The organism is Ochrobactrum sp. PL_is483 (assembly GCF_055816855.1).
On the sequence record NZ_JBVPGS010000032.1, the window covers coordinates 227,103 to 320,769 of the forward strand.

Annotated in this window: 87 protein-coding genes (1 of these 87 running past the window's edge); 39 read left to right on the top strand and 48 right to left on the bottom strand. The window is 59.0% G+C overall.

From position 1 onward, the window contains the following. The 3 genes from AC0TNJ_RS09640 to AC0TNJ_RS09650 all read right to left on the bottom strand — a co-directional run. Positions 1 to 95, bottom strand: partial view of an MFS transporter gene (locus AC0TNJ_RS09640; protein WP_473769691.1) — the beginning only. The gene continues 1,198 nt to the left of window position 1, outside the view; only the first 95 of its 1,293 coding nucleotides appear in the window; the start codon lies at positions 93 to 95; its stop codon lies beyond the left edge, outside the window. Positions 96 to 212: 117 nt separating this feature from the next. Beyond that, entirely contained in the window at positions 213 to 614 is a 402-nt protein-coding gene (locus AC0TNJ_RS09645) for a MarR family winged helix-turn-helix transcriptional regulator (protein ID WP_122001313.1), read from the bottom strand. 114 nt (positions 615 to 728) lie between these two features. Next, positions 729 to 1,190: an Lrp/AsnC ligand binding domain-containing protein gene (locus tag AC0TNJ_RS09650; protein ID WP_061345885.1), complete on the bottom strand. Its 462-nt coding sequence runs from the start codon at positions 1,188 to 1,190 to the stop codon at positions 729 to 731. Positions 1,191 to 1,873: 683 nt separating this feature from the next. On the opposite strand from AC0TNJ_RS09650, the gene AC0TNJ_RS09655 reads away from it, so the two are divergent. The 3 genes from AC0TNJ_RS09655 (at position 1,874) to leuA (ending at position 7,407) form a co-directional block, all read left to right on the top strand. Then, entirely contained in the window at positions 1,874 to 4,069 is a 2,196-nt protein-coding gene (locus AC0TNJ_RS09655; protein WP_473770959.1) for an anthranilate synthase component I, read from the top strand. A 405-nt stretch (positions 4,070 to 4,474) separates the two neighbouring features. Next, a complete protein-coding gene (locus AC0TNJ_RS09660; RefSeq protein ID WP_473770960.1) occupies positions 4,475 to 5,383 on the top strand; it encodes a cation diffusion facilitator family transporter in 909 nt (302 codons plus the stop codon). A gap of 299 nt (positions 5,384 to 5,682) precedes the next feature. Beyond that, positions 5,683 to 7,407 carry a 2-isopropylmalate synthase gene (leuA, locus tag AC0TNJ_RS09665; RefSeq protein ID WP_473770961.1) on the top strand — a complete coding sequence of 575 codons (1,725 nt, stop codon included), beginning with the start codon at positions 5,683 to 5,685 and terminating at the stop codon, positions 7,405 to 7,407. Positions 7,408 to 7,451: 44 nt separating this feature from the next. Here leuA and AC0TNJ_RS09670 read toward each other — a convergent pair whose 3' ends face one another. Then, positions 7,452 to 8,354 (bottom strand): metallophosphoesterase family protein, encoded by a 903-nt coding sequence (locus AC0TNJ_RS09670; RefSeq protein ID WP_473770962.1) that lies wholly within the window; start codon positions 8,352 to 8,354, stop codon positions 7,452 to 7,454. Positions 8,355 to 8,727: 373 nt separating this feature from the next. Here AC0TNJ_RS09670 and AC0TNJ_RS09675 point away from each other — a divergent pair, with 373 nt between their 5' ends. After that, entirely contained in the window at positions 8,728 to 9,183 is a 456-nt protein-coding gene (locus AC0TNJ_RS09675) for an NUDIX domain-containing protein (protein WP_473770963.1), read from the top strand. A gap of 38 nt (positions 9,184 to 9,221) precedes the next feature. Here AC0TNJ_RS09675 and AC0TNJ_RS09680 read toward each other — a convergent pair whose 3' ends face one another. Then, the gene (locus AC0TNJ_RS09680) at positions 9,222 to 9,905 is read right to left on the bottom strand and encodes an OmpW/AlkL family protein (RefSeq protein WP_473770964.1); all 684 of its coding nucleotides are present in this window, start codon (positions 9,903 to 9,905) and stop codon (positions 9,222 to 9,224) included. Positions 9,906 to 10,076: 171 nt separating this feature from the next. Further along, positions 10,077 to 11,060, bottom strand: coding sequence for a glutathione S-transferase family protein (locus tag AC0TNJ_RS09685; RefSeq protein ID WP_473770965.1), 984 nt, complete (start codon positions 11,058 to 11,060; stop codon positions 10,077 to 10,079). A 301-nt stretch (positions 11,061 to 11,361) separates the two neighbouring features. On the opposite strand from AC0TNJ_RS09685, the gene AC0TNJ_RS09690 reads away from it, so the two are divergent. Continuing rightward, positions 11,362 to 11,871, top strand: a complete 510-nt coding sequence (locus AC0TNJ_RS09690; protein WP_473770966.1) for a GNAT family N-acetyltransferase — start codon at positions 11,362 to 11,364, stop codon at positions 11,869 to 11,871. A 96-nt stretch (positions 11,872 to 11,967) separates the two neighbouring features. Here the strand turns inward: AC0TNJ_RS09690 and AC0TNJ_RS09695 are convergent, their stop codons facing one another. The 4 genes from AC0TNJ_RS09695 to AC0TNJ_RS09710 form a co-directional block, all read right to left on the bottom strand. Continuing rightward, a complete protein-coding gene (locus tag AC0TNJ_RS09695; RefSeq protein WP_473770967.1) occupies positions 11,968 to 14,043 on the bottom strand; it encodes a hypothetical protein in 2,076 nt (691 codons plus the stop codon). A 234-nt stretch (positions 14,044 to 14,277) separates the two neighbouring features. Next, positions 14,278 to 17,139 (bottom strand): DUF4159 domain-containing protein, encoded by a 2,862-nt coding sequence (locus tag AC0TNJ_RS09700; RefSeq protein ID WP_473770968.1) that lies wholly within the window; start codon positions 17,137 to 17,139, stop codon positions 14,278 to 14,280. Next, complete coding sequence (locus AC0TNJ_RS09705; RefSeq protein ID WP_473770969.1) at positions 17,136 to 18,035, bottom strand: DUF58 domain-containing protein; 900 nt, start codon at positions 18,033 to 18,035, stop codon at positions 17,136 to 17,138. Before AC0TNJ_RS09705 ends, AC0TNJ_RS09700 begins: the two co-directional genes overlap by 4 nt. Then, positions 18,035 to 19,042 carry an AAA family ATPase gene (locus AC0TNJ_RS09710; protein ID WP_473769680.1) on the bottom strand — a complete coding sequence of 336 codons (1,008 nt, stop codon included), beginning with the start codon at positions 19,040 to 19,042 and terminating at the stop codon, positions 18,035 to 18,037. The genes AC0TNJ_RS09705 and AC0TNJ_RS09710 overlap by 1 nt, the downstream gene beginning before the upstream one ends. Before the next feature lie 135 nt (positions 19,043 to 19,177). On the opposite strand from AC0TNJ_RS09710, the gene AC0TNJ_RS09715 reads away from it, so the two are divergent. From AC0TNJ_RS09715 to AC0TNJ_RS09740, 6 genes are all read left to right on the top strand, one after another. After that, complete coding sequence (locus AC0TNJ_RS09715) at positions 19,178 to 19,843, top strand: DUF1285 domain-containing protein (RefSeq protein ID WP_473770970.1); 666 nt, start codon at positions 19,178 to 19,180, stop codon at positions 19,841 to 19,843. Continuing rightward, a complete protein-coding gene (locus tag AC0TNJ_RS09720) occupies positions 19,840 to 20,463 on the top strand; it encodes a CoA pyrophosphatase (protein WP_122001299.1) in 624 nt (207 codons plus the stop codon). The genes AC0TNJ_RS09715 and AC0TNJ_RS09720 overlap by 4 nt, the downstream gene beginning before the upstream one ends. Then, the gene (locus AC0TNJ_RS09725; RefSeq protein WP_473770971.1) at positions 20,460 to 21,725 is read left to right on the top strand and encodes a CCA tRNA nucleotidyltransferase; all 1,266 of its coding nucleotides are present in this window, start codon (positions 20,460 to 20,462) and stop codon (positions 21,723 to 21,725) included. The genes AC0TNJ_RS09720 and AC0TNJ_RS09725 overlap by 4 nt, the downstream gene beginning before the upstream one ends. An 81-nt stretch (positions 21,726 to 21,806) precedes the next feature. Beyond that, on the top strand, positions 21,807 to 22,643 hold the full coding sequence (gene olsC, locus AC0TNJ_RS09730; RefSeq protein WP_122001297.1) for an ornithine lipid ester-linked acyl 2-hydroxylase OlsC: 837 nt from the start codon (positions 21,807 to 21,809) through the stop codon (positions 22,641 to 22,643). Between the two features lie 257 nt (positions 22,644 to 22,900). Beyond that, complete coding sequence (locus AC0TNJ_RS09735; protein ID WP_112585985.1) at positions 22,901 to 23,155, top strand: YjhX family toxin; 255 nt, start codon at positions 22,901 to 22,903, stop codon at positions 23,153 to 23,155. An 11-nt stretch (positions 23,156 to 23,166) separates the two neighbouring features. After that, a complete protein-coding gene (locus AC0TNJ_RS09740; RefSeq protein WP_473770972.1) occupies positions 23,167 to 23,661 on the top strand; it encodes a GNAT family N-acetyltransferase in 495 nt (164 codons plus the stop codon). 35 nt (positions 23,662 to 23,696) lie between these two features. On the opposite strand, the gene hemF is transcribed toward AC0TNJ_RS09740, so the two are convergent. Beyond that, positions 23,697 to 24,611 (bottom strand): oxygen-dependent coproporphyrinogen oxidase, encoded by a 915-nt coding sequence (gene hemF / locus AC0TNJ_RS09745; RefSeq protein ID WP_122001295.1) that lies wholly within the window; start codon positions 24,609 to 24,611, stop codon positions 23,697 to 23,699. Positions 24,612 to 24,928: 317 nt separating this feature from the next. On the opposite strand from hemF, the gene AC0TNJ_RS09750 reads away from it, so the two are divergent. Continuing rightward, complete coding sequence (locus AC0TNJ_RS09750; protein WP_122001294.1) at positions 24,929 to 25,210, top strand: hypothetical protein; 282 nt, start codon at positions 24,929 to 24,931, stop codon at positions 25,208 to 25,210. 111 nt (positions 25,211 to 25,321) lie between these two features. On the opposite strand, the gene AC0TNJ_RS09755 is transcribed toward AC0TNJ_RS09750, so the two are convergent. Beyond that, positions 25,322 to 26,359, bottom strand: a complete 1,038-nt coding sequence (locus AC0TNJ_RS09755) for a purine-nucleoside phosphorylase (RefSeq protein ID WP_473770973.1) — start codon at positions 26,357 to 26,359, stop codon at positions 25,322 to 25,324. A 54-nt stretch (positions 26,360 to 26,413) separates the two neighbouring features. Further along, positions 26,414 to 26,878: a tRNA (cytidine(34)-2'-O)-methyltransferase gene (locus tag AC0TNJ_RS09760; RefSeq protein ID WP_473771009.1), complete on the bottom strand. Its 465-nt coding sequence runs from the start codon at positions 26,876 to 26,878 to the stop codon at positions 26,414 to 26,416. A 185-nt stretch (positions 26,879 to 27,063) separates the two neighbouring features. Between AC0TNJ_RS09760 and AC0TNJ_RS09765 the strand changes: the two genes are divergently transcribed. From AC0TNJ_RS09765 to AC0TNJ_RS09795, 7 genes are all read left to right on the top strand, one after another. Then, complete coding sequence (locus AC0TNJ_RS09765; protein ID WP_473770974.1) at positions 27,064 to 28,920, top strand: ABC transporter ATP-binding protein; 1,857 nt, start codon at positions 27,064 to 27,066, stop codon at positions 28,918 to 28,920. Positions 28,921 to 28,935: 15 nt separating this feature from the next. Beyond that, on the top strand, positions 28,936 to 30,801 hold the full coding sequence (locus AC0TNJ_RS09770; protein WP_473771010.1) for an ABC transporter ATP-binding protein: 1,866 nt from the start codon (positions 28,936 to 28,938) through the stop codon (positions 30,799 to 30,801). Between the two features lie 251 nt (positions 30,802 to 31,052). Continuing rightward, on the top strand, positions 31,053 to 31,616 hold the full coding sequence (petA, locus tag AC0TNJ_RS09775; protein ID WP_122001289.1) for a ubiquinol-cytochrome c reductase iron-sulfur subunit: 564 nt from the start codon (positions 31,053 to 31,055) through the stop codon (positions 31,614 to 31,616). A gap of 21 nt (positions 31,617 to 31,637) precedes the next feature. Then, on the top strand, positions 31,638 to 32,933 hold the full coding sequence (locus AC0TNJ_RS09780) for a cytochrome b N-terminal domain-containing protein (protein ID WP_122001288.1): 1,296 nt from the start codon (positions 31,638 to 31,640) through the stop codon (positions 32,931 to 32,933). A gap of 27 nt (positions 32,934 to 32,960) precedes the next feature. After that, positions 32,961 to 33,833 carry a cytochrome c1 gene (locus AC0TNJ_RS09785; protein ID WP_473769669.1) on the top strand — a complete coding sequence of 291 codons (873 nt, stop codon included), beginning with the start codon at positions 32,961 to 32,963 and terminating at the stop codon, positions 33,831 to 33,833. 238 nt (positions 33,834 to 34,071) lie between these two features. Further along, positions 34,072 to 34,617, top strand: coding sequence for an adenine phosphoribosyltransferase (locus AC0TNJ_RS09790; protein WP_010659612.1), 546 nt, complete (start codon positions 34,072 to 34,074; stop codon positions 34,615 to 34,617). Between the two features lie 26 nt (positions 34,618 to 34,643). Further along, positions 34,644 to 35,315, top strand: coding sequence for a DJ-1/PfpI family protein (locus tag AC0TNJ_RS09795; RefSeq protein ID WP_473770975.1), 672 nt, complete (start codon positions 34,644 to 34,646; stop codon positions 35,313 to 35,315). Here the strand turns inward: AC0TNJ_RS09795 and AC0TNJ_RS09800 are convergent, their stop codons facing one another. The 5 genes from AC0TNJ_RS09800 to AC0TNJ_RS09820 form a co-directional block, all read right to left on the bottom strand. Further along, entirely contained in the window at positions 35,316 to 35,789 is a 474-nt protein-coding gene (locus AC0TNJ_RS09800) for a MaoC family dehydratase (RefSeq protein WP_473770976.1), read from the bottom strand. Then, the gene (locus AC0TNJ_RS09805) at positions 35,786 to 36,271 is read right to left on the bottom strand and encodes a MaoC family dehydratase (RefSeq protein WP_473770977.1); all 486 of its coding nucleotides are present in this window, start codon (positions 36,269 to 36,271) and stop codon (positions 35,786 to 35,788) included. Before AC0TNJ_RS09805 ends, AC0TNJ_RS09800 begins: the two co-directional genes overlap by 4 nt. A 61-nt stretch (positions 36,272 to 36,332) precedes the next feature. Beyond that, positions 36,333 to 37,436: a redox-regulated ATPase YchF gene (gene ychF / locus AC0TNJ_RS09810; RefSeq protein WP_122001285.1), complete on the bottom strand. Its 1,104-nt coding sequence runs from the start codon at positions 37,434 to 37,436 to the stop codon at positions 36,333 to 36,335. 61 nt (positions 37,437 to 37,497) lie between these two features. Beyond that, the gene (pth, locus tag AC0TNJ_RS09815; protein ID WP_473770978.1) at positions 37,498 to 38,262 is read right to left on the bottom strand and encodes an aminoacyl-tRNA hydrolase; all 765 of its coding nucleotides are present in this window, start codon (positions 38,260 to 38,262) and stop codon (positions 37,498 to 37,500) included. Positions 38,263 to 38,281: 19 nt separating this feature from the next. Further along, complete coding sequence (locus AC0TNJ_RS09820; RefSeq protein WP_122001283.1) at positions 38,282 to 38,908, bottom strand: 50S ribosomal protein L25/general stress protein Ctc; 627 nt, start codon at positions 38,906 to 38,908, stop codon at positions 38,282 to 38,284. 682 nt (positions 38,909 to 39,590) lie between these two features. Here AC0TNJ_RS09820 and AC0TNJ_RS09825 point away from each other — a divergent pair. Beyond that, positions 39,591 to 41,135: a helicase HerA domain-containing protein gene (locus AC0TNJ_RS09825; protein ID WP_473770979.1), complete on the top strand. Its 1,545-nt coding sequence runs from the start codon at positions 39,591 to 39,593 to the stop codon at positions 41,133 to 41,135. 71 nt (positions 41,136 to 41,206) lie between these two features. Further along, complete coding sequence (gene chrA / locus AC0TNJ_RS09830) at positions 41,207 to 42,505, top strand: chromate efflux transporter (protein ID WP_473770980.1); 1,299 nt, start codon at positions 41,207 to 41,209, stop codon at positions 42,503 to 42,505. Here chrA and AC0TNJ_RS09835 read toward each other — a convergent pair. From AC0TNJ_RS09835 to lgt, 6 genes are all read right to left on the bottom strand, one after another. After that, positions 42,502 to 43,434, bottom strand: a complete 933-nt coding sequence (locus AC0TNJ_RS09835; protein WP_061345920.1) for a ribose-phosphate pyrophosphokinase — start codon at positions 43,432 to 43,434, stop codon at positions 42,502 to 42,504. The genes chrA and AC0TNJ_RS09835 overlap by 4 nt on opposite strands. 286 nt (positions 43,435 to 43,720) lie before the next feature. Further along, a complete protein-coding gene (locus AC0TNJ_RS09840) occupies positions 43,721 to 44,317 on the bottom strand; it encodes a hypothetical protein (RefSeq protein ID WP_473770981.1) in 597 nt (198 codons plus the stop codon). A 90-nt stretch (positions 44,318 to 44,407) separates the two neighbouring features. Beyond that, positions 44,408 to 45,559, bottom strand: a complete 1,152-nt coding sequence (locus tag AC0TNJ_RS09845) for a M24 family metallopeptidase (protein ID WP_473770982.1) — start codon at positions 45,557 to 45,559, stop codon at positions 44,408 to 44,410. 9 nt (positions 45,560 to 45,568) lie between these two features. After that, positions 45,569 to 46,366, bottom strand: coding sequence for a peptidoglycan editing factor PgeF (gene pgeF / locus AC0TNJ_RS09850; protein WP_473770983.1), 798 nt, complete (start codon positions 46,364 to 46,366; stop codon positions 45,569 to 45,571). Between the two features lie 293 nt (positions 46,367 to 46,659). Beyond that, entirely contained in the window at positions 46,660 to 47,751 is a 1,092-nt protein-coding gene (locus AC0TNJ_RS09855; protein ID WP_473770984.1) for a class I SAM-dependent methyltransferase, read from the bottom strand. Then, on the bottom strand, positions 47,744 to 48,589 hold the full coding sequence (gene lgt / locus AC0TNJ_RS09860) for a prolipoprotein diacylglyceryl transferase (RefSeq protein ID WP_473770985.1): 846 nt from the start codon (positions 48,587 to 48,589) through the stop codon (positions 47,744 to 47,746). The genes AC0TNJ_RS09855 and lgt overlap by 8 nt, the downstream gene beginning before the upstream one ends. A 272-nt stretch (positions 48,590 to 48,861) precedes the next feature. On the opposite strand from lgt, the gene AC0TNJ_RS09865 reads away from it, so the two are divergent. The 3 genes from AC0TNJ_RS09865 to AC0TNJ_RS09875 all read left to right on the top strand — a co-directional run bounded on the left by AC0TNJ_RS09865 (position 48,862) and on the right by AC0TNJ_RS09875 (position 50,527). Continuing rightward, on the top strand, positions 48,862 to 49,182 hold the full coding sequence (locus AC0TNJ_RS09865; protein ID WP_473770986.1) for an accessory factor UbiK family protein: 321 nt from the start codon (positions 48,862 to 48,864) through the stop codon (positions 49,180 to 49,182). A 430-nt stretch (positions 49,183 to 49,612) separates the two neighbouring features. Then, positions 49,613 to 50,113: a type III secretion system chaperone family protein gene (locus AC0TNJ_RS09870; protein ID WP_010659627.1), complete on the top strand. Its 501-nt coding sequence runs from the start codon at positions 49,613 to 49,615 to the stop codon at positions 50,111 to 50,113. A 66-nt stretch (positions 50,114 to 50,179) separates the two neighbouring features. Further along, entirely contained in the window at positions 50,180 to 50,527 is a 348-nt protein-coding gene (locus tag AC0TNJ_RS09875; RefSeq protein ID WP_473770987.1) for a tRNA-binding protein, read from the top strand. Positions 50,528 to 50,845: 318 nt separating this feature from the next. Here the strand turns inward: AC0TNJ_RS09875 and AC0TNJ_RS09880 are convergent, their stop codons facing one another. The 3 genes from AC0TNJ_RS09880 to AC0TNJ_RS09890 form a co-directional block, all read right to left on the bottom strand. Further along, positions 50,846 to 52,189 carry an ATP-binding protein gene (locus tag AC0TNJ_RS09880; RefSeq protein WP_122001275.1) on the bottom strand — a complete coding sequence of 448 codons (1,344 nt, stop codon included), beginning with the start codon at positions 52,187 to 52,189 and terminating at the stop codon, positions 50,846 to 50,848. A 145-nt stretch (positions 52,190 to 52,334) separates the two neighbouring features. Further along, entirely contained in the window at positions 52,335 to 53,042 is a 708-nt protein-coding gene (locus AC0TNJ_RS09885; protein WP_122001274.1) for a response regulator transcription factor, read from the bottom strand. A gap of 261 nt (positions 53,043 to 53,303) precedes the next feature. After that, complete coding sequence (locus AC0TNJ_RS09890; RefSeq protein WP_122001273.1) at positions 53,304 to 53,816, bottom strand: MarR family winged helix-turn-helix transcriptional regulator; 513 nt, start codon at positions 53,814 to 53,816, stop codon at positions 53,304 to 53,306. A 441-nt stretch (positions 53,817 to 54,257) separates the two neighbouring features. Here AC0TNJ_RS09890 and AC0TNJ_RS09895 point away from each other — a divergent pair, with 441 nt between their 5' ends. The 3 genes from AC0TNJ_RS09895 (at position 54,258) to AC0TNJ_RS09905 (ending at position 56,621) form a co-directional block, all read left to right on the top strand. After that, positions 54,258 to 55,148, top strand: a complete 891-nt coding sequence (locus AC0TNJ_RS09895; RefSeq protein WP_473769659.1) for a branched-chain amino acid aminotransferase — start codon at positions 54,258 to 54,260, stop codon at positions 55,146 to 55,148. Positions 55,149 to 55,293: 145 nt separating this feature from the next. After that, entirely contained in the window at positions 55,294 to 55,575 is a 282-nt protein-coding gene (locus tag AC0TNJ_RS09900; RefSeq protein ID WP_006471911.1) for a hypothetical protein, read from the top strand. Between the two features lie 389 nt (positions 55,576 to 55,964). Then, on the top strand, positions 55,965 to 56,621 hold the full coding sequence (locus tag AC0TNJ_RS09905; RefSeq protein WP_473770988.1) for an MBL fold metallo-hydrolase: 657 nt from the start codon (positions 55,965 to 55,967) through the stop codon (positions 56,619 to 56,621). 81 nt (positions 56,622 to 56,702) lie between these two features. Here AC0TNJ_RS09905 and AC0TNJ_RS09910 read toward each other — a convergent pair whose 3' ends face one another. The 3 genes from AC0TNJ_RS09910 to AC0TNJ_RS09920 all read right to left on the bottom strand — a co-directional run bounded on the left by AC0TNJ_RS09910 (position 56,703) and on the right by AC0TNJ_RS09920 (position 58,974). Beyond that, positions 56,703 to 57,173 carry a BA14K family protein gene (locus AC0TNJ_RS09910; RefSeq protein ID WP_473770989.1) on the bottom strand — a complete coding sequence of 157 codons (471 nt, stop codon included), beginning with the start codon at positions 57,171 to 57,173 and terminating at the stop codon, positions 56,703 to 56,705. Positions 57,174 to 57,451: 278 nt separating this feature from the next. Beyond that, positions 57,452 to 57,667 carry a cold-shock protein gene (locus AC0TNJ_RS09915; protein ID WP_006471910.1) on the bottom strand — a complete coding sequence of 72 codons (216 nt, stop codon included), beginning with the start codon at positions 57,665 to 57,667 and terminating at the stop codon, positions 57,452 to 57,454. Positions 57,668 to 58,074: 407 nt separating this feature from the next. Continuing rightward, positions 58,075 to 58,974: an SPOR domain-containing protein gene (locus AC0TNJ_RS09920; RefSeq protein WP_473770990.1), complete on the bottom strand. Its 900-nt coding sequence runs from the start codon at positions 58,972 to 58,974 to the stop codon at positions 58,075 to 58,077. A 346-nt stretch (positions 58,975 to 59,320) separates the two neighbouring features. Between AC0TNJ_RS09920 and AC0TNJ_RS09925 the strand changes: the two genes are divergently transcribed. Further along, positions 59,321 to 59,776, top strand: a complete 456-nt coding sequence (locus AC0TNJ_RS09925) for a Kazal-type serine protease inhibitor family protein (protein WP_473769656.1) — start codon at positions 59,321 to 59,323, stop codon at positions 59,774 to 59,776. Between the two features lie 121 nt (positions 59,777 to 59,897). Here AC0TNJ_RS09925 and AC0TNJ_RS09930 read toward each other — a convergent pair whose 3' ends face one another. From AC0TNJ_RS09930 to AC0TNJ_RS09940, 3 genes are all read right to left on the bottom strand, one after another. Further along, complete coding sequence (locus tag AC0TNJ_RS09930) at positions 59,898 to 60,551, bottom strand: uracil-DNA glycosylase family protein (RefSeq protein ID WP_473770991.1); 654 nt, start codon at positions 60,549 to 60,551, stop codon at positions 59,898 to 59,900. Continuing rightward, on the bottom strand, positions 60,551 to 63,211 hold the full coding sequence (uvrB, locus tag AC0TNJ_RS09935; protein ID WP_473769843.1) for an excinuclease ABC subunit UvrB: 2,661 nt from the start codon (positions 63,209 to 63,211) through the stop codon (positions 60,551 to 60,553). Before uvrB ends, AC0TNJ_RS09930 begins: the two co-directional genes overlap by 1 nt. Before the next feature lie 441 nt (positions 63,212 to 63,652). Further along, positions 63,653 to 64,207, bottom strand: a complete 555-nt coding sequence (locus AC0TNJ_RS09940; RefSeq protein WP_122001265.1) for an SH3 domain-containing protein — start codon at positions 64,205 to 64,207, stop codon at positions 63,653 to 63,655. 220 nt (positions 64,208 to 64,427) lie between these two features. On the opposite strand from AC0TNJ_RS09940, the gene AC0TNJ_RS09945 reads away from it, so the two are divergent. Continuing rightward, complete coding sequence (locus tag AC0TNJ_RS09945; protein WP_122001264.1) at positions 64,428 to 64,817, top strand: acyl-CoA thioesterase; 390 nt, start codon at positions 64,428 to 64,430, stop codon at positions 64,815 to 64,817. Positions 64,818 to 65,063: 246 nt separating this feature from the next. Here the strand turns inward: AC0TNJ_RS09945 and AC0TNJ_RS09950 are convergent, their stop codons facing one another. After that, a complete protein-coding gene (locus AC0TNJ_RS09950; RefSeq protein WP_122001500.1) occupies positions 65,064 to 65,993 on the bottom strand; it encodes an extensin-like domain-containing protein in 930 nt (309 codons plus the stop codon). 212 nt (positions 65,994 to 66,205) lie between these two features. Here AC0TNJ_RS09950 and AC0TNJ_RS09955 point away from each other — a divergent pair, with 212 nt between their 5' ends. After that, complete coding sequence (locus AC0TNJ_RS09955; RefSeq protein ID WP_473771011.1) at positions 66,206 to 66,556, top strand: DMT family protein; 351 nt, start codon at positions 66,206 to 66,208, stop codon at positions 66,554 to 66,556. 6 nt (positions 66,557 to 66,562) lie between these two features. On the opposite strand, the gene AC0TNJ_RS09960 is transcribed toward AC0TNJ_RS09955, so the two are convergent. After that, positions 66,563 to 67,459 (bottom strand): DMT family transporter, encoded by an 897-nt coding sequence (locus AC0TNJ_RS09960; RefSeq protein WP_473770992.1) that lies wholly within the window; start codon positions 67,457 to 67,459, stop codon positions 66,563 to 66,565. Positions 67,460 to 67,594: 135 nt separating this feature from the next. Between AC0TNJ_RS09960 and AC0TNJ_RS09965 the strand changes: the two genes are divergently transcribed. From AC0TNJ_RS09965 to AC0TNJ_RS09975, 3 genes are all read left to right on the top strand, one after another. Beyond that, complete coding sequence (locus AC0TNJ_RS09965) at positions 67,595 to 68,650, top strand: DUF1176 domain-containing protein (RefSeq protein WP_473770993.1); 1,056 nt, start codon at positions 67,595 to 67,597, stop codon at positions 68,648 to 68,650. A gap of 282 nt (positions 68,651 to 68,932) precedes the next feature. Further along, positions 68,933 to 69,406, top strand: a complete 474-nt coding sequence (gene greA, locus AC0TNJ_RS09970; protein ID WP_121982779.1) for a transcription elongation factor GreA — start codon at positions 68,933 to 68,935, stop codon at positions 69,404 to 69,406. Positions 69,407 to 69,411: 5 nt separating this feature from the next. Then, positions 69,412 to 70,464, top strand: coding sequence for a glycosyltransferase family 4 protein (locus AC0TNJ_RS09975; protein WP_473770994.1), 1,053 nt, complete (start codon positions 69,412 to 69,414; stop codon positions 70,462 to 70,464). Positions 70,465 to 70,725: 261 nt separating this feature from the next. On the opposite strand, the gene AC0TNJ_RS09980 is transcribed toward AC0TNJ_RS09975, so the two are convergent. Next, positions 70,726 to 71,196, bottom strand: a complete 471-nt coding sequence (locus tag AC0TNJ_RS09980) for an Lrp/AsnC family transcriptional regulator (RefSeq protein ID WP_006471903.1) — start codon at positions 71,194 to 71,196, stop codon at positions 70,726 to 70,728. A gap of 228 nt (positions 71,197 to 71,424) precedes the next feature. Next, positions 71,425 to 72,825, bottom strand: coding sequence for a TrkH family potassium uptake protein (locus AC0TNJ_RS09985; RefSeq protein WP_122001260.1), 1,401 nt, complete (start codon positions 72,823 to 72,825; stop codon positions 71,425 to 71,427). Between the two features lie 407 nt (positions 72,826 to 73,232). Here AC0TNJ_RS09985 and trxB point away from each other — a divergent pair, with 407 nt between their 5' ends. Both trxB and AC0TNJ_RS09995 read left to right on the top strand, forming a co-directional pair. After that, the gene (trxB, locus tag AC0TNJ_RS09990) at positions 73,233 to 74,207 is read left to right on the top strand and encodes a thioredoxin-disulfide reductase (protein WP_473770995.1); all 975 of its coding nucleotides are present in this window, start codon (positions 73,233 to 73,235) and stop codon (positions 74,205 to 74,207) included. 15 nt (positions 74,208 to 74,222) lie between these two features. Continuing rightward, the gene (locus AC0TNJ_RS09995) at positions 74,223 to 75,128 is read left to right on the top strand and encodes a LysR family transcriptional regulator (RefSeq protein WP_122001258.1); all 906 of its coding nucleotides are present in this window, start codon (positions 74,223 to 74,225) and stop codon (positions 75,126 to 75,128) included. Between the two features lie 70 nt (positions 75,129 to 75,198). On the opposite strand, the gene AC0TNJ_RS10000 is transcribed toward AC0TNJ_RS09995, so the two are convergent. The 6 genes from AC0TNJ_RS10000 to AC0TNJ_RS10025 all read right to left on the bottom strand — a co-directional run bounded on the left by AC0TNJ_RS10000 (position 75,199) and on the right by AC0TNJ_RS10025 (position 82,169). Next, the gene (locus tag AC0TNJ_RS10000; RefSeq protein WP_473770996.1) at positions 75,199 to 76,464 is read right to left on the bottom strand and encodes an ABC transporter substrate-binding protein; all 1,266 of its coding nucleotides are present in this window, start codon (positions 76,462 to 76,464) and stop codon (positions 75,199 to 75,201) included. A 34-nt stretch (positions 76,465 to 76,498) separates the two neighbouring features. Then, a complete protein-coding gene (locus AC0TNJ_RS10005; protein ID WP_021586936.1) occupies positions 76,499 to 77,320 on the bottom strand; it encodes a carbohydrate ABC transporter permease in 822 nt (273 codons plus the stop codon). A 10-nt stretch (positions 77,321 to 77,330) separates the two neighbouring features. Beyond that, positions 77,331 to 78,263 carry a carbohydrate ABC transporter permease gene (locus tag AC0TNJ_RS10010; RefSeq protein ID WP_473770997.1) on the bottom strand — a complete coding sequence of 311 codons (933 nt, stop codon included), beginning with the start codon at positions 78,261 to 78,263 and terminating at the stop codon, positions 77,331 to 77,333. Next, complete coding sequence (locus tag AC0TNJ_RS10015; RefSeq protein ID WP_473770998.1) at positions 78,256 to 79,434, bottom strand: ABC transporter ATP-binding protein; 1,179 nt, start codon at positions 79,432 to 79,434, stop codon at positions 78,256 to 78,258. The genes AC0TNJ_RS10010 and AC0TNJ_RS10015 overlap by 8 nt, the downstream gene beginning before the upstream one ends. After that, positions 79,431 to 80,276, bottom strand: a complete 846-nt coding sequence (locus AC0TNJ_RS10020; protein ID WP_473770999.1) for a metallophosphoesterase family protein — start codon at positions 80,274 to 80,276, stop codon at positions 79,431 to 79,433. Before AC0TNJ_RS10020 ends, AC0TNJ_RS10015 begins: the two co-directional genes overlap by 4 nt. Positions 80,277 to 80,966: 690 nt before the next feature. After that, positions 80,967 to 82,169 (bottom strand): pyridoxal phosphate-dependent aminotransferase, encoded by a 1,203-nt coding sequence (locus AC0TNJ_RS10025; RefSeq protein WP_112585818.1) that lies wholly within the window; start codon positions 82,167 to 82,169, stop codon positions 80,967 to 80,969. A gap of 250 nt (positions 82,170 to 82,419) precedes the next feature. On the opposite strand from AC0TNJ_RS10025, the gene AC0TNJ_RS10030 reads away from it, so the two are divergent. Next, positions 82,420 to 83,031: a glutathione S-transferase family protein gene (locus AC0TNJ_RS10030; protein WP_473771000.1), complete on the top strand. Its 612-nt coding sequence runs from the start codon at positions 82,420 to 82,422 to the stop codon at positions 83,029 to 83,031. A 115-nt stretch (positions 83,032 to 83,146) separates the two neighbouring features. Here the strand turns inward: AC0TNJ_RS10030 and AC0TNJ_RS10035 are convergent, their stop codons facing one another. Then, positions 83,147 to 83,356 carry a cold-shock protein gene (locus AC0TNJ_RS10035; RefSeq protein WP_006471898.1) on the bottom strand — a complete coding sequence of 70 codons (210 nt, stop codon included), beginning with the start codon at positions 83,354 to 83,356 and terminating at the stop codon, positions 83,147 to 83,149. A gap of 193 nt (positions 83,357 to 83,549) precedes the next feature. Then, complete coding sequence (locus AC0TNJ_RS10040) at positions 83,550 to 83,990, bottom strand: NUDIX hydrolase (RefSeq protein WP_473771001.1); 441 nt, start codon at positions 83,988 to 83,990, stop codon at positions 83,550 to 83,552. A 204-nt stretch (positions 83,991 to 84,194) separates the two neighbouring features. Here AC0TNJ_RS10040 and AC0TNJ_RS10045 point away from each other — a divergent pair, with 204 nt between their 5' ends. Continuing rightward, positions 84,195 to 86,066 (top strand): ABC transporter ATP-binding protein/permease, encoded by a 1,872-nt coding sequence (locus AC0TNJ_RS10045; RefSeq protein ID WP_473771002.1) that lies wholly within the window; start codon positions 84,195 to 84,197, stop codon positions 86,064 to 86,066. Between the two features lie 50 nt (positions 86,067 to 86,116). On the opposite strand, the gene carB is transcribed toward AC0TNJ_RS10045, so the two are convergent. The 3 genes from carB to AC0TNJ_RS10060 form a co-directional block, all read right to left on the bottom strand. Further along, positions 86,117 to 89,602 (bottom strand): carbamoyl-phosphate synthase large subunit, encoded by a 3,486-nt coding sequence (gene carB / locus AC0TNJ_RS10050; protein WP_122001250.1) that lies wholly within the window; start codon positions 89,600 to 89,602, stop codon positions 86,117 to 86,119. A 271-nt stretch (positions 89,603 to 89,873) separates the two neighbouring features. After that, positions 89,874 to 90,956: an acyltransferase family protein gene (locus AC0TNJ_RS10055; protein WP_122001249.1), complete on the bottom strand. Its 1,083-nt coding sequence runs from the start codon at positions 90,954 to 90,956 to the stop codon at positions 89,874 to 89,876. A gap of 94 nt (positions 90,957 to 91,050) precedes the next feature. Further along, the gene (locus tag AC0TNJ_RS10060) at positions 91,051 to 91,848 is read right to left on the bottom strand and encodes a LytTR family DNA-binding domain-containing protein (RefSeq protein ID WP_473771003.1); all 798 of its coding nucleotides are present in this window, start codon (positions 91,846 to 91,848) and stop codon (positions 91,051 to 91,053) included. Positions 91,849 to 91,918: 70 nt separating this feature from the next. Between AC0TNJ_RS10060 and AC0TNJ_RS10065 the strand changes: the two genes are divergently transcribed. Then, positions 91,919 to 92,437, top strand: coding sequence for a DUF2306 domain-containing protein (locus AC0TNJ_RS10065; RefSeq protein WP_473771004.1), 519 nt, complete (start codon positions 91,919 to 91,921; stop codon positions 92,435 to 92,437). A 112-nt stretch (positions 92,438 to 92,549) separates the two neighbouring features. Beyond that, positions 92,550 to 93,494: a KPN_02809 family neutral zinc metallopeptidase gene (ypfJ, locus tag AC0TNJ_RS10070; RefSeq protein WP_473769635.1), complete on the top strand. Its 945-nt coding sequence runs from the start codon at positions 92,550 to 92,552 to the stop codon at positions 93,492 to 93,494. Positions 93,495 to 93,667: the final 173 nt, after the last annotated feature.

Below are 93,667 nucleotides of genomic sequence, written 5' to 3' on the forward strand. Positions count from 1 at the left end.
GTCGCCAGCATGGTCAGGAAGGTGATGGCGGCGACGATCCATCCGTAATGGATGTTTCTCTGTGCAAGAAAGCCTGCAAGGCGGGCAGAAATCATCTTTGGCGCTTTCGGGTTCATGCTGGTTTTGGCCAGTCATGCTTTCGATGGAGAAACCGCTCGCTCCCTAGCGGGCACGCGGTTTCAGGTCATTGTTTCCAGTCAAAGGGCGTCAGATCAGCCAAGGCTGTTGAGCAGGATTTGAAGCTGCTCCACGCCGTCCTCTCCCAGCCGGCTTTCAATTTCGTCCTGCGCCTGATCCCAGAGCGGGCCGCCGCGTTCCACGAGATCGCGGCCATCTGCGGTCAGTGTCACGCTGGTCTCGCGATGGTCGTCGCTGGCGGTAGGCTCGATCAGTCCCATGCGCTGCAGAACCTTCACGTTGCGGCCCATGGTCGAACGGTCCAGCTCCGACAGATGTGCGAGTTCGGTCACCGAGATGGAGCCCGCGCGGCGGATTTTCCGCAGGGTGCTGAACTGGGCGACATTGATGCCAAGCGGAGCAAGAGCGTTGTCGTAGACGCTCGAAGTCTTGCGGGCAGCCTGACGCAGAAGAATGCAGAAACACGGATGTGACATATTGCGGGTATATACCCGTAAATGATCGCGTGCAAGATCGAAGTGCAAAATTGGGAGTTCGTTGCTGTCAGCCTGCTGACAGCAACGATGCTTCACGAAGGGCTTGTTGCCAGCTCAGACGGCGATATAGGCGGTTTCCTTCACTTCCTCCATCACCGCATAGGTGTGCGATTCCCGCACGCCGGGCAGGGAAAGAAGGGCTTCCGAAAGGAAGCGGCGATAGTGGTCCATGTCGGAAACGCGGGCTTTGACGAGATAATCGAAGCCGCCCGCAACCATATGGCATTCCAGAATGTCGGGATTGCTGCGGGTGAAAGTCGAAAAGGTTTCGAAAACTTCCGGCGTGGTGCGATCAAGCTTGATCTCGATGAAGACCAGCATGGCGCGGTCGAGCATCTTGGGCGAAAGCCGCGCCGAATAGCCGAGGATATACCCTTCGCGGGTCAGTCGCTTGACGCGTTCGGCGGTTGCGGTCTGCGAGAGATTTATGCGATCGGCCAGTTCGGTATTGGTCAGGCGCCCGTTCTCCTGAAGGGCGCGCAAAATACTCCTGTCCATCGCATCGAGATTCTTCATCGGTTGTCCCCAATGGCCGTTTTTTGTGACGGCTCTATTCTTGATTTTTGCATATGTGTTTGAGTTGCCACGGAAATGAATCCGAAATCGGTCCCCGACGCAAGATGAAACTTGTCGGACGGCCCTACAAATTTTTGAACTGTTTCGTTGAATTCCGCTTAAACGTAAGCATAGGCTCAAATAACAATCGCAGGTTGCAAATTCTGTGCGACCTGTGATAGAGATACTGTGCATATTAAAAGCTATATTGCACCTGTGAATTTTCGCATGGGGTAAGGGGGTGCACCGGACCGGATGGAATCGTCCTATTCCTTCCGTCTTGTTAATCCCGGTTTGTGAGGAAATCCGGACAGCCGCAAACTGTCCGGATTTTCTTTGCGAAACCTGGAGCGTGTCGTCCTGATGACGGCTTGTCCGGCAGATTTCGGCCGTTGAATTTTCCGGTTGCAAGCGGACAGATTGAAGGCTAACAGTACGTCCATGAACATTTCGCGCAATATCGTCATCAACGGTTGGTGGTGGGCCCGCTAATAGCGGCCACGCAGGCGTTTGTGCATTTGCGTTTGGAAAACAGGCCGCTGGGATTATCCGGGCGGCCTTTTTGTTTGGCTGTTTGAATAAGACCGGCGGGGAAACCGGGTTCTGGAAATATTCGGAAACAGCTAGATTTGGGATAGCCGATCATGAATGCGAAGATTGCGGATAGCGAGATATTCCGGCACGAAACGGCAGGCGGCATTGTCGTCGAGCGCGTGCGCCACCTCACCGCCTATAAGGGCGCGATCGAGACCTATATCGATGCGCTGAACGAACGGCGTGGTGCGGTGTTTTCGTCAAACTACGAATATCCGGGCCGCTATACGCGATGGGATACGGCTATCGTCGATCCGCCGGTGGTCATCACCTCGCGCGCCCGCACCATGCGCATCGAAGCGCTGAATGCGCGCGGCGTCGTCCTGCTTCGTCCTATCCTGGACACGGTGAAGGCGCTTGCCGAGGTGACGGTCGACAAGGCCGGGGAAAACCGCATCGAGCTGACCATTGCCGAGCCGAGCGGAACCTTCACCGAGGAAGAGCGCTCGCGCATGCCTTCGGTCTTCACGGTCCTGCGTGCCATTGTCGGCCTGTTCTTCTCCGAAGAAGACGCCAATCTCGGTCTTTACGGTGCCTTCGGCTACGATCTGGCGTTCCAGTTCGATCCGATCCAGTACAAGCTGAAGCGCCCCGACGACCAGCGCGATCTGGTGCTGTTCATTCCGGACGAAATCTTCGTGGCCGACCACTATGCGGCGCGGGCCTGGGTGGATCGTTATGAATTTGCCTGCGGCGGTTCTTCCACGCATGGTCTGGACCGGGCGACGCCAGTACAGGGCTTCAAGCCATCGGAGCGTGAGCTTGCGCGCGGCGATCACAATCCCGGCGAATATGCCAGTCTTGTCGAGCGCGCCAAGGAGAGCTTCAAGCGTGGCGACCTTTTCGAAGTGGTTCCGGGCCAGACCTTCTATGAGCGCTGCCACACGCCGCCGTCGGAGATTTTCCGCCGGTTGAAGACGATCAATCCGTCGCCCTATTCGTTCTTCATCAATCTGGGTGAAAACGAATATCTGGTCGGCGCATCGCCGGAAATGTTCGTGCGGGTCAATGGTCGGCGTATCGAAACCTGCCCGATTTCCGGCACGATCAAGCGCGGCGAGGATGCGATTTCGGATTCAGAACAGATTCTGAAGCTGCTCAATTCCAAGAAGGACGAATCCGAGCTGACCATGTGCTCGGACGTGGACCGCAACGACAAGAGCCGCGTCTGCGAGCCGGGGTCGGTGCGGGTCATCGGCCGTCGCCAGATCGAAATGTATTCGCGCCTGATCCATACGGTGGACCATATCGAGGGCCGCCTTCGCGACGGCATGGACGCCTTTGACGGCTTCCTCAGCCATGCATGGGCTGTGACGGTTACCGGCGCGCCAAAATTGTGGGCGATGCGCTTTCTGGAAGAAAACGAACGCAGCCCGCGTGCATGGTATGGCGGCGCCATCGGCATGATGCACTTCAATGGCGATATGAATACCGGCCTGACGCTGCGCACCATCCGCGTGAAGGACGGTGTGGCGGAAATCCGCGCCGGTGCAACGCTTCTGTTCGATTCCAACCCCGAAGAGGAAGAGGCCGAAACCGAATTGAAGGCATCGGCCATGATCGCGGCTGTGCGTGAGGCGCAGAAGAGCAATCAGGTGGCCGAGGAGCGTGTCGCGGCGAAAGTGGGCGAGGGGGTCTCGATCCTGCTCGTGGATCACGAAGATTCCTTCGTGCACACGCTCGCCAATTATTTCCGCCAGACGGGCGCGACGGTTTCCACCGTGCGCTCGCCGGTGGCCGAAGAGGTGTTCGACAGAATCAAGCCCGATCTCGTGGTCCTGTCGCCCGGACCGGGCACGCCGCAGGATTTCGATTGCAAGGCAACCATCGACAAGGCGCGCAAGCGCGCACTGCCGATCTTCGGCGTCTGTCTTGGTCTTCAGGCGCTCGCCGAAGCCTATGGCGGCACGCTGCGCCAATTGCGTATTCCGATGCACGGCAAGCCGTCGCGTATTCGGGTCTCGAAGCCGGAGCGCATTTTCTCCGGCCTGCCGAAGGAAGTGACAGTCGGGCGCTATCATTCGATCTTCGCCGACCCGGAACGCCTGCCGGATGATTTTCTGGTGACGGCGGAAACGGAAGATGGCGTCATCATGGCTTTCGAGCACAAGCACGAGCCGGTCGCCGCCGTTCAGTTCCACCCGGAATCGATCATGACGCTCGGCCATAATGCAGGCATGCGCATGATCGAAAATGTGGTGACGCATCTGGCTGGCAAGAACAAGACGCGCCGGACCAATAGCTGATCGAACGCTTTTCGTTACGATTTCGAACCAGCCGCAGCCACACCCTGCGGCTGGTTTTTTTATGCTTTCCCGTGCTTGCTCCGGCAACTCATTTGCAAGTTTAATGCCTTGCATTTGCAGGAGAAAATTAAATTTGGGAACTACAAAAACAGGGTACGAAATTCCGATATTCTAGGGTATAGAACAGCGGCGAATTGCTGCTGCGTATGCCAGATGCGTTAAGGATACGCCCCGCGTGCTGGAGCGCATCCCGAGAAGCTGGAAACGGTTTTGCGTTGGAAAAGGCGGCAAAACAAATAGTTAGAGCGGTTCCGGTTTTCGGGCCGATGCTCTAGCGAACGAATGAAGGGCTGTGCGTAGGCCCGTCCCGGTTTCGGGACAGATCAAGATAATCAAAGGTTCATCATGGACGCGAGTGCAAAGGTTCGGCGGCTTGCCGCTTGGTCTATTCCCATTGCTTTCGGTGTGATGGGACTGAAATATCTGGCCTATGGGCTGACCGGTTCCGTCGCACTTTATTCGGATGCGCTGGAGTCCATCGTCAATGTGATTGCAGCCATCGGTGCATGGTGGGCGATCCGCGTGAGCTACAAGCCCGCAGACGGCAATCATCCTTTCGGTCATTACAAGGCGGAATATATTTCGGCTGTTGTTGAAGGCGTGCTGATCACGGTTGCCGCGCTTTTGATCTTCCGTGAGGCCTGGTTTGCCATGCAGGCTCCGCGCCAGCTTGACGAACCGTGGCTTGGTCTTGCCATCAATACGGGCGCGGCGGTGATCAACGGCCTGTGGGCTACGCTGCTGATCCGCACGGGGCGCAGCCTGCGCTCTCCGGCGCTGGAAGCCGATGGCCAGCACATCATGACCGATGTTTTCACCTCGGCCGGTGTTCTGATCGGGCTTGTGGGGGCTGTACTGACCGGCTGGGCCGTGCTTGATCCGCTGCTCGCCATTCTGGTGGCCATCAACATTCTCTGGCAGGGATGGGGCGTTATCAATTCCTCCATCCAAGGCCTGATGGACATTGGTGTCGAGCCCGCCGAGGAAATGCGCATTCGCGATGTCATTTCAGCCAATGCGGGCGGCGCCATCGAGGTGCACGACCTGAAAACGCGCATCGCCGGACGGGTGACATTCGTTGAGTTTCATCTTGTGGTGGCGGCGGAAATGAGTGTGGGGGAAGCCCATGTGATCTGTGACCGCATCGAGGATGCGCTTCAGGAGCAGATCAAGAGCGTGCGGGTGGTTATCCACGTCGAGCCGGAAGAGGAAGCGAAACTGCCGCTGGGCACCAGTTCCATTCCCTTCGCGTGAGCAAAATCGTCTTGCGCTCATCTGTCCGCCTGTGTAATAGCTTTGAACATGACGACGATGAGCGCAACATTTCTGGAACATTCGGCAGCCGCCTTCGGCGCGCGCGTGAATGTCTGCGTTCTAAACTCGCTTCTTACCCTCGGCCTTAGCGGCGATCGCCGGGCTCGTTGAAGGAGCGTCCGGCGGTCGATTACGGTCCCGCCGACTTTAGCTCCTTACACACTATTTCCATCAGATTTATCATCAGGAATCCGTGCTTGACGGCTTGAGGGCCGGTGTGAAGCCGGGAGGAAACCGAAATGAACCAGACTGTCGCCGCGTCGCAAACCGAAACCCGCACCGCCGGACGCAAGGGCATGCCCACTGCCGGCACCAAATATTCGCCATTTCCCGCTCCCCGGCTCGATGACCGCACCTGGCCGTCCAGGCGCATTGAAAAGGCGCCGATCTGGTGCTCGGTCGACCTGCGTGACGGCAATCAGGCCCTGATCGACCCGATGGGACACGACCGCAAGGAGCGCATGTTCCGCCTGCTGGTCGATATGGGTTTCCCGGAAATCGAAATCGGCTTTCCGTCCGCCTCGCAGACGGACTTCGACTTCTGCCGCTGGGCCATCGAACAGGGCAATGTGCCTGACGAAGTGGATTTGCAGGTTCTGGTTCAGTGCCGCCCGGAACTGATCACGCGGACTTTCGAAGCGCTGGAAGGCGCGAAAACGCCGATCATCCATTTCTACAATTCCACCAGCGAATTGCAGCGCCGCGTGGTTTTCGCCAAGGATGTGGCCGGCATCAAGCAGATCGCAACCGACGCCGCCAAGATGATCATGGATATGGCCGCGAAAGCGGGCGGCGGTTATCGCTTCCAGTATTCTCCGGAAAGCTTCACCGGCACCGAACTGGAAGTGGCGCTGGAAATCTGCAACGCGGTCACCGAGATCGTGAAGCCGACCGCGGACAACAAGCTCATTGTCAACCTGCCCTCGACGGTCGAGATGAACACGCCGAACGTCTATGCCGACCAGATCGAATGGATGTGTCGCAATCTCGACAATCGCGAAAACCTGATCATCTCGCTGCATCCACATAATGATCGCGGCACGGGCATCGCCGCGACCGAGCTGGGCCTGATGGCGGGCGCCGACCGTGTTGAAGGCACACTGTTCGGCAATGGCGAGCGCACCGGCAACGTCGATATCGTAACGCTGGCGCTCAACATGTATACACAGGGCGTGGACCCTGAACTGGACTGCACCGACATCAACCGGATGAAGGAAGTCTATGAATATTCGAACCAGTTGAAGATTGCCGAACGTCACCCTTACGTCGGTGAACTGGTCTATACGGCTTTCTCCGGATCGCATCAGGATGCGATCAACAAGGGCATGAAGGCGCGTCGTTCGGCCAATTCGCCGGTCTGGGAAGTCCCCTATTTGCCGATCGACCCGCAGGATGTGGGTCGCTCCTACGAAGCGATCATCCGCATCAATTCTCAGTCGGGGAAGGGCGGCATCGCCTATATCCTGCAAGCCGATTACGGCCTCAACCTGCCGCGCAACCTGCAAGTCGAGTTCCGCGAGATCATCCAGAACATTACGGATGAAGAAGGCAAGGAACTGCCATCGAAGCGCATTCACGACGAGTTCCAGCAGCTCTACGTGACGCAGCCGGGCGCCCGTATCAAGTTTGTCGATCATCACACCATCCCGGACCCCGAGCAGAAGGGCCGCCGTATTCTGACCGCTGAAATCACCGATAATGGCGTGACAAAGAATATCGAGGGCAAGGGAACGGGGCCAATCGACGGTTTTGTCGATGCATTGTCCAAATATCTCGGTGTGAAGATGTCGGTCGTCGATTATTCCGAACATTCGCTACAACAGGGTTCGGACGCTTCGGCCATATCCTATGTCGAGATGGCTCATCCGGGCGGCAAGCTGTTCGGCGCGGGTATCAATGACAATATCGTCAGCGCTTCGCTGGAAGCCATTGTTTCAGCGGCCAACCGGGTGATTGGCAAGTAAGCGAAAACAGAGAACGGCGCTTCGGCGCCGTTTTTGTTTTGAAATCAATAAAGAACGCGCTCGTTGAGCTTGGTTATTTTCTCGCTGGCATCGGAAACGCCGTGTTCTTCCATGAGGCAGGACCAGCCGCCTTCAGGCCGCTTGTCGATATTGAATATGTTATAACGGGCAGCGGGTTTGTGACCGCCAAAATTCTGGCTCGCAGATGGCACGCTGATGACGGGAACCTTGCCGTTCGGACCGTCGATTTCGTAATGCGTGATCAGATGTGTATGGCCGTGGAGAACAAGTTCCGCGCCATGTTTTCGTATGATCTTCTGGAAGCGGCGAATGCCATAAAGACGCTTGTGCGCAGGCGTCGCGCCATGGATCGGCGGGTGATGGATCATGACGATGCGAAAGAGCCCGCGTGCGCCGGCCTCGTCCAGCATTGCCGCCAGACGCTTGCCCTGCGCTGAACGGAAATCGCCGCTGGCCATGAAGGGAGCCGTCGCGCGCGCTGAGGAAACACCGATCAGCGCAACCGGGCCGCGCACGCGCATATAGGGGAATTGCGGGCGATTGCCGTGGTTGTCGATGCCGTCGCCGCGCATCCACGGTTCCCATTTCCGGCAGGACTTGTCGAGCGCGCCGGGCACATAGGCGTCATGATTGCCGGGAACGACCGAAACATCGTGCGAATTGCCCAGTCTGGAGAGCCAGTCATGGGCGATGTCGATTTCCAGATTGAGCGCCAGATTGACGAGATCGCCCGTCACCGCGATGTGATTGGGAAATTGCGCCTGCATGTCGGAAATGAGACTGTCGAGAACGGTTCCGTGCATCGCATTTTTACGATTGCGCAGCCAGTTTATGTAACCGGTAATACGCTTCGACGCCAGTTCACGGTATCGAACCCGAGGCAATGGCGAGAGGTGAATGTCGGATATATGGGCAAGACGGAACATAAGGCTCAGGACCTGCTAATTTGATAGAAATGGTGTGAGGCCATCCGTTTGGATACGAGGAGAAGATGGGAAGGAAATGTGGTTCATTTTCGAGCCTCTTCGACGAAGTAGCCGGGTGGATGGACCACATCCTTCGGACACCGAAAGGACTGGCGATCTGCTGCGTCGAACCGCTTGACCGGGGAAACCACCCCGTTCTTCGCGTCTCTCCTAGCAACTCTTGTCATTTCGGATGCCATTTCCAGCAAATTAACAGGTCCTGAGCCTATGCCCCATTTACTGGATAATGTTTAAAATCAAAACCTGTTTAGCGACTTTTTGTTGATGACATTGATGCATTAATACGAAGTAGATTGCTTCGCGGAGAGACGGCATGCGCTTTCGACATTTTATATTTCATACATATTTTTTAATGCGGCGCCCCATGACATTAGGAGTAAGGGCCATAGTATTCGATGAAAAGGCAAATTCAGTTTTTCTGGTAAGGCATACCTATGTACCCGGATGGCAATTGCCGGGCGGCGGCGTCGAGCGCGGTGAGACATTTATGGAAACACTGGAAAAGGAACTGCGCGAGGAATGCAATATTGTGCTGAAAGGCTCCCCCCAGCTTTTCGCGCTTTACAAGAACGCCCATGCGTCGCCGCGCGATCATGTGGCGCTCTATGTGTGCAGGCAATTCGAGCAGACGGAGCCGCGCTTGCCGGACCGAGAAATCGCCGAATGCGGTTTTTTTCCGCTCGACAATCTGCCGGAGGGAACCACGCCCTCGACGAAGCGGCGGCTGCAGGAAGCGCTTAGCGATCTGGAGCCGCTGCCGCTCTGGTGAAGGCACGCGGTCGCGCCTTCACCGGTTCATGGGCTTTATCAGAAGCGATAGGTGACGCCTGTACCGATCAGCCACGGATTAAGCTTGGCCTTGCCGCTGACCTCGGTGCCGCCAACCAGGGTTGCATCGAATTTCGGCTCCAGGAACAGCTTCTTGAGGTCGAAGTTCACGCCCCAATGTTCGTCGAGCATGTAGTCGAAGCCGATCTGCAGCGCGCCGCCGAATGTGTTCTTGACCTTCAGATATTCGACGCCGGTCGCATCCTGATTGTAGAACATGGTGTAGTTCACGCCCGCACCGACATAAGGCTTGAAGGCACCGAAATTGGTGAAGTGATATTGCAGCGTCAGCGTGGGAGGCAGAATCCAGGCCTTGCCGATCTTGCCCAGCCCATCGATGGAACCGGCGCCATTGATATTGGCATAGGTCGTGCCGAGAATGAGTTCGGCGGCGAAATTGTCGGTGAAGTAATAGGTGATGTCGAGTTCAGGCGTGATCGATTTGGAATAATCGAGATCCGAACCCGAAACGCCGTTCACATAGCCGGAGTTTTCCGCGATGACACCGAGCGCACGCACGCGGATCTGCCATGGTGACAGGGCTTCCGGCACGGCCTGAATTTCAGATGCAGGCTGGGCGACGATGGCGTCTGCGGCAAATGCTGCCGGTGTGACGAAGGCCAGCGCGGTTGCGGCCAGCAGTCCCCTGGTGAAGCAGTTCATCTCTCTCTCCTTAAGTCGTGGTCAGTCTTGAAGTCTTGGGGGAGGTAGTAGTGATGCGTGCAATCTGGACCGCGCAACGAAACGCCCCATTGATCGAAATCAATGGGGCGCAAGAGATTTGAGAAAGTGCTGATGTTCTAAAAACAGTGTTGCAGGAAGAACGCAGTCCGGTCAGGCTTTGGAGCGTTTCCGGTCATGCGGGGCAGAGAAGTCGATTTCCGGTCCAAGCGGCACTACGCCGGTCGGGTTGATCGTCTTGTGGCTGCGATAATAATGGCCCTTGATATGTTCCATGTTCACCGTCGAGGCCACGCCCGGCACCTGATAGAGCTCGCGCGTGTAGTTCCACAGGTTCGGGTAGTCAGCAATTCGGCGCAGATTGCACTTGAAATGGCCGACATAGACCGGATCGAAGCGCAACAGCGTCGTAAACAGCCGCCAGTCAGCTTCGGTCAGGCGGTCGCCGGTCAGATAACGCTGGCGGGAAAGGCGGTCTTCGAGCGAATCGAGCGCCGTAAACAACTGTCCGAACGCTTCCTCATAGGCTTCCTGCGTGGTGGCGAAACCGGCGCGATAAACCCCGTTGTTGATGTTGGGATAGATGAAATCGTTGAGCGCATCGATTTCGCCGCGCAAATCTTCTGGATAGAAGTCGAGCGAGGCATCGCCGAACGCATTGAAGGCGGTGTTCAGCATGCGGATGATTTCCGACGATTCGTTGGAGACGATCGTCTGGCGCTCTTTGTCCCACAGAACCGGAACGGTGACGCGGCCGGAATAATTCGGATCGGCGCGGGTGTAGATTTCATGCAGGCGCTTTGAACCGTAGAGCGCATCGCCGGTGCTGCCGGTCGTGCCGTAGAAGGTCCAGCCTTCTTCCGCCATCAGATAATCCACGACCGAGACGGAAATTACATCTTCCAAGCCTTTCAGCGCACGGAAGATCAGCGTGCGATGTGCCCACGGACAGGCGTAGGAAACATAGAGATGATAGCGGCCCGGCTTGGCCTTGAAGCCGCCTTCGCCGGTTGGGCCGGGGCTGCCGTCAGCGGTTACCCAGTTGCGGAATTGCGATTTTGACCGTTCAAAACGGCCTTTCGTGCTTTCGGTGTCGTACCAGACATCGTGCCACTTGCCATCGACCAGAAGTCCCATGAGATTTCTCCTTTTGGAAAGAGAATAGGCCGAGGAGCGCCATTTTGCAGGATCGCAAGCCGTGAACAGTGCGTAACGCTGCCAAAAAGAACAGTCATTTCCGCCATTTTGAAAAAACAGGCTTGATCTCTGTCCATTTTGGTGTAATTCACCTTCCATATTGCGGTCGTCATGCCGCCTGGGAGAACGCTGTAATGGAAATGCTTTTCATCCGACGATGAAACTTGGACCGTGCCAAAACGCACGGAACGCATTCCATTGACCTGAGGGTCCCCGACTTCTCCTATTGCGATCTAAGCCCATGCAGCAGCTTGAACTGACCTATGCGCAGGAATGCCCGGCGCACGACATTGAAATTGAAGCCATTAATGCGGAAGCCTTCGGACCGGGACGGTTTACGCGTGCCGCGCATTTCATCCGCGAGGGCGGTCCGCACGATCTCAACCTTTCCTTCGTGGCGCTGATGGGCGGCATCGTCGTCGGCTCGGTGCGGCAGACGCCGGTTATCATCGGCGAGACGCCCGCGCTTTTGCTCGGACCGCTTGCCGTCAGGCCGGAATGGAAGAAGCGGGGCATCGGCGGCAGGCTTATGCGCATGTCGCTGGAAGCAGCCGAAAAGGCAGGCCACAAGCTCGTGATCCTGGTTGGAGACGAGCCTTATTACGGGCCGTTCGGCTTCAAGATGGTGGCGCCGGGTTCGATGGTCATGCCAGCACCGGTGGATCCGCGCCGGATGCTCGCCTGCGAACTCGCGCCGGGCGCGGTTAATGGCGTCGGCGGCATCGTGCGCCACGCGAACCGGGCGAAATAGAGCATGGCTCCCAGAAGCGGGAACCGGTTTCGGGATAAATGGCTCCGCTTCAACCGGAACCGCTATAGTTAAAAAGAGGGGAAAGCGAGGGGCGGTTTACCGCCCTTCGCGATACCACATGCTGCCGAAGACCATGAGCAGGGCAGACAGCGCCAGGAAGCCGGAGAACAGCGGCAGGCGGTTGACACTTTTCAGTTGCGTATCCGCAGTTTCACGCAAGCCCATCCAGTCATTGCCGCTGGCGGCGCGGTTGCCGCTGATGGCCGTGATCGCGGGCACTCGGACTGCACTGTTCCCGCTTGCATGCACGCGATGGACCGAGCCGCCGGTCGCCTCGGCAAGCGGTTTCAGGCGATCTGCCGTCGAGATGCTGTCGGCAAATTCCGGCGCATCGATGGGCCCCACATGGGCCAGCGCTTCCAGATCGCCATTCTTCACCCGGAAAATGCCGATCTCGTCCGTCTGCAACGCGCCTTCGAACAGGCCCGGCTTGCTTTGCGTCAGATTGACCTGCAATTCCTTGCCGGAAGGTGTGGTAACGCTTGCCGCACCCGGATTGTCGCCCATGGTCTGGCGACGGATGGAAAGCGTGCGGCCATTGCCGGAAGCGGTCAGCGCCTCTTCTTCCAGCTCCGGCTCCTGCATCAGCCAGTGGGCGATGCGGCGGTAGAGCGAAGCGTAGGGGCCACCGCCCTCAAAGCCACGCGCCCAGAGCCAGCCCTGATCGGAGAGGAACATGCCGACGCGGCCTTTTCCAACGCGGCTCAACACCAGCAGCGGCTTGTTGTCCGCGCCGCTCATCACCGTTTCGCCCTGCGGCGCGGTAATGTCGATGGTGCGGAACCAGCGGCTCCAGTGCGGCGGCTCCTGATCGCTGCCATCAAGGCCGCGCGTGACCGGGTGGCGCTTGCCGAGATCGGTCAAGCGCGGATAGAAGGCCTTTTCGGTCACCGCGCCGGTCGGCATGGCGGGCAGGGCGCTATAAAGCGGCGTGCGGGCAATCGACATTTCGCCCGCATATTCAGGCCCGGCTGCGACCAGCAGCGCACCGCCATTTTCCACATATTGCGCGATGTAATCGTAATAGAGGAGCGGCAGCACATCGCGGTGCTGGTAGCGGTCGAGAATGATGAGGTCGAATTCGTTGACCTTGTCCACGAAGAGTTCGCGCGTCGGGAAAGCGATCAGCGACAATTCGTTGATCGGCGTGCCGTCCTGCTTTTCCGGCGGGCGCAGAATGGTGAAGTGGACGAGATCGACGGCGGCGTCGGATTTCAGCAGGTTGCGCCATGTGCGCTCGCCATTATGCGGCTCGCCGGAGACGAGCAGCACGCGCAGGTTTTCGCGAACGCCGTCCACGGTCGCGACAGCGCGATTGTTGGCGTCGGTCACTTCACCGGGAAGCGCAGGCGTGGCGATTTCGACAATGTTTACGCCGGCCCGCGGCAAGGTGATTGTCACAGGCGTTTCCTGCCCGATCCGTGCTTCTTCCTCGCTGACGGTCTCGCCATTGACGCGGACCTGAACCGGCGCGGGACTGCCGAGGCTCTTGCCTTCATCGATCACCGTGAACGACATTTCCAGCGGCTTGCCGCTGATGCCGTAGCGCGGCGCCTTGTTGAAGCGGATGCGGCGGTCGAACTCGTCCGGCTTGCCGGTCACAAGCCCATGCAGCGGCGCATCGAAGCCGAGCGCATTCTTGTTGGCCGGGATATCGTGCACCTGACCGTCGGTAATCAGGATCGCGCCCGCGACACGGGAAGGCGGAACATCGAGAAGCGAACGCGCCAGTGGGCCGAAAAGCCTCGTCGCATACCCGTCTTCGTTTTCGCCGGGCTTGCCCGCTTCCACCACGCGGGTCTCAAACTGCGGCATGGTGGCAAGCTGGTCCTGCACCGCTTTCAGGGCAGCATCCGTGTCAGCCCGGCGGCTCCCCAGTTCCTGGCTCTGGCTGCGATCCACGACTACCGAGACCACGCTTTTCAGCGGCTCGCGTTCTTCATTGATGACGACCGGATTGAAAAGAGCGAGCGCAAGCGCGGCAGCGGCCAGAAAACGGATCAGCCCGCCGCGCATGCGCAGGAAAATGGTGGCAAGCACCAACAGCGCCAGCGGCACGAGTACCGCAATCAGCCATGGCGTGGAGAGGAAAGGTTCGAATTCGATATTCATGCCCGCCTCCTAACGCCGTAGGTTGCCATCTTTGCGGACTGCAACGCTTTTCCCTCATCCTGAGGTGCGGAGCGAAACGAAGCCTCGAAGGACGAGGGCAGGCGCGCCGTGCATTTTTCCCTCGCCCTTCGATCCTTCGACAAGTTCAGGACGATGCGCCGTCTTTGACGGCTCCTCAGGATGAGGGGAAAAGGGAACCCGGATCTGCTGACGGCTTCGTTAAAAAACATCATGCTAGTTCCCCAGCCGTTCAAGGAGGGCGGGAACGTGCACCTGATCGGACTTGTAGTTGCCGGTCAGCATATACATGACGATGTTCACGCCGCCGCGAATGGCATAGATGCGCTGCATCGGGTCGTTCGGCACGGTCGGCAGTAGCGGGTTGCCCTGCTCATCCACGGCCCATGCACCGGCCAGATCATTGGCCGTGATCATGATCGGCGTCACGCCGTCACCGGTGCGGACAGGGCGGTCCTGCGGCGAAGCGTTGGGCGTGGTGGCCTCGACCCAGAGCGGGCTTCCTTCATAGCGGCCCGGAAAATCCGGCATGATGAAGAAGGATTTGGTCAGCACATGATCGTCCGGCACCGGTTCCAGCGGCGGCACATTCATGCCGTCGAGAATGGCGCGCAGGCGCTGATTGGCCGGTGAGGCGGATGGGTCGAGGCTGGCGCCTGCCTGCAACTGGTCGCGCGTGTCGAAAAGAACCGTGCCGCCCTGCTGCATATAGGCATCGACCTTGGCAATTGCTTCCGGGCTTGGCATCGGCGCGTTGGGGTCGATAGGCCAGTAGATCAGCGGATAAAAGGCCAGTTCATCCTTGGCCGGATCGACGCCGATAGGGTCGCCCGGTTCAAGCGCGGTCTTGTCCATCAGCGCGAAGCTTAAACCGCGCAGCCCGGCCTTGCTGACGTCGTCGGTCTCAGCGCTGCCGGTGATGACATAGGCAAGATGCGTCTGCGAGACCGAATTGACGATCGCTTCGTCTCCCGGCTTGCTGTCATCGTGCACTTGCGGCTGGGTCTGGGTCTGGGCCTGAGCTTCGCCTGTTCCGGACGGAACAAGATTGAAGGCAAGCGAACCTGCCAGCAGAACAGCGATGCCTGCCGCCTTGGCGCGCACTTTCATGCGGCGGCGGAAGGCCCCGCGCAGCCACAGCATCAAAAGCGTATCGAGCGCCAGAAGCATCGCGGCGGCAGCGAAGAACGGTCCCGCCAGTGAAAGCGACTGGTCGGACGTGTAAGAGGCGGGCGTTATTCCGACGGAAAATGCAGGCTGTGCAATCGGTTGCAGCTTGATATTGGCACCTTCAAAAATGTTGAGCGCTTTCAGGCCATCCTCATTGCCGTAGAAACCGGGCGGCGTGTTGATGCTGACGCTGGCCTGCCTGTTCTTTTCGACGATCAGCGGTTTGGCCTCCGATGTCGGCAGGGTCAGCGCGCCGGAAGCCGAAAGAAGCTGGTAGGGCGGCAGCGAGACCGAAGCCTGATTGTCCTGCGCGCCGGTTCTCTGTGAAAGCGACACGATGCGGCGCAGCATTTCCACGAATGAACCCGAAATCGGCAGGCTCGACCAGCTTGCATCGGGTGAAATGTGGAACAGGACAATATTGCCGCGCCCGCGCTGTTGGCCGGTTACAAGCGGCGTTCCGTCCTGAAGAACGGCATAGGCCTTGTCGTTGAGATCGAATGAAGGTTCGGCAAGAACCTGCCTTGTGACGGTCACATCATCGGGGACGGTCAGTCCTGCAAAAGGCCCCTTGTCCGGGAAAGCGCGCAATTTCTGCGGCTCCGACCAGGACAGCGTGCCGCCGAGCGCGCGTTCGCCCTTGCGCAATTTCACCGGCAAAAGCGGATCATTGTCGCTGGCGCCGGCAAGGCGCGGGCCTGCGAAGCGCACCAGCGTGCCGCCATCTTCTATCCACCGGGAAAGCTGTTCGGCGACAGGCTGCGGCAGCGTGCCGATATCGGCCATGATGAGAATCGACGGCTTTGCATCCAGCACTTCCGGCACGGATTGCATGAGATCGGCGGAGCGCGGTTCGATCAGATTGACATAGGGCGAAAGCGCCCGGGAAATATAGTGCAGCGGCGAAAGCAGCGGCTGCGCCAGATCCCCGTCACCACTGGCGATAAGGCCGACGGTGCGCCGTTCCGATCCCGCATCGATCAGCCTCGTCGCGCCTGCCTGTTCGATGCCATCGACACGGATCTGGCGGAAATCGTTGCGAAGCTCCACCGGCAGGTTGAACCGCGCCGTGCTTTCGGCGCTTCCAAGTGCGAAGGAAAGCGGCGCTTCGGCAATGCGGCGTCCCTTGTCGTCATAAGCGGCGGCGGTGAGCGTGCGCGGCGCCGATACGCCTTCCGGGCGGATGGCGACGGCTTCCAGACTGTCAGCCTTGTTGTCGATGCCGGTCAGCGCGAAGGTGCGGCTGAGGCTCGCGCCATACCAGAGAACGGAGGCGAGATGGCCCGATTTGTCCAGTTCGGCGAAGGTTTGCGCATCGTTTATCGCAGCCAGCCCGTCGCTCATGAAGGCAAGGCGAACCTTGGCATCGGCTGGCAAAGCGGAGGAAAGCCGCTCCATTGCCGCTTTGCGGTCGACCGGGATCGGGCGCGGTTCCAGTGCTTGCAGGCGCTCGGCGGCGCGCTTGCCGTCATAGGGGCCGATTTCGGCATTGGCGGGTTCCGCCGTGCCTGCGAGATAGATCGGCGCGCCGGTGCCTTCCGCATCGGCAATGAGTTTTTCGGCGGCGTTGACCCGCTGCTGCCAATCCTCGGCGGAAGCCCAGCCATTATCGATGACGATGGCGAGCGGCTCGTTTCCGGCAAGCGCCACCGGGCGCGGATTCCAGACCGGCGAGGCAAGTGCCAGAATGACGAGCGCGGCGATGAGCAGCCGCAGCAGCGTCATCCACCAAGGGCTTTTGGACGGCACTTCCTCGCGCTTGAAGACCTGCGCCAGAATGCGGAGCGGCGGAAAGGTTTCCTCCTGCGGGCGTGGCGGCGTCATGCGCAATAGCCACCAGATGACCGGCAGGGCGATCAATCCTGCAAGGATCAGCGGCGAACCGAAGGCGAGCGGCAGAAAATTCATGCGTTGCCCCCTGTTGCACTCAGCGCATCGTGAAGGCGCGCCAGCGCTTCCGCCGTCGGCCTGTCTGTGCGGTGAACCGTATAGCTCCAGCCAAGCCGCTTGCAGAAATCAATGAGGGTTTCACGCCGCGCGGTGTAGAGGCGGCGATAGTCGTCCGCATAGGTTTCGGCCCGACCGGCGACGAGCGTTGCGCCGGTTTCGGGATCACGGAACTCGGTGCGGCCGGAATAGGGAAATGTTTCCTCCGCCGGATCGGCAACTTCCACCAGATGTGCGCGAACGCCGCGCTTTGCCAGACGGTCGAGAAGATCGGTCAATTCATCGAACGGATGCAGGAAATCCGACACGAGGACGACTTCGGAAAAGCGGCGGATCTGCCCGATATCCGGCAATGCGGCGGCAGGCGCTTCGTGCATCAGCGCTGCCGCCAGACGTTCGGCTCCGTTGCGCGCCGAAAATGGCTGGATCAATGACGGAAAGGCGATGCGTTCGCCCGAGCGCGACAGAAGTTCGGCAAGAGCCAGCGTCAGCACCAGCGAACGCGCTTCCTTGGACACCGGCGCCAACTGCGAGCGATAGAGCATCGAGGGCGAAAAATCGCACCAGAACCAGACGGTATGGGCGGATTCCCATTCGCGGTCGCGGACATAGGTGTGGTCGTCGCGGGCAGAGCGCCGCCAGTCGATGCGGGCAAGCGATTCACCTTCCACATAGGGGCGGAACTGCCAGAAGTTTTCGCCGGGGCCGCGTTTGCGCCGTCCGTGCCAGCCGTTCATGATTGTGTTGACCACGCGCTGCGCTTCGACCAGCAGATCGGGGAGGGCGGATGCCCGCGCACGGGCGCGGGCAAGCGTATCCTTGCGATCTGCGGAGGAAACTTCTGCGCCGATGACCATCAGACGGCAGCCTTTACCAGATTGGCGATGACGTCACGAATATGCATGCCATCGGCGCGCGCGGCGAAGTTGAGCGCCATGCGGTGCTGCAGGACGGGCTCGGCCAGCGCCTTCACGTCATCCACCGAAGGCGCGAGACGGCCTTCATAAAGCGCGCGCGCCCTTGCACAGAGCATCAGCGCCTGGCTGGCGCGCGGGCCGGGACCCCAGGCGATGTGTTTCTTCGCATGGTCGTTATCGGCGTCGGGGCGCGCAGAACGCACGAGCTTCAGGATTGCTTCCACGACGCTTTCCGACACCGGCATGCGCCGCACCAATGTCTGCATTTCGATCAGCCGCTCGGCGTTGATGATTTCATAGGCCTTGGCCTCGGAAACGCCGGTCGTCTCCAGAAGAATGCGGCGTTCCGCATCCAGTTCCGGGTAAAGAATGTCGATCTGCATCAGGAAGCGGTCGAGCTGGGCTTCCGGCAGCGGATAGGTGCCTTCCTGTTCGAGCGGGTTCTGCGTTGCAAGGACATGGAACGGTGCGGGCAAGTCGTAACGCTGGCCTGCGACCGTCACATGATATTCCTGCATCGCCTGCAAAAGCGCAGACTGGGTGCGGGGGCTGGCGCGGTTGATCTCGTCGGCCATCAGGAGCTGCGCGAAGATCGGGCCTTTCAGATAGCGGAAGGAGCGGCGTCCGTCGGCATCCTGCTCCATGACTTCCGAGCCGATGATGTCGGAGGGCATCAGGTCGGGGGTGAACTGGATGCGCTGGCCGGAAAGGCCAAGCACGGTTCCAAGCGTTTCGACCAGCTTGGTCTTGGCAAGGCCCGGCACGCCGACGAGAAGCGCGTGGCCACCGGCAAGCACGGCGACGAGCGTGCGCTCGATCACGTTTTCCTGGCCGAAGATAACGGTGCCGACGCTTGCCTTGATGCGGGCAATATCTGCGAGCGCCCGTTCGGCCTCCGCGATTATCTGTTCGGGATTGGCGGTTTCAGGCGTGACGGCAACGCTCATATGGACCTCGCAATATGTGACCGCTCTGGCGGAAGCGCCCTATAATTCGCATATAGTGCTGACAAGCCGCGAAACGGTGACTATTTCATGACTTCCAGCATATTAAACACATTCGAGCAGGAATAACCGAGTCGGATGATAAAAAGCACCCCTGAAGGCAAAGACACGCCGCAAGATTCGATACGGAACGCTGAGACGACCGGCGGGCTGGAAGCGCTGATCGCGCGCGCTCATGCCGATGCGCAAAGCGGACCGGCGACGAAAGAGCGCGGCATCCCGCCGGTTGAGCGGTGGAATCCGGAGTTTTGCGGCGATCTCGACATGGAAATCAAGGCGGATGGCACATGGTTCTACATGGGCACGCCGATTGGCCGCAAACAGCTCGTGCGGCTGTTTTCGACCGTGCTGCGCAAGGATGAGGACGGCAAGACCTATCTGGTGACGCCGGTGGAAAAAGTCGGCATTCGGGTGGAAGACGCGCATTTCATTGCCGTCGAGATGGAAGTTTCCGGCGAAGGCGAGACGCAGGCGCTGACCTTCCGCACCAATGTCGGTGACGTGGTAACAGCCGATGCCGGGCATCCGCTCCGCTTCGTGGTCGAGCGGGAAAGCGGTGGCCTCAAGCCTTATGTGCTGGTACGCGGACGGCTGGAGGCGTTGATCGGGCGTTCTGTCATGTATGATCTTGTGGCGCTGGGCGAGGAAATCGAAATCGACGGCGTGCCGACATTTGCCGTCCGGTCCGGCGGCGTGGTGTTTCCGATCATGGCGTCCGATGCGCTGGAGGCGGCACTGCAATGAATGCATTCCCTGACTTTTCAGCCAGTGACTTTGCCGAGCGGGTCCGGCAATGGCGTCCCGATCACGATGCGGTAACCGGCGATCATTCGCTCAATCCCGATTTCACGCAGGCCATGGTGACCGCGAAAATGCGTGATGCAGCCGTGCTGGTGCCGGTGGTGGATCGGGGGTCGGAAGCCACGCTGCTTCTGACGCAGCGCACCGACACATTGCGCAAGCATTCCGGCCAGATCGCCTTTCCGGGGGGGGCAATCGACCCGGAGGACGGCACGGCGGAACGGGCAGCACTGCGCGAGGCCAATGAAGAAATCGGGCTTGCGGCGGATCGTGCCGAGATCATCGGCAATCTCCCGCGCTATCTGACCGGCAGCGGCTTTTCGATCACGCCCATTCTGGCAGTGGTGAAGACGCCGTTCGACCTGCATCCCAACCCCGACGAAGTGGCCGATATTTTCGAAGTGCCGCTTTCCTTCCTGATGAACCCGGTGAATCATCGGCGTGAAAGCAGGATGTTCAACGGCAAGGAACGCTTTTATTACGCCATGCCCTATCATGAGCGATTCATCTGGGGGGCAACCGCTGGCATCATTCGCGGACTTTATGAAAGGCTCTACGTTTGAGTATCAATATTTCCGGCAAGGCGGACTGGCTGAAGGCAAAGCCGTTGCAGGCCCTGTTCAATGCGCTGAACCGCGATGGCGGCGAGGCACGCGTGGTTGGCGGTGCAGTGCGCAACACGCTGCTTGGCAGCAAGGTGAGCGATGTCGATCTGGCGACGACGCATCTGCCGCAGGAGACAGTCAGGCTTGCGAAGGAGGCGGGTTTCAAGCCGGTGCCGACCGGCATCGAGCATGGCACGATCACGGTCGTCGTGCAGGGGCATCCGTTCGAGGTAACGACGCTGCGGCAGGATGTGGAGACGGATGGCCGTCATGCGAAAGTGGCTTTCGGGACCGACTGGAAAGCGGACGCGGAGCGGCGCGACTTCACCATCAACGCGCTTTATGCGACCGCTGATGGCACGATTATCGACGACGTTGGCGGTCTTGCCGATATTGAAAGCCGGACTTTGCGCTTCATCGGCGATGCGGAACAGCGCATTCGCGAGGACTATCTCCGCATTCTGCGCTTCTTCCGCTTCTTCGCCTGGTACGGTTCGGGACGGCCCGAGGCTGACGGCTTGCGGGCCAGCGCGCGGCTGAAAGACGGCCTTGCGCAGCTTTCCGCCGAACGGGTCTGGGGGGAACTGAAGAAGCTCTTGTCCGCGCCCGATCCGTCGCGCGCGCTTTTATGGATGCGTCAGGGCGGAGTGCTGAATCTGATCCTGCCGGAAAGCGAAAAATGGGGTATCGACGCCATTCATGGGCTGGTGCGAACCGAGGCCGACCTTGGCTGGCAGGTTGATCCGCTTTTGCGGCTCGCAAGCATTGTTCCGCCCGATAGCGTGCGGATGGAAGAAATGGGCAAGCGGCTCAAAATGTCCAATGCGGAAAGGGCGCGTCTGGAAGCCTGGGCGCGCGCCGATGCCGTCAAGCCGGAGCTTTCCGAACAGGCATTGAAGAAGGCCATCTATCGCGGCAGCAAGCAGGCCGTGCTGGATCGCATTCGTCTCGCCTATGCCGCGGCGCGGGCCGATGCCGCAGGCAGCGACGATGCCATGATCCGCGCCGGTGGTTTCGCGCGTCTTCTGGATGCTGCCGAACGCTACGACGCGCCGGCCTTTCCCGTCACCGGGAGTGATCTTCTGGCGCTGGGCATAGAGAAGGGGCCGGGTCTGGGCGAGGCCTTGCGGTCCCTTGAAACTTTCTGGATAGACTCCGGTTTTAGCCTTGACCGTGCCGCGCTTCTGGACAAACTTGATCGTGATAAATTGAATAACTAGTGGCTTGCTTGCAAATTTCAGCCGTAGTTTCATCCTGTTAAAGCTGAAAACTTTTTAGCGCGCGTTTTGAAAGAGCATGAGATGTCCAATCCCGATACATCGATACAAGACAAGACAGCGACCGATCCGAAGCAGAAGTTTGGCACCGAAGGCATCGCCGCGATGGACCGGCCAAGCCGGATCACCCGTTTTTTCATGGGGATCGTATCCTGGGCCGAAGGTCTCAACCTGAAATATGCCAAGCTCGGCAATCCGCCGGTCTATGACAATGCAACCTTCCCATGGGCGGCGGAAATCGAGAAGGAATGGCCGGCCATCCGCAAAGAACTGGACACGGTTCTCCTGCGCCAGAGCGAACTGCCTTCCTTTCAGGATATCTCGACCGATGTGAAGACGATTTCGACCGACAATCGCTGGAAGACATTCTTCCTGCTCGGTTTCGGTGTGAAATCGGAACAGAACATCAAGTCCTGCCCGGAAACCTGGCGGATCGTCAACAAGATCCCCGGCCTGACTACGGCGATGTTCTCCATCTTCGAGCCGGGCAAGCATCTGCCGCCGCATCGCGGACCCTATAATGGCGTGCTGCGCCTGCATCTTGGCCTCATCGTGCCGGAGCCGAACGACAAGCTTGCAATCCGCGTGGACAAACAGGTCTGCCATTGGCAGGAAGGCAAGGTGCTGATTTTCGACGATGCCTATGAGCATGAGGCGTGGAACCACACCGACAAGACGCGGGTGGTCCTTTTCGTCGATTTCGTGAAGCCGCTGAAGTTCCCGGCCCGGCTGGTCAACTGGTGCCTGATGAACCTCGCCATCTTCACGCCCTTCATCAAGGAAGGGCTGGACAACCACAATGAGTGGGAAAAGAAGTTCTACGCGGAAGCCGAAAAGCTGCGTAACCAGCCGAAATCCTGAACGGTTTGACACCGGGATTCCGTGCTTGTAAATGAGCAGGAGGGTTATCGCCCTCCTGTTTTTGACCTCTGACCGAGGAATTGTTGATGCTGGAGATTGTAGGAAGCCTTTGAGCGTTCCGGACGAAACTGCGAATGACGGGTGCTGAGAGCGCCTGACAGGCAGGTCCAGGGACGGAAACGGCATTGGCCGTGGACGGTGCAGACTGTCCGCGAAGGCTGATGCTTGTCATGGTTTCCATCCAGGCATGAACGACAATGAATATCTCACGCATGGAACAGCGCGTGTTGCACGTGCTGGCGCAGGGCGGTTACATCCGCCATCTGCGCGAAGACGGGCGTATCTGCGAAATCGAATGCTATACCCGCGAAGGCTATCTGCTTTCCGATTGCACGATGGCGATTTTCCAGCAATTGCGCCGCAAGCGGCTCATCGAATCCCGCATGGGCAGTCCCTATCGCATTTCGTTGAAGGGGCGTGAAAATGTCCGCGCCCAGGCGAACAACCGGTGAAGGAGGGCACCATGCACATTCGCAAGGAGACGCCGCAAGATGCCGCCGAAATCCGTCGCCTGACGGACGAGGCCTTTCGCACCGTGGCCTACAGCAACCAGAAGGAGGGGGAGATCGTCGATGCGCTTCGCGCCGCAAAGGCGCTCTCCCTGTCGCTGGTCGCCGAAGAGGATGGGCAGGTTCTGGGCCATGTCGCTTTCTCGCCGGTTCAGATCGGCGATGAGGATAAAGGCTGGTACGGGCTTGGTCCCGTTTCGGTCCGCCCGGACCGGCAGGGCGAGGGGATAGGCGGCAAGCTTATCCGGGAGGGCCTCGCGCAGTTGCGCAGCCTCGGCGCCGAAGGCTGCGTTCTTCTCGGTGATCCCGGCTATTACGGGCGCTTCGGCTTCAAGGCCGATCAGCGGCTGAAACTGCCGGGTGTGCCTCCGCAATATTTCCAGTGTCTGGCCTTCGGGCCAGATGTTCCGGAAGGCGACGTCGCCTATCATTCCGCTTTCGCCATATGAGGGAAGGGCCGGGAAACCGGCCCTTTCTCAATGTTTTACGGCCATTTCACCACGGGCGGCATGGACGACAGGATGGAATTCACATTGCCGCCTGTCTTGAGGCCGAAGATCGTGCCGCGATCATAAAGCAGGTTGAACTCGACATAGCGGCCACGGCGGATGAGCTGCTCGTTGCGGTCCGCGTCGGTCCAGTCCTTGTTGAAGTTCTGGCGCACCAGGTGCGGATAGACGACGGAGAAGCCGCGCCCCACATCGCGCGTATAGGCAAAATCCGCATCCCAGCCGCCTTTTTCTTCCGGCGAGTGCAGCCAGTCATAGAAAATGCCGCCAATGCCGCGCGGCTCGTTGCGATGCGGCAGGAAGAAATATTCGTCGCACCAGTCCTTCACGCGCTGGTAATCGACAATATCCTTGTGCTTCTCGCAGATGAAACGGAAAGCCTTGTGGAAGGCCAGCGTGTCGGGATCGTCCTGCGTGCGGCGTCGATCAAGCACCGGCGTCAGGTCGGCGCCGCCGCCGAACCACTGGCGCGTGGTCACGACCATGCGCGTGTTCATATGAACCGCTGGCACGTTCGGGTTCTGCGGATGCGCGATCAGCGAAATGCCGCTCGCCCAATAGCGCGGATCTTCCTCGGCGCCTGGAATCTGCTTGCGGAATTCCGGCGAGAACTCGCCGTGGACCGTCGAGACATGCACGCCGACCTTTTCGAAGACGCGGCCATGCATGATCGACATGACGCCGCCGCCGCCCTTGCCGTCATCCTTCTGCCAGGGTGTGCGGACGAAGCGTCCGGGTTCGCGATCCGAAAGCGGCCCCTGCAATTCATCTTCAAGTTGTTCGTAGCTTGCGCAGATGCGATCGCGCAGTTCCTCGAACCAGCGCTGCGCCGCCTGCTTCTTCTCTTCGATGTCTGCCGGGATGATGGCCGGAATCTCTTCGCGTTGCATTCTCGTGTCCTTCCGGCGCGGTCTGGCGGGGTCCGCCGGTCTCGCGCAACCAAGGTTGGAGCGCATCCCGAAAAGTGTGAAACGGTTTTCGGATAGATGCGCGGTTCAAAATAAATCTTTAGAGCGTGGGTCTGATCCAAGCAGATCGACGCTCTAAATGGATGAACTATTCTTGTCAGGCTTATCAAAAGTCGGGCATCGGCGCAAAGCGCGAAGCGCGCTGTCGCAAGCCCTTATAGATCCTCTCCCCAAGAAAAGACTCGTCTTTGCGAACCTGCTCACCTATCTTTCTCTGCTCAGGGTTTTGAGGCAAAGGCATGGCAGCAACACCGCCCCGTCCACCGCTTGAAGGACTGCGCAGGCAACTTGAGAAAAGCCGCGCCCAGAAAAGCGTGAAGAAAAGCGCGAAAAGCCGGATGCCGCGCGATGGCTTCGTGCGCGAGACATTCACGCTGCCGAGGCTGGCCGCGCGCGAAAAGGCGCGTGAATGGTTCGAGACATTCCCGAAAGCAGCCTACTGGACCGAGATTGAAAGCTGGTGCGAGCGGCCGGACGATGTGATCGAGTTTACCATGCGCCGTCTGGCGACTGCGGATTGAGCAGTGCTTTAATCGCCATGGCCAAGGCTTTGAAATGCGATTCACATTAGCAGGCAGAAAAGGCACCCCGCGGGGTGCCTTCGCTTTTTGAATCGTTATTCCATTACAGGCTTATTGTGCTGCCGTCTGCGGGGCCTTCTCCCATGCCTTCCAGTTCTGGATGATGCTTTCGGCATAGGCCTTGCCGACGCGATAGGCGTTGGTCGTGGCGAGCGGGAAGCCGCCGGAATTCGCGGCAAGCGATTGAGCCGCCGTCTGGTCCTTGCCCTGACGGTCGAAGTTCGAGGCGGTGCGCAGCAGCGCGATGCGATCAAAATCGAGCTTGCCAGCTTCGGCGGCGCGCTTCAGCGACGTCAGCGTGGCATTGTCTTCCATCTGCGAGGTGCAATAGTCGGCCTTGCCGTCGGTCAGGAGCTTCGACCATTCGGCCATGGCTTCGCCGAGCTTCGCGCCGTGCCAGTAAGTGTCGCCGGAAGCCGTGTCGCAGATAGTGACCTTCGGCGCGCCGGTTGCCGCTTCTTCCGTGTAGTGCTTGCGATATTCCTTCGCCGCGTCGCTATCGAGAAGTTCGACGCTCTTGGTCGTTGCCAGCGCGTAATCGGCAAGCTTGCTGTTCAGCTCGAAGACTTCCGTGCCAGCGGCCCATTTCGGCTTTTCGCCGGGCTTTGCCGCGCCAAGGCCGAAGAAGTCCGTGGGCCAGCCTTCCGGCGCTTCACGAATGTCGATGCGATGGTTCAGATTGGCGTCGATGGCGTATTTTGCCCAATGTGCGGAGCCGAGCGTGCCGTGCTTCGGGTCGACGCCGGCAATGCCTGCGATCAGGAAATAGGTGTGGCTGAGGTCGAGCCTGCCGCTCAGCGCCATGGCGGAAACCGAGCTTGCCGCATTGGCGAAGCCCATGGCCGTCGTCATGTGGCAAAGCCCATCGGCGGTGCAATCGATTTCCGGATATTCGGGATTGAGGCCCGGCAGCTTGATCTTCTGCGTGAACTTCTCGCCTTCAAGCCATGGCTTGGCTTCTTCCCCGAACATGGTGATGACCATCACCTTCGGCTTGATGGTTTCGGGTTCCTTGGCGAAAGCCGGGGCGGTTGCCAGCAGGGAAGCGGCAGAAGCGGCGAGAGCGACGGTGCGCATGGACAGGTTCATGGGAGAAGCGGGCCTTTCAGACCGGAAGGGAGATGCTGCGCTTCGCGAATCCGGTCATTTCGCGAGGCTTTTCCTTTGCCTGAGAGCTTCGCCCGCCGTCATCGCGACCGAAATCGCAAGATTTAGCGAGCGCGCGCCCGGCATCATCGGGATCAGAAGCCGCGCATCGGCGGCATCGTGCACAGTGTCGGGAACGCCCGACGACTCGCGCCCGAAAAGCAGAATGTCATTTTCCTGAAACTGGTATTCCGTATAGGGAACCGCCGCCTTGGTGGACAGCAGCACGATGCGGCGGCCTGCCTGCCGGCGCCAGTTCTCGAAATGCTGCCAGTCCGCATGGCGGGTGAGGGCTGCCTGTTCCAAATAGTTCATTCCAGCGCGCTTCAGGGAGCGGTCGGAGACGTCGAATCCGGCGGGCTCGATCAGGTCCACCGCGAAGCCGAGGCAGGCGGCCATTCGCAGGATGGTTCCCGTATTGCCGGGAATGTCGGGCTGGTAAAGTGCGACGCGCAGTTCCATATGATGCGGGTAGCTTACAAATCGGATGGCTGCAAGCGTTGAGCGTGCTTGGGTCTCCGGCGTCAACACATCAGTAAGCGGAAATAGTATCGGCAAGAAAAAATTGTTCTCGCATCACGAAAATATTCCTGTTTTGTTCCTGTTCCATCTTGGAAATTTTGCAAGGTGCCCGTAAAAGGATCGCCATGTTCAGATGGTTTGAAAAACGACTCGAAGCTTATCCCGAAGAACCGCCGCGCGAACCCCCGCGCGGACTGGTAGCCTTTTGCCTTTATTATACCCGTGGCGCATGGCCGTGGATCATCGGCATGGCGATCTTCACGACGCTGATCGCGGTGATCGAAGTGTCGCTCTTTGCCTTCATGGGCAATATCGTCGACTGGCTGTCGCATCAGTCGCGCGAGACTTTCCTCAGCAATGAAGGCTGGCGGCTCACCTTGATCGCGGGCGTCGTCCTGATCGGCCTGCCGGGCGTGGTGCTGATCCATTCGCTGCTCATCCACCAGACATTGCTCGGCAATTATCCGATGCGCGTGCGCTGGCTGATGCACCGTTACCTGATCCGCCAGTCGATGTCGTTCTTCCAGGACGAGTTTGCCGGACGCATCTCCACCAAGCTGATGCAGACCGCTCTCGCTGTTCGCGAAACGGTGATGAAGCTCCTGGACGTGCTCAACTATGTCATCGTCTATTTCGCTGGCACGCTGTTCATCGCGGCGTCAGCGGATCTGGTGCTGATGATTCCGTTTGCCGTCTGGCTTGTCGTCTATATCCTGTTGCTGCGTTTCTTCATCCCGCGCCTGCGGGTGATTTCGGAACAGCAGGCTGATGCCCGCTCCCTGATGACGGGGCGCATCGTCGACAGCTATACCAATATCGCGACGGTCAAGCTCTTCTCGCATTCAAGCCGCGAGGAATCCTACGTGCGCGAAAGCCTCGACGGCTTCCTCGGCACCGTGCACCGGCAGATGCGTCTCATCACGATGTTCCATTTCACCCTCTACATGGCGAACTGCATCCTGCTGTTTGCGGTGGGTGCAATCGGCATCCAGCTCTGGATGAACGAAGCGATTACCGTGGGCGCCGTTGCGGTCGGCATCGGCCTGGTGCTGCGCCTCAACGGCATGTCGCAGTGGATCATGTGGGAAATGTCGGCGCTGTTCGAGAATATCGGCACGGTGGAAGACGGCATCACCACGATTGCGCGCTCGCATGAGGTCGTGGACGTTCCCGATGCACCGGCATTGCAGGTGACCAAAGGCGAGCTCGACTTCGACGGGATCGGCTTCCACTACGGCAAGGGCAACGGGGTTATCGACAACCTCACGCTCGCCATTAAGCCGGGCCAGAAAGTGGGATTGGTCGGGCGTTCCGGTGCTGGTAAATCTACGCTGGTCAATCTGCTGCTGCGTTTCTACGATCTGGAGAAGGGCCGCATCCTGATCGACGGGCAGGACATTTCCAGGGTCACGCAGGATTCGCTGCGCGCCAATATCGGCATGGTCACGCAGGATACCTCGCTTCTGCATCGTTCGGTCCGCGAGAACATCATGTATGGGCGACCGGATGCGACCGAGGAAATGTTGCAGCAGGCGATCCGGCTGGCGCAGGCGGACCAGTTCATTCCGCTGCTGACCGACCCGAAGGGACGGCGGGGGCTGGATGCGCATGTCGGCGAACGCGGCGTCAAGCTTTCGGGCGGGCAGCGCCAGCGCATCGCCATCGCGCGCGTGATGCTGAAGGATGCGCCGATCCTCATTCTGGACGAGGCCACCTCGGCGCTCGATTCGGAAGTGGAGGCGGCCATTCAGGACAGCCTCAACACGCTGATGGAAGGCAAGACCGTGATCGCCATCGCGCACCGTCTTTCCACCATCGCGGCGCTTGACCGCCTCGTGGTGATGGACAAGGGGCGTATCGTCGAGGACGGCACGCATGAGGAACTTGTGGCGCTCGGCGGCATTTATGCAAGTCTATGGGCGCGCCAGTCCGGCGGTTTCCTCGGCTTCGATGAAAATACCGAGGATATGCTTATAAAATAAGGACAAAAGCCATTGATGAAAGCGGTTTACAGCCTGTTCGAACGTTGGGTCGATCCCTTTCGTGAACCGGACAGGCTGAGACCGCCTTCAACGACGTTCGGCTTTCTGTGGCATTATGCGCGACAGGCCAAATGGCCGCTGGCGGCTTCCCTTGTCGTCGGCGGCTTGCTGCCGCTGGTCGAGGCGGGCCTGTTCTATTTTACCGGCAGGCTGGTCGATATTCTCGATCAGGCGGGCAGGGGCGGCGTCGAGCGCAGCTGGTCGGCGCTTTTGCAGGCGGCAGGCCCGGAACTGCTTTTCATGGGGTTCACTGTCCTTGCGGTCCGCCTCGTCGTGACGGCGGCCAACACGCTGCTTGAAGAGCAGGTGATGGGCCCCAGTTTTTATAACCTGATCCGGTGGCAGGCCAATTCATATGTGCTGCAGCAATCCTACGGGTTTTTCCAGAATGATTTTGCGGGGCGCATAGCAACGAAGGTCTGGCAGGCCGGCCAGGCGGCGGGCGATTTCATCCAGAGCCTCATCCAGGTCGTCTGGTTCATGCTCATATACAGCATCAGCACATTGTTCCTGATCGGACGGCTGGATTGGACGCTGGCGGCGGTCGTTCTGGCATGGATTGCTGTCTTCGTGTTGATTGCCCGCCATTACCTTCCACAGATCCGCCGTCAGGCCGAGGCTTCCGCCGAAGCGGGGTCGCTGATAAACGGGCGTCTGGTCGACAGCTATTCCAACATCCAGACGATCAAGCTGAACACCGTCAATGACGACGTTCAGTATTTGCGCGATGGTTTCAAAGGATACATAGCAGCGCTTCTTCCGTTCATGCGCTCGCTCACCGGCGTTCGCGTGTCGCTCACGACACTGTCCGGCCTGATGATCGTGACGGTTGCCGCGATTGCCATCGATCTATGGACACGCAATGCCATCACGGTCGGGCAGGTGTCGTTCACGCTCGGGCTCGTGCTGCGCCTCAACATGCTGCTCGGGCGGCTCATGATGCAGATGAACGCCATGCTGCGCCAGCTCGGACTGATCGAAAATTCCATGCGGCTCGTTTCCGCGCCGCTCGGTCTGGAGGATCGGCCCGGCGCGAAACCCTTGCAGGTGACGGAAGCGCGTATCGATATCCGCAATGTCACCTTCCATTACGGCAAGGCTGAGGGTGTTCTCGACAATATCAACCTGACGGTTCGCGGCGGCGAGCGCATCGGGCTTGTCGGCCATTCCGGTGCGGGCAAGTCCACGCTGGTGAATTTGATCCTGCGTCTCTACGACGTCGAGAAAGGCTCCATCCTTGTCGACGGACAGGATGTTCGCGATGTCACCCAGACGTCGCTGCGCCGGGCCGTTGCGGTCGTCAGTCAGGAAACGGCCTTGCTGCACAGGTCGCTGCGCGACAACATCATGCTGGCGCGGGACGATGCCACCGACGAGGATTTGCTGCGGGCGGCGCAAAAGGCCGAGGCCGACGGGTTTATCGCCACTCTTGAGGATTTTCAGGGGCGGCGCTCCTTCGACGCCTTTGTGGGCGAGCGCGGCGTCAAGCTTTCCGGCGGGCAGCGGCAGCGCATCGCCATCGCGCGCGCCATCTTGAAGGACGCCCCCATCCTGATCCTCGATGAGGCCACATCCGCACTCGATTCGGAGGTGGAAGCCGCCATTCAGGAGAACCTGAAACGCCTGATGGAAGGAAAGACGGTCATTGCGATCGCTCATCGCCTTTCCACCATCGCGGCGCTGGACCGCCTTGTCGTGATGGATCAGGGACGTATCGTGGAGGAGGGCACGCATGACGAACTTGTTGCCCGCGGCGGCCTCTATGCGGGACTTTGGGCCCGGCAGTCGGGCGGTTTCATTGGCGGGAATACCGAAAGTTGACAGCTTTCCGCTGTCCGTAGTTCATGATCGATCTGCCGCGCATTCCTTGAATTGGGCAGGTAAATTCGCCTGCGACATCGTGCCGTCATAAGGGCTTGGTGTCTGGACAAGCGATTTTTACACGCATAAACCGAATAGTGAAATGGAGGGAATTTCGTCCTGTGAGCACTTGCGGGACTACTTTTGCGCAAGTGCAAAAGAGGACGAGGGGAGAGTTCAATTGAACATGCAGGTTGAAAAGGAATTGGCACGTGAGCGCACACGACACGGCTGAGCCGACACGGCGTGATTTTTTGTATATTGCGACGGGGATGGCCGGTGTCGTCGGAGCTGGCGGACTGGCCTGGCCGTTTATCGACCAGATGCGTCCAGACGCTTCGACACTCGCGGCTGCGTCCATCGAGGTTGATGTTTCGTCCCTGGCGGAAGGAGCATCGTTAACTGTTAAATGGCGCGGCAAACCGGTTTTCATCCGTAACCGCTCCGCCAAGGAAGTCGAGGATGCCAAGGCGACCGCTCTGGGCGATCTCAAGGACCCGAACGCGCGCAATGCCAACCTCGCTTCGGACGCGCAGGCGACCGATCTCGCCCGCTCGGCAGGCGAAGGCAAGGAAAACTGGCTGGTGATGATCGGCGTATGCACCCATCTGGGTTGCGTACCGCTCGGCGAAGCCGGCTCTTTCGGCGGCTGGTTCTGCCCATGTCATGGTTCGACCTATGACACCGCCGGCCGTATCCGCAGCGGTCCGGCGCCGGAAAACATGCACATTCCGCAATATGCGTTCGCTTCCGATACGGTCATCAGGATCGGCTAACAGGTCTTGGGGAGAGAAGACATGAGTGGTGGACACTCCACATACACGCCGAAGACCGGCATCGAAAAATGGGTGGACGAACGGCTTCCCTTGCCGCGTCTCGTCTATGATTCCTTCGTGGCCTATCCGACGCCGCGTAACCTGAACTACATGTACACTTTTGGCGGCATTTTGAGCTTCATGCTCATTGCGCAGATCCTGACCGGCATCGTGCTGGCAATGCATTATGCAGCGGATACGGGCCTTGCGTTCAATTCCGTCGAAAAGATCATGCGCGACGTCAATTCCGGCTGGCTGCTGCGCTACATGCACGCCAACGGCGCATCCTTCTTCTTCATCGCCGTCTATCTCCATATTGCCCGCGGCCTCTATTACGGTTCCTACAAGGCACCGCGCGAGCTCCTATGGATTCTGGGCGTGGTGATCTTCCTTCTCATGATGGCAACCGCCTTCATGGGCTACGTGCTGCCATGGGGCCAGATGTCCTTCTGGGGCGCGACGGTCATCACCGGCTTCTTCACGGCTTTCCCGATCATCGGCGAGCCGATCCAGCAGCTTCTGCTGGGCGGGTTTGCGGTCGACAATCCGACCCTCAACCGCTTCTTCTCGCTGCATTATCTGTTGCCGTTCATGATTGCAGGTGTCGTTATCCTGCACGTCTGGGCGCTGCATGTGACGGGCCAGACCAACCCGACCGGCATTGAAGTCAAGTCCAAGACCGATACGCTGCCGTTCACGCCCTATGCGACCATCAAGGACGCTTTCGGCGCGCTCGTCTTCTTCGTGTTCTTCGCCTACTTCATCTTCTACATGCCGAACTTCCTCGGCCATCCGGATAACTATATCCCGGCCGATTCGCTGAAGACGCCTGCTCACATCGTTCCGGAATGGTACTTCCTGCCGTTCTACGCGATGCTGCGCGCCATCACCTTCAACATCGGCCCGATCGATTCGAAGCTCGGCGGCGTTCTGACCATGTTCGGTTCGATCGCAATCCTCTTCGTCGTGCCGTGGCTCGATACGTCGAAGGTTCGCTCGGCGGTTTATCGTCCGTGGTTCAAGCTGTTCTTCTGGCTGTTCGTGGTCAACGCCATCTTCCTCGGCTGGCTCGGTTCGCGTCCGGCGGAAGGTTCCTACGTCTTCATGGCGCAGCTGGGTACGCTTTACTACTTTGCCTTCTTCATCGTCATCATGCCGGTCATCGGCCTGATCGAAACGCCGAAGCGTTTGCCGAACTCGATCACCGAGGCGGTTCTGGAGAAGAGCGGCAAGGGCGAGATTACCCCGGTGGAAATCCCTGTTGAAACTCGGGGCTAAGCAGCGAGAGAGATGAAGGACGTAACAATGAAAAACATCCTCAAGAATTTCGCTGCCTTCGGTATCGCTCCGCTGGTTGCGCTTGGGATAGCCATGGGTGGCGCTTCGGCTGAGGAAAGCGGCAATGCCGCAGAGCCGGAACATTTTCCGATCCACCATCCGAAACAGGAAAAGTGGAGCTTTGCCGGCCCGTTCGGAACCTATGACAAGGGCCAGCTTCAGCGCGGCCTGAAGGTCTACAAGGAAGTCTGCTCGGCTTGCCATTCGATGAACCTGGTGGCCTTCCGCACGCTGGAAGATCTTGGTTACTCGCCGGAACAGGTCAAGGCTTTCGCCGCCGAATACGAAGTGCAGGACGGTCCGAATGCGGATGGCGAAATGTTCACCCGCAAGGCGCTTCCGACCGACCACTTCCCGTCGCCATATCCGAACGCGGCTGCCGCTGCGGCGGCAAACAATGGCGCAGCTCCGCCCGACTTCTCGCTGATCGCCAAGGCGCGTGCAGTGGAGCGTGGGTTCCCGCAGTTCATCTTCGATATATTCACGCAATATGCCGAAGGTGGCCCGGATTATATCCATTCTCTGTTGACCGGTTTCGACGAACAGCCGCCAGCAGGCATGCAGATTGCCGAAGGAACGCATTACAACCCGTACTTCATTTCGGCTAAGGCGCTCGCCATGGCGAAGCCGCTCAGCGACGACCAGGTCACCTATGACGATGGTTCGCCGCAGACGGTCGATCAGTATGCGCGCGACGTTTCGGCTTTCCTGATGTGGGCCGCAGAGCCGCATCTGGAAGATCGCAAGCGGACCGGTTTCCGGGTCATCATATTCCTGATCCTCTTCGCCGGTCTGGTCTATGTCGCCAAGCGTTCGATCTGGTCGGATGTGAAGCACTGACACCGGACCAAACCTGAGTTAAAAGATGGGCGCCGTGAGCGCCCATTTTTGTTGGTGAAGACGAACCGCAGCCACTGCCACAAATAAGCCATAAAAAGAACGGTCCTTCGCCGTAATGTTTGTGGCGGAAACGGGCGGTTTCTTTTGCAATTGACCCGTTCGAAGGTGTAAAGGGGCTTTGCCCCAACTTTGCCTTGATTAGTTTGACCGGCCCGCGAGCCGCCTGAAAGGATGGAAAATGGAATCCGGATTTAAAGCCAGCTTGAAGGATGCGATCCGCACCATTCCAGATTATCCAAAGCCGGGCGTCCAGTTCCGCGACGTGACCACGCTCATGGGCGATGCGCAGGCGTTCCGCCGCTCCGTCGATGAACTGGTCTATCCCTATGCAGGCAACAAGGTCGACAAGGTAGCCGGCATCGAGGCGCGCGGGTTCATTCTGGGCGGCGCAATCGCGCATCAGCTTTCCGCCGGTTTTGTGCCGATCCGCAAGAAGGGCAAGCTGCCGCGCGATACGGTGCGTATCGCCTACAGCCTAGAATACGGCATTGATGAAATGGAAATGCACCGCGACGCGATTGAAAAGGGCGAGCGGATCATTCTGGTGGACGACCTGATCGCCACGGGTGGAACGGCGGAAGCGGCTGCAAAGCTTCTGCTTCAGATGGGCGCGGAAATCGTCGCGGCCTGCTTCATCATCGATCTGCCGGACCTTGGCGGGCGCAAGAAGCTCGAAGCGCTCGGCGTTCCGGTCCGCACACTCGTCGCCTTCGAAGGCGACTGAGATAGATATCATAAGGGACATTGATTGTGGCTTTGTCGTTTGGACTTCTGGTTTTTCCCTCCATTCAGCAACTCGATCTGACAGGACCTTATGAAGTTTTTTCATCGGCAGAAGGGGCTGATGTTCACCTGATCTGGAAGAATCGCAATCCGGTCACATCCTCATCGGGACTCACCTTCATACCAACAGCTACTTTTGATGATTGTCCGCAACTTGACGTAATCTGTATTCCTGGCGGCGGGGTGAACCCGCTGCTGACGGATGACGTAGTGCTGGATTTCGTCAGACAGCAAGCGACGCGCGCGCGGTATGTAACCTCTGTCTGCACAGGCGCATTGGTTCTCGGCGCAGCTGGACTGCTTCAGGGGCGAAGGGCGACAACGCATTGGAATGCCATGGATTTTCTAAAGCACTTTGGGGCGATAGCAACTGAGGCGCGCGTTGTTCGGGACGGAAATATCATTACGGCTGGTGGTGTAACGTCCGGTATAGATTTTGGTTTGTCTATCCTCGAAGAGGTATTTGGACAAACAGAAGCGGAAACTGTTCAATTGACGCTCGAATACGCTCCCTCACCGCCGTTCAAGTCAGGGACGCCCAACGAAGCTCGCGCGGAGGTTTTGGAGCGGGGCCGTGAACGTCTCGCCGAATCAAGAGCGGCGAGGGAGTCAATTTTTTCGGGCTGGAAGCGAGACTAATTACCGTTCTGGCAGCTTCACCATCGCCGCATTGTCGAAAGACAGCACCTCTTCGCCATTCTGGTTGTGGGCGTTCGTCGTCATGGTCAGCATTGACCAGCCGGGCCGGGAGGCCAGCGGCCTGATCGCATGGACCACGCGCTTATAGGTGATTGTATCCCCGGCATAGACCGGCTTCGGCCATTTGAGGTTTTCAAAGCCGGGTGAGGGGCCGAATGTCGGCGGCGTCTCGCCGCGTTTCAGAGCATCCTTCGTGGCCTGGACGATGGAAGCGACATTGAGCTTCATGAACACCGCCGTGGTGTGCCAGCCGGAAGCGCAAAGCCCGCCGAAGACGCTCTTCTTTGCTGCTTCGGCATCCAGATGGAACGGCTGCGGATCGTATTTCCGCGCGAAATCGATGATTTCCTCAGGCGTAAACGTATAGCTGCCGATAACGACGGTCTGCCCGAGATTGTCTTCCAGAAAACTCATGATGCATCTCCCACAGCCGCTTCGTAGTCACGGCGCAGCATCATGCATGGGTGCTGCATTTCGCAGACGCTTTCGCCGCGCTGATTGAACAGTTCATGATGGAATGTCACCAGCCCGATTGCCGGGCGCGATTTGGAAATGCGCTTGTCCTTGATGGTCGTCACGCCGTTCAGCGTATCGCCCGCCAGAACGGGGCGTTTCCAGCGTGTGAACTCGACGCCGGGACCGCCTTGCGAGGTGGAGTCGGTCAGATAGGCATCACAGACCAGCCGCATGATGAGGGAAACGGTGTGCCATCCCGATGCGGCCAAGCCGCCCAGCACGCTGGCCTTGCCCGCTTCCTCGTCCAGATGGAAGGGTTGCGGATCGAACGCGCTGGCAAATTCGATGATTTCTTCCTTGCTGATCGTACGAGGACCGAAGGGAAGGGTCATTCCCGGTTCCATATCCTCATAGGCATATTTCGGCAGAGGCTTGCTCACCCTGGGTCTCCTCCGTGTAGACATAAAGAAAAGGCCGCCGGTTTTCGGCGGCCTGATCGTATCAGGTATTGAAGCGGAACAGCATCACATCGCCGTCATGGACGATATATTCCTTGCCTTCGTCCCGTGCCTTGCCAGCCTCCTTGGCGCCGACTTCGCCGTTGTATTTGACGTAGTCTTCATAGGCGATGGTCTGGGCGCGGATGAAGCCGCGCTCGAAATCGGTGTGGATGACACCGGCGGCGGCCGGAGCCTTGGTGCCGCGCTTGATGGTCCAGGCGCGGGTTTCCTTCGGTCCAGCGGTGAAATAGGTGATGAGATCGAGAAGCTTGTAACCGGCGCGGATCAGGCGGTCGAGGCCCGGTTCCTCAAGGTCCATGCTTTCCAGATATTCCTTGGCTTCTTCGTCGGGAAGCTGCGCGACTTCGGCTTCGATGGCAGCCGAAATGATGACCGTCTGCGCGCCCTGTTCCTCAGCCATCTTGTCGACGGCAGCACTAAACTCGTTGCCCTTGGCGGCATCGCCTTCGGCGACATTGCAGACATAAAGAACCGGCTTGGAAGTGAGAAGGTTCAGGCCCTTCAGCGTCAGCAGGTCTTCCGGCGAAATGTCCTTCAGCATCAGGCGGACAGGCTGGCCGTTCTGGAGCAGTTCGAGTGCTGCTTCCATGACCGGCAGAATGGTCAGCGCTTCCTTGTCCTTGCCCGTCGCGCGCTTGCGGATCTGCACGATGCGGCGCTCGATGCTTTCGAGGTCCGACAGCATCAGTTCCGTTTCAACGGTCTGGGCGTCCGATACGGGATCAATGCGGCCCTCGACATGGGTGATGTCATCGTCCTCGAAGCAGCGCAGAACATGCACGATGGCATCGACTTCGCGGATATTGGCGAGGAACTGGTTGCCGAGACCTTCGCCCTTCGAAGCGCCGCGCACGAGGCCGGCAATGTCCACGAAGTTGATGCGGGTCGGGATGATTTCCTTCGAACCGGCAATCCGGGCAATATCGTTCTGGCGCGGATCGGGAACCGCCACTTCGCCGGTGTTCGGCTCGATGGTGCAGAACGGATAGTTTGCGGCCTGTGCGGCGGCCGTTTTGGTCAGCGCGTTGAAAAGCGTCGACTTGCCAACATTTGGCAGGCCAACGATGCCGCATTTGAAACCCATGATCGTACCTATCAGACTAGAATTTTCTTGGTGTGGCTATGCGTCATAGGACGGCACAGCGTCAATCCTTTTTCCCGAAAAGCCGCTTGAGCATGTCGGCCATCGGGCCGCTTTCGGGAATATTCGGCTTTTTCTGGTTTGGCCGCGCCTGACGGATATGGCTCTGCGCCTTAGCCTTTGCTTCAAGCGGGGCCTTTTCCAGTTGTGCGGGATCGGCCTTGAACCCGCCTGGCCGCTGATTGCCGTCGCCCATGGCGAGCGCAATCCGGTTCATGAAACTGTTGTCCTCGCCCTTGGCGAGCATGGCGACATTGTCGCCGACAGCGCCCAGAAGCGTGTCCAGCCATTCATTGTCGGCCTTGGCGAAATCGCCGAGGACATAATTGTGCACGAGTTCCTTCGCGCCCGGATGGCCGATGCCAAGCCGCATGCGGCGATAATTCTGGCCGCCGGGGAAGGACTGCATATGCGCGTCGATGGACTTGATGCCGTTATGGCCGCCGGAGCCGCCGCCGGTCTTGATGCGCAGCTTGCCGGGAACGAGATCGAGTTCGTCGTAGATCACGACGAGGTCGGCAGGGGTCAGCTTGTAGAAGCGCATGGCCTCGCCGACAGACTGGCCGGAAAGGTTCATGAAGGTTTGCGGCTTGATCAGCAACACCTTCTCGCCATCGATCACGCCATCGGCGATCTCGGCCTGAAACTTCTTCTGCCAGTTGGAAAAGCGATGGCGGCGGAATATTTCATCCGCCGCCATGAAACCGATATTATGCCGGTTATGCGCATATTTGGGGCCCGGATTGCCAAGACCTGCGATGAGCAGCATGGTTTGAGCCCCTAAATAATTACTCGGCGTCCTTGGCTTCTTCAGCAGCGCCTTCCGAGGCAGCTTCTTCCGACTTCAGGCCGGCAGGAGCAGCGATGGTGGCGATGGTGAAGTCGCGATCCTGAATGGCAGGCGTCACGCCCTTCGGCAGCTTGATTGCCGAAATGTGAACCGAGTCACCGATTTCGAGGCCGGTCAGGTCGAATTCAAGGGCTTCCGGGATTGCATTGGCCGGAACGATCAGTTCAACGTCGTGACGAACGATGTTGAGAACGCCGCCGCGCTTGATGCCGGGAGCTGCTTCTTCGTTCTTGAAGTGAACCGGAACATTCACGTGGACGACCGACTTCGCGGAAACGCGCAGGAAGTCGACATGCTGCGGGAAGTCGCGGACCGGGTCCAGCTGGTAGTCCTTCGGGAGGACCTGAATCTTCTTGCCGTCCACTTCGATCGTGGCAACAGTGGTCTTAAAGCCACCGCCATGGATCTTGTAGAAAATCTCCTTGTAGGAGACGGCGATTGCGAGGGGCTCCTGCTTGTCGCCATAGATGACTGCAGGAATCTGGCCGTTGCGACGCAGTTCGCGGGAGGACCCCTTACCAACCCGGGTACGCAGATCGGCCTTGAGCACGTAAGTCTCGCTCATGGCATTTCCTTTCGATGTTACTGGAGTGTCGCCTGCTTTTCGCGCATGATCTTGTCCGAAAATCGGTTAGGGATCATGCTTCAACAAACGACATGAAACAGCCCGTATCGTCTGTCACAGGGTGAAAGACCGGACCGCTCCATTCCGCGTTGCCTCCAAGGGTGTCTACGCGGATGGCGGTGGCTATAGACCATAGCGTGCGGCGGCGCAAGTTTTTTGGGTTTGCCCTTGCGCGGAGGGTGACATGCATGGTTGAAAAAATGATCCCGATGGCCTATATTCGGATCGGTAGCTGAAGCGCGAACTCCAGCTACCGTGTACTCAGATAAAGAATTGTACCCGCACTGTAGCTCGCCAGCTGGTGCGGGTTTTCTTTATTCTAAGCGTGAATCTAATGGGTATTAACCACATAGAATCCACCTCCGAATAGAGGGCAAAGCCTTTGCCACGGTCGAGGTGGCTCATCCTCCCCGACGCGCCCGCTGGCTGGACGCTTGCTGCTTTTGCCCCCTGAGAAGATTGCTATCAAAACTTCAGGTTGAAATCTACTGCCCGGCACCTGTGGGCATTTGTCTTAACGGGTGGCAATGACAGCCGCAAAAGTGTTAAGCGGGTGCCTGATCGACTGGCCGGTTTTCTGCGCGAGTCGTCTGTTCCTGCAATGTTGAAACAAGGAGGCGAGATGCAGGTCGGTATCGACATGGGTTCTGTTGCTGGAAGCGGTTCTGCCTCGGCAGCGGCGCTTGGCGGTGGCAAGCAGGCCATGCTTGATCTTGAGGAGCTTCTCGCCACGCGCCTGCTCGTGCAGGGCAATTCCGGCTCCGGCAAGTCGCATCTTCTGCGCCGCCTGCTGGAACAGAGCGCGCAATGGGTGCAGCAGTGCATCGTCGATCCCGAAGGGGATTTCGTCACGCTCGCCGATCTTTACGGCCATGTGGTCGTTGATGCCGCCCGCACCGAAGCCGAACTGACCCGCATTGCCGGACGCATTCGCCAGCATCGTGTTTCGGTCGTGCTCAATCTGGAAGGGCTGGACGTCGAGCAGCAGATGCGCTCGGCCGCGGCTTTTCTTGGCGGTCTTTTCGATGCGGAGCGCGATTATTGGTATCCGATGCTCGTCGTCGTGGATGAAGCGCAGCTTTTTGCGCCTGCTGCCGCCGGTGAGGTGTCGGACGAAGCGCGCAAGCTTTCGCTAGGCGCCATGACCAACCTCATGTGCCGCGGACGCAAGCGCGGTCTTGCCGGGGTTATCGCCACGCAGCGGCTGGCGAAGCTTGCCAAGAACGTTGCTGCTGAAGCTTCGAACTTCCTAATGGGGCGCACCTTCCTCGATATCGACATGGCGCGCGCCGCCGATCTTCTCGGCATGGAGCGCAAACAGGCTGAAATGTTCCGCGATTTGCAGCGCGGGCATTTCGTGGCGCTTGGTCCGGCTCTGTCGCGTCGCCCGTTGCCGATCAAGATCGGCAAGGTCGAAACATCGGCACGTTCGTCGTCGCCGAAGTTGATGCCGCTTCCCGATGCGCCCGAAGATGCGCTCGATCTTATCTTCACGCCAGCGCCGCAGGAAATTCGTACGGCAGTGCGCCGCGCGCCGCCACCTCCGCCGCCGCCATCGACGGCGGAAATTCTGGCGCAGGTGGCAAAGCCGAAGCCGGAGGCGGAGCCGGTCGAAGCGCCGCTTTTCCCCGGTATCGTGGAAGCCGAACGCGAAGAGCTTCTGGAAAAGGTGATGCGCGAGATCGTGGACGACCCCGAAGCCTCGTTCCGCTCGGTTGCCGTTCTCTATCAGGATTTTCTGGTGCGTTGCCGCATTCATCGCGTTCCGGGCGAACCGCTGGCTTTGCCCGCTTTCCGCCGCAGGCTGGCGGTGGCGCAGGCCAGCATCGAAAGCGATGTGGCCAATGGCGAGACATGGCAGCAGGCGTTGTCCTTGTCGGAAAGCCTGACCGACGATGTGCAGGGCGTGTTCCTGATTGTGGCGCAGGCAGCGGTGACAGGTGCGCCTTGCCCGTCCGATGCGGCATTGGCGCGCGCCTACGGCACGCATTCGTTCAGCCGGGCCCGGCGTCTCCTGACCTATTTCGAAGAGCGCGGGCTTCTGGTGGTCCGCAATGATTTCAAGGGAATGCGCATCGTCAATTTCCCTGATCTCGGCTGTGAGACCGCGCCGGGCGACCCGAATGCGCCGGACGATTTTGCCGAAGAAGGTGCCGCCGCCGAGTAAGCCTGTGAAAACCGTCATGAACCTGCAATGATTGTCAGCAAGAGCTTGGTCGGATCATTCAGGATGACAGCGTGACACAGCCAATAAAGCAGCCGGATTTCAAAGAACTTTTCACGACCTTCGGCAAGATCGGACTTCTGTCCTTTGGCGGTCCGGCGGCGCAGATCGCCATGCTGCAGCGCGTTCTCGTGGATGAAAAGAAATGGATGGATCAGGAGCGGCTGATCCATGCGCTCAATTTCTGCATGTTGCTGCCGGGGCCGGAGGCCATGCAGCTTGCGACCTATTCCGGCTGGGCGGTGAAAGGCTGGCGCGGCGGCCTGCTGGCGGGGCTTTTGTTCGTGCTGCCCGGTGCGGCGGTCATGCTTGCATTGTCGGCAATCTATATCGCCTTCGGACATGTGGACGTGGTGGCCGGACTGTTGTTCGGCCTGAAGGCTGCGGTTCTGGCCGTGGTTTTCGAAGCGCTGTACCGGATGGGAAAGCGCACGCTCGCTTCCGGCTTTTCCTATTGCGTAGCCGTTGCGGCATTCATTGCGATAGCGCTTTTGAAATTGCCGTTTCCGCTTGTCGTTCTGCTGGCGGCTGTTGCCGGTGGCCTGCGACACGTGGTTCAGGGGAATGGTGCAGCAACAGTTCTGGGCGAGGCGACGCCCGGTGCCTTGCGCGAATTTACGCAGCAGGCGCTGATCTGGGGCGGGCTGTGGCTTTTGCCTTTGCTTGGGCTGTTCTTGGCTTTTGGCGGCACGCATGTCTTCGTGCAGGAAGCGGCTTTCTTCTCGAAGCTTGCCGCAGTGACATTTGGCGGCGCCTATGCAGCGCTTTCCTATACGGCGCAGCAGGCGGTCGAGCATTTCGGCTGGATGAAGCCGGGAGAAATGCTGACCGGGCTTGGGCTGGCGGAAACCACGCCGGGACCGCTGATCCTCGTGCTGGTCTTTGTCGGCTTTGTGGGGGCTGCGAACCTGTCCGGCCTGCCGCCGCTTCTGGGTGGCTTTTTCGGCGGGTTGATCGCGCTGTGGTTTACCTTCGTGCCGTGTTTCCTCTGGATACTGGCGGGCGCGCCTTTCGTGGAGCGGCTGCGTCAGGTGCGCTGGCTGTCGGCGATGCTGGGCGGGATTACGGCTGCGGTCGTCGGCGTGATTGCCAATCTGGCGCTGTGGTTCTCGCTGCATGTCCTGTTTGCGCAGGTGGTGGAGAAGGCCGTCGGGCCTTTCACATTGCCGCTGCCAGTCTGGAGCACAATAGACAATGCCGCCGTCCTGATCGCAGGCGCGGCGGCATTGTTGCTTGTCGTCTTCAGGATGAACATGCCGCTCGTGCTGTTGCTGGCGGCATGTTTCGGGATTTTCTTTCGACTGTTGTTTTAGTCGAACAGGCTCGAAACGGATTCTTCCGCTGCCGTGCGGGCGATGGCTTCGCCAATGAGGTCCGAGATCGACAGCACGCGGATATTCGGCGCATCGTTGATGGCGGTGGTCGGCTGGATGGAATCGGTGATGACCAGTTCCTTCAGCTTCGACGAGGCGATACGGGCAACCGCGCCGCCGGACAGAACGCCGTGCGTGATATAGGCGGTGACGCTGTTCGCGCCCTTGTTGAGCAGGGCTTCGGCCGCGTTGCAGAGCGTGCCGCCGGAATCGACGATATCGTCGAACAGCAGGCAGTCCTTGCCGGAAACATCGCCGATGACGTTCATGACTTCCGATTCACCTGGACGTTCGCGGCGCTTGTCGACGATGGCGAGCTGCGCATCGATGCGCTTTGCCAGCGAGCGGGCGCGCACCACGCCGCCGACGTCCGGCGAGACGACCATGCAATTGCCGGTGGCATAGTTGGCCTTCACGTCGCGGGCGATGACCGGAACGGCATAGAGATTGTCGGTCGGGATATCGAAGAAGCCCTGGATCTGACCGGCGTGAAGGTCAAGCGTCAGAACGCGGTTGGCACCGGCTTCGGTGATGAGATTGGCGACGAGCTTGGCCGAGATCGGCGTGCGCGGGCCGGGCTTGCGGTCCTGACGGGCATAGCCGAAATAGGGCAGGACGGCGGTGATGCGACGGGCCGAGGAACGGCGGAAGGCGTCGATCATGATGAGCAGTTCCATCAGGTGATCGTTTGCCGGATAGGAGGTCGATTGCAGAACGAATACGTCTTCGCCGCGCACGTTTTCCTGAATCTCTACGAAGATTTCCTGATCGGCGAAGCGGCGCACGCTGGCCTTGCCAAGTGGAATGTTGAGATATTGAGCAACGGATTCGGCAAGAACCCGGTTGGAGTTGCCTGCGAAAAGTTTCATTCTTTTGCCTCTGACGCCGATGCGGTCGCGGTTTGCAGTCTGGTTGTCGCAAAAGTCCGCCGGAACGGACAATCTCAAAAATTTTAAAGCTGCGTACTTATCTGACGGGATCAAGTACAGCAGCTTGCAAGGTTCTTTCGGATGCCGGGGCTATTGCAAAGAGTCACAGTTATTGCAAGGCCCGAAGGGACACAATTGCTGCAAAAAGGCCAGTATTGCGGCTTTCCCACAATGTGCAAAACCGATTCAGCAAAAGATTTCAGCCTTTTGCCGCAAAAGGCCTGCTTCATGCGCGATTTGCCGCAAGCCAGGTGGAGTATTCCTGCATGGTGCGGTCGGCGATTGCCTGCATGGCGGAAGCCGGAACGACGCTCCATGAGTCTGCGGCTGCGCCCTGAACTTTCTCCTGGCCCTGTATCCGGTGAAGACGGTTGCCGGACGCATCCAGCACGTCCCAGACATAGAGAACCGTCGTCTGGTTATCTTCGGCAAGAACGGAGAAATACCCCTTCATGACATAGGCGGCACTCGGGTCGTTATTGCCTGCAAGCTCGATGCCCTTCGCCTTGGCGTCATCGTTGATGCGATGCGTGAGCGGGGTCACTACATTGACCGGCGCGCCGACGATCGGCGCAATATGCAGCTTGCCGGGCTTCAGCGCCGCGCTGCGCTGCGGGGCCGCCGGTGCGGCTGCTGGCGTGGTCGGAGTCGTGGTTGCAGTCGGGGCCGCAGCCGGAGTGGCGGGTGCCGCCGTGGTTGGTTGACCGGCAGTCTGATTGCTGCCCTGTACGTTCAAAGCGGATTCAGTGCTGTTGCAGGCGGCAAGTAACCCGGTAAGCAACAGCAGCGACGAAAGATGTGCCTTGTTCATGTTCGGCTTCATGCTCCTGAAGGCGCAGGTTCTCTGCGATAGGGCATTTACAGTTCATTCTGTCGACTTTTGCCGACGTGCCGTTTTATCGCCGATTACGCCTCATTTGACAATCATATCAAGAGAATGGCGGGATAATGGCTCCGCCGCGCCATTTGTTGTGAGATATGTCTGGCCAAGGGTCATGGCGGTCTGCGTGTCGGAATCCATGATGATCATATGGGCGAAAAGCGTCATGTCCGGCTGGATGCTTTCCGGGTTTCCGGCATAGAACATCTGCGGGTCCATCCATGATGGCGTGAAGCGCGCGCCCACCGAATAACCGCAGGCATTGAGCCGGTGACGGGTGAGGCCGTGCGTTTCCATGGTCCGCGCATGGGCGTCGAACACGTCGCCGAATGTCGAGGCGGGGGTCATCGCCGCTTCGACGGCTTCCAGCGCCTCGCGCGCGGCGGCATAAAGCTCCAGATGATGCGCGGTCGGCTTGCCGACGATCAACGTGCGCATCATAGGCGCATGATAATGCCGGAACACGCCCGACCATTCGAGCGTGAGCTGGTCGTTCTTGTTCAGCTTGCGCCGGCCGGATTTATAGCGGCAGAGCAGGGCATCGTCGCCCGAGCCGATGATATATTCGTTCGCCGGATAATCGCCGTCGCCTGCGAAATTGGCGCTCATCATCGCAGCCAGAATATCGGCTTCGCTCGCGCCGCCCTTGGTCAGCTTGATCGCCGCATCCAGCGCGCCGTCGCTCAGTTCCGCAGCGCGCTTCGCATAGGCGATTTCGGCAGGGCTTTTGAGAAGGCGCAGGCGGTCCACCATGCCGGACGCATCGTAAAGCTTGGCGAAGCTCTGCAATTGCTCGTCGAGCTTGCGCGCATTGGCGCCGGTGAGGCCATGCGTCTGGTATTCGATGCCGATCCGCGTGCCGAGCAGGTCAAGGTCCGTCAGGATATTGCGCAGGTCCGCGGCCGGATTGGCATTGTCGCGGTCGGTCCAGACGACGATGTTCTCGATATTCGACGTATGGCGCGCCTGCCGCAGATCGGCGGAGCGCGTCATCAGCACCATCGATCCGTCGGCCTTCACCACGAGGCACTGGAAAAAGCAGAAGCCGAATGTGTCATAGCCGGTCAGCCAGTACATGCTCTCCTGCGCGAACAGCAGAAGTGCATCCAGCTTCTCCTCCTCCATCTTCAAGATCAGTCGGTCGCGACGTGCGGCGAATTCTTCCGGCTCGAAGTGAAGGGCCATGCGGTTCTCCTAATCTTCTATGATGGCGATCGCTGCAATCTGACGCCCGTAATCGGGTTCGTTGCGATGGGTGGTGCGCCGGTAGGAATAGAACTGTTCCTCATCGGCATAGGTGCACTGGCGCAGGGATTCGGCCTTTACGCCAGCCTTCGTCAGACGGTCGGTGATGAATGTCCACAGGTCGAACAGCTTGTGGTCCGCCTTGTCTGATGGACAGAAATAGGCGGTGTAAGTCGGGTCCCTGCCGATGAACTCGGCATAAAATTCCGGTCCGACCTCATAGTTTTCCGGCCCGATGGTCGGTCCCAGAACAGCGACGATATTTTCGCGCTTCGCGCCAAGCCCGATCATGGCCTCTATGGTGTTTTCAAGAACGCCGCCAAAAGCGCCGCGCCATCCGGCATGGGCGGAACCGATGATTCCCGCTTCGTGATCGGCAAAAAGCACCGGGCCGCAATCGGCAGAAAGCGCGCCGATGGCGATGCCGGGAACATTGGTCACCATGGCGTCGGCCTTGGGGCGCGGGCTGCCGAAAGGTTCGGTGACGTGGACAACATCGGGCGAATGGACCTGATGCACGGTCATGAGATGATCGGGCGCAACGCCGAGGCTTTCCGCCACGCGGCGGCGATTCTCCGCGACCTTTTCCGGCACATCGTTCGATCCGCTGCCGACATTGAGGCCCGTATAGATGCCATCGGAAACGCCGCCCTTGCGGGTGAAGAAGCCGTGCGCGATCCGCTTCCCGTTCTGTGCCACGGGCTTTTCAAGGAGAGGCGAACGGAGCGGTTGCGGGGTGTCTGTCATGGCAATCTCGTTTCAAACGGCGGGATGGTGGGGGAGCTCGGACGGCTTGTCAATTAAGAGCCTGCTCCAAAAGTCGCTCTGTGTGGCTGCAAATGGCACTTTTTTGCGTTCCGGTGCTCACGTAGCTTTCTCAGACGCATAGGCTTATCCGAAAAGTCTGCAACTTTTCGGGACTATGCTTTAAGTACGCTCCGCTCCGGTACTCAAAAATTACCATTTTCGCACACACATACCGCTTTTTGATTCAGGCTCCCATGCTTTTTCATTCAGGCTCCCGCGCTTTTTGAAAGGCTTCAGGCCGGTTCGAAAGGATAAAGACGTGTCTGCCTGTCGCTCAATGCGAGAACCTTGAACAAGGTTCCCATTTGATCGGGCGCGGCCAGTCTTTCAACGTCCTGCCGGATTTTCTCCTGGAACGCCGCATCCTTGCCCGCGCCGAGCCGCCCGGCGCGATCAGCTAAGCCCATTGCAAGCAAAAACTCGCCCTGCGTCATGGTTCCGGTCTTGCAGCCGCAGGCTTTTGCGGTCTTCTCCAGACTATCGAAATCGACATGGCTGGTGAGATCGGCTTCGCCCGGATGGGCGAACACATCGTCAAAGCTGTGTTTCAGCACGGCTTGCAGCGTGTCGCCGAAGCCGGATTCCAGATGGCCGTAATCGATGTTGAGCGCCGCGCCGCGCGTTGTCGCGATACGGCTCGCGATTTCCTGCATCAAGGCCGTGCGCGCCGGGGCTGCCTCAAAGATAGCCCCTTCTTCTGCGTCTGCGTGACCTTGCGGCAGGAGAGCCGGATCGATGCCGCCCAGACCGCTGACGAAGTGAAACTCTCCCCTGTCGTCGAGCGCGATCATCCGTTCGACAAAGCGGCCATTGGCCTTGACGAACTGCCGGAACGGCAGCGCATCGAACAGCTCATTGGTAACGAGGATCAAGGGGCCGTCGGGAATGTCAGCAAAGCGCTCGAACCAGTCGATCTTCGGGCCTGCATCGGCCAGCTTTTCCTTCTGTCTTTCGACAAGGCGCGGGCTGGTTTCGACCATGGCAACATGCGCATGGGCCAGCATTTGCGGGGCAAGCCTGCCGATGGTGCGCAGCATGTCGCTCATCAGCGTGCCGCGACCGGGGCCGATCTCGCACAGCACCGCATTATCCGGGCGTCCCAGCGCATCCCATTCGCTGACGCACCAGATGCCGATCAGTTCGCCGAACATCTGGCTCACTTCCGGCGCGGTGATGAAATCGCCGTCGCGTCCGAACGGTTCGCGCGTGGTGTAATAGCCAGCCTCGCGGTCGCCGAGGCAGGCGGCCATGTAATCGGCAACGCTGATGGGCCCGGAGGCGGCGATCAGGCGTTTCAGCCGGTCTTTCAGCGAGAGATCAGGCATCCTTTGCCGCGGCCCGGTTTGCGCGCCACATGGCCCAAAGCCCGATCAGCACCATAGGCACCGAAAGCACCATGCCCATGGTGAGCCAGCCGCCGAGGAGATAGCCGAGCTGTGCATCCGGCTCGCGGAAGAATTCGACCACGATGCGGCTGAGGCCGTAGCCGGTGACGAATGCGCCTGCGATGAAGCCGGGTTTCTTCAGCTTGCGCCCGACCCAGACGAGCAGGAACAGCACGAAGAACAGCACAAGCCCTTCAAGGAAGGCTTCGTAAATCTGGCTCGGATGGCGCGGCAGCGGGCCGCCATTGGGGAAATAGACCGCCCAGGGCATATCGCTGACGCGGCCCCAGAGTTCCGAATTGATGAAATTGGCGACGCGCACCACGCCAAGCCCGACCGGAACACCGGCGGCGATCGTGTCGAACATGCTCCACACCCTGATGCCGCGTGAGCGGGCAAACAGGAACATGGCGAGCGTCGTGCCCAGAATGCCGCCGTGGAACGACATGCCGCCATCCCACACTGCCGGAATGGCGAGCGGGTTGGAGATATAATAGGAGAAATTATAGAAGAGCACATAGCCGATGCGCCCGCCCAGCACGACGCCGAGCGCGGCCCAGATGACGAAATCGTCAAGCGCTTCCGGCGCCATCGGCGGCTGGTTGTTCGCCCACAGGCGGTGGCTTCGCAGGAGCTTCTTGCCATACCACCAGGCGAACATGATGCCGACGACATAGCCGAGGCCGTACCAGTGCACTGCCAGCGGCCCGATCCTGAAAATCACCGGATCGATATTGGGGAAGGCGAGCGCCGATACGGGCAGCAACGTCTCAATCATGAAATCACTCCGTTTTGTGAGGGAACATGCTGGACCAACCCTTGATGGTCAAGCGGTTCCCGTCTGCCGCGAATGGCGTTTTATGCGCTTCCGGTGCTTGTGTACGCTTAAGGTATCCTTAAGTACATTCGCCTTGTTCCTCAGGAGCTTATGGTTTTTGCTGACGCCGGGCGCGATCACTTTCTATAGCCAAGCTTGCATCGGACCCGAGACGGCCCTATTTCAAATTTATGTTTTCAACAGGTCTCTCCTGGAAAAAAGGAATCATTGCCATGACCAGCGGACAGAACCGGGTTCTCGATGAACTCGCCAAGCTTGTGACGGATGCGGCAGGCGCTGCGCAGGGCGTGCGCCGCGAAGTGGAAACGGCGCTGCGTTCGCAGGGCGAACGCGTGCTGAACACGCTCGATGTCGTGCAGCGCGAAGACTTCGAAGCCGTTCGCGAAATGGCGATCAAGGCGCGTGCGGAAAACAGCGCCTTGCTGGCAAGAATCGAAGCACTCGAAGCACGTCTTGCGAAACTCGAAGTCGATTCTGATGCCAAAACGGCAAAATCGGCTTCAACTTCGGCTAAATCCAAAAATAATCCCTGAATATTTATTAACAGGCCGCAAGTGGCAAAAACCCTTGTCTTAGAGTCGGTTAAGGCAAGGGTCGCGGCCCGCCCCCCGTATATTTCCACATGCTTTCATGTCTCTTTTTTGAAAAGGGGCTGGCGTTCAGATTCAGCATCAATAGACTGAAAACACTACATGATTCGTAACGCGGTCATGTAGGCGGCGGCGAGGGGCTGAGTGTCAGGTTTCGCGTCTTTCAGGCTGCTTTCCAGTATCAGTTGCGTATGTGCGTGTGCCATTGGGGGCGCTTGCATGCCGTCGTGCATGCCGGTTGCTCGACCGATCAATTCGTGCCTGTTTTCCTGCGCTTGTTCTTGCGCGGTGGCGGGCGCGGGCGGGCAGTTACCTGCGCGCCGGGAATTAGGAAACATCTGGGGGCAGATGGTTCCCAGAACAGGAAACGGACATGAGCCTTCTTGAGCTTGAATTCGCACGTGAGGCGCATCCGGTGGATGTGATCGAACAGGTCGCGCATTCAAACGACTGGACGTTCGAGCGGACTGGCGACGACGAAATCGCAATCTCGGTTGCGGGCAACTGGACTGACTATCACATCTCGTTTTCCTGGATGGAGGATTTCGAGGCACTGCATCTGGCCTGCGCATTCGACATCAAGGTGGCCGAGCCGCGCGTCAACGAAGTGATGCGCCTGCTTTCGCTCATCAACGAAAAACTGCTGATGGGCCATTTCGATCTCTGGCAGCAGGAAGGCGCGATCATGTATCGCCAGTCGCTGCTGCTGGCAGGCGGCGCGGAACCGACGAGCCGTCAGGTGGAAGTGCTGCTTTCGGCGGCGCTGGAAGCTTGCGAAGCCTATTTCCAGGCTTTCCAGTTCGTGGTCTGGTCGGGTGTCACGGCGCGCGAGGCGCTGGAATGTGTGGTGTTCGAGACAGTCGGTCGCGCCTGACTATCCAATAACTGAGTTTTGACCCGGCGTTCGCGCCGGGTTTTCTGCGAGGCGGGGAGTAAAAAAATGACTGAAGCAACCACCATAAGCTGGGCGGATTTCGAAAAGGTCGATATCCGTAGCGGAACCATCGTGGAAGCCGTGCCATTTCCGGAAGCGCGCAAGCCTGCCTACAAGCTGAAGATCGATTTCGGCGAAAAGATCGGCATCAAGAAATCGTCCGCCCAGATCACCAAGCGCTATACGGCGGAAGAACTGGTCGGCAAGCAGGTCATGGCTGTGGTGAATTTTCCGCCTCGCCAGATCGGCCCCTTCATGTCGGAAGTGCTGACACTCGGCATGCCGGATGAAAACGGTGAAGTGGTTCTCGCGGCCATCGACAAACCGGTGCCGAACGGCGGCAAGCTTTATTGAGAGCATGATGATTTCGCGTTGAGCAACCGCGTCGACCCCTCATCCTGAGGAGGCTTCTGAGCTTGCGAAGGAGCCGTCTCGAAGGACGAGGGCAGGCACTGTGGCAGGCATTGGGCGTTTTCCATCAGCCCTTCGATCCTTCGACAAGCTCAGGATGATGCGCCGTTTTCAACGGCTCCTCAGGATGAGGGAAAAGAAGCGTGAAAACTCCTGCTTATCGCTCTGCTCTGAAGTTTATTTCCCCAGCTCCAAGCCAGAACGCCTGGAGAATTTCCAGCAAAAGTGTGAAACGGTTTTTCTGTTAGAACAGGAACCGCTCTAAGCCGGAATATGGATGATGGCGCGCAGGCCGCCCAGCGGTGAATCTTCCAGCGAAATGTCGCCGCCATGGCTGCGCGCGATGTCGCGCGCAATGGCAAGCCCGAGCCCCCCCGTGCCGCCTGAATCCTGCGTTCGCGCCTCATCCAGCCGGACGAATGGCTTGAACACATCTTCCCGCCGGTCTTCGGGAATGCCCGGCCCGTCATCGTCCACGACGACTTTCAGCCAGCCTTCGACATGCGAAATGGAAAGCTCGACATTTTGCGCATGACGGAAGGCGTTTGAAACCAGATTGCTGACCAGACGCGAGAAGGCGTTGGGACGTACATGGACCTCGCTGTCGCCTTCGATGCGGTATTTGAAGCCGCGTTCGCGCAGGCGCGCCTCGCTCTCCAGCTTCTCGCACAGTCTGGTGACATCATAGCTTGCCGTTTCTTCCGAACCTTCGCCGCGCGCGAAGGCGAGATAGCCTTCCAGCATGGTCTGCATGTCGGCGATATCCTGATTGAGCGGCTCGGTGTCGATGGAATGGCCAGCCAGCGCCAGTTGCAGCTTGAAGCGGGTGAGAATGGTGCGCAGGTCGTGGCTGACGCCCGACAGCATGGCCGTGCGCTGCTCGATCTGGCGCTCGATGCGCGAGCGCATCTGGATGAAGGCAATACCGGCGCGCCGCACTTCCTCCGCGCCGCGCGGGTGAAAGCCTTCCGGCATGGGGCGCCCCTTGCCGAAACTTTCTGCCGCCTCGGCAAGCTGCTGGATCGGCTTGATCTGGTTGCGCAGGAAGGCGATGGCGATAATCAGCAGAACGAGGGCGGTGCCCACCATCCAGGTCAGGAAGATGCCCGTATTGGACGCATAGGCCTGACTGCGCCGCGCGAAGACGCGCAACACCTTGTCCTCAAGCTTGATGCGGATTTCGATGAGATCGGAATCGCCCACCGTATCCACCCAGAAAGGCCGGTTGATCTGGCGGGTGATTTCTTCGCTGAGGAAGTAATCGAGAATGGCGAAGAACGGCTTCGGTCCGGGCGGCGGCAGCGGATCGGGCGGCAGAATCGAGATATTCAGCGCCAGCCGCTGCTGCGAGATGCGGATCAGATTGTCGTAGCCCGGTTCCTGCGGGTAGGTTTCCAGAATATCGATGATGCCCGCAATATCGCGCACGACCGCAGTCGACAGCCGTTCGGTCACCATCTGCCAGTGACGCTCCATGAACACATAGGCGATCACGGATTGCAGCAGCACCATCGGCGCGATGATGATGATGAGCGACCGCGCATAAAGCCCCTTCGGCATGATGCGGGCCAACCAGCGGGAGAATTTTCTCAAGGGCGATTTCATCGTGTCAGGCCCACACCAGCTTCGCTGCAAGAACGATATTCGCGGTTTGCGAATGGTGTTTCCCACGCCCGCCATCGCTGGTGCAGCTTTTGTGCACCGCGTTTCGCGTTATGAGAAAACACCATTTTCTGGTTGCCGGTTGTTGCTATTCGATGCTCAGCTTGTAGCCGATGCCGCGCACGGTCTGGAGCCAGACCGGATTGGCCGGGTCCTGCTCGATCTTGCGGCGAAGGCGATTGATCTGCACGTCAATCGTGCGCTCGCCGACATCGCCGTCCTGACCGGTCAGCTCGTGACGCGGGATCGTTTCACCGGCGCGCTCGGCGAAGATCGCCATGATGTCCTGCTCGCGATCGGTGAGCTTGATCGTCTCGGAACCCTTTTTCAGCTCGCGACGCGGGATGAAGAATGTATAGGGGCCGAACACGATCTGTTCGATCTTGGGCTGCGCCGGAGGCGCGCCGCGCCGCAGGATATTGTTGATGCGAAGCGTCAGCTCGCGGGGATCGAAGGGCTTTGGCAGATAATCGTCGGCGCCAGCGGCGAGCCCGTCGATGCGGTTGTCGGTTTCCGACAATGCCGTCAGCATGAGAATGGGGACATTCTTCTGCTCGCGCAGCGAGCGCGTCAGCGAAACGCCGGTTTCGCCCGGCATCATGACGTCCAGGATCAGCAGGTCGAAGTCGATGCCTTCCAGCTTGCGGCGCGCCTCAGCGGCGCTGCCGGCCATGGTGACACGGAATCCGCTATTGGTCAGATATTGTGAAAGAAGGCTGCGGATGCGCGTATCGTCGTCAACGACGAGGAGATGCGGGGCGTCATCCGAGAGCGTCTTTTCTTCTTCTGCTGCCATGGCGTCTTTCGATCCCGTTCCGTTCCAATTCGACTACATCGGCCCAAAAATCGGAATCGATCTTCTGGAAAGCACGATGCGTAGATTCAATAAGTTAGAGCGACCTTTGTGCGTCCGAATGGACGCACGGCGCTCTATGACGCAACATGCGTCGCCCGACATAATACTCATTGGAATGCGGCACGTCCATTCACTGCCTGAAGGGGCGCATTTTTATACAAGCACTTAGTGCAACCTTGCGTAACACTTCATCTTGACCCGTCAGCCGGAGGGGTCGTCGGCGGAAAATTCGTCGATCTGGGCCCGCCGTTCGGGGTTGACCATATTATAGAGGAAGCGCTCGATCACCGCGCGGTCCTGTGGGCCACAATCCTCCAAGGCGCGCGCGATGCGCCGCGACTGCGGAAGGGCAAGCGCAAGCGTCAGCTCACGGCCGCTCCGGGTTGGATAAAGCTTGCGGTGGCGGCGGTCATGCAGGCCGGTGGCCTGAACGACATGGCCGGTATCGATGAGCTGCTTGAGCACACGCGACAGGCTTTGCTTCGTTATGCGCAGAACCTCCAGCAGCTCCGCAACCGTCATGCCGGGCTTGCGGTTGATGAAGTAGAGGACGCGGTGATGCGCCCGGCCGAATCCGATCTTTTCCAGAATGAGATCAGGGTCGGCGGTGAAATCGCGATAGGAAAAAAACAGAAGTTCGATCACGTTGAGGTCGGCCGCCTCCTCAGCCGTCAACGGATTGCTTATATAATTCAGATCGTTCGTCGAATTCACATCGGTGCTCCGTTCTGTTGCGTTAAATATGTCAGTATTATTGACATAATTCAATCGCCCAGATAATTTTCGATAAGCGTGAGCTGGCTTTTTTGGAATAATGTTTGCGCTGACGCATGCATGGAGGAGGAATAATTGCGCTGACCCGTTTTCGCCGCGTCTGTTGAATGCGGATGGTGGAAATGGTTGCCGCAATATTCGATCCCTGTGGAGGATTTATTTTCTTGTCATGCATGCTCCGGCTGGATTTCGCGCAATATGTTTGCGCGACCTCAAAGCATTTTGAACAAAAAGGCCAGCAATTACGCAGAAAAAGGTGGCCGTCTCACCATTTATATCGATTTAAATGGGGAAGACGGGTCGCGGAGAAGTTTGTCCGGTCTGAAATCGGCCTGAAACCGTGTCGAGACAGCGCCGCGAGGAAAGTCAAGGAGCAAGAAAATGGCTGCGATTCCATTCGATCAACGGGACGGATCTATCTGGCTGGACGGGAAATTCGTCGACTGGAAGGATGCGAAAATTCATGTGCTGACCCATGGCCTGCATTATGCGAGCGCCGTGTTTGAAGGCGAGCGCGCCTATGGCGGCGAGATATTCAAGCTCAATGAGCATACCGAACGCCTGCACGAATCTGCGCGCATTCTCGGTTTCGAGATTCCTTTCAGCGTTGAAGAAATCAACGATGCCTGCCGGGAGCTGCTCAAGAAGCAGGGATTTGAGGACGCCTATGTGCGCCCGATCGCCTGGCGCGGCTCGGATTCGCTGGGCGTTTCGGCGCAGAACAACCGCATTCATCTGGCCATCGCCATCTGGCAGTGGCCGAGCTATTTCTCGCCGGAAGAAAAAATGAAGGGTATCCGGCTCGATATTGCCGAATATTGCCGCCCGGACCCGCGCACCGCGCCGTCGCGCTCGAAAGCATCCGGTCTCTACATGATCTGCACGATTTCCAAACATGCCGCCGAAGCAAAGGGCTATGCGGATGCGCTCATGCTCGACTGGCGCGGGCAGGTTGCGGAAGCAACCGGCGCCAATGTGTTCTTCGTGAAGGATGGGGCGCTGCACACGCCGAAGCCCGACTGCTTCCTCGACGGCATTACGCGCCGCACGGTCATTGATCTTGCCAAGCGCCGGGGCATTGAAGTCATTGAGCGGGCAATCATGCCGGAAGAACTTGCCGGTTTCTCCGAATGCTTCCTGTGCGGCACGGCAGCGGAAGTGACGCCGGTTTCCGAGATCGGTCAATACCGGTTCAAGCCTTCCGAAATTACAAATCTTCTGATGAATGACTATTTTGCAGAAGTTCAGCCCAAGCGCGCTGCGGCGGAGTAACTGGGTTTTAAACAGAAAAAGAGCGGTCTTCGGGCCGCTTTTTTGTTTTTCCGTCGCTTATTGTTTGACATTGCCAAGTTTCGGCACATGATTTTTTTGCCGGAGTCGCGCTATTCCGGTTTAAAACTCAGATGGGGTGACGATTATGGAAGCTCTACTACCTCTCATTCTTCAGCTGGTCGCTGGTGCCGTTGGCGGCAACATCGCAGGAGCGGTCAAGAATATCAGTCTGGGAACCACGGGTAACACGGTGGCGGGCGGCATCGGTGGTGTCATCCTCGGTCAGCTGCTCCCGATGCTATCCGGCGGCGGCCTCGATTCCGTGCTCAACGGCGTTGTCGGGCAGCTGGCTGGCGGCGGCGTTGGCGGTATCGTACTCACGGCCATTGTCGGCCTGATCAAGAACGCGATGGCCGCCAAGGCCTGATGCACCGCAGAACGTAAGGTTGTGGGGACAACCGGCTAGAGCATCGGCCCGAAAATCGGAATCGATTTTCGGAAAGCACGAGGCCTGGATTCAATAGGTAGAGCGACCTTTGTGCGTCCGTCAGGACGCTAGGCGCTCTAGACGAACTGTCGGGGCGCAACCCGAAAACCGTGAAGCGGTTTTAGGAGGGGCGGTCTGGACATTCCGGAGAGGGAAAACGGGCGGCGTCCAGCCGCCCGTTTCTATTTGGAGCATTTCCAGATTAAGCTGAATCGTTGGAAGGCGCTTCGCACTTTTGGCTCGAAAATGCTTTAGAGCTTCACGTGACAGGCCGGGCACACTATCTATGCGGCAGAAGCGCTGCTGTTTATTTTGAGTGGAGTAACACTATGGGGCAATTGCAGGCCATTATCGTTCCCGTCACGCCTTTCCAGCAGAATTGCACCATTCTGTTCGACAGCGAGAGCAAGAAGGGCGTGGTGGTCGATCCGGGCGGCGACCTCGACCGCATTCTCGATGCGATTGGATCCCAAGGGGTCGAGGTCGAGGCAATCTGGATCACGCATGGCCATATCGATCACGCTGCGGCTGCGCTCGACCTCAAGGAAGCGCTGGACGTGGATATCATCGGCCCGCACAAGGATGACAAATTCCTGCTCGACAATCTGGCAACGACCGGCCTGAAATACGGCCTCACCGAAGGCGTGCGCAACGTGACGCCGGACCGCTGGCTGAACGAGGGCGACAAGGTTTCCGTTGCCGGTCACGAATTCGAGGTCTTCCACACGCCGGGCCACGCGCCGGGGCATGTCGTGTTCTTCAATCCGGAAGCGCGATTCGCGATCGTCGGTGACGTGCTGTTCAACGGCTCGGTCGGGCGCACCGACCTGCCGGGCGGCGATCATGCGGCGCTGATTCGCTCCATCAAGGAAAAGCTGCTGCCGCTCGGCGACGATATCGGCTTCATCTGCGGGCATGGTCCCGGCGGGCGGTTCGGCGAAGAGCGACGCTCCAATCCGTTTTTGAACGACATCGGATATGCATGAATAGAAAAAGCCGCCGGGAGGGCGGCTTTTTGCTGAGTGCCTAGAGCGGCTCCAACCGCTCTATCTATCTGTTTTCCCTTTTCAGTTGGCGGAGCAGAAGTGGTCGCGTCCGTCATAACCGCGATAGGTGCCGGTATTCGGATTGAATGACCGGTAGCGGTCGGAACAATACTGATACCAGCCACGGCTCCATGGCTCATAGCCTCCGCGGTAATAGGTTACCTGACGCGCCGGGGCTGCCGGATAATAGGCTGGCGGCGGCGGAGGCGGCGCATAGACCGGAGCAGGCTGCACATAGGTCGGCTGCGATGGCTGGCTGAGTGCGCTGCCAAGGAGGGCGCCTGCGGCGAGGCCGATCACACCGGCGGCGACAGCGTCGCTATGGTCGCGATGCCGCTCGCGGTAGTAAGGACGGTCCCAGCCGCCGCGATTCCAGCCCCCGCGATCCCAACCATGGCGACCCCAGGAATCTGCGGATGCCGTTGCAAGCGGCGCGGCAACTGCCGCGAGGGATGCCGCTGCCATAATGGCTATTTTCGCAAATCGGTTCATTGTTCGCTCCTTCAGAAGCTCGACTGCAATGTCTGCGATACGTTGGCCGAAAAGGGCGCACGTATCGTTTGTGAATAAGTGATTAACTCTTTCGACATGAATGGAGGCTGAACAATGGTGAAAGGCGGCGGAAAGCGGCCGGTTCCCGGTAAATTACGCGCAGTATCTGTAATATTTCGCGCTTGGAGACGTGCTGGCAACCAAGGGGATCGAGCGCCGAAAGGCAATAAAAAACCCCGGCAGAAGCCGGGGCAAGTGGTAGGTTCTTTTATGAACGATCAGCCGGTAACGGTGATGTTCACGGCCTTCGGGCCCTTGCCGCGACGATCCGGTTCCGTCTCGTAGGAAACCTTCTGATTGTCTGCGAGGCCAGTGAGGCCAGAAGCCTGTACTGCGGAGATGTGTACGAAGATATCTGCGCCACCATCGTCCGGCTTGATGAAACCGAAGCCTTTTTCGGTATTGAAGAATTTGACCTGTCCGGTCTGTGCCATGGGATCCGTTCCTTTTCCTTGGCGCCACCGCTCTTGTGGAGACGGTGGTATTACAAATTCTGCCAAGCGCACCACACACCCGGCAGAGGGTTATGCAGGCAGTTCTCGACATTGGGAAGGAACCGATCATTGCCGAAGGGGAGCCTTCGACCCGGAACTTATAGCGGCCCCGGCACGCCGTTCTTCCAGTCTTCCATTTGTTCGCTAAATGCCCGAACAGATGGAGACTGATCTATGAAGCGGTATTTGGCAAGCAAATTCTTTGGGATCGACATGATTGGTTATCTTCGAACCGGTATCGTTCAATTTTTGTACGATTGTTTCAAGAAAATCATCACCTCAATCCCAAAACAGAACAGGCTATCCCTAATATATCGCTGTTTTAGCAGGTACTGACCGTGTTTTTCTCACCGGTTGCGTAAAACTATGCATGCGCCGCCTGCTGCGCGCAGCTTCGCACAGATGCCGTCGGCCTCTCCGCGGTTGTCGGCGCCAATGCGCACCGCATAGATGCCGCGGCGTCCCATTGGCGTGCGTATCCGGCTGACGACGGGATCATGGCCTGCAAGCACGGCGCCGAATTGCCTGCGCAGGCGCGCCCATTGATTGACGGCAGCGCTGCGGCGGAAATTGCCCGCAACCTGTATGCCCCAAGGCTTCGGCTTGACGCGCGACATCGGAATGGTGGCGCTGCGGATGATCGGCAGGCGCTTGCAGGCGTCATCAAAGGCGAGCTTGGGATCGAGCGGACGGTTCACGACCTCCTTGCCGGCCGCGAAGTCGTCGGCAGGCGCGCCAGTAATATCCAGTACATAATTTTCGGTCTCAAGCGGCAGAAAACCGCCCGACCGCATCCAGCTGGAAACGCGCCCCGCGCCTGCATTGTAGGCGGCGGCTGCAAGGCCCCAATTGCCGAAAGCGCCTTTCAGGTCGCGCAGGAAACTCGCCGAGGCGGGAATGGCCTGCTCGATATCGAAGGGATCGGCCAGCCCGCGTTCCTTCGCGGTGTAGGGCATGAATTGCGCAATGCCTTCGGCGCCGACCGGGCTCACCGCCTTGTGGTCGAACCGGCTTTCCTTCCAGATCAATCGGGCGAAGAAATCACGCGGAATGCCATGGGCATCGGCATTGGCGCCAATAAGCTGGCAGATGCGCCCGACGGTCGGCGTCTTCTTCTCCGGCGGCAAGGGTGGGGCATAGACCGGCGGGGTGGGTTCGCTCGCCGCATAGGATGCTCCGACGCCGAAAGGCAGGCTGAAAAGCTGCGAAACGAGGATAACCGCTATGCTGTGCCTGTAACGATTCATGCTGCCTGTTCCGCCCCTCAACTTCGGCCAAGGTAACCTATATGGGCGGGTTGTCGATATGGTGCGCGAGGTTTTGCACTTTTGCGAAAGGACTTGCCCTTATTGAAGGCTGCGCCATTTAAAGAGCCTGTTCCAAAAGTCGCCATGCCGGTCTGTAAATGGCAATTTTCTGCGTTCCGGTGCTCATGTAGCTTTCTCAGACGCATAGTCTTATCCGAAAAGTCTGCAACTTTTCGGGACTATGCTTGGAAGCACACTGCGCTCCGGTACTCGAAAATCGCCATTTTCGCCTCGGCCTGCCGCTTTTTGATTCAGGCCCTAAGTTTCGGGACAAATGGAGAGGAAAATGCAATTTCATCGTTTTAAACAATTGGCCGTGCTTGCGGGCGCGCTGCTTCTTGCCGGTTGCGTTGCGGAAGGCGGGGTGGATCATCGTCCGCCGCTGAGGCCCGGACCGTCGCAGCCGCAAATGTGCCCGATGATCTACGCGCCTGTCTGCGCCACGCGGGGCTCTTCGCGCAAGACCTTCGGCAATTCGTGCCAGGCGAGGGCAGAAGGCTATCGGGTCGTTTCAAGCGGCGAATGCTCGTCGCGGCCTGGCTCCGGCTGGGGCGGACCGGGTGTCGGTCCGGTACGTCCGCCGCATCAGGGCAACAGGCCCGGCAGACCGGGCGCAGGCGCTTGCACCCGTGAATATATGCCGGTTTGCGCGCGACGCGGCAATGACAGGCGCACTTTCCCCAACCGTTGCGAAGCCGACCGTGCAGGCTATCGAATCATGAACGGCGGGCAGTGCCGCTAGGCCGGACACCAATGGGAATATGAGAAAGGCCGCAAAATGCGACCTTTCCAGTTCACTCCATAGAAGGTTTCCTCACCGCCCCGGTCGGCCTGTCTTGCCGGGATCGTGAATACACAATCCGTCAGAATGGCGCTTGTCTATCGTCGGCCAAAGCCCATTCAAGTGCAGATTTACTCTTTTCCCGTCCGATAATTGTGAAGCGGGAAAGATGTGGGAGGCCGACGAGTCGGAACCGTCCGCAATCGGCCCTGAATACGCGAACCCCACCCCAGTTTGCCGACATGCCCTCGATAGCTGTTCGCTGCACATCAAAATGGTCTGCCAACGCACGGAAGACATCCCCACCCATAGCAATGACCGTCTGTCGGGGATGCGCTGCGAGTATTCTGTCCCATAGCTGCAATCCGAATGCCATTGCGGAGCGAGGTTCTTTCAACGACTTCCAGTTTGGCGAACGGAAGGGGACAAGGTTGCCTGACAGAACGTGCTCAGGTTCGATACCAAGTTGTCGGAAGAGCAATAGCACCTGTGACTGCAATGGAGATTGACCCTTCGCATGGCAGCCCCAACTTTCCAACGCGTATGCGCTGCCATCTTCGACGGATATGTCTGGATGATCATCGGGAGCGTTATTGCCGCCGGGGTTCAAACCGAGAAAGACAATTTCCGCCTCACTGATTGTACGCCAAGGACAAGTCAGCAAGCGCCATCCAATAGGATCGCCGCGTCTTGCATATTCTGCGTCTATTTCCGATCTTATAAACTCGCGGTCCATCACCGCCCCGGTCGGCCTGTCTTGCCGGGGCGGCGCTTCTTGCGCGCTGTTTCTGCCGGGTCTTCGTAAGAGCCGATGCCGGCGCGCTCACGGCGGATCGCCGCATCGTTGCCGCCGCTCGGCACTTCCGTCCGCTTGACCGTCATTTCGTCCAGCGTGTTCTTGCGGAACAACGGTTTCGCCATGTCCGTGCCCGGTCCCATATCGTCAAGCGACGGCTTCTGGAACAGCGATGGCTTGCCAAGCGGGCGCGTCGTATCCGCACCCATTTCATCCAGCGTCGGCTTGCGGAAGCGCGAATTGCCGGTCGGCTTGCCCTTGTTGCGGCTGGCTCCCGCATCGCCCGCCTCGAACTCGCGCGCCAGCGGATCGTCGGCGATGGCCAGTTCGGTCTCGCGCAGGCGCTTGATCTCGTCGCGCAGCCGCGCCGCCTTTTCGAAGTCGAGATCGGCAGCGGCGTCGCGCATCTGTTTTTCCAGATGCTCCAGATGGGCGGCAAGATTGTTGCCCATCATCGCGCCTTCTTCCGCGAAGCCCGAAATATCCGCGCGGACATGATCGCGCTCGTAAACCGAGCCGAGAATATCCGAGATATTCTTCTTCACCGAAGCAGGCGTGATGCCGTGCTCTTCATTATAGGCGACCTGCTTTTCGCGGCGGCGGCTGGTTTCGTCCATCGCGCGCTGCATCGAGCCGGTGATGTTGTCGGCGTAGAGAATAACCTTGCCGTCGACGTTACGCGCCGCACGACCGATGGTCTGGATAAGCGAGGTTTCGGAACGCAGGAAGCCTTCCTTGTCGGCGTCGAGAATGGCGACGAAGCCGCATTCGGGAATGTCGAGACCTTCGCGCAGCAGGTTGATACCGACCAGCACGTCGAAGGCGCCAAGCCGCAGGTCGCGGATAATCTCGATGCGCTCCAGCGTGTCGATATCCGAGTGCATGTAGCGCACGCGCACGCCTTGCTCATGCAGATATTCGGTCAGGTCTTCTGCCATGCGCTTGGTCAGCACCGTGACCAGTGTGCGATAGCCCTTTGCCGCCGTATCGCGAATTTCGCCCAGCACGTCGTCGACCTGCGTCTTGGCGGGGCGAATTTCGACCGGCGGATCGATCAGCCCGGTCGGGCGGATGACCTGTTCCGCGAACACGCCGCCCGCTTCTTCCATTTCCCAGCCGCCCGGCGTTGCCGAAACGGCGATGGTCTGCGGGCGCATGGCATCCCATTCCTCGAAGCGGAGCGGGCGGTTGTCCATGCAGGATGGCAGGCGGAAGCCATATTCGGCAAGCGTTGCCTTGCGGCGGAAGTCGCCGCGATACATGCCGCCGATCTGTGGGACGGTGACGTGGCTTTCATCGATGAAAACCAGCGCATTGTCGGGAATATATTCGAACAGGGTCGGCGGCGGCTCGCCGGGGTTGCGCCCGGTCAGGTAGCGCGAATAGTTTTCGATGCCCGCGCAGGAGCCGGTCGCTTCCAGCATTTCGAGGTCGAATGTCGTGCGCTGGTCGAGGCGCTGCGCTTCCAGCAGGCGACCGGCGCGGGTCAGTTCGTCAAGCCGGTGCTTCAGCTCTTCCTTGATCGACTTGATTGCCTGATTGAGCGTCGGGCGCGGTGTCACATAGTGCGAGTTCGCGTAGATCTTCACCGATTTCAGCTCGCCGGTCTTCTGGCCGGTCAGCGGGTCGAACTCGGTGATGGATTCGATCTCGTCACCGAAAAGCGAAATGCGCCAGGCGCGATCTTCCAAGTGGGCCGGGAACAGTTCGATCGTGTCGCCGCGCACGCGGAACGAGCCGCGCACGAAATTGATGTCCTGACGCTTATATTGCTGCGCCACCAGATCGGCGAGCAGCTGGCGCTGGTCGAGCCGGTCGCCGATCTTCATTTCGAAGGTCATGGCCGTATAGGTTTCGACCGAACCGATACCGTAGATGCACGACACGGAGGCGACGATGATGACGTCGTCGCGCTCAAGCAGCGCACGGGTGGCCGAGTGGCGCATCCGGTCGATCTGCTCGTTGATGGACGATTCCTTCTCGATATAGGTGTCCGAGCGCGGCACATAGGCTTCCGGCTGGTAGTAATCGTAGTAGGAAACGAAATATTCGACGGCGTTGTTCGGGAAGAAGTTCTTGAACTCGCCGTAAAGCTGCGCGGCCAAGGTCTTGTTGGGCGCGAGGATCAGGGCAGGGCGCTGCGTCTGCTGGATGACCTGCGCCATGGTGAAGGTCTTGCCGGAGCCGGTGACGCCGAGCAGAACCTGCGTGCGGTCATTGTTCTCCAACCCTTCCACCAGATCGCGAATGGCCGTCGGCTGGTCGCCGGACGGCTCGAACTCGGTTTCCATGCGGATCGGGACGCCGCCTTCGGATTTCTCCGGGCGCACGGGGCGGTGCGGCGTCCACAACTCGCCATTCTTGAACAGAGGGTTGCCGGAAGCGATCAGGTCGGACAGGGCCTGAACCGTGGCCGTTGCGCCGGACGGGTTCAGGCCTGCGGCGTCTTCAAGGCTGATGTCGAGACCGGCAACGGGATTGAGGCCAGCCGCCGCGCGTTCCTTCGCCGAGGCCGCGCCGCCCATCGACGTGCCGCGGCCTGTGCGCGATGCTTCCTTGCTGCGCTCGGGAATCTTCTTGGGTGCTTTTTTTGCGCTCACGCTGCCGCCGCTATGCGGCTCGCTCCGCCCCTCATTTTTTTGCGCGCCTTTGGCGTCGCGGGGAGACGCGCCATCTGACGCGACGGGCGGTCGCCCTTGCTGCGCTTCGCGCGGTTGGCTGGTTTTGGTCGCCTCGTCGCCGATTTCCTTTGCCCAATCAGCAATAGACCCGGATAGGGGCGCGCCTGAAAACCCGGCCTGTGGCGCTTCACCGAAGCCGCCAGCCTTGTCGTGCGAATCCTGGGAGTGTTTGTCTTTTGAGGAAGCCATGGCCCTATAATGTTACCGCATGTCTCAAGCGGAACCGGTTTCCACTTTCCGCGTCATGCTTCCAATATGGAATTTCAACGCCCAAATGAAAAGGGCGCGAAGGTGAAATCCTTCGCGCCCTCAACATATCCGGCGATGCTCCTGACAGAAGGCTGTCAGGAGCGGGTCTTTTTACCGCCTGCCGAAACGACGCGGGCCCGGCCCGAAATCGTGATGATAGCCCGGATGATCGTTCCAGCCCGGACGGTCTACCCAATGCGGGCGCGGCGGGCCCCAGTTCGACTGGCAATTGCGGCCAACGCAGCCATTGACGATGGTCGGGCCGCGACCCCAGCCGCCGCGATAGTAAGGGTCGTAATAGCGGGGTCCGCTATTGGCGACCGCCGCGCCGATGGCCATGCCCGCGATCAGCGGTATGCCGACAGCGGCGGCAGTGGAGCCGAAATTGTCGTTGGTCGTGTAGCCGTTGCCCGTCTGGATGGCGATATAGCTCGATGCCGCCCAGCCGGTCATGCCGCCGTAAGTCACCTGACACCAGCCATAGCCGCTGGTGCAGCCCGCCACTGTAACTCCAACGCCATTGGGGATCGCCCCGATGGTTCCATACTGGGTGCCGGGGCCGGTGCGCAGATTAACTGTCGAGGTGACGATTGCCGATGATGCATAAGCATTTGCTGAAACAAGGAATGCTAATGTAAATATGGAAGCCTTCACCGATAGGTTCATTTATCGTTCCTCTAATATACTTTCCATCATTACTTATAGCATGGAGATTATTATATGGATGCATCACGGATCATCAATTTCAATTCATGATTAATTATTGCCAACCTTTTGGGTTCAGCCTGATTTTAACGGTTAAAGCGCGTTGCGCGGCACTTTTCTTCGGCGCGGCCATGTCTCATATTGGCAGGCGACTCTCTCAAGCACTCAAGGACTGACAGTCATGACTATTGACAATGAGCCGAACGGCACGCTGACCATCCGCGTTTCCGCCATGCCGAAGGACGCGAATTCGGCCTATGATATTTTCGGCGGCTGGGTGATGGCGCAGATGGACATGGCTGCCGGGATCCGTTCCGCCGAGCGCGCCAAGGGCCGCACGGTCACTGCGGCGGTGCGCGAAATGGCGTTCGCCCGGCCGGTGAAGATCGGCGACACGCTCTGCGTCTATACGGATATTACGCGGGTGGGCCGCACCTCGATCACGCTGCGGGTCGAGGCGTGGGCGAAGCGCTATCTCAGCGACCGGCGCGACCTCGTTACCCATGCCGAATTTGTCATGGTTTCGCTGGACGAGAACGGCAAGCCGACGCCGGTTCCGCCGGAAGAATGAACCGATGATGAAAGGAAACCCGGCGCAGGCCATGCCTGTAAGAGCTTGTTCCAAAAGTCGCCATGCCGGTCTGCAAATGGCAATTTTCTGCGTTCCGGTGCTCATGTAGCTGTCTCAGACGCATAGTCTTATCCGAAAAGTCTGCAACTTTTCGGGACTATGCTTGGAAGTACACTGCGCTCCGGTACTAGAAAATCGCCATTTTCGCCTCGGCCTGCCGATTCAGGCTCTAAGGCCGGGCTTCTTCTATTTGCAGGCGCGATATCCGCTGCGGCGCTGCATCAGGTCGAAATGGAAGTGATCGGCATGTTCCGGGTTGTAACCGGGGCCGAGAACCGTCGTGAAATAGCCGCAGGCATCGGAGCGGACGCTGTTGAGCAGGCCCTTTTCGCGGAAGGCGAAGAAGCCCGGCTTGCGCACCATGATGTTCTTGCCATTGTTCAGCACGATCTTGGTGACGTCGATGGCGTTGCCGCGTGAATGTTCCGACATTTTCGCGCCGCGACGGTGGTTCATCGTGCGGCAGGAATAGCCCCCGGCATTGTAGATCGTGCTCACGCCGGACAGATAGCGCAGACGCGATGCGGGTTGCAGGTCGCCCTTGATCCAGCGGGCGAAGGCTTCCGTCACCTGGCAGTTCAGCGTCGCCGCCGGCTTGAACGCGATGGAGCCGCTGTTGAAGCCCGACACTTCGATCGGGTTCTCGATATGGCAGGAACTGCTGCGATAGATGGTCGGCTTTTCCTTGAAGACGACGCCCAGCCGTTTGAGGCGCGTGCGGCAGGCGGCTTCCGCATTGGACATCGTATAGATGTTTTCGGCAGCCGTAACCGGGTTCTGAATAGGCGGCGTGAAGCCGTAGTCGCCCGAATATTGCGGACGGCTCTGCGGCGTGGATTGGGCGACGTGGTTTTCTTCCTCTTCGGCAAGCCCGACGACGCGTTCTTCCTGCGGTTCCTGCATGACGGGCGGGGGGGCGACCGCTGCCGTTCTCGCCACCGGGGCCTCGGGCACCATCACATCGGAATTGCCGACACTGGCCTGCGGGCGCGGGGCGCTTTCGCCGGAACAGCCAGCGAGGATGGCCAGCAACACGATAGACAGTGAGGGGGCCAGACCTCGCAACCGGGGGCGCTGGCGGCTGACTGGAGCGGTGGCGGACAACGCGGAACTCATGTCCATACCTTTCTTCAGGAGACCAGACCGATGGCGTTCCCTGAATATTAGCCTGCAAGCGTAAAGGAAGAGTCAGCGCCCGCGTTAAGGGCTGTGGCGTAATGGGGGCAACAGGGTGCAGGATTGGCAAATTGCCGCCGTTGTTCTATCACCGTGCGGCGGTTTCGGGCCATGCCGCAGTCAACATCCTCCCGGTCCCTGAAGTCATTTCCATGTCAGCACTGATTTCGCCAAGCGTCCTGCCGATCCTGCTTCTCATCGGCTCCAACGTTTTCATGACATTCGCCTGGTACGGGCATCTGAAATTCACCAGCACGCCGCTGGTCACCGTCATTTTCATCAGCTGGGGTATCGCGCTGATCGAGTATTGTCTCGCAGTTCCGGCCAACCGCATCGGGCATGAGGTCTATTCGGCGGCGCAGCTCAAGACCATTCAGGAGGTCATCACGCTGGTGATCTTCAGCCTGTTCTCGGTCTTCTATCTCAAGGAAGCCTTTACCTGGCACCACCTGCTGGGCTTTGCGCTCATTGCAGGCGGCGCGGCTTTGATCTTCAAGGCCTGATGAAAATCACTCGGCGGCAGCAAGCGCGGGCTTGCGTTTCCAGAACATGGGAATGAGTTCGACGGCCATCATGGCGGAGAAGATCAGCCCGCAGCCGATAAGGCCGATGAAGGTCACGCGTTCGCCGAGGAAGATTGCGCCGAACAGGGCCGCGAAGAGCGCTTCCGATGCCAGGAAGATCGCGGCCTGCGCGGAGGTGGTATAGCGCTGCCCGATGGCTTGCAGGGTGAAGGCGACGCCGGACGAGAAAACGCCGGTGAAGAGGATTTCCTTCCAGGTCAGCGTGATGGCGGTCCAGTTGAAATCTTCAATCATGGAAGCGATGGCAAGACCGGCGACGGCGCTGGTCGCAAACTGGACGCAGCTCAGCGTTATCGGTCGTGCGGCGCGGTTTGCGCGGCTGATCAGGACCACCTGCAAGGCCCAAAACACAGCGCCGCCGATGACCAGCAGGTCGCCCTGCTTGAGCGCTGTCAGCGTGCCGCCGGAGAGCAGGAAGATGCCTGCAAGGCAAGCCGCCGCACTGGGCCAGACCACCGGGTGCGGCCATGTGCGAAACAGGATGACGCCAAGCACCGGCACCATCACCACATAAAGCCCGGTCAGAAAACCGGCATTGGTGACGGAGGTGGTGATGAGCCCGATCTGCTGGAGGACAAGCCCGATGAACAGGCTCAGGCCGATAACCATGAAGAAGAGATAGTCCGACCGGCTGAGGCCGATCTTCGCGCGGCGTCCTTCGGCCACGGCCCATGGCAGGACGGTGAGCGAGGCGATTGCCGAGCGGATGCCGATGAACACGAACGGACCGATACTGGCCATCGCCGTCGATTGCGCGACGAAACCCATGCCCCAAATGGCGCCCGCCAGAAGCAGCAGCATGTTGGCCTGTACGCGCGTCATTCTTACCTCGGTTCGATCTTTCCAGCCGTCATGCTATAGGCAATATTGCAGGCAGGCGGCAAGGGAACTTCCGATTCTGCGACATTTCTGCGTGTTGGCCGCTGCGAAGGTGATTTCTTGCTGACGGAGTGTTTTATGCTCTCTTTGAATAACAAGCCCATTGCAGTGACATCGATTGCCGCGGCGATGCTGTTTGTGGCGGGTGGGGAATCGCAGGCGGCTTTCAAGAAGGTTCGCGACACGCAGGTCCTGTGCGATTTCGCGCAGAACTGCACATTGACCCTGACGCCGGTCGCAGGCGATGGAGCGCCCGAACCCGGTATAGGGCTAGGCATCTTTCGCAGCAGCCAGCCGGGGGCGACGCCGGTCTTGCGGCTTTCCTATGTCGATCAATCCCGGAAAACCGGCAAGCTGGAGATTTCCGTCGACGGCCAGCCGCTGCTTGACGTGGATGTTTCGGCCCTGAAAGCAGAGGACGACCAGCTTGATTATGCGGGCGATGTTGCCAAAGCGCTTGAAGGGATGAAGAACGGCCAGAAGTTGCAGCTGAAACTGGCCGGAAAGACTTCGACCTATTCGCTTTCGGGGCTTGTCGGCGGGCTGATCTATGTGGATGAGCAACAATCGCGCGATGGAACCGTCGAGGCGTTGCAGGTCAAGGGCAGCAAGCCGGCACCCGTGCCGCCAGTGCTCAAGCTGATTGAGACGGTCGAACAGATACCGGCTGAAATTCGCAAGGATTTTTCCGATGAAGCCGCGATTTGCGGTGGCGCGAGCCCCGAAACGTTCCGCAATGCGGGCGGCTTCGAGACAAGGATTGCCGATGGTCTCGATCTCGTCGGCCTGCCGTGCGGCTCGCCGGGCGCCTATAATCAGCCTTATGCTTTCTATAGCCGCTATGAAAACAAGATCGTGCCGATCTCCCTGCCGACCATTTCCGACGACGGCCCGACAGTGACCGACACGGCATGGAACATCGACTGGAACCAGAAATCCCTGACGCTGACGGCTTTCTTCAAGGGCAGGGGGCTTGGTGACTGCGGCATTTACGATGTCTGGAAAGCCACCGACAGCGGAGAGGGCCGGGTGCGTTTCGTGCTGGTTCAGGAGCGCTCAAAAGGCGATTGCGATGGCAATTATGCGGGAGGCCCGGAGAAATGGCCCGCGAACTGGCCAGTCAAGCCAAAATAACCGGCGCGAGAAAACGTCGCTTTTGCAGAGAGTTGACAGGAACATATTTTTCCACGTGAAATGGTGGATGGAAATGCTATAGTTCTGTGAATGGCTATTCGAACGGTTCCGAAACGGATGTTTCGGTGACCGTTTTCTTTTTGTGTCTCGGAGGCAGGAAAGCCTCCGAAAAGCGCCTCGCACTATCCAAGCATTGCGCGAGGTGAGGCGGGCAAATCAAACTGCCGGTGCGTGCAGGGCCTCGGGGAGAGGCGAAGCGCCGGATGAAGGAAAGGACTGGGTATGGAAAAGTTCCCTATGACCCCTGGCGGTTTCGAAAAGCTCAAGGAAGAGCTGCGCTGGCGCCAGCAATCGGAGCGCCCTCGGATTATTGAGGCAATTGCTGAAGCGCGTGCGCATGGCGACCTGTCCGAAAACGCCGAATATCACGCTGCGAAAGAAGCCCAGAGCCTGAACGAAGGCCGTATCAACGAGCTGGAAGATCTGGTTGCGCGCGCGGAAGTCATCGACGTTTCCAAGCTGTCGGGCGACCGCATCAAGTTCGGCGCGACCGTCACCATGATCGACGAAGATACGGAAGAAGAGAAAATCTACCAGATCGTCGGCGATCAGGAAGCCGATGTGAAGCAGGGCCGCATCTCCATTTCATCGCCGATTGCGCGCGCGCTGATCGGCAAGGGCGAAGGTGACACGATTGAAGTCAACGCACCCGGCGGTTCGCGTTCCTACGAAATCGTCGGCTTGAAGTTCGTCTGATTTCCATGAAAGTTCCGGTTCAGGATGTCGCGGTGGTGGCGCCGAATTTCAAGCGCCGCCTCTCCGGGGTTACATCGACGATCGTTCAGCTTATCCCATTGCAGCGCGCAAAGGGGCTGAACATCGCGACGATGGGGCCGGGCCTGCCCGATACGCTCCCGCATCTTGGCTGGAGCGCATTGCTGTCCTTCTGGTCGAAGCCGCGAACGAAGCCGTTCCGCATCTGGCACGCGCGGCGCAATATCGAAATGCTCGCCGGTATTTTCATGCGCGATGTGCTGCGCATGAAAGTGAGGCTGATCTTTACTTCTGCTGCGCAGCGCCACCACAAGCCCTTCACCAAATGGCTGATCCGCCGCATGAATGCGGTGATTGCAACGAGCGGCCGCTCGGGAAGCTTTCTTGAAGTGCCGCACGATGTCATCATGCATGGCGTGGATTTGCAGCGGTTTCATCCGCCGGTTGGCGAAGAGGACAGTTTCGCGGCGTCCGGCCTGGCGGGAAAATATGCCGTTGGCTGTTTCGGCCGCGTGCGTTCCTCCAAGGGGACAGACCTTTTTGTCGATGCGATGGTTGCGCTCCTGCCGAAATATCCGGAATGGACGGCGATCATTACCGGCCGCACGACTGCCGAACACCAGTCTTTTGAAGACGGATTGAAGGCGAAGATCGCGGCTGCGGGCTTGCAGGATCGCATTCTTATTCTGGGCGAAGTGCCCGATATCCGCGTCTGGTATCGACGCCTGACGCTCTATGTTGCGCCTTCGCGCAATGAAGGTTTCGGGCTGACGCCGCTGGAAGCCATGGCATCGCAAACGGCGGTTGTTGCCAGCGATGCGGGCGCCTATGCGGAAATGATCGTGGAAGGCACCGGAACATCGGTTGCGGCTGGTGACGGGGAAGCGCTGCGCAAGGCTATCGAGCCATATCTGGCCGATCCGGGGCTGGCCGAGCGCGACGGCGAAAATGCGCTCAGGCATGTTCGCGCCACGTTTCCGCTCGAAAAGGAAGCGGCTGCGATCAGCGGTGTTTACGAGCGCGTATTCGCCGGGAAATAATCTTGAGCCTGTTCCAAAAGTCGTCCTGTATGGCTGTAAATGGCGCTTCTGCGTTCCGGTGCTCGAAAATCACCATTTTCGCACACACATGCCGCTTTTTGTTTCAGGCATTTAGAGCGGTTCCTGTTCTAACAGAATCGCCGAAATCGCTCTAACTATTTGTTTTATCGCATTATCCAACGCATCGAAGCGGGATAAGAAATCAGCCCAGTGAACTGATTTCCCCGCGTAGACGTTTCACACTTTTGGCTCGAAAATGCTCTAGAGAATCATCAGCGGTTCGTCCTTGACCGGACGAATGGTGAGCGCAGTGCGCACGGAATCCACATTGGGAGCCGCGGTCAGTTCCTCAATCACGAAGGTCTGGAACGTGTTGAGATCACGCGCGACGCAATGGAGCAGGAAGTCGGATTCGCCCGAGACCATCCAGGCGCGGCGTACCAGCGGCCATTGCTTGGTTTTCTCCGCGAAAGCCTTGAGGTCCGCATCCGCCTGACGGTGCAGGCCGACCGAGCAGAACGCAACGAGGTCCTGTCCGAGCGAATTGCCGTTCAAAATGGCGCGATAACCGCGGATGACGCCGCTTTCTTCCAGTTTGCGCACGCGGCGAAGGCAGGGCGGGGCCGAAATGCCGACGCGTTCGGCCAGTTCGACATTGGTGATGCGCCCGTTATTCTGGAGCTCCCGAAGGATTTTCCAATCGATTTCATCCAGATCGGCCTTGATCGGCATGCGTAACTCCGCGCGCAAGGAAATTTCATTCCGGGGTAATTATAGAACATTCGTCGCCATCGTGGCGCAATCTAATCCTGCTCTTATCAAATGAAACAGGCGGATGTAAACTGCATAAAGCGTGTCGCGTTTTATCGTAGTCACATGACACGCTTCGGGTTTTGTTTTCATGCATGTCTTTGTCCCAAAACCGGTTCCCACTTTTGGGAGACATGCATCAACACTCCGTCAACGCACCCAAAACGCGCGAGTGAACAGGATATACACCGTAACAAGCTCCAGGCGCCCGACCAGCATCAGGAACGAAAGCACCCACAAGGCGGGGTCGTGAATGGTGGAAAAGTTGCCGACGGGACCAATCGTGTCGCCAAAACCGGGGCCGACATTGGAAAGCGCCGTCAGCGCGCCGGTGAAGGCCGATACGAAATCGAGGCCCAGCGAGGCCAGCAGGACCGCGCCGATGACGAGCGATGCGCAATAGAGAAACAGGTACAAAAGCACGTTCTGCGCGATTTCTCCGGAGATTTCCGAGCTGCCGTAGCGGATCTTGATAACGGCATGCGGCATGATGAGACGGGCGAGATTGGCCTGCGTGAGGTTCCACAGGATAATGAGGCGGTTCATCTTGACGCCGCCGGAGGTGGAACCGGCGCAGCCGCCAAGAAACGAAGCGAGAAAGAAAATTCCGATCGCGGGCGGTCCCCACAGTGAATAGTCTTCGGTCGCATAGCCTGTCGTGGTCATGACCGACACGAAATGAAACGAGGCGGAAATCAGCGCGTCGCCAAAAGGCACATCGGAGCCGAGCCGCAGCACCACGGCGAGCGCAAAGCTGAACCCGATCGCGATCGTGAAGAACAGTTTTACCTGCGGATCGGCGAGCGATTCCATGCGGCGCGGCATGAAGGCCTTGATGTAAAGCACGAAGGGGAGCGCGGAAAGCGCCATGAAGATCGTGGACACGACCAGCAGCAGGCGGTTTCCCGCATAGAAGCCGATTGAGCTGTCATGGGTGGAAAAGCCAGCCGTTGCCACTGTGGTCAGGCCATGATTGATGGCGTCGAAAACACTCATGCCGACGGCAAAATAGGCGACGATGCAGGCGGCGGTCAGGCTGAGATAAGCAAGCACGATGCCGAGCGCGATCTGGTTCATGCGCGGCAGGATTTTCTCCGATTTGTCGGAGTTTTCCATATGAAAGAGCGCAAGCCCGCCCGCCCGCAGCGATGGCAGCATCAGGAGCGCCAGGCCGATAAAGCCGACGCCGCCGATCCAGCAAAGAAGCGAACGCCACAAGAGAATGCCGCGCTGCATGTTGTCGAGCCCGGTGAGGGCGGTCGCGCCGGTGGATGTGACGCCGGACATGGCCTCGAAGAACGCCGTGGCGTAGCTGATCGGCAGATGCGAAAAATAAAGCGGGATCGAGCCGAGAAAGCCTGCGGTGAGCCACAGGCAGGCCGTCAGCAGAAAACCGAGGCGCGGCGTGAAGCGCATTGTCTGGTTTTGCGTGGCCAGCAGAAACAGCGCAGAAAGCGCGCCTGTCGCCGCAGCCGAGCGCACGAAGATCAGCCAGTCGTCGCTGCCGTCGCGCAGGTCGATTGCCGCGGGCAGAAGCATGGCTGCCGCCATGATGAGGCCGAAGCGCGCGCAGATATTGGCGACTGTCTTGTAAATGGCGGTCGGCTCCGGGGTTGGCAGATTATTCCACGTATCAAGCCTTGTTTAGCGTGAGATCGATCCACCCGCAACGTACTGGCGCGCAAGGCTTTGCTCAAATGGCCACAAGCTGTGGCTAAAGCGCAGCAAATCCCTGTGGAACCTTGCAAACCATCAGGGGCGGACCTACCTTGGCCATAATATCGGGGCATTGGCCGAACAGGATGCGAAAGCGATTCTGGCGGACTGGAACCCGCCGCTTTAAATCGATTTTAGTGTGTGCCGGATTGTGAATGGTTCGAGGCGCACGTGAAAGCCAACATGTGGGGCGCTGACAGGGCTTGAGCAGGCCGAAGCGCTCCGGGACCGGAGAAAACTTCATGTCACAGCGTCATGCGCCAGTCATTGTCATCGGCTCGGGTCCTGCTGGTTATACTGCGGCGATTTATGCTGCCCGCGCCATGCTGAAGCCCATCGTGATTGCCGGGCTGCAGCAGGGCGGTCAGCTGATGATCACGACTGACGTGGAAAACTATCCGGGCTATGCCGAGCCGGTGCAGGGACCATGGATGATGGACCAGATGGCGACGCAGGCGCAGAATGTCGGCGCTGAAATCGTCCACGACATCATCACCGAGGTTGAAACGACGGTGCGCCCCTTCCGCCTGAAAGGTGATTCCGGCACGATCTATACCTGCGATGCCCTGATTATCGCCACGGGCGCACAGGCCAAGTGGCTTGGCCTCGACAGCGAGCAGACCTTCATGGGCGGCGGCGTTTCGGCCTGCGCCACCTGCGACGGTTTCTTCTATCGCGGCAAGGATGTGGTCGTGGTCGGCGGCGGCAATACCGCTGTCGAGGAAGCGCTTTACCTGTCGCATCTTGCCAAGAGCGTGACGGTCGTGCATCGCCGCGACGGTTTCCGCGCGGAGAAGATCATGCAGGATCGCCTGCTTTCGCGCCAGAACGTCTCGGTCGTCTGGAACAGCGTGATCGACGAAATCCTCGGCACTGAGGCAAAGCCGCCGATGGGCGCGACCGTGACCGGCGTGCGCCTCAAGAATGTCGTGACGGGCGAGACGCAGGAACTCGATACGCATGGCGTTTTTGTCGCTATCGGCCACGCGCCTGCGGTTTCTTTGTTCGAGGGCAAACTCAAGCAGAAGCCGAACGGTTATCTATGGACCGCGCCCGATTCGACGGCTACCGATGTTCCGGGCATTTTCGCCGCGGGCGACGTCACGGACGACATTTATCGTCAGGCCGTGACTGCTGCCGGTATGGGCTGCATGGCCGCCCTTGAGGCCGAGCGCTGGCTTGCCGCACAGGAACCGCTGCACGAAGCTGCGGAGTAATGAGAGGGGAATACCGTGGTCGCACCGCTCGACTGGGATAAACTGCGCATTTTTCATGCGGCGGCTGAGGCTGGGTCGTTCACCCACGCCGCCCAGACATTGCATCTGTCGCAATCGGCTATTTCGCGTCAGGTAAGCGCGTTGGAGCAGGATGTCGGCGTCCCGCTGTTTCATCGTCATGCGCGCGGTCTTATCCTGACCGAGCAGGGCGAAACGCTCTATCGCACCGCACATGACGTGCTGATGAAGCTTGAAAATGTTCGGTCGAGACTGGCCGAGAGCAAGGAAAAGCCGACGGGCCGCCTGCGCGTCACGACGACCGTCGGTCTCGGTTCCGGCTGGCTGATTGAGCGCATTCAGGAATTTGTCGAGCTTTATCCCGATATCCAGCTTCAGCTGATCCTCGACAATGAGGAGCTGGACCTGACGATGCGCCATGCGGATTGCGCCATCCGGTTGCGGCAGCCGCAGCAGCCCGACCTGATCCAGCGCCGTCTGTTCACGGTGCATATGCATGTCTATGCGTCGGCGGGTTATGTCTCGAAATATGGCAAGCTCAACTCGATAGACGAGATCGACCAGCACCGCGTCGTGACCTTCGGTGAACCGGCGCCGAGTTATCTGACCGGCCTCAACTGGCTGGAGATCGCCGGACGCACCGATGGCAGCTCGCGCATCCCGGCATTGCAGGTCAACAATCTCCTGTCGATCCGCCGCGCCGTGCAGCGCGGCGTCGGTATCGCCGTCCTGCCCGACTATATGGCGGACAAGGAATCCGGCCTGGTGCAGCTTCTGCCGGAACTGGAGGAAATACCTTCCTTCGATACGTTCTTCTGCTATCCGGAAGCCTTGAAGAATTCCGCGAAACTGCACGCCTTCCGCGACTTCCTGTTCTCGAAGGCCCGCAACTGGACCTATTGATCGCATGCCGTGATTGAAAAAAGGCCGCGCTGGCAATCAGCGCGGCCTTTTTGTTTTTGGTGATGGCTGACTACTTGCGTGGCAGCAGGCGCTGGACTTCCCTGGAGGCATCGGCAAGGGCGTCTTCCGGAGTGGCGGACTGCTCAACGACGCGCGAAAGATTGTCCACGATGGTTTGCGTCACCTTCACGCCGTTGGAACCGGGGAAGGCATACCACGGGATCATCAGCGACATCTGGCTCAGACCGGCCTTGAAGAGCGGATTTTCCTCATAGAACTTGCCGAGATATTCGTCGGACTTCGCGGCCAGCTCGTTGTTCGGCACGTAGCCGGTGCCGGGAACGACGACCGATGCGCCATAAGGTCCGGCGGCGAATTTGGCGAATTTCCATGCCGCATCGAGCTTGGCCTGATCTTCGGTCAGGATGACAACCGCGTTGCCGCCGGTTGGAAGACGGCCCTTTTCGGCGTTGATGAGCGGGATTTTCGCCGTGCGAAGATCGAACTTGTCGCCGACATTCTTGATCGTGTTGCGCAGCGCGCCGGTCGTCTGGAACGAGAAGCCGACCTTGCCAGCCGCGAAAGCCTGCTCGCCAGCCGCCTTGGTCAGAACCGGCATGCCGCCTTCCTTCACCATGCGGTTGATGAGCTTGAAGGCTTCAAGCCCCTCCGGTCCGTTGAAGGCGACCTTCTTCTCGTCTTCGGTCAACATGGTGCCGCCCGCGCCGAACAGAAGCGCTGAAAACATCCAGTCGTCGCCCTGCCAGCGGAAATCGATGCCCTCATTGCCGTTGCCAAGCGCCTTGATCTTGCCGCCGAGCTCGATCACTTCGTCCCAACTGGTCGGCGGATTGTCTGGATTGCCACCTGCCGCCTTCAGGAGATCGGCATTGTAATACATGATCGGGTTGGAGGTTGCGAAAGCAAGACCGACCTGACGGTCGCCGACGCGGGCGAGGCTGAGCAGGTGATCGGTGAAGCCCTGCGCTTCCATGTCGTTTTCTTTTTCGACCAGCGGCTTCATGTCGACGCCGATATTGCGCTCCGCCAGCACGCGCAGGCGGTTCAGGCCGGTGAAGGTGATATCCGGCATTTCCGACGTGCCGGCCTGACGCATGATCGTCTGGATGCCTTCTTCGTAGGTTGCCGAGGGGCTGACGAAGTTGATCTTGATGTCCGGATTTTCTTCCATGAACTTCTTGGAGATGTCGGCCATGACATCCTTGAAGAAACCCGGCATCGGGTAGTGCACGTTCAGCGTCGTGTCGGCAAGGGCGGGCGAGCCGAAGGCCGTTGCTATGGCCAGAGCAGCAAGGGCGCCGGAAAAGCGTTTCATGTTTGAACTCCTGTGGAGGATGGGAGGGACGAATTCAGCCCTTGAGGCCGGTGAGGGTGATGCCTTCGATGAAGCGGCGCTGGGCGGCCAGAAATGCCAGCAGCAGCGGCAGGGTGATGATGAGGGTTGCCGCCATCAGCGCGCCGTAGTCGTCGCCTGCTTCGGCGGCGCGGAAATAAAGGAGGCCCAGCGGCGGCGTGGCGCGTTCCATGCCGTTGACGACGATCAGCGGCCAGAACAGGTCGTTCCAGTGCGCGACGACCGAAAAGATCGAGAAGGCGGTAATCGCAGGCCAGGCATTCGGCACGATCACCCGCATGACGATGCCCGCTTCCGACATGCCATCGAGACGCGCGGCGCTGATGAGATCATCCGGCATGGCGCGGAAGAATTGCAGGAACAGGAATATGCCGAAGACCGAGATGAAGAACGGGGCGCTGAGGGCAAAGTAGCTGTTGAGCACGCCGAGCTGATTGAAGCCGACATAGAAGGGCAGTGCCGTGGCATGGATCGGCACCAGCAGGCCGAGCATGACCATCATCATCATGATGCGCTGGCCGCGGAAGTTGAGCTTTGCCATGGCGTAGGCGCAAGGGATGGCGACCACGACCTGGATGACCAGGACGAGCGCGCAGACGACCACGCCGTTGAACAGCAAAAGCCCCATCGGTACGCGGCTCATCGCCTTGGCCAGATTGTCCCAAAGCGCCCAGTTGTGCGGGATCAGCGACAGGGAGGAGGAGAATATGTCCTGCTGCGATTTTGCTGCCGTCGACAGCATGAAGATATAGGGCGCGAGGAAAAGCAGGGCACCCAGCGACAGAAGTCCAAGACGGAAAGAACGAGCCAATGTCATCCGGGTATCCTCAATAATGGGTGCGGCGGTCCAGCACGCGGAATTGCAGCATCATCAGGATCACGAGAACCGCGAGAAAGATCACCGTCATGGCGGAGGCATAGCCGACGCGCAGATAGACGAAGCCTTCCTGATAGATGGTCCAGAGCAGGACTTCCGAAGCCTTGTTCGGACCGCCTTCGGTCAGCGTCTTGACAGTTTCGAAGACTTTCACGGCGTTGATGATGCTGATCGTCGTGACGAAAAGCGTGGTCGGGCCGAGCAGGGGCCATGTGACCAGCCGGAAGCGCTCCCAGCCGTTTTTCACGCCGTCCACTTCGGCAGCGGAATAGAGCTCTCGCGGAATGGCTGTCAGGCCCGCCAGAAACAGCACCATATTGAAGCCGACGCTCTGCCAGACGCCGATCAGTGCGAGGCTGAACAGCACGGTGTCGCTGGAGCCGAGCCAGTTGGGACCGGCAATGCCGATCAGGCCCAGCATGGCGTTGACGGGGCCAAGGGTCGGGTGCAGCAGATATTGCCAGACGGTGGCCATGGCGACGAGGAGCGAAGCCACCGGCAGGAAGTAAACCGTGCGGAAGAAGGATTTGCCGCGAACTTCGCCTTCGATAAGGAGGGCCACGCCGAGACCGAGAAAGACGGACGCGGGCGCGACGATGGCGGTATAGATGGCGGTGTTCTTCAGCGAGACGAGGAAAGTGCGGTCACTGAACAGTTCGGCATAGTTTTCCAGCCCGATGAATTCGAAACCGTCATAGCCGAGCTCGAAATTGGTCAGGCTCCAGAAAATGACGGCGGCTGTCGGAAGAAGAATCAGCAGCACCGTCAGGACGATAGCCGGAGCCGCCAGCTTCCAGGCAAGCCGTTCCTCGCGGCGGCGGGCTTCCTCCGCCGCTGTGCGCGCGCCGGTGGCCGCAGAGCCGGTTAACGTTATATCAGACATGAGCGGCGGCCTTTGCCGGCGATGCGGTTTTGACGATATTCCCGGCGGGCTGGCGCAGGCGCAGGCCGTCTTCCCCGAAGAGATAGGCGTGGCCTGCATCGAAATGCAGGCCGACGGGGAGGCCGACAACGATGTCGCGAGCTTCTTCCGGGGCAAGCTTCACGGTAAGATCCTGCGCTGCACCGGGCGCCTTGAGGTAGACGAGCACTTCCGAGCCCAGAAACTCGATCCGCGAGACCATGCCGGCAATGCCTGTCTTGTCGTGCGGCTTGAGCTTAAAATGTTCGGGACGAATGCCGATGCGGATATTGGTGCCGGAATGGGCAGCGACATCCTGCAAGATGGCGCGACCGGCAAAATGCACCATGCCGTTATCGCTGACCAATGCTTCCAGAATATTGATGCGCGGCGTGCCGATGAATTGTGCGACCTCGATATGGCGCGGATCGTTATAGATCGCGGTCGGCGTGTCGATCTGCAGCAGCTTGCCGCCCATCATCACCGCTACGCGGTCGGCCATGCTGAGCGCTTCGGCCTGATCGTGGGTCACGTAGATGGTGGGAACACCGGCGCGGCGATGCAGTTCGACGATTTCCGCACGGGTGTGAACGCGCAGATTGGCATCGAGGTTCGACAGCGGCTCATCCATCAGGAATGCGCCCGGCTGGCGCACGAGCGCACGGGCGAGCGCCACGCGCTGGCGCTGGCCGCCCGACATCTGGCCCGGCTTGCGGTCAAGCAGATGGTCGATCTTGAGGCTGGTTGCGGTTGCCTTGACCTGTTTCTGGATGGCGGCGCGTTTGCCGCGCTGTCCCGGAACGAAAGCGCCGATCATAGGCAGGCGTTCCACGGCGGTCAGATCGCGCATCGCAAGCGGCACGGCAATGTTCTGCGCCGCCGTCAGGTGGGGATAGAGCGCATAGGACTGGAACACCATGGCGATGTTGCGATCGGCAGGGTGCGCGCCGGTTATATTGCGCCCTGCAAGCTCGACGCTTCCTTCATCCGCATGGTCGAGACCGGCGAGAATGCGTAAAAGCGTGCTCTTGCCGCATCCAGACGGGCCGACAAGGGCGATGAATTCGCCTTCCGCGGCTTCGATGGAAATGCCATCGAGAATGCGGTTTCCCCCGTAGGATTTGCCGATGTCGCGGAGGACGAGCGTGCTCACTGGCTTGCCTCCTCGATAACCTTCTCGCCGTCGCCGGTGTGATGCGGATAAACTTCATGCACCACATCATCGATGACATAGGGCGTCAGCGCATCGATGCGCACGATGCTGCTTGTGGCAACTTCATCGAGATCGTGAACGACCGCGCCCAGAATGCGCTCGCCGGGGAGATCGCGTTCCATCGGCCCGACGATGAAGGCTGCGGCAGGCGCCCAGACATAGTTCGTGCCGAAGGCATCGCCCGACCATGCGCGGTGCAGATGGCCGCTGGCGTGAAGCTGCACATTATGCTGCGCGAAAAGATCATAGAGGCGCTGGCGCGGGGCAGGGCGGATGCCCCAGTAACCGCTGTCGCCCTCGTCCGGATCGTCTACGAAAAGCGGCTTGTGTGCGAAGACGGCGACCGGCTTGCCGTCGCTGTGCTTCAATTCATCTTCGAGCCACTGGAACTGTTCGGCTTCTTCGGCTTCGCCGGAGCCGATGACGAGGCTGTTGAGGCCGATAATGCGCCAGTCGCCGAAGTTTTCCGCCCAGCGGTCCGGGCCGATATGACGGCGCCAGCGCATCAGGCGCTGCGGATTGACGGGCTGGTGGCTTTCGGGAAGATGACCAATATCGTGATTGCCCGGAAGGGTGAGGACGCGGGCGGGAAGTTCGTTCAGGCAGGCGCGGCAGAACAGAAGGTCGGCCTCCACGTCGGCGCCATCGACCGTCAGGTCGCCGGTGTGGATGATGAGATCGGGCTTCTGCTGGTCGATCCAGGCAACGAGCGGCTCCCAGTTGCGATTGAAGTGCGGCTTGATTGGGCTGAGGTGGGTGTCTGTAATCTGAACGATCCGCACGGGTACGCTCCTTTTCGGGTCTGTCTGTGGGCAGCACTTTTCACGCGCCGCACATGCGCCGGGCGCATCATGCGCGGCGTCTTGCCGGGGCTTTTAGGCGCGTTGTGTGACAGGCCCGCTGCATTGCAGTGACAGTTGCGTGACATCTGCCTTGGGCGACTCAAAAAGGGTGATTTGCTAAATTTGCGGGCATGGTTTTGCTGTCGATGCCCATGCTTTAGGCGGTCGATCTGCTCATTATAATATTACGAAGTAGTTTTATTCGGCCTAACCACATGATTTTAAATGATTTTCATGTCTGGTATAGTCATGCGTAAAACGCATAGCTGCATTGCGCTAAAGTCGCATTGCAAAAACAATGGGCAACAGGCATATAAAGATCATCTCAGCGCTGCGTTTCCTCCTCCCATTTGCGCAGGCTGAGTGTTCCCCTCTGGAGGTTTGCCTCGAAGGCACCTTCAAAACTCAAAGCCAGACATTTGTCTGGCTTTTTTTTTGGCTTTTCGCCGGGCAGGGCGACGCATTGCAACGATAGCCAGATGTTTTTCGCGCTCAACTGTCTCTTTTGACAGGTCCGGGAAGCCGGACACACCAGCTACGGCATGTCTCAAATTGCAGACATGAAAAAGGGGCCTTTCGGCCCCTTGGTATTCTTTGCTCTGACTATTTCACGCCTTTGCTGGAAATGCCCTAGCGCAGGCTGGCGCAGAAGCGCTGGATGCGGGTGCAGGCTTCTTCAAGCAGCGCATCCGACGTCGCATAGGAAATGCGGAAGTTCGGTCCGAGGCCGAATGCCGAGCCATGAACGACGGCAACGCCTTCGGCTTCCAGCAATTCGGTGACGAAATCTTCGTCGGTTTCGATGACCTTGCCAGCTTCCGTCTTCTTGCCGATCAGGTCAGCGCAGGACGGGTAGACGTAGAACGCACCTTCCGGCGTCGGGCACTGGATGCCCTTGGCCTGGTTGAGCATCGAGACGACCAGATCGCGACGGGCCTGGAAGATCTTCTTGTTTTCCGGGATGAAATCCTGGGTGCCGTTCAGCGCCTCGACCGCAGCCCACTGCGCGATGGAGCAGGCGCCCGAGGTCTGCTGGCCCTGAACCATATCCATGGCCTTGATGAGCTGCAGCGGTCCTGCGGCATAGCCGATACGCCAGCCGGTCATGGCATAGGCCTTCGACACGCCGTTCATGGTGAGCGTGCGGTCATAGAGCGAAGGCTCGACCTGAGCAGGCGTCGTGAAGACGAAATCGCCATAAACCAGATGCTCATACATGTCGTCGGTCAGAATCCAGACATGCGGATGACGAACCAGAACATCGGTCAGGGACTTGAGTTCTGCTTCCGTGTAAGCCGCGCCGGTCGGGTTCGACGGCGAGTTGAAGATCAGCCACTTGGTCTTCGGCGTGATGGCCTTTTCCAGATCGGCGGCGGTCAGCTTGAAATTGTCCTCGATCTTGGTGTTGATGAAGACCGGGTTGCCGCCATTGATCGCCACCATTTCAGGATAGCTTACCCAGTAAGGGGCAGGGATGATGACTTCATCGCCCGGGTTCAGCGTCGCCATGAAGGCGTTGAACAGGATCTGCTTGCCGCCGGTGCCGACGATGGTCTGTTCCGGCTTGTAGTCGAGACCGTTTTCGCGCTTGAACTTGGCAACGATGGCCTGACGCAGCTCGGGAATGCCGGAGATGGGCGTGTACTTCGTTTCGCCGCGATTGATCGCGTCGATAGCCGCCTGCTTGATATTGTCCGGCGTGTCAAAGTCGGGCTCGCCCGCACCGAGACCAATCACGTCCTTGCCCTTGGCTTTCAGTTCACGTGCTTTCTGGCTGACCGCGATGGTCGCAGAGGGCTTTACACGGGAAAGGGCGTCGGCGAGAAATGCCATGATAGATCTCCATAGATGGCAGGCTCTGTTAACCGGCACCGGGCGCGGTCCGGTTTTGCGAATTTTCTATGTCCCATCGGCGCCAGAAGCGCAACAGAAGGATTGGGAATTCGTCGGCAATTGCGGGATTTCGCGCAAATGTGTTGCCGAAACGAACAGATCCATCAGCAATGCTGACATATTAACGCAAAGAAACTGATTGGACAGGATGCCGACGGGCAGGAATATTGCGGCAAAACAGGAGACGATCATGCTGACGCTTTATGAACAAGTCGATTCCGGCAATTGCTACAAACCTCGCCTGCTTCTGGCGAAGATCGGCAGGCCCTTTCGCCATGTCGCGGTTTCCTCGCTTGATGGATCGACGCGCACGCCGGAATATCTGGCCAAGAACCCGAACGGCAAGGTTCCGCTGCTGGAACTGGAAGACGGGCGTTTCCTCGCGGAATCGAACGCCATTCTCTTGCATCTGGCGGAAGGAACGCCCCTGTTGCCGAAAGACGCTTACGAGCGCGCTCTGGTCTATCAGTGGCTTTTCTTCGAACAATATAGCCACGAGCCTTACATCGCGGTACGCCGTGCGTTGAAGGTCTATCCGGAGCGGTCGCGTGACGCGACGCCGGAGCGTCTGGCTTCCACGCTGGCTGGCGGCGAAAAGGCGCTGGCGGTGATGGAAACCCAGCTGAAGAAGACGCCGTTCATCGCCGGAGACAATTATACGGTGGCCGATATCGCGCTCTATGCCTACACGCATGAGGCCCATCTTGGCGGTTTCGACATGCAGCAATATCCTGCCGTGGGCGAATGGTTGCAGCGTGTCGCCAGCGACAAGGGGCATGTGCCGATCGACTGGCTGCCGTAACCTTCTGTCCTGCGCCGATGCTTGCACAAGCGCGATGGCGCTGAAACGGTGAGAAAAGCGGACAAACAAAAAGGCGGGCCCGAAGACCCGCCTTTTCTATGCCTTGCGGCAAAAATTACGCTGCGACGAGGTTGTCGGCAGACGAACGGCCCGAACGGCGGTCCTGAACGATTTCGTAAGAAACCTTCTGACCTTCGTCGAGCGTGGCAAGGCCAGCGCGCTGAACGGCGGAGATGTGAACGAAAACGTCCGTGCCGCCCTGGTCAGGCTGGATGAAGCCGAAGCCCTTGGTCGTGTTGAACCACTTAACTGTTCCCGTAGCCATGGGAAATTCCTTTGTAACATTAGTAGTAGAGTAGTCCGTATGCTTCGCACACGTCCCTGTGGATCGAATTTATGGACAGGAGATCGTCAGGAAGCACGGCTGGCCGCACGGGTCGCAAAGTCACTCGACCGAAAAATCGATGCGCTAACTATATGCGACAAAGTTGACCAACACAAGACAGCTCGCATACGAGCTAGAAACTGATTTTACTCAGGCTTTTCGCCATCCCGAGTCCCAGACGGTTTTGAGCGCTCCATTGGTCGAGCCAGAACAGCCTGAACAGAATCGGAGCGCTTCCGTCACATGGCGACATTTCATGGTGATCCCAGGTTTCAGGCATCGCCGCGTTCAATTTCAAATGGAAACAATGGCGACGGTGCAGCTCGGTGCCGCCTTTTTCCGGATAGTCGTAATCGACGGTTTCGAGATGGGTCATGCCATCGCCGTGAAGAAGCCCCGTCTCTTCGGCGAATTCGCGATAGGCGGCGGCGAGAATGTCTTCTCCTGCATCGACCGTGCCGCCCGGCACCTGAAGCGGCATTTCGGGAAAATCTGGTTCTTCAAAGACGAGCAGGCGGTGGTTCCACGTCGCATAAATGAGGACCTTGTCGATAGGCTTGATTGTGATGGCCATGGAATTTTCCGGCAAGCTTCGGGTTCCGGCCATGATCGCATCGAACGGTTTTCGACTAAACCCGCATATTGTTGTGGGTCACTACAGCTGGTTTGCACGAAAAGCGTGCCGATCTCCTATCTTTGACTTCCGCGTGACGTACATAATGCGCATGTTGCGAATATATCTGCAAAATTGAACGGCGGGTGGGCAGCGAGGCAGAACATGACGTCTGAACCGGACAAGGACAAGACGAAGCAGGGCGCACCCAAAAAAGGCCGTCCCCGCAAGAGGGTGAGGCGCAGCGTCACGGAACGCCTGCGCAAAAGTTCAGCAAAGCTGATAGGCGGCACTCCGTCACGCGATGGAACCGATCTTTTTTCACAGGTCTCGATGATGGTGGGCGCATTTCTGGTTTCGCCAGTGCGCAACACGCTGATCGCGCTGGGGACCGGCATTTTCGTGCTTGTCGTGCTGATCGCCATCGGGCAGGTCGCCATCAATCGCTGGAATGAGCCGTTTTATGATGCGCTTGCCCGCCGGGATTTACAGGCCTTCTTCCACCAGTTGATGGTCTTCTTCGGGATCGCAGGCGCTCTTCTGCTGCTCAACGTATCGCAGACCTGGCTCAACCAGATGTTCAAGCTGAAGATGCGCGAGGGGCTGGCCCGCGATCTGGTGGGGCAATGGCTGGTGCCGGGACGTGCCTTTCGGCTGGCCAATGCGGGCGAGATTGGCATCAACCCGGATCAGCGCCTGCATGAAGACGCCCGCCATCTGGCCGAAACCTCCTGCGATCTGGGGATCAACCTGCTCCAGTCGACCGTTATTCTGGTGAGTTTTGTCGGGGTCTTGTGGTCGCTGTCGAGCGGCTTCGTGTTTCACGTCGCGGGTTACAGTTTCTCGATCCCCGGCTACATGGTCTGGGCCGTTATCATCTATGCGGCCTCCGCGTCATGGCTCACATGGATCGTCGGGCGCAGCCTGGTCAATATCAATGCCAATCGCTATGCGCGCGAGGCGGATTTTCGCGCGTCGCTGATGCGTGTCAACGAGCACCTCGACGCCATTACCCTGTCCCGTGGGGAAGGGGATGAAAGACGCCGCCTCGATCTGGATATCGATGCGGTTCTGGGCGCGATCCGCAAGATCGTCTATGCGACCACCCGGCTGACATGGGTGACGGCCGGTTATGGCTGGCTGACGATCGTGGCGCCGATCCTTGTGGCGGCTCCGGTCTATTTCGGCGGCGGGCTGACATTCGGCGGACTGATGATGGCCGTCGGCGCATTCACGCAGGTGCATAACGCGCTGCGCTGGTTCGTGGATAATTTCGGGGCGATCGCCGACTGGCGGGCGACGCTGCTTCGCGTCGCGAGCTTTCGTCAGGCGGTGCTGCATATGGATGCGCTTGGCCGTCTGGACCGGCAGATCGATCTTGCCGTCAATGACGGCGATGTGCTGACGCTCGACGGCGTTTCCATCGCGGCGCCGGAGCAGTGCCTGAAGCTTTCACGCGAGACCCTCGCCGTAAAGGCCGGAGAACGCGTGCTCGTCACTGGCGGGACGGAAACGCAGCGCACATTGCTGTTTCGTGCGTTGGGCGGGTTGTGGTCCTGGGGGCAGGGGCGGATCGGCATGCCGGTCGGTAATGGCGTCGCCTTCATGCCGCGCGCACCTTATTTCCCGCCGGGAAATCTCCGTGGCGTCATCGCTTACCCGCTCGACATCAAGCAGTTTTCCGACGAAGCGCTGGAAAAGCTTCTTCAACGGGCCGGGCTGGGGCGGCTTTCGGCCAGCCTTGACAACGTCGCACGATGGGATCGGGTGCTGACCGATGATGAAAGGCAATGTCTTGCCTTTGCCCGTCTTATCCTCCAGCAGCCGAAATGGATCGTCATCGATGGCGCGCTCGATGGCCTCGATACGGAGGCCTATCAGCGGATCCGCGACATGCTGGACAGTGAGCTGAAAGACGCAGCCGTCATTCATCTGGGCAAGCCGCATCTGCACGAGGGGCTCTTCACCCAGCAGGTTCATCTCGAAGATGATCCCGACAACAAGCCTCTGGAATTACCGGCGCTGAAGACGGCATGAAAAAGCCGCCGGAATGACCGGCGGCTCAACAGGCTCATCGTGACAGATGATCAGCGGAAGTAATCCTGAAGCGGACGCACTTCCAGCGAACCGGCCTTGAGCGCGGCGATGGCTTCGGCGGCGGCTTCCGCTCCGGCCATGGTCGTGTAGTAAGGCAGCTTCTGCATCAGCGTTGCGCGGCGGATCGACTTGCTGTCGGAAACAGCGCTTGCACTATCGGTCGTGTTGAAGACCAGATGAATCTGGCGATTGCGGATCGCGTCTTCCACATGCGGACGGCCTTCGATGACCTTGTTGATCTTGGTCGATTCGACGCCATTGGCTTCGAGGAACTTCTGCGTCCCGCCGGTCGCCATGACCTTGAAGCCAATGCTGGCCAGCAAGCGAACCGGACCGAGAACGCGTTCCTTGTCCTCATCGCGGACGGACACGAAGACGGTGCCTTCACGCGGCAGCTCCACGCCCGCGCCGAGCTGTGCCTTTGCGAAGGCCAGAGCATAGTCGTAGTCGAGGCCCATGACTTCGCCGGTCGAGCGCATTTCCGGTCCGAGCAGCGTATCGACGCCGGGGAAACGGGCAAACGGGAACACGGCTTCCTTGACCGCGATATGCGGGCGGGAAGGCGTCTTCGGCGTGCCGCCATAAGCGCCGAGTGCGGCTTCGAGGCTTTCACCGGCCATGATGCGGGCTGCGACCTTGGCAATCGGCGTGCCGACCGTCTTTGCCACGAATGGCACGGTGCGCGATGCACGCGGATTGACTTCGAGAATGAAGATTTCGCCGTCCTTGATGGCGAACTGAACATTCATCAACCCGCCGACATGAAGCGCCTTGGCAAGCGCGGCCGTCTGGCGTTCCAGTTCTGCGACGATTTCCGGCGAAAGCGTGTGCACCGGCAGCGAGCAGGCCGAGTCGCCCGAGTGGATACCGGCTTCCTCGATATGTTCCATGATGCCGGCGACGAAGCTGTCCTTGCCGTCGCACAGGCAATCGACATCCACTTCGATGGCTTCGGTCAGATAGGTATCGAACAGAAGCGGGTTCTTGCCGAGCAGCGTGTTGATCTGGCCGGTCTTGTCGTTCGGATACTTTGCTTTGATGTCTTCCGGCACCAGTTCCGGCACGGTGTCGAGCAGATAGTTCTGCAACGAACGTTCATCGTGGATGATCTGCATGGCGCGGCCACCCAGAACATAGGACGGACGCACGACCAGCGGGAAGCCGAGATCGGCGGCGACGAGGCGGGCCTGTTCGACCGAATAGGCGATGCCGTTCTTCGGCTGGTTGAGGTCGAGCTTGATGAGAAGCTTCTGGAAACGGTCGCGATCTTCGGCAAGGTCGATGGCGTCCGGCGAGGTGCCGAGGATCGGAATGCCTGCCTTTTCAAGCGCATTGGCGAGCTTCAGCGGGGTCTGGCCGCCAAACTGCACGATGACGCCGTGCAGCGTGCCCTTTTCCTGTTCCACGCGCAGGATTTCCAGCACGTCTTCGGCGGTCAGCGGTTCGAAATAAAGACGATCCGACGTGTCGTAGTCTGTCGAAACTGTTTCCGGGTTGCAGTTGACCATGATGGCTTCATAATCAGCATCGCCGAGCGCGAAGGCCGCATGGCAGCAGCAATAGTCGAACTCGATGCCCTGGCCGATACGGTTCGGACCGCCGCCGAGAATGACGACCTTCTTGCGATCCGACACTTCCGCTTCCGAGCGCGGCTCACCGACGAAAGGCGTTTCGTAGGTCGAGTACATATAGGCGGTCGGCGAGGCGAATTCGGCGGCGCAGGTATCGATGCGCTTATAGACCGGATGCACATCGAGATCGGCGCGCAGCTTCGCCACGTCTTCGGCGTCCTTGCCGGTGAGGCTGGCGAGACGCGCATCGGAGAAGCCCATGGCTTTCAGCATGCGCAGATTTTCGGCGTCCTGCGGCAGACCATGTTCGCGAATGCGCTCTTCGGTCTTCACGATGGCTTCGATCTGCTCGAGGAACCACGGATCGATCTTCGATGCGTCGTGGACCTGCTCGGTGGTGAGGCCAAGGCGCATTGCCTGCGCAACCATGCGCAGACGATCCGGCGTCGGCGTGCCGATAGCAGCGCGGATGGCGTTCTTCTCGTCGCCTTCCTCGATGTTGGGGATGGCAATTTCATCAAGGCCCGTCAGGCCGGTTTCGAGACCGCGCAGCGCCTTCTGCAAGCTTTCCTGGAACGTGCGGCCAATGGCCATCACTTCGCCGACCGACTTCATCGCGGTGGTGAGGATCGGCGAGGAGCCGGGGAATTTCTCGAATGCAAAGCGCGGGATCTTGGTGACGACATAGTCGATCGACGGTTCGAACGAGGCAGGCGTCGCGCCGCCGGTAATGTCGTTGTCGAGTTCATCGAGCGTGTAGCCGACCGCGAGCTTGGCTGCGACCTTGGCAATCGGGAAGCCGGTTGCCTTGGAAGCGAGCGCGGACGAACGCGACACGCGCGGGTTCATTTCGATGACGATCATGCGGCCATTGGCCGGGTTGATCGCGAACTGCACGTTGGAACCGCCGGTTTCGACGCCGATCTCGCGCAGCACCGCAATCGAGGCGTTGCGCATGATCTGGTATTCCTTGTCGGTCAAGGTCAGGGCAGGCGCAACCGTGATCGAGTCGCCGGTGTGGACGCCCATCGGGTCGAGGTTTTCAATCGAGCAGATGATGATGCAGTTGTCCGCCTTGTCGCGGACGACTTCCATTTCATATTCTTTCCAGCCCAGAACCGACTCTTCGATCAGAACTTCCGTCGTCGGCGAGGCGTCGAGGCCGCGTTCGATGATCTCGAAAAATTCCTGACGGTTATAGGCAATGCCGCCGCCGGTGCCGCCGAGTGTGAAGCTTGGGCGAATGATTGCCGGAAGGCCGACCACGTCGAGCGCCTGCGCTGCCTTGGCGAGCGCGTGGCTCATATAGCGCTGCTTGCGCTCCACTTCGCCGAGCTGCCATTCGGTTTCAAGCTTGTCGAGCGCCTTGTCGAGGTCGTCGCCGGAGAACTGCGCCTTCACTTCGGCGCGCTTGGCTTCGTGGCGCTTGCGGTCCTCGTCCTTGATTTCGGTCGCGTTGGCGAGCATCGAGCCCGGCGTGTCGAGGCCGATCTTCTGCATCGCCTCGCGGAAGAGCGCACGATCTTCCGCCTTGTCGATGGCTTCCGCATTGGCGCCAATCATCTCGACGTTATAACGTTCAAGCACGCCCATGCGGCGGAGCGACAATGCGGTGTTGAGCGCGGTCTGGCCGCCCATGGTGGGCAGGATCGCGTCCGGGCGTTCCTTGGCGATGATCTTGGCCACGACTTCCGGCGTGATCGGCTCGATATAGGTCGCATCGGCCAGATCGGGATCGGTCATGATCGTGGCAGGGTTGGAGTTGACGAGGATGATGCGGTAGCCTTCCTCTTTCAACGCCTTGCAGGCCTGCGTGCCGGAATAGTCGAACTCGCAAGCCTGGCCGATGACAATGGGGCCCGCGCCGATAATCAGGATCGATTTGATATCTGTACGTTTCGGCATGAGCTCATCCTATCTTCTTCGCGCGCATGATCTTGTCCCGAAACCGGTTCCCACTTTCGAGAGACATGCTTCTTAGCCTGCCAGAAAAGCCCGCACGGTTTTCCGGCGGGTTGGCAGCGTATGAATTCTGTGGGCTAAGCGGGCCTTATAGGCAATCATTTCGATAAGCGGAACCCCACAAATCGTTTTATTTCAAAGAAAGTGGGGGCATTCACGAAAATTCTGCTTTCTCGAAAGATGTTATAACCGAACCGAAGCGTTTACGGGCCGTTCAGGCTTCCGCCTGAGCGACCTTCAGCGATGGTTGGTTGCGCCTGGCGAGCATCTGGCCGAGCCTGTTAGACGGCTGTTCAATCAGGCGATACGAAATCTTTGCCGCGATTATCGCGGCGACCACGATGGCTGCCATGCCGGCGATTTCAGTAGCAGGGCCGAGGTTCAATTTGCGCAGCACCGCCCAGCCGAAACCGACCACGAACATGTGCGTCAGGTAAAGCGAATAGGAAATCGCGCCGAGATCGACGAAGAAATTGTCTCGCAGGTCGCCAAGCCAGCGCTCAACACCCAATGCGCCAGCGACCAGCAGGGCAGCCGCACCGCACATGATGAGATATGTCGGGAAATTGTTGAATGCGGCCAGCGGGGTGGAGAAGGTGCCGTAAAGCGCAGCTGCGGCGAGGATGCCGATTCCCGCCAGTGTTGCCGGGGACATCCTTTCCCACAGGCGATGTTTTTCCGCTTCCGCCAGCCACATGCCGCACATGAAAGTCAGCAGGTTCTTGTGCAGATAGAACGCGGCGACACTTGCCGACGGCTCGACAAAGAAGCTTCCGATAACGCAGGCACCGAAGACTATGGTCAGGAGGACCGTGCGCTGCAAGGCGCTTTGGCACCACCAGAACAGGGCGAAGACCGCATAGAAAAACAGTTCGTAGTTGAGCGACCAGCCGAGCTTGAAGATCGGGCGCCAGTCACTCGGGTCGCCCGGCGTGGCGGCAGGAATGAAGAAGAGCGACTTGATGAAATAGCCAACATCCGCGACCGTGGTTTTGAACAGGGACGGCAGATAGAGCGCGCAGAAGAAAACCGTGATCGTGCATAGCCAGTAAAGCGGTACGATGCGGAAAATGCGCCTTGTCAGGAAGTCGCCGGGCCGGAACGGACCATCGGCGTTGACATAGGCGATGATAAAACCGCTGATGACGAAAAACAGTTGAACACCGAAAACGCCCAGCATCGTGATGGCATTGTTGGTTTCAGCGCGTGGATGCTCAATCGTATGAGCGATCAGGACGGCAGTTGCGGCGAGACCGCGCAAGATCTGGATCGAGTAAAGTTGCTTTCGGTTCTGCATTTCTCACGCCCCCATTGACGAACATGCTGTAGCGAGTGCCGTGCATTTCTGCAATTATTAACGTGAAAATTGAGGAAGAACTAATATAAGTTCCTTAGAGATTTAACGAACCGAAACGTTCACGGGCTGATTTCTGGCTCGCGCGGCTGACGGGCAGCATTGTGCCGTCCTTCGTCAGCAGGCTCAAACCGCCATTGGTTCTGCGCAATTCGGCGACATGCCCATCGGCGATCCAGTGCGAGCGATGAATCCGAAGCCCGCTCGTATTGCCGACTTCCTTCACTGCGTCGGAAAAGCGGAGAAGAAGGAGTTCCTGTCCGTGATTGGTGATGATCCGGGTATAGTGGTCCTCCGCGGAAAGGCGCAGAATTGCGCCGCGATTGCCGGGTTTTAACCGGGCGAGCAATGGCGGCGTATCAGGGACATTTCTCGGTACGGCTTCCAGTTCACGGCGCAACGTCATGTAAGCGAGAACGCAAAAAAGGGCGCTGAGAGGCAGGGCGACAGCGGCGTTGGCGAGAACCGCACTCGTCGTTGGCGTTCTGCCCGTAAAGCTCCAGTCGATGAAGGCGATCCAGAGCCCGATCGGCAGCGCAGCCACAATCGAACCGGTCATCATGCGGACGAAGGCATGCTTGGTAAAACGTTCGAGGACAATATCAGCCAGAACGGAGAAAACGATTGCCGTGCACCATCCGGCGAACTGCACCGAGAGCCAGTAAAAGAAGCGGACCGCCACCGGCATCGACAGATCGGTTCCGAAAGGGCCGGTGATGGTGAAGATCAGGACGACGATAAGGAATGTGGCCCACAGGCGCGGCGCGCGAACAATGGTCGACAATTCACGAAGCGCGAATTGCTGCAAGTCTCCGGTCACGTAGTTTTCCCGCATTTGACGCCGTTTCGGTTGAGCTGAAAGCAGTCTTGTTGAAAGCGATGTGAAATTCAACAGGAACCCTGCCATGAACTTCGAACCGCTTCTTAACGCACCGCTTGCCATTCAAATCCATGTTGCGACCGTCATACCTGCCGCGATTATCGGTCTGGTCATTTTCTTGCAGCGCAAGGGCACGAGACTGCACAAGGCGCTTGGGCGGCTTTGGGCGATGCTGATGATCGCCACCGCGATATCGAGTTTCTTCATTCACCAGATCAATCTTGTTGGCGGTTTCAGCCCGATACATGGTCTTTCGATACTGGTGCTGCTGGGATGCGCACGCGCCATCGCGGCAGCCAGAAACGGTGAGATCGGAGTTCATCGCAGAATCATCAAGCGTGTCTATCTGGGCGGCATTCTCGGGGCGGGGGCCTTCGCCTTCATGCCAGGACGCATCATGCATGAGATCGCATTTCCCCATGGATGGCGGTCGCCATTTCTCGCGGTCTGCCTTCTGCTGGCGTTTGTGGCGGCCGGTTTTGCCTATCGAAGCAGGATAAACTTTCTTGTGCCCAAACTGTTGCGAAAGAGTCTTCGTTTGTGATTGACGCTGCCATTTACTTTTTATGTTGCCGTGCCAACTCTTTATGCGACAATTACGGGTATATTTTTAGTGGCGCTTCTTTGGGAGCGGCACGGTGCAGGGGAGTTGGTCAATGCGCTGGCAAGGCCGTAGGCAAAGCGACAATGTTGAAGATCTGCGCGGAGAGCAGGGCGGTGGTATGGGCGGCGGCTTCGGTCGCGGCGGGGGCCTTGGCGGCGGTTTTGGCGGGCCGGGCTTCCGAATCGTTCGCGGCGGCGGCATTTCCGGCATTCTCATTCTGGTGGTGATGTTCTTCGTGCTGCGCGCCGTTGGCATCGATCCGCTGCCGATCCTGTTCGGCGATGGCAGCATGGGACCGAGCGTAACCCAGCAAGCCGGGCAATCCGGACGCACGGTTGCCGAGGGCGGCACTGTTTCCAATGACGAGACGACGCAATTTGCCCGCACGGTGCTGGCCGAGACGGAAGACGTGTGGAAAGGCATTTTCCAGTCGCGCGGCCAGACCTATACGCCCCCGACGATGGTGCTTTTTTCCGGGCAGGTCCGTTCAGCTTGCGGCTTTGCTTCGGCGGCATCCGGGCCATTTTACTGCCCCGGCGACCGCAAGCTCTACATCGACCTGAGCTTCTACAAGGAGCTGGCAAATCGCTTCGGCGCTTCCGGCGATTTCGCGCAGGCCTATGTTCTGGCGCATGAGGTGGGCCATCATGTCCAGAATCTTCTGGGCATCCTGCCCAAATTCAATCAGATGCGTCAGCAACTGAGTGAAGCGCAGGCCAATCAGATGTCGGTGCGTGTGGAATTGCAGGCCGATTGCTTTGCCGGTGTGTGGGGATACTACACGGAGCAGAAGGGCATTTTGGAAACGGGCGACCTTGAGGAAGCGCTGAATGCCGCGCATCAGATCGGCGATGACACGTTACAGCGCCGCAGCCAGGGCTATGTCGTGCCGGAAAGCTTCAATCACGGCACCTCGGCCCAGCGCGCCAAATGGTTCCAGCGTGGCTTCGATAGCGGAAAGCTGGAATCCTGCGATACGTTCAGCGGCGACGTCTGATCCTTTTTCACTGCTTATTAGGCGGCTTCGGCCGCCTCAGACCGCTGACAAACCCGTCGATATTTTTCGGCGGGTTTTGTTTTTGGGAGGGGTCGCGTTTTGTGCCTGCACTGGCGAGGCGTTGCAAACGGCTGCAGCCGCTCATGCGCTGGCTGCCTTTGGCGTCTTTGTCA

What these genes read in the sequence shown, in the direction of transcription:
- AC0TNJ_RS09960 (WP_473770992.1), bottom strand. Translation starts at nt 67,459, where the DNA reads ATGACGCGCGTACAGGCCAACATGCTGCTGCTTCTGGCGGGCGCCATT.
- AC0TNJ_RS09880 (WP_122001275.1), bottom strand. Translation starts at nt 52,189, where the DNA reads ATGAAATCGCCCTTGAGAAAATTCTCCCGCTGGTTGGCCCGCATCATG.
- greA (WP_121982779.1), top strand. Translation starts at nt 68,933, where the DNA reads ATGGAAAAGTTCCCTATGACCCCTGGCGGTTTCGAAAAGCTCAAGGAA.
- hemF (WP_122001295.1), bottom strand. Translation starts at nt 24,611, where the DNA reads ATGCAACGCGAAGAGATTCCGGCCATCATCCCGGCAGACATCGAAGAG.
- AC0TNJ_RS09835 (WP_061345920.1), bottom strand. Translation starts at nt 43,434, where the DNA reads ATGAAACTTTTCGCAGGCAACTCCAACCGGGTTCTTGCCGAATCCGTT.
- AC0TNJ_RS09670 (WP_473770962.1), bottom strand. Translation starts at nt 8,354, where the DNA reads ATGTTCCGTCTTGCCCATATATCCGACATTCACCTCTCGCCATTGCCT.
- AC0TNJ_RS09650 (WP_061345885.1), bottom strand. Translation starts at nt 1,190, where the DNA reads ATGAAGAATCTCGATGCGATGGACAGGAGTATTTTGCGCGCCCTTCAG.
- AC0TNJ_RS09870 (WP_010659627.1), top strand. Translation starts at nt 49,613, where the DNA reads ATGAGCCTTCTTGAGCTTGAATTCGCACGTGAGGCGCATCCGGTGGAT.
- AC0TNJ_RS09895 (WP_473769659.1), top strand. Translation starts at nt 54,258, where the DNA reads ATGGCTGCGATTCCATTCGATCAACGGGACGGATCTATCTGGCTGGAC.
- AC0TNJ_RS09655 (WP_473770959.1), top strand. Translation starts at nt 1,874, where the DNA reads ATGAATGCGAAGATTGCGGATAGCGAGATATTCCGGCACGAAACGGCA.
- AC0TNJ_RS10055 (WP_122001249.1), bottom strand. Translation starts at nt 90,956, where the DNA reads ATGCAGAACCGAAAGCAACTTTACTCGATCCAGATCTTGCGCGGTCTC.
- AC0TNJ_RS09940 (WP_122001265.1), bottom strand. Translation starts at nt 64,207, where the DNA reads ATGAACCTATCGGTGAAGGCTTCCATATTTACATTAGCATTCCTTGTT.
- lgt (WP_473770985.1), bottom strand. Translation starts at nt 48,589, where the DNA reads ATGATTGAGACGTTGCTGCCCGTATCGGCGCTCGCCTTCCCCAATATC.
- AC0TNJ_RS10060 (WP_473771003.1), bottom strand. Translation starts at nt 91,848, where the DNA reads ATGCGGGAAAACTACGTGACCGGAGACTTGCAGCAATTCGCGCTTCGT.
- AC0TNJ_RS09705 (WP_473770969.1), bottom strand. Translation starts at nt 18,035, where the DNA reads ATGGTCATCGGCGCAGAAGTTTCCTCCGCAGATCGCAAGGATACGCTT.
- AC0TNJ_RS09780 (WP_122001288.1), top strand. Translation starts at nt 31,638, where the DNA reads ATGAGTGGTGGACACTCCACATACACGCCGAAGACCGGCATCGAAAAA.
- AC0TNJ_RS09820 (WP_122001283.1), bottom strand. Translation starts at nt 38,908, where the DNA reads ATGAGCGAGACTTACGTGCTCAAGGCCGATCTGCGTACCCGGGTTGGT.
- AC0TNJ_RS09985 (WP_122001260.1), bottom strand. Translation starts at nt 72,825, where the DNA reads ATGGCGGCAGCCATGCTTCTGCCCGCGGCAATCGACCTGCGCGACGGC.
- AC0TNJ_RS10035 (WP_006471898.1), bottom strand. Translation starts at nt 83,356, where the DNA reads ATGGCTACGGGAACAGTTAAGTGGTTCAACACGACCAAGGGCTTCGGC.
- AC0TNJ_RS09950 (WP_122001500.1), bottom strand. Translation starts at nt 65,993, where the DNA reads ATGAGTTCCGCGTTGTCCGCCACCGCTCCAGTCAGCCGCCAGCGCCCC.
- AC0TNJ_RS09645 (WP_122001313.1), bottom strand. Translation starts at nt 614, where the DNA reads ATGTCACATCCGTGTTTCTGCATTCTTCTGCGTCAGGCTGCCCGCAAG.
- AC0TNJ_RS09865 (WP_473770986.1), top strand. Translation starts at nt 48,862, where the DNA reads ATGACCAGCGGACAGAACCGGGTTCTCGATGAACTCGCCAAGCTTGTG.
- AC0TNJ_RS10005 (WP_021586936.1), bottom strand. Translation starts at nt 77,320, where the DNA reads ATGACATTGGCTCGTTCTTTCCGTCTTGGACTTCTGTCGCTGGGTGCC.
- AC0TNJ_RS10000 (WP_473770996.1), bottom strand. Translation starts at nt 76,464, where the DNA reads ATGAAACGCTTTTCCGGCGCCCTTGCTGCTCTGGCCATAGCAACGGCC.
- AC0TNJ_RS09855 (WP_473770984.1), bottom strand. Translation starts at nt 47,751, where the DNA reads ATGCCTGATCTCTCGCTGAAAGACCGGCTGAAACGCCTGATCGCCGCC.
- pth (WP_473770978.1), bottom strand. Translation starts at nt 38,262, where the DNA reads ATGCTGCTCATCGCAGGTCTTGGCAATCCGGGCCCCAAATATGCGCAT.
- olsC (WP_122001297.1), top strand. Translation starts at nt 21,807, where the DNA reads ATGTCCAATCCCGATACATCGATACAAGACAAGACAGCGACCGATCCG.
- AC0TNJ_RS09905 (WP_473770988.1), top strand. Translation starts at nt 55,965, where the DNA reads ATGGGGCAATTGCAGGCCATTATCGTTCCCGTCACGCCTTTCCAGCAG.
- AC0TNJ_RS09710 (WP_473769680.1), bottom strand. Translation starts at nt 19,042, where the DNA reads ATGAGCGTTGCCGTCACGCCTGAAACCGCCAATCCCGAACAGATAATC.
- AC0TNJ_RS09840 (WP_473770981.1), bottom strand. Translation starts at nt 44,317, where the DNA reads ATGAAGCCGAACATGAACAAGGCACATCTTTCGTCGCTGCTGTTGCTT.
- AC0TNJ_RS10045 (WP_473771002.1), top strand. Translation starts at nt 84,195, where the DNA reads ATGACGTCTGAACCGGACAAGGACAAGACGAAGCAGGGCGCACCCAAA.
- AC0TNJ_RS10040 (WP_473771001.1), bottom strand. Translation starts at nt 83,990, where the DNA reads ATGGCCATCACAATCAAGCCTATCGACAAGGTCCTCATTTATGCGACG.
- ypfJ (WP_473769635.1), top strand. Translation starts at nt 92,550, where the DNA reads ATGCGCTGGCAAGGCCGTAGGCAAAGCGACAATGTTGAAGATCTGCGC.
- AC0TNJ_RS10065 (WP_473771004.1), top strand. Translation starts at nt 91,919, where the DNA reads ATGAACTTCGAACCGCTTCTTAACGCACCGCTTGCCATTCAAATCCAT.
- AC0TNJ_RS09885 (WP_122001274.1), bottom strand. Translation starts at nt 53,042, where the DNA reads ATGGCAGCAGAAGAAGAAAAGACGCTCTCGGATGACGCCCCGCATCTC.
- AC0TNJ_RS09755 (WP_473770973.1), bottom strand. Translation starts at nt 26,359, where the DNA reads ATGAACCTGTCCATGCGCACCGTCGCTCTCGCCGCTTCTGCCGCTTCC.
- AC0TNJ_RS09765 (WP_473770974.1), top strand. Translation starts at nt 27,064, where the DNA reads ATGTTCAGATGGTTTGAAAAACGACTCGAAGCTTATCCCGAAGAACCG.
- AC0TNJ_RS09675 (WP_473770963.1), top strand. Translation starts at nt 8,728, where the DNA reads ATGCGCTTTCGACATTTTATATTTCATACATATTTTTTAATGCGGCGC.
- AC0TNJ_RS09800 (WP_473770976.1), bottom strand. Translation starts at nt 35,789, where the DNA reads ATGAGTTTTCTGGAAGACAATCTCGGGCAGACCGTCGTTATCGGCAGC.
- AC0TNJ_RS09680 (WP_473770964.1), bottom strand. Translation starts at nt 9,905, where the DNA reads ATGAACTGCTTCACCAGGGGACTGCTGGCCGCAACCGCGCTGGCCTTC.
- leuA (WP_473770961.1), top strand. Translation starts at nt 5,683, where the DNA reads ATGAACCAGACTGTCGCCGCGTCGCAAACCGAAACCCGCACCGCCGGA.
- AC0TNJ_RS09785 (WP_473769669.1), top strand. Translation starts at nt 32,961, where the DNA reads ATGAAAAACATCCTCAAGAATTTCGCTGCCTTCGGTATCGCTCCGCTG.
- AC0TNJ_RS09980 (WP_006471903.1), bottom strand. Translation starts at nt 71,196, where the DNA reads ATGCCGATCAAGGCCGATCTGGATGAAATCGATTGGAAAATCCTTCGG.
- AC0TNJ_RS09715 (WP_473770970.1), top strand. Translation starts at nt 19,178, where the DNA reads ATGATAAAAAGCACCCCTGAAGGCAAAGACACGCCGCAAGATTCGATA.
- AC0TNJ_RS09930 (WP_473770991.1), bottom strand. Translation starts at nt 60,551, where the DNA reads ATGGACCGCGAGTTTATAAGATCGGAAATAGACGCAGAATATGCAAGA.
- AC0TNJ_RS09965 (WP_473770993.1), top strand. Translation starts at nt 67,595, where the DNA reads ATGCTCTCTTTGAATAACAAGCCCATTGCAGTGACATCGATTGCCGCG.
- AC0TNJ_RS09920 (WP_473770990.1), bottom strand. Translation starts at nt 58,974, where the DNA reads ATGAATCGTTACAGGCACAGCATAGCGGTTATCCTCGTTTCGCAGCTT.
- AC0TNJ_RS09740 (WP_473770972.1), top strand. Translation starts at nt 23,167, where the DNA reads ATGCACATTCGCAAGGAGACGCCGCAAGATGCCGCCGAAATCCGTCGC.
- AC0TNJ_RS09945 (WP_122001264.1), top strand. Translation starts at nt 64,428, where the DNA reads ATGACTATTGACAATGAGCCGAACGGCACGCTGACCATCCGCGTTTCC.
- AC0TNJ_RS09770 (WP_473771010.1), top strand. Translation starts at nt 28,936, where the DNA reads ATGAAAGCGGTTTACAGCCTGTTCGAACGTTGGGTCGATCCCTTTCGT.
- AC0TNJ_RS09685 (WP_473770965.1), bottom strand. Translation starts at nt 11,060, where the DNA reads ATGGGACTTCTGGTCGATGGCAAGTGGCACGATGTCTGGTACGACACC.
- AC0TNJ_RS09695 (WP_473770967.1), bottom strand. Translation starts at nt 14,043, where the DNA reads ATGAATATCGAATTCGAACCTTTCCTCTCCACGCCATGGCTGATTGCG.
- AC0TNJ_RS09910 (WP_473770989.1), bottom strand. Translation starts at nt 57,173, where the DNA reads ATGAACCGATTTGCGAAAATAGCCATTATGGCAGCGGCATCCCTCGCG.
- AC0TNJ_RS09760 (WP_473771009.1), bottom strand. Translation starts at nt 26,878, where the DNA reads ATGGAACTGCGCGTCGCACTTTACCAGCCCGACATTCCCGGCAATACG.
- AC0TNJ_RS09875 (WP_473770987.1), top strand. Translation starts at nt 50,180, where the DNA reads ATGACTGAAGCAACCACCATAAGCTGGGCGGATTTCGAAAAGGTCGAT.
- AC0TNJ_RS09700 (WP_473770968.1), bottom strand. Translation starts at nt 17,139, where the DNA reads ATGAATTTTCTGCCGCTCGCCTTCGGTTCGCCGCTGATCCTTGCAGGA.
- ychF (WP_122001285.1), bottom strand. Translation starts at nt 37,436, where the DNA reads ATGGGTTTCAAATGCGGCATCGTTGGCCTGCCAAATGTTGGCAAGTCG.
- AC0TNJ_RS10030 (WP_473771000.1), top strand. Translation starts at nt 82,420, where the DNA reads ATGCTGACGCTTTATGAACAAGTCGATTCCGGCAATTGCTACAAACCT.
- AC0TNJ_RS10025 (WP_112585818.1), bottom strand. Translation starts at nt 82,169, where the DNA reads ATGGCATTTCTCGCCGACGCCCTTTCCCGTGTAAAGCCCTCTGCGACC.
- AC0TNJ_RS09915 (WP_006471910.1), bottom strand. Translation starts at nt 57,667, where the DNA reads ATGGCACAGACCGGACAGGTCAAATTCTTCAATACCGAAAAAGGCTTC.
- AC0TNJ_RS09825 (WP_473770979.1), top strand. Translation starts at nt 39,591, where the DNA reads ATGCAGGTCGGTATCGACATGGGTTCTGTTGCTGGAAGCGGTTCTGCC.
- AC0TNJ_RS09735 (WP_112585985.1), top strand. Translation starts at nt 22,901, where the DNA reads ATGAATATCTCACGCATGGAACAGCGCGTGTTGCACGTGCTGGCGCAG.
- AC0TNJ_RS10010 (WP_473770997.1), bottom strand. Translation starts at nt 78,263, where the DNA reads ATGTCTGATATAACGTTAACCGGCTCTGCGGCCACCGGCGCGCGCACA.
- AC0TNJ_RS09790 (WP_010659612.1), top strand. Translation starts at nt 34,072, where the DNA reads ATGGAATCCGGATTTAAAGCCAGCTTGAAGGATGCGATCCGCACCATT.
- trxB (WP_473770995.1), top strand. Translation starts at nt 73,233, where the DNA reads ATGTCACAGCGTCATGCGCCAGTCATTGTCATCGGCTCGGGTCCTGCT.
- pgeF (WP_473770983.1), bottom strand. Translation starts at nt 46,366, where the DNA reads ATGACAGACACCCCGCAACCGCTCCGTTCGCCTCTCCTTGAAAAGCCC.
- AC0TNJ_RS09660 (WP_473770960.1), top strand. Translation starts at nt 4,475, where the DNA reads ATGGACGCGAGTGCAAAGGTTCGGCGGCTTGCCGCTTGGTCTATTCCC.
- AC0TNJ_RS09750 (WP_122001294.1), top strand. Translation starts at nt 24,929, where the DNA reads ATGGCAGCAACACCGCCCCGTCCACCGCTTGAAGGACTGCGCAGGCAA.
- AC0TNJ_RS09925 (WP_473769656.1), top strand. Translation starts at nt 59,321, where the DNA reads ATGCAATTTCATCGTTTTAAACAATTGGCCGTGCTTGCGGGCGCGCTG.
- AC0TNJ_RS09955 (WP_473771011.1), top strand. Translation starts at nt 66,206, where the DNA reads ATGTCAGCACTGATTTCGCCAAGCGTCCTGCCGATCCTGCTTCTCATC.
- AC0TNJ_RS09720 (WP_122001299.1), top strand. Translation starts at nt 19,840, where the DNA reads ATGAATGCATTCCCTGACTTTTCAGCCAGTGACTTTGCCGAGCGGGTC.
- AC0TNJ_RS09975 (WP_473770994.1), top strand. Translation starts at nt 69,412, where the DNA reads ATGAAAGTTCCGGTTCAGGATGTCGCGGTGGTGGCGCCGAATTTCAAG.
- AC0TNJ_RS09690 (WP_473770966.1), top strand. Translation starts at nt 11,362, where the DNA reads ATGCAGCAGCTTGAACTGACCTATGCGCAGGAATGCCCGGCGCACGAC.
- AC0TNJ_RS09900 (WP_006471911.1), top strand. Translation starts at nt 55,294, where the DNA reads ATGGAAGCTCTACTACCTCTCATTCTTCAGCTGGTCGCTGGTGCCGTT.
- carB (WP_122001250.1), bottom strand. Translation starts at nt 89,602, where the DNA reads ATGCCGAAACGTACAGATATCAAATCGATCCTGATTATCGGCGCGGGC.
- AC0TNJ_RS09845 (WP_473770982.1), bottom strand. Translation starts at nt 45,559, where the DNA reads ATGGCCCTTCACTTCGAGCCGGAAGAATTCGCCGCACGTCGCGACCGA.